We start from the raw sequence: 112,427 nt of genomic DNA on the forward strand, positions 1-112,427 counted from the left end.
CCAAAGGTCCGCCGCTAATTTTTATTATTTTTACAAAATAAAATCGTAATATTAAGTATTATGAGTTGTGATTATTTTTTTAATTAATCAAAAATATCCACATTATGTATTGTGTGAAGTCAGTAATATGATTGCTGACTTCACTATTGTATCTGCTTAGAAGCTACGCTGGAAGCGGATCATGCCCTGCCAGGCGTCTTTGCCCTTGAGGTAGGACTTATTATCCTGCCATTTCGTGTAGGAGACTTCTGGAGTGACGGTGAAGCCCGGTACGAGTTCGTAAGCTACGTTTGCAGTTGCGGCGAAGGTTTTGCTTGCATCATAAGCCGCTTGTGCATTCATAGTTGCCTGTTCGGATAACTTGAATGCAGTGCCGCCCCATACTGCCCAATCACCGCCCCATGTGCCATAGAAGCTGCTAATTGCACGCACGGAACCAAGGGCATTGCCATCGGCGTCCGACTGAGAGATGTATTGATCCTTCATTGATTTATAGCCGCCCATCGCCCAAACGGAGAGGCGGTCTGTCAAATTGAAGTCAGCGCGAACCTTACCAGCCCATTTCTCATTGCGGGCATCATATGCTGCAACCGCAGCAATTTTACCCCAGCCCTGTTCGAACTTCAGGCCACCAACGATGTGTGGTGTGTAATCCTTAATGGTGCCATCATAACCGTAATCGTAGTCGGTATCTTCCTTATTGCCCTGTTCGAGCGACAGGATGGCGGAGAAACCGTTACCACCAGTAAAGGTATAGCTAATCTGCGTGGTGCGATATCCGCCCGCAAGGATCACGTCATCATTGATCACGTTGCCCAAATAGCCAGGGAAAGTCACGAAAGCAGATTCGTCAAGTCCGATACGCAGGCCACCCAATTGGATATAGCCAAAACGCAGGGAGCCAGAACTACCTTCTTCTCCATTGCCCCAATCATAGCGGGTTTCGGCATAGGTGGACAGCTTACCGAGTTCGGTTTCTGACGCTGTTGCAAAACGAAGTGTGAAGCGGGCTTTATTATCCCAGGTATTGCGTCTCGTATCGAGTTTGCCATCCTTAACGAAGCCGTGGCCAGAGACATTATCACCACCGGTTAGGTCATAACGGGCGTAGCCGGATATTTTGAGGCATGTCTCTGTACCAGGGATGTAAAAATATCCCGCGCCATAAGCATCGCACACCCGAACATATTCAACGGATTCTGGCTCAGGCGCCACGATCGCATCGGCTGCGTAAGCAGTGCTCATTACGATGATCGATGCGGCGGAACCGAGCAGCAGGCTCTTAATATTCATTTTTGCTCTCCTTAAAAATTCAGACCGTATGTCTTTGAATAAATTTTCTGAGTCATTGCAATATCATTTATAATATCGTCATCGTGTATTTTAAATATTGTGTCAATTTTAGCACTATTTAACATTAGCTTTAAAGTACACAATATATTGCTTACTTAATTTTTGTTATAAAATACTTATAATAAATTGTGAGTGGATTTTATATATTTATATAGAATAATAATGCTACCAATATTTTTGTAAATTGTATTATTCGCATCATGTGCGGGTGAAGGGCGGCACGATTATCGGTAGCGGGCGGATGGCCGCAGAGTGATGGCCGCATTCAGATTGCCGATGCAAAATGACAGCAGGAACCTTCAAGAAATTTGTTGAATCACGTAGATATGGTTCTCAGATGTCTGGGTGGATTACGCGAATGCACTCAGATCGATTGCGTCAACGAAGCGACAAAAGGTAGATTTTATGATAGCAGACACCATTCTTTTTAACGGCAAATTCACGACGCTTGATCGGAAAAATCCTATAGCTTCGGCTGTTGCCATTAAGGATGGCGTCTTTATTGCTGTCGGCACCGATGAAGAAGTGCTTGCCCACACAGGCGCGACGACCCGCAAGGTAGACCTGAAAGGTCGCAGTGCATTGCCGGGTCTTATTGATAACCATACCCACGTTGTGCGTGGTGGTCTCAATTTCAATATGGAATTGCGCTGGGATGGTGTGCGCTCGCTGGCCGATGCCATGGACATGCTAAAGCGGCAGGTGGCGGTAACGCCTGCACCGCAATGGGTGCGTGTGGTTGGTGGCTTTACCGAACATCAGTTTGCCGAAAAGCGTCTGCCGACCATTGAAGAAATTAATGCGATAGCCCCCGATACGCCGGTCTTTTTGCTCCATCTTTATGATCGCGCGCTGCTCAATGGCGCAGCGCTCCGTGCCGTCGGCTATGACAAGAACACGCCAAACCCTCCGGGTGGCGAAATCCTGCGTGATGTGAATGGCAATCCGACCGGCCTTTTGCTTGCCAAACCCAATGCCGGCATTCTCTATTCGACGCTCGGAAAAGGTCCGAAACTACCGCTGGATTATCAGGTCAATTCGACCCGTCATTTCATGCGCGAGTTGAACCGTCTTGGGGTGACCGGCGTGATCGATGCTGGCGGCGGCAATCAGAATTATCCTGATGATTATGCCGTTATTCAGCAACTAGCCGATGAAGGCCAGATGACGGTGCGTCTGGCGTATAATCTTTTCACGCAGAAGCCGAAGGAAGAGAAAGAAGACTTCCTCAACTGGACTTCTTCGGTGAAATATAAGCAGGGCAACGATTATTTCCGTCATAATGGTGCTGGCGAAATGCTGGTGTTTTCTGCCGCCGATTTTGAGGATTTCCGTCAGCCGCGCCCGGATATGGGACCGGAAATGGAAGACGATCTGGAAGAGGTCGTCAGGATTCTGGCTGAAAATCGCTGGCCATGGCGGATGCACGCGACCTATGACGAAACCATCAGCCGTTCGCTTGATGTATTTGAAAAGGTTAATAAGGACATCCCACTTGAAGGCCTGAATTGGTTCTTCGACCATGCCGAGACGATCTCGGACCGATCGATTGATCGTATTGCAGCGCTTGGCGGTGGTATCGCCGTGCAGCACCGCATGGCCTATCAGGGCGAATATTTCGTCGAGCAATATGGTCATGCTGCCGCGGAAGCGACACCTCCGATTGGCAAGATGTTGTCTAAAGGCGTCAATGTTTCAGCAGGTACGGATGCGACGCGCGTTGCGTCCTATAATCCTTGGGTTTCGTTGTCATGGATGATTACCGGTAAGACGGTTGGCGGTATGCAGCTTTATCCGCGCCGCAATTGTCTCGATCGTGAAACGGCGCTGCGGATGTGGACGGAAAAGGTCACATGGTTCTCTAATGAAGAGGGTAAAAAAGGCCGCATTGAGAAAGGCCAGTTTGCTGATCTGGTGGTGCCGGACAAAGACTTCTTTAATTGCAGCGAAGACGAAATTTCATTCTTGACGTCAGATCTGACCATGGTTGGTGGCAAGGTTGTCTATGGGGCGAATGCCTTCAAGGATCTGGATGAAAATCCAATTCCGCCCGCAATGCCGGATTGGTCGCCGGCGCGTAAATTCGGCGGCTATGCAGCATGGGGCGAGCCGGAAGGTGCAGGCAAAAATAGCTTGCGCCGCACCGCAATCTCTACATGCGGCTGCGCAAGCAATTGCGGTGTTCACGGACACGATCATGCGGCGGCATGGGGCTCTCAGCTACCAATCGGTGATCTCAAAGGCTTCTTTGGAGCACTCGGCTGCGCCTGCTGGGCCGTCTGATTAAAATTATTAGAAATAAAAACTGTTCAGGCGCCGTCATTGGCGCCTGAATAGCTTTTAGCCTGCATAATGGTGAAGCTTACCAAATTCCAATGTAAAATTTATCGTTAGAACGCCTTCATCTCTGCAGCCTATGCACACGGATTACGGATAACCGCGTTGTCATAATTGCATTTTTAGAAATAGTATCGAAATTATTATTGCAATTGTTTGTGAGGGCGCATTGGCGCAATATTCCCCCATCGAACAACGCAATCATCACACTTTCTAAAATTCGCTCACTAACTCGGCTCTTGCTGCAACAATTCTACGAATAGCCAGTTTGTATTTCGCAGGCAGTGTCAGACCAGAGTCCAACATCTCACCTAGAGGAATTAACACCATGGCCTTTATCACCATACAAGACGGCACCGAAATCTTTTACAAGGATTGGGGCTCGAAGGATGCGCAGCCAATCATGTTCCATCATGGCTGGCCATTGAGCTCAGACGACTGGGACGCGCAGATGCTGTTTTTCCTCTCGAAAGGCTATCGCGTTATCGCTCATGACCGCCGTGGTCACGGTCGTTCGGCGCAGGTTTCCGAAGGTCATGATATGGACCATTACGCTTCCGACGCTTTTGCGGTTGTTGAAGCGCTTGATCTTAGAAATGTAGTGCATATCGGTCACTCGACTGGCGGTGGTGAAGTTGCCCGCTATGTCGCCAAGCATGGTGAACCAGCCGGTCGCGTTTCGAAGGCGGTTCTGGTTTCCGCAGTTCCTCCGCTGATGCTCAAAACTGCATCCAACCCAGAAGGTCTGCCCATCGACGTGTTTGACGGTTTCCGTTCGGCACTGGCTGCTAATCGCGCGCAGTTCTTCCGCGATGTTCCTGCTGGCCCATTCTATGGCTTCAACCGTGATGGTGCGAATGTGCAGGAAGGCGTGATCCAGAATTGGTGGCGTCAGGGCATGATGGGCAGTGCCGTGGCGCATTATGAAGGCATCAAGGCGTTTTCTGAAACCGACCAGACGGAAGACCTCAAGGCTATCGGCGTGCCAACACTCGTTCTGCATGGCGAAGACGACCAGATCGTACCGATTGCCGATGCAGCACTGAAGGCGATCAAGCTTCTCAAGAACGGCACACTCAAGACCTATCCGGGCTTTTCGCATGGTATGCTGACGGTCAATGCCGATGTTCTGAACGCTGATCTTTTAGCATTTGTTCAGGCATAAGTTTGTACGAATGAGGAGGCGGTAGGGAGACCTGTCGCCTCTTTATTAAGTTTTTAGCGTTAGTTTTTGCTGGCTGTTAGCGGGCAGGGGATAGATATGATGAATGCGGGTGCGGAACGCGGCGAATTTGTAAGTTTGATTGCGCCGATATTGGAGCCAATGGCATCTGCGCTCGAGTTTTTTGGTGTATCAGTCATCATCATTGGGGTGGCTGTGGCAACCATCGTCTATCTCAAAGATGTGTTCGTTGTGTCTGGCGAAAATGCCTATACGCGTTACCGCGCAAATCTCGGACGCGGCATTCTGCTTGGCCTTGAAATTCTGATTGGCGCCGATATCATCGCCACGATTATTTCGCCGCTGACATGGGAAAGCGTTGGCTTGCTGGGCCTTATCGTTCTGATCAGAACCTTCCTTAGTTTCTCGCTTGAAGCGGAAATTGATGGCGAATGGCCATGGAAGCGCCGCAGCCGTGAGCATCGCTCTTAGATATTTTTGTTTTTTCACCCACCTGGTTCCCAAAAACCGGCTCTCCCCACCCTAAACCAACGTATAGCAGTAAAAGACTTTCTGCTTGTTTCGCAGACCTTCCAACGCGCCTAATCTCATCAGCATAAACACGATGCACCGGCAACAAACGCCTCGTTTGAAGCTTCCTTCAGAAGCTTAAGTCATGGCCGGTAACACGCTGGGAGGCCTATAATGCTTGAAGATTACCCTGTGCAGGTGCTGCCTGCAGGAACGCGTGCGCCCGATTTTCGGTTGCCTGCAACCGCCGACCAGACGGTTTCGCTGGCGGATTTACGAGGTGCGCCCGTTATACTGGCTTTTTACCCCGCTGACTGGAGCCCTGTTTGTGGCGACCAGATGGGTCTTTACAATGAGATTTTGCCGGAGTTTCACCGTCACGGTGCGCAGCTTTTGGGTATTTCGGTCGATGGTGTGTGGTGCCACGCAGCTTTTGCAGCGGACCGTCATCTTCATTTCACTCTGCTTTCTGATTTTGAGCCCAAGGGTGGCGTTGCTAAACGCTACGGCGTTTATCGGCAAAAGGAAGGTATCGCAGAGCGCGCGCTTTTCGTCATTGATGCGGAAGGTGTGATCCGTTGGAGCTATGTGTCATTGCTTGGCATCAATCCCGGCGCTGACGGTATTCTTGCTGCGCTCGACGATCTGAAATCCAAGAATTGATTGAAAGGAATGATTATGTCACGTCTTACGATCCCGGTAAGTGATGCAGATCATAGATCTGGCCCCGCTTCAGCCCGTTTAACACTTGTTGAATACGGTGATTATGAATGCCCTTATTGTGGCGCAGCCTATCCAGTTCTGAAGGCTGTTCAGCAAGCAATGGGTGACAAATTGAGTTTCGTTTTCCGGAATTTTCCACTGACGGAAATGCATCCTCACGCGCTCCACGCGGCAGAGTTCGCCGAATTGGCAGCAAGTGTTGGGAAGTTTTGGGAAGCTCATGACATGCTTTATGAACATCAGGAAGCTTTGCGCAATGATGATCTTTTCCAATATGGCGAAATCCTAGGGCTCAAAAAAACGCAGATTGCCGCAGCCTTTGAAGGCCAGTTTGACGACAAGATTCAGACAGACTTTTCCGGCGGTATTCGTAGTGGTGTGAATGGTACGCCGAGCTTGTTCATCAATTCTATGCGCTATGATGGCCCATGCGAGTTTAATGCACTGGTCGATGTACTGCGTGAGATAGATGAAGGTTTAACGTCTGGCATTTAAGCGGCGTTTAGTTTTGCGGATATCGTTGAGAAGGCTGTACCCAAACCTAGGTATAGGTTTGCAATTGTCGAAATTGCTCTATGGTCCTAACCACGCGAATGTGGGGAAAATAACGAATGGCCAGCTATGCAGAGGGTTTGCATAAACGAGGCAATCATCTGGCGTTAGGGCTTGCAGCACTAACGCTGGCGCTTGGTGTTTTTTACGTTGATACCTTCACCGATATCGAAGGCGCAATTGCCGTTCTTTATACCATTGTCTTGCTGCTGGCAGCCGAAGTTACTGGACGAACCGGCCTTATAATCAGTGGTATAGCTTGTTTCGTTTTCACCATCGTCTCTTATTATGCTACCCATGGCCCCGAGCCCGATTTTCAAACCACCATCCGTCTTGCTGTCGCTGTTGCCGCCATCCTGGTGACGACGCTTCTTATTCTGAGAAATAAGTCCTCGCGCGAGCAATTGCTCGCTTCCCACACAGCCCTGCAAGACAGTGAAGAACGCTACCGTTCTATTTTTGATCGCACGCGAGTAGCGCTTTTTGAGCGGGACTATTCCCGGCTTCGCCACCAGATGATGAAGCTCAAGGCAGACGGCGTTACAGATGTTGCGGCCTATGCGCAGTTGCATCCCGATTTTGTAACTCAATGCATTCATATGGCGACGACTGTTGCTGCCAATGAGGCCGCTTTTGAACTTCTGGGCACCAATAAAAATGAGACTTCGGTCCATGATGCTCTCGTTTTACCGCAGGACTATCAATTCGTTCCCGTATTGCAGGCGCTGCTTGATGAGCGGCGGTTTTTTGAAGACAAGTCCGAGTTGCGAACGCAAACGGGTGACGAAAAGCTTGTTCTGCTGAGTATTAGTTTTCCCGCTGATCCGGCAGCTTTTAACCGTGTTGTCATTAGCATGGTTGATGTTACGCAGCGTGAACTAGCACAGAAGGCACTGGTCGAAGCTCAGGCCGAACTGACAAAGGCGTCACGCGCAGCGACTGTTGGTGCCTTATCCGCTTCTCTTGCGCACGAGTTAAATCAGCCATTGGGCGCCATCATGCTTAATGCGCAAACCGTGTTGCGGTGGCTGGATCGTAATCCACCTGATTTAAGTGCAGTGCGGCGATCTGCGGAACGGATCATCCGCGACAGCGACCGCGCAAGCGAAATTATGCAGAATACGCGTAACATGTTGAACCGTGCCAAGCGGAAAGTTCACCAGATTAATCTTACTGATCTGGTGCGCGAAACCATTGCTCTCATGGAACATGATTTGCAGCGCAGCACCACGCAGGTAACGATCATCAACAACTGGCGCTGGCCTTCCATCGAAGGCGTGAGAATCGAATTGCAACAAGTGATGATTAACCTGATTTCGAACGCAATTCAGGCTATGGAAGCCTCCAGTATTCCATCGAAAGTCATTACAATTACGATTGACCGTACTGATAATGGGCTCGCTCTCATTGGAGTGCGCGACAATGGCCCCGGCATAGATCAGGACGTGTTGAAGCGGCTTTTTATGCCGTTTCACACAACCAAAGCTGCGGGTATGGGTATGGGTCTTTCGATCTCACGCAGCACGATTGAGGCGAGTGGTGGTACTCTGACTGGTACAAATTATATAACTGGGGGCGCAGAGTTTGAACTGCGCCTGCCAATCAGCTGGGAAGCGCACGATGCCTGACTTACGCAAGCCACAATCGCAAAATGACAAGCCAGTTGTATTCATTATTGACGATGATTCATCAATGCGGGAGTCGCTCAGCGATCTGTTTCTATCAATGCAGTTTGAAGCAGAGGCTTACGAAAGCGCAGCCGGCTTCATGGCGCGATATTCCCAGAATGGTAGAGCTGATAGGCCCGGTTGTATTTTGCTTGATGTGCGTTTGCCGGGCATGAGTGGGCTTGATTTTCAGGGGCAGCTTGAGAAATCTGGCATTGCGTTGCCTGTGGTTTTTATGACTGGCTATGGAGATATTCCAATGACCGTGCGCGCTATGAAAGCGGGTGCAGTTGACTTCCTTGCTAAGCCGTTCAAGGAGCAGGACGTGCTCGATGCTGTCAGTTCTGCCGTGCAGCGCGATACGGTGCGCAGGCAGGAAGCCGCACAAAACCAGTTAGTCGCCGATTTGGTGCAAACTCTTACGCCGCGTGAGCGAGAGGTTATGGATGCTGTGGTGACGGGCAAGATGAATAAGCAGATCGCATTTGATCTGGGCATCAGCGAAGTGACGGTTAAACTGCATCGCGGCAATGTTATGCGGAAAATGGACGTTCGTTCACTTGCAGATCTAGTTCGCATGGCTGAATTGATTGGTGAAATGGCAAGGTGACCTGTATCAAAGTATGGTATATTTCTGCTTTTCGAGGGTGCATAAGTGATCATAAAGCGCATCTGAATGGGTAAGCTGTTCGGGATTGTGCGCCAAATTAAGTCGTTCTCAAATTCAGTATATCAAGGTCCAATATCTTGTCCGCAGCGCATAATCACACCATAGCAATTGTTGATGACGATCAGGGTATTCGCGAAGCTCTTGACGATCTCGTCAAGAGTTGCGGTTACGAAAGCCGTCTCTTTGCATCTGCGGAAGATTACCTTGCATATGACGCTAAGTCAGGCATCGACTGTATGCTGGTTGATGTGAAGATGCCCGGATTGACGGGGATCGAGCTTCAGGCTGTACTCAACAAACAGGCTGCGCGCCCTCCGATGATTTTCATGACATCCTATGAAGACGAGCGCACACGCAATGCGGCTATGGATGGTGGTGCTTTCGCATTCCTTGGGAAGCCTGTTGACGTCGACAGGCTGCTGGCTCATCTCGATAGTGCTTTGAACCATTAATGATGCCGAGGTTGATATAAAACCGCCGATCAGTTGTGAGCTGATCGGCGTTTTTTGTTATTTGTTTTTGAGTGGTTGGGGTTTGGCTTAGCGTCTGCGAAATGCGAAGATTTGAATAGCAAGTGCTGTCAGTGCAAGTGCGCCGCCAAGCAAGCATACGTCGAACCAGCCGCCGTGTTTCCACGCCCATGTGGAAAGTGCAGCGCCTATCGCTCCACCAAAAAACATTGCGGTCATGAAGATCGTATTGAGACGGCTTCTTGCTTCCTGATCAAGCGCATAAATAATGTGCTGGTTGGAAACGAGCGCGCTTTGAATGCCGAAGTCGAGCACAATAACCCCAATTACCAATGCGATGATCGATGACCAGAGACCAAAGATTGCCCAGGAAATCAGTGTGAGAATGGTACCCATTAACACGACAAAAGCGGGGCCTTTGTTATCAGCAATGCGCCCCGCATAAGGGGCTGCAAATACGCCCACGGCGCCAACGACACCGAAAAGCCCGGCAACTCCCGCGCCCATGTTAAATTCTGGCGTTTGTAGATAAAGTGCGAGAATGGTCCAGAATGCAGAAAAAGCCGCAAAAAGTGCAGCTTGAGTGAGTGCCGCAATACGCAAGGCACTGTGTTCATTCCAGATTGTTGCAAGGGAGAGGATTGCTGTTTTGTAGCGAAGCCCGGAGCTTTTGTGGTGTTTTGGTAATGTGAAGAACATTAAAGCGCCAGCGAAAAGCGCCAATGGTACGCCAATCCAGAACATCTCGCGCCAGCCAGCATGTTGTCCAACAAAGCCTGATAGCGCCCGGCTGAATAATATGCCCGAAAGAACACCAGCCATAACAGTGCCGATGGTTGCACCACGTTTTTCAGGCAATGCAAGCGATGCTGCGAAAGGAACAATCTGTTGGGCGACAGTTGAGCATGCCCCAACGATAAGTGAAGTAATGACCAATGCAGATGCTGATGGTGCCATCGCCGCTAAAAGCAGTGCGACTGCCAAAAGGATGAACTGACCAATGATCAGCTTGCGCCTTTCAAGGATGTCGCCAAGTGGCAATAGAAAAAACAAGCCGATTGCATAACCCAACTGGGTGGCGGTGGGAACGAGACCTGTCATGGGGTCGTTGGGGAAGTCGGCTTCTATGATCCCCAACATAGGCTGGTTGTAATAGATATTTGCGACTGCTATTCCACCGGCAACTGCCATCGCAAATAAAGAAAGCTTCTTAAGGCCTGTACTTGTCGTTTGTGCGGTATTGTTTTGAGTGTCCATTTGACGGCTCTTATTCACATCTGAGGATGGGAGGTATCTGATCCAGTTCGATCGAAACGCGCTCTAGTAAATCTCAGCGACTGCGAGATTGGAGGTAATTTCTGGGCGGGTCTGAAAACGGCGCCATGCACTTGGCGTTGTGCCGGTGATGCGACGGAAAACGCGTGATAGGTGTGCCTGATCAGAAAGGCCGCAATCGAGAGCGATCTCACACAGTGGCGCTTTGCTGTTGAGCATTTTATCCTTGGCAAACTCGACGCGGCGCTGGATAACGTAATTATGTGGCGAAACGCCAAAGCTGTTTTTGAAGGCCGCCGAAAAATAGCTCGTGCTCAGCTTAACCTGACGCGCCATTTCATCGAGCGAAACGGTGTAGGCGATCTTTTCATCAATAAAGCGACGCACACGCTTGATTTGCCACGGTGCCAATCCGCCAACAACGATCCTGTCTTCTGCATCTTTGCCATCCGCTGACGGATTACCAAGCAGGCTTGATGCCTGATTAAGCAGATCAATCGCGATGGACTCATCTTTTTCGAGAAGTTTTACGGCATTCAACAGCAGAGCAGATACTTTTATTGATGTTTCGTTTGCGAAGGCATCAAGAGGAAGTTTTGGCTGATAGTGGTGAGCGTTAGCTGCGAATGTTGACATCATCGATCTCCCGTAAAATCGTTGAACAGTGTTGGTGATGGGGGGATATTGCGATGATGTGGCGCTGTTCGTAACCGTACTATAAGTGCAAAACCATACACCTGAGTTTTGATGTTCTATACCTGAGTATAGGGTCTGCTTTAGAGCGCGTTTCGATTTGATTGAATCAGATCGACGCTTCAACGAAAAAAGGGGCCAATGGCCCCTTTCTTAAAAAATGTCGATAATTCTGATTACCCGTTGGTTCCACGCAGGGTCTCGAACAGGAACCAGACGCGGCGTTCGCCTTCATCAATCCAGTTTTCGAGCAGACTTGCGGTTCCCACATCACCATATTCGTCACACAATTCGTGCAAAATACGCATGCTTTCGACCAGAGCTTTGTTATCGTCGCGCAGTTCAGCAAGCATTTCGTGTGGATGTACGAATTCCGCATCATTATCGAGGATGCGCTGGTGACGCGCAATGTCGCCGATGGAGCGAAGTGTGTTGCCACCAAGTTTGCGCGCGCGTTCGGCCAGATCGTCGGTGATTGCAAAGATCTGATCACCCTGTTCATCCAGAAGCAGGTGGTAGTCCCGGAAATGTGCGCCAGACATATGCCAATGGAAATTCTTCGTCTTGAGATAAATGGCAAACACATCTGCAAGAAGTGCGCTGATTCCGCCGGAAATTTCCTTCACGGCTTCTTCCGGGAAACCACTTGGTGTTTTGAGTGAGGCAGAGCGGCGGGATTTGACATTATCGGTCATAATGATGGTCCTTTCATGCGTGACTGTGTTTGATGGGTCGAGAGGCAGAAAGTCGTAGTGGTAGTTTCTGAACAGAGCGGACAGGCTTTCTATACTCTATCCGCTCAGTCTATGATCAAGATGACAGCTAGTCTTGCATATTCCAATTTCATTTGGATGTTTTTTTAAGAAAACATGCAGTTCACAACAGTATATCTTTAAATTGGCTTCAGCATGTGTCTTACGACCGGTGGTGTATCACCGAGATGGAATTTGTTCAGTGTCTTCTGATCAAGTTGGTCTGAATGAGTGACGCGGGCATGCTGGCGCTGGTGTTCGATCCAGCTCTCGACGATGAAGGCTTCGACCACACGACCGGGTTCTGCCACATCTTCCCACACATCCCAGCGGATAGCACCATCGCGGTAACGGACTGCACTGAACTTGCGTAATGCTGCAGTGAATTCTGCAAGACGTTGTGGTTCGATCTTGTATTCGATTTCGATCAGGACAGGACCGCGATCACCTTCAGGACGAACAGCAACAACTGGTTCTGCCCAATGGTTTGAAGGCGCGAGATCTGTGGTTGAGTCTTTTGGCAACTGCCAGATACGAGCCAGCACCAGAGAGATAACCAGAGCAACGGCTGCAACAACAAGGGCTGTTGTGACATTGAAACGCGATGCTATCGTACCCCAGATGATGCTGCCGCTTGTCATGGCACCCTGGAACACCAGAAGATAGACAGCGAGAGCACGTGCCTTGACCCAGCCGGGTGCAGCCATCTGTGCTGCAACATTGAGCGAGGTCAGCATGCCGATCCATGCAAGGCCAGCAAGGAACATGACAGCGCCACCGATCCATGCGTTGGGTACGAGCGCGAGTGTGAGGGTTGCAAAGGCAAACAGCAGCGTTGCCCAGATGGAAATAGTGTTTGCCGCAACGTTTTTGCGCAGTTTTTTCAGAATGAGCGCACCAAGTACGGCACCCGCACCCATACAGCCAAGAAGAGCACCATAGCCAGCAGCATCAAGACCAAGCTCGCGACGGCCAACCAGAGGTAGCATGGCCCACAATGCACTGCCAAACAGGAAGAAACCAGCCGAACGGATAAGAACGAGACGCATTGCAGCCGAGTGACGTGCATAGCGGTATCCTGCGCGAAGAGCGCCGAAGAAATGTTCCGGCGGAAGAGCGGATTCGGTCGGTTTGCGTTTCCAGAAGAAGACGACACCAAGCACCGCGATGACGGAAACCGCATTGAGGGCAAAGACGGCTGGAATACCAGCCAGTGCAACAATTACACCGCCAAGTGCCGGACCGATAGCACGAGAAATATTGACGCCGAGACTGTTGAGAGCAACCGCATCGGGTAGGGCTTGCTTGTCAACGAGTTCTGGAACAATCGCCTGAAACACAGGCGCGCTGAGTGCAGCTGAGATGCCAAGCACGAAGGTCACACCGAGCAATACCCATGGAGTTGTAAGGCCCGCGAGGGTGAGCATTGCAAGTGTTGCCGCGCCGAGAAGACCCAAAATCTGTGCGCCGAGAAGCAGTTTGCGACGATCAACAATATCAGCCATGGCACCGGCAGGTAATGCCAGCAGGAACATTGGCAGTGTTGTTGCGGCCTGAACAAGCGCCACAAACATCGGGCTTGGTGAGAGGGAAGTCATCAGCCATGCAGAGCCAACATCGTTCATCCAGGTGCCGATATTGGAGATGATGGTTGCGATCCAAAGCGCTCTGAAAACGCGGAAGCTCAATGGGCCGGATGTATTATCCTGTTTGGGGGGAGTGGCGGCGGTCATCTTGTTTCCTTTTTCAGAATTCAGATGCTTTGAAAGGGGGAATGGATTTGGGTGTGCAGCTTGGCTGCAAATATCATGCGCCGTGTATGGGTGATTGTACATTCATACCGGCTTCAAGATGGCCCGGCTTTTGTGCCGGGCCGTTCTTGAATTAAAGCGCTGGCTTTGGCTCAAGGCGTGGGCCTGTGTGCTGGCTACGGGATTTTGCACCGTGCACCATCGTGTAGGCATAATCGACGCCCATGCCATAAGCACCGGAGTGCTCGCGTACAATGTTCATGACAGCATCATAGGTTTCGCGGTGTGCCCAGTCGCGCTGCCATTCAAGCAAAACCTGTTGCCAGGTAACAGGTATAACACCGGCCTGAACCATACGGTCCATCGCGTAATTGTGGGCTTCCAGCGAGGTGCCGCCCGAAGCATCAGCGACCATGTAGATTTCATAATCGGTGTCGTTGAGGGCAGAAAGTGCGAAAGTGGTGTTGCAAACTTCGGTCCACAGGCCGGAAACCACGATCTTCTTACGGCCTTCAGCGGCACCTTTTGCGAGTGCTTCGCGGACTTTCAGATCATCCCATGAATTCATTGAGGTGCGTTCTAGAAGCGGTGCATCCGGGAAAACATCGAGCAGTTCCGGGTAGGTCTGACCAGAAAAGCTGTCGGTTTCAACGGTGGTGATAACTGTTGGAATGTTGAAAACCTTGGCGGCCTTTGCCAGTCCAACAGTATTATTCTTCAAAACCTGACGGTCGATGGACTGTACGCCGAAAGCCATCTGTGGCTGATGATCGATGAAGATGATCTGGCTGTTGGATGGGGTGAGAACTTCGAGCTTGTTGGACATGGTTATCTCCGTTTGATTTGGGTTGGTCTGTTGTTGGCTGAGATCGTTTGGTTCAGCCCTGTGATCTCGTTGAACCCAAATTAGCCGGAGTGATAATTGATAACAATTGCTATAATAATTGTGATTATATTGCAAAATATGTAATAATTGTTGTGCGAGCTAAACGTGTAAAGATGCCACGATCCGATACGAAATAGTCCGTGCGTCTTGTCCGAATTGGTGAAAGCGGTGGATGAAGAAAGCTATGATGAACGGTTCATGTTCTCTTTTGTTTCTTTGCCAACCCGGGGGTGAGGCTGGCAAGGCACTAAAGCCCAAACCTGATGACTTTGGTTGGCAGGTTTGGTTAACCGAACGGCTTGTTGATCACCAATTCCACATTCAGGTCTTCCGGTGCGCCGAGTCGGAATGCCCGATCGAGAGCGGGATCATTGAGTGCTAATTCCAAACTCAAAGCGGCAAGTGATGCCTGTGTTTGAGGTCCGCTCCGAACAATGGAATCTGGCGAGGAGTGGTTGATCACGATCCCGAAGATCGAGAGGGTTCCATCTGCATTATCGACGATTTCGATTGTGCGTGATTGTTGCGGGTAATCGATGTGGGAAGCCGTATTGATTTCCCACAGACCGTTGACCGGGTTATGTGGATTGTAGTGGTTCCATATGCGGTTGCAATGTGTATGGCCGTTAACCCAGAGAATAACGTTGGGGTAGCGTGAGACAAGCGCTATGAATGCGTCAGATCCTAATCGCTCCACATCTGGCTGTCCTGCTGGAGCACGTTTGAGATTGTCGAAAGTGATCGAGTTGTGATGTGAGAAGAGCGTCACGATTTGATCGCGGTTTTGTGTTGTCACGCGCGTTCCGTCGGCAGCATAATAACTTGATGAAACAGATTGTAATTGGTCTTCCAGCCACTTGGCCTGATCAATGTCCAGCGAACCGTCAGGGCCACCATTCGGGTTGGTCGTATCGAGCATAATTCCGGTTACGCCATCTGCCATTTGGAAGCGGTAATAAGCGTTTTTTTTGTCCAGATTGTCTTGCGAAAAGCCATGTCCAGCCGGGCCGTGAGGACCATCATTATCGAGATGCATCTGAATGAATTCAGACTTCGTAAAAGGGTTACGCAGTGGGGATGATTTCACGGGTCTTGATGGTAATTCCGAAAGCATCTGGGTAAGTTGAGTTCTATTGCCCTGAATCAGCTCACCCATGAAATCAATAACTTGCATTCCTTTGGGCAATGCAACAGGGATGCGGTCACTGACAGCCATTGCTGCAACGAAGGCACTGAAGTTTCCGCCAGAAAACACCCCAAAGTCCAGCTCATCATGATTGCCGAACCCCGTGTACCAAGGCATGTTCAGCCCTTGCGTGACGACAGGCTGACTAATATGCCCCAGAAAACCTTCAATGACGGGATAGCCGTAAGCGCGTTTCCAAAGATCATCTGCCTGGTTGCCGGTAACGGGTTCGGGATGCCAATAAGCATCATATACGTCGGGTGAGGTCGACACACTGTCCTGAATGCCGATATAGGGCGCATCCGTAGCCGACATCGAGGTGACGCCGCCATTTAATGTGGTTACCACTGCATGTAACTCATGCTTTGCCCGGGTATCGGCATTGTCTCCGGTGGAAATTGCAAAGTCAAAATCACGTCCACAGATCGGCCCCTTGCGGACACTATTGATGCGCCGGACCATAGCATCGAGTACTTGCAATGTTAGTGTATCCTGAGGGCGCCAGGCATTTGATAGCGGTGCTCCGTCGATGACGCCATTGAGGCCGCCATATTGACGGATGAATGCCGCGTGACTTGGTGATGCCGCATCAATAACATGCAGGTCTGTTAAATGAGCAAAAGCCGCGATTGGCTTTCGGCGTGTATCGCGGCCATCTTTCGCGGCGGCAAGGTCTTCTCGCACGATAATTGGCCAAGGATTGTCAGAGGCCAGCATACGGTATCGTTTGCCCTTGCTTAGATATTCGCCCGGCACAATTGAACAATCAAGAGTTGTCACGGCGTCTGTAACCTCTTCACTCGCATAAGCCGTATTCTTTTCGCAGCCACAAGCCATTGATAATGTCGGATAACTTGCTGTTAAGGCAACTCCAGTTTTTAGAAATGACCTTCTTGAAAACAATGTTTCAAATTTCATTTTACAATCCTTAAAATATGAAACGTCATTTGCAGTATAAACCTATTTCTATTAAAAAATAACAAATTAATTGAATTTTATATTTAGCATCAGTAAATTATATTAAAAAAATATTGGCAGCTATTATAAATGAATTGGAGCGGTTGACGCACAGCAACACGACAATACATTGTCGCGCATGACCCAAATAGCGATTGATCAGAATTATCTTCTCGAAAAATTATCAGCCCTGCTGGCAATTCCAAGCCCCACAGGTTTTACAGATGAAGCGGTGCATTTCGTTGCACGCGAACTCGAGCGTCTGGGCCTTGAGGTGGTGCTTACCCGGCGCGGTGCAATTCGCGCGCGCCGCAGCGGAAAATCAAAAAAGCCAGCGCGTGCTATCGTTTCTCATCTTGATACACTCGGCGCTCAAGTGAAATATCTCAAACCCAACGGTCGGCTTGAGCTTGTTTCCATTGGCAATTGGTCGGCGCGATTTGCCGAAGGCGCACGTGTTTCCATCTTCTCTTCCAAAGGCACCTATCGCGGTTCTATTCTGCCATTGAAAGCCTCCGGCCATACGTTCAATGAAGAAGTGGATACGCTGCCGGTTGGCTGGAATTATATCGAATTACGCGTAGATGCGCTGGCGCGTAACAAGGAAGACCTGATCGAACTTGGCATTGATGTAGGCGATATTGTTGCTGTCGACCCCATGCCTGAATTCATCGATAACGGCTTCATCGTTTCGCGTCATTTGGATGACAAGGCAGGGGTGGCCATTATGCTGGCTTCCCTTGAAGCTATGCAACGCCAAAAGATTGAAACGCCCGTTGATAGCTACTGGATTTTCACAATCGCTGAGGAAGTGGGCGTTGGTGCATCGGCAGCAATCGTGCCGGATATTGCCTCGCTGGTGGCGATTGATAACGGCACCACAGCACCCGGTCAAAACTCGTCAGAGTTCGGCGTAACGCTTGCAATGGCCGACCAGACCGGCCCTTTCGATTATCATCTGACCAAGAAGCTTTACGCGCTTTGCGGAGAGCACGACATTCCGGTTCAGAAAGACGTCTTTCGCTATTATCGCTCCGATGCAGCATCGGCGGTTGAGGCCGGTCACGATGTCCGAACTGCACTGCTGACCTTTGGTGTTGATGCCTCGCATGGCTATGAACGCATACACGCAAGCGCTCTGACTTCAATTGCCAAACTGACCGTTCATTATGCGATGAGTGACGTTGAGATTAAGCGCGACGCTGAAGAAACGACCAAAGGCGTGAAGGGCTTTACCCATCAGACATCGGAAACAGCCGAGCAGGATCTCAAGCCGGACGACAATCCACAAAACGCATAAATTTCGGAACCATACCGGCGCGCATGCATTAGCCAATATGCAGGCCGCCGCCAAAACTCACGCGACGGCCTCATTTTTTGTAGATTACAATGGAGGTTTCGACCCTTTTTATGTGTGGAATTTGCGGAGAAGTCAGGTTCGACGGTGCAACGCCGTCGGTTTCGGCAATCTCGAAAATGGCAGACGTTCTCGCCCCCAGAGGGCCAGATTCAGCTGGCATTATTGTACGTGGCAATGTTGGCTTGGGTCACCGGCGGTTGAGAATTCTCGATCTGTCGGAAAAATCCCAGCAGCCAATGATTGATGCAGATCTTGGCATCAGCGTTGTTTTCAATGGCTGCATTTACAATTTCCGCGAATTGCGCGCTGAGCTCGAAACCAAGGGCTACCGCTTTTTCTCTGATGGCGACACGGAAGTCATTATAAAGGCATGGCACGCGTGGGGCGAAGAATGCGTAACGCGCTTTTATGGCATGTTTGCCTTTGCCATTCATGAGCGCGATACCGGCCGGGTGATTTTTGCCCGCGACCGTTTTGGCATCAAGCCGCTTTATCTGGCAGAGGTTAACGGCGCTCTGCGTTTCGCCTCGACCTTGCCTGCATTGGTAAAAGCTGGCGGTGTTGATACTTCTATCGACCGCGCGGCCCTACATAATTATATGAGCTTTCATGCTGTGGTGCCGGCTCCGCGCACCATTTATAACGGCGTGCGCAAACTGCCAGCGGCCACCATCCGCGTCTATCAGGCCAATGGCGAATTTCGCGACCGCATCTATTGGCAGCCGCCGCATAGCCGTCTGGCTGGCGACCGCGCTATGAGCCGTGAAGATTGGCAGGAGCAGCTTCTTGATATGCTGCGCGTTGCCGTCAAGCGCCGCATGATCTCTGACGTCCCGGTAGGTGTTCTGCTTTCTGGTGGTGTTGATTCAAGCCTTATTGTTGGTCTACTCGCCGAAGCCGGACAAACTGGCCTCATGAGTTTCTCTGTCGGCTTTGAAGAGGCCAACGGCGAAAAGGGCGATGAGTTTGTTTATTCCGACCTGATTGCCAAGCATTTCGGCACTGACCATCATAAGATTTTTGTGCCGTCGTCTGATCTGATGGATGCGCTTCCCGGTACGATTGCCGCCATGTCTGAGCCGATGGTTTCCTATGACAATGTCGGTTTCTATCTGCTGTCGAAGGAAGTTTCAAAGCATATAAAGGTCGTGCAATCCGGTCAGGGTGCCGACGAGGTCTTTGCGGGCTATCACTGGTATCCGCCGCTGGTCGGCTCTAAAGATGTAGTAAGCGATTATGCGAAAGCCTTCTGCGACCGCTCGCACGATGTGCTTGCAAATCAGCTTTCGCCGGAGTGGATGTCAGATCGCGATTATAGCCGTGAGTTTATTGCAGAGCATTTGCTGCGCAATGGCGCAGATACGTCGGTTGATGCAGCACTTCGCCTCGATAGCAATATCATGCTGGTGGATGATCCGGTCAAACGCGTGGACAACATGACCATGGCTTGGGGACTGGAAGCACGCGTGCCTTTCCTCGATCATGAGCTCGCAGAATTTGCCGCGCGTATGCCACCTGAAGAAAAGCTGCGTGATGGCGGCAAGGGTATTCTCAAGGACGTCGCCCGCAAGATCATACCAAGTGAAGTGATTGACCGTAAGAAGGGCTATTTCCCGGTGCCGCAGCTCAAATATATCGCTGGGCCGTATCTGGATATGCTGCGCGACGCGCTGTCATCGCAACAGGCGCGCGAACGCGGATTGTTCCAACGCGACTATTTGGATCGTTTGTTTGCCAACCCTTCCGATCATATTACGCCGCTGCGCGGTTCCGAGCTCTGGCAGGCCGGACTGCTTGAAATGTGGCTTCAGACGCAAGTGGCGGCCTGAAATGAAAAAGACAGCTGAGGTTGAAATGACGCGGCAGAAAGCAAGGGGCAGAAATGCTTTCTCGCACCGGCTTACACGGATGCGCACACCCGAAGGTGCGGGCTTCTATCAGGAGCACCTGCACGGTCACGCGCAGCCGGACGAACGCAACGTTACCCGCAATACAGTGCTTGATTGCGGCTGGGGACGTTTGCTATTCGCCCAGACATTTGAAAGCAATGAAGCGATCATTGAAGCGTTGCGCGCCGAAGCGCCATTAAGCCGCGATATTCTGTTCTATGTCAGTGATCCGCACGTGCTGCTGTCGCAGGCGCCACAGGAAATCTTCCTTGATCCGTCGCACACCTATCGGCTGGAGCTTTCCAACTATCGTGCGAGTAATCGCAGCACGCGCGGCATCACCATTCGCCGTGCTATATCTGAAATCGACGCAGACGGCATCAATGCCGTCTATGCCGCATGTGGTATGGTGCAGTTGCGCGCGGATTTCTTTTCCTGCGAGCGGGATAATCGTGCTGTCACCTATTTTGTAGCCCAAGACGATGCAACGGGCGAGATTGTCGGCACCGTCACCGGCATCAATCATCAGCGCCTGTTCAATGATCCCGCTCAGGGGGGCTCGCTCTGGTGCCTGGCTGTGCATCCACAGGCACGACAGCCCGGCATCGGCGAGAAGCTTGTGCGCAAGCTTGCCGAGCATTTTCAGGCGCGCGGGCTCAATCATGTCGATCTGTCGGTACTTTACGACAATGACAACGCAATCCGGCTTTATGAGAAGTTGAAATTCCGTCGCGTGCCGCTCTTCGCGATCAAACGTAAAAACGCGATCAACGAAAAGTTTTTCGCCCAGCCGATCCAGTCCCTTGATGCGCTTAACCCTTATGCGCGCATCATTGTTGATGAAGCGCTGCGCCGTGGCGTTCATGTGGAAATCACCGATGCGGAAGGCGGCTTCTTCCGCTTATCGCATGGTGGACGCTCTATCCATTGCCGCGAAAGCCTGTCTGAAATGACCTCCGGCGTTGCTATGTCTATTTGTGACGATAAGGCTGTAACGCGCCGTACTGTGGCAAAAGCGGGGCTCAGCGTACCGGAACAGATTGGCGCTGATGCGGATGAGGAAACGCTGGAAGCTTTCCTTACAAAGCACAAGAAACTGGTTGTAAAACCTGCGCGTGGCGAACAGGGGCGTGGCATTTCAGTGGGCATCACCACAATGAAAGATCTGCGCTCAGCCATTAAGCAGGCACGCGAAGTCTGCAATCAAGTGCTGCTTGAAGTCTGCTTTGAGGGTGAAGATCTGCGGCTGGTAATTATCGATTATAAGCTGGTTGCCGCCGCTGTGCGTCGCCCGCCACGCGTAATCGGTGACGGAAAATCAACCATCCGCCGCCTGATCGAAGTTCAGTCGCGCCGTCGAATGGCTGCAACGGGTGGTGAAAGTAGGATTCCGATTGATGCTGAGACAAAACGCTGTCTCGAGCAGCAAAGCCTGACACTTGATGATGTGCTTGACGACCGCCGCGAGATCACGGTGCGTAAGGCCGCTAATCTTCATACCGGCGGGACAATTCATGATGTAACAGCCACAGTGCATCCAACGCTGGTCGATTCCGCCTGCAAGGCTGCAAGCGCAATTGGCATTCCGGTTGTCGGTATTGATTTCATGGTGAAATCGCCTGAGACACCCGACTATGTCTTCATTGAAGCCAATGAACGTCCGGGCCTTGCCAATCATGAACCGCAGCCAACGGCAGCGCGATTTGTCGAGTGCATGTTCCCGCAATTGGGAAACACGATAGTGCTATAAAATAAAGCCCAAATGCAGGATCTGCATTCGGGCTTTGTCATTGAAGAAGTGTGTAAAAGCGTTGTTTAAACCGCCTCGTCGTGAGATGGCTTTTCCCAAAGGTTGACGCCACCTTCCACCGCATAGCGATCAATTTCGGTGAGTTCTTCCGCGGTGAATGCAAGGTTGTTGAGTGCTGCAACGTTCTCTTCAACCTGCTTTGCGGAGCTTGCGCCGATCAGTGCAGAAGTAACGCGTGGATCGCGTAACACCCACGCAAGAGCGAGCTGTGCCAGCGATTGTCCGCGACGCTTTGCAATCTCGTTTAAAGCCTTGGCGCGTTCGATGTTTTCTGGTGCAAGGTGTTCCTGATGCAGGAAGTGACCACCCGGACGATTGACGCGCGAATCTTCTGGCACGCCATTGAGATATTTGTTGGTTAGCAAACCCTGCGCCAGCGGTGTGAAAGCAATGATGCCGGATCCGACTTCATCGCTTGCGGCCAGCAGATCTTTTTCAATCCAGCGATTAAACAGATTGTAAGACGGCTGATTGATCAGCAAGGGCACCTGACGCTCTTCAAGTAGTTTCGCGATTTCGCGGGTCTTATTGCCGGAATAGGATGATATGCCGACATAAAGCGCTTTGCCTTGGCGAACCGCAGACGCCAATGCATCGGCTGTTTCCTCAAGCGGTGTATTCGCGTCAAAGCGGTGTGAATAGAAGATGTCTACATAGTCAACGCCAAGGCGCTTGAGGCTCTGATCAAGGCTTGCAAGCAGCGCTTTGCGTGAGCCGCCACCCGCGCCATATGGTCCCGGCCACATATCCCAGCCCGCTTTGGTCGAAATGATTAGCTCGTCGCGATAGGCCGCAAGCTCATGTTTCAGAATTTGCCCGAAATTGATTTCAGCAGAACCCGCAGGTGGTCCGTAATTATTGGCGAGATCGAAATGAGTGATGCCGAGATCGAACGCCTTAAAGAGAATTTCACGCTGTCGATCGAGCGTCGTTGTGTCACCGAAATTGTGCCACAGACCAAGCGAAATAGGGGGTAATTTCAAACCCCTCTTGCCGACACGGCGAAAGGTTGCGGAATCGTATCGGCGAGCATCAGGAATATAGGTCATTGAATTGTCCGTCAGAGAAATCGGCAGGATTCGGAAAATAGTGTTTTGAGTATGTTACAGTTTATAGAACGTGCTGAAAGTAGCTATCATTCTAATAGGCAGCTATTTTTGGGTATATTTATGGCGTGATGAGCAGGTCTATTCCGCTGCTATCAGCGCAACATGCGGTTCATATGCCGTATCAGCAGGCTTCAGCGACACATAACCATTTTGTATCTCGAGAACATGGGAATAGACGCTTTCGCCGGTTTCGAGCGTTGGCAGCTTTTCCTCATGCATGATCGAGATGACGATTGCTTTCGAGCAATGTGTTTTGAGCGCGGTGTGGAAGCGCAGTTTTGATGCAGGATCGAGTGCGCCCGTTGCTTCATCGAGAAAGATAACGGACGGCTTGTGCAGCAAGAGGCGCGCGAGCATGATTTTCTGCTTCTGCCCACCTGAAAGCACCATGTCCCATGCCGAGCCGTCAGCATTCTCGTCATTCATCCGTAGAATAAACTCTCCGAGTCCTGCTTCATGCAAGACGGAAGCGACCGCAAGATCATTGAACTCGCTCTCAGCTTCAGGAAGGCAGATGAGCTGCTTTAATGACACGTTCGGAAATTTGGCTTCCTGCGGCGTGTAAATGGTTTTCCGGCTTTCAGGATAGATGATTTCACCAGCCCCATAAGCCCAGAGACCATTCAGCGCTTTAATAAAAGACGTTTTTCCGGAACCGGATTCACCACGCATATAGACCCAATCGCCCGACCGGATATTGATAACGCCAGAGCGCAGAAAGGGTGTTTCCGTGTCCGGTCCTTGCATGAGCGCAAGATTGCGCACTGAAAGGCCAAAACGCTGATGTTGCGTTGCAAAGCTAAAGCGATTGACGCCGGACTTGGCATAGAATGCGCCCGGTTCCTGAACAGCTTCGATTGACTGTGCCAGCCCCATGACACGACCCGCATTTGCACGCAAATTTGCGATGGCAGGCATAACCTGAATAAACCATGAGCAATCATTGATCATGGCAGCGACCAGTTCAGCGCCCGTTACGTAATTGCGGAAGCTAACCGCACCGCTCATATAGGGCACGATGCCCGGGATATAGGCGATGATGCGATTGGACAGGAAGCCATAGGCTTGCGAGAAAGCGAGATAGGCGGCATCGAAGCGGTTAAGGCGGTTCCATGTTCCGTCTACATCTTTGTAAAGGCGCTTATTGACTGAGCGCTGAACTCTTTCGCCATCGGACGCAGAAATCTGGAAACTGCGGCGCAGCAATGTGGTCCATTCGCCGCGGTAAGAGCCTTCCGCTTTTTGCATGCCGAGATTGAGCTGTTCCAGCTTGCGACCAATCTTAATGGCAATGAACGTGCCGATAGGCACATAGAGAACAATCGCAGCGAACGCCAAAACAGCTCCGCCATAAGAACCGAGAAACTCAAGGCCGCTGACTTCGGTTGAGATTTCGAGCAGTTTCTGGCCGATAAAGAATGCCGAGAGCACAACTCCGACAATACCCATAACAAGGCCGATGGCACCACCTGTCATGCCCTTGATGGATTCCTGCAAGCGCTGGTCTACGTTGTCGGGAAGGTTTGCACCTTTGCCTTGCTGGAGATGGAAGTGCGTGTGGTTGCGGTCGAGCATCGCATCGGAGAAGCTGTCATTGAGCCACTTGCGCCATTTGCGATGCAAGGTGGTGGATAGAAGATGCCGGAAGCCCACAAGGATCACATCCTTGCCCAGCATGAGCAGGATCAGCACGCCAGCATTGAGCGCAATGGCCAGTAACGGGTTTTGAACCGGCGCGCTTTTAACATTGACGATGGAATTCATCAGATGGCCGGAGGCCTCCGCCACCCAAACCGTCGTCTTGCTGATAAAGGCGGTGAAGATGAAAATCGCAGCCGTTAACGCCCAGGCTTCTTTCCAGCGATCCGACACCCAATAGGCGCGCATCAGACCCCAAAATGACGTCATTTGAGACATGGCAGTGCGATGCCCTGCGTTCAGGGATTGCTGTTTTATCTGCCGGAATGCCTTCAATTCGTAACCACCTTGTCGATAACGCAATGTAACATATTGCAACAAACTGTGGTTAACGAAGTGTTAATAGTCAACGCATTCCGCGATCACGTTTCGGTGGTGAAACTGAAACATTTTTTAAACTGTTGAATTGTTTTAGCGAATTGGAATGGCATAGTTGTGGTTATTGAACGATCTGATGCTGTTGTGACCCCAAAAGCACGGTAATCGGCTCAACAATTCTCGCAAAAACGATGGGCGCTAATGGATTCGTTTTTAAACAGCCCATTCTACATCGGTGGTAAAGGCAATGGTCAGCCAGCGATCGGGGCCTTCACCGCCAAGCGCGTTGCCAATTTCATCACGCAGGGCATCCCATTCCTCAAGCTTCTTTGCTGGCAGGTCACGGGGTACTATGAAATAGAGTTCCATTTGCTTGCCTCGGCCCACTTTTGCGACATAGGCGCGATAGGATTTAAAGCCGTGTCGTTCGACTACTTGCCGCGCCACGGTATCAACGTGTTCCTTCAGATCGAGGGGTGTGACGAGCAGCATATCGGCCAATGCCTGTTTGATCGTTCCGATTGGCATCGGAATAATCACGATACAAACCAGCGCGAGAACCGCTGGATCAATATAAGGCGTTAGCCAGTCAAGATGAGTGCCCTGGATTGCATAGCCCACCGTGAAGGCGATGAGGAGTGCAGCAGTAATGCCGCCGGACATGATCCATGCCTTGGCATCAAGTGCTATAAAATCTGACTTGAGTTTGCGGTTGGCTCGCGTCTCCAGCCACGCCATGCCAAGGCAGGCGATCAGTGCAACCACTGCATAAAAAATCGCATAGCTGAATTCGAGATCGCGCCCGCCATCCATCAAGCTGCCAATCGCATTGATAAGGGCGTAAATCGCCACGCCGGTTAGCATAATACCATTGAGGCCGAGGACCATTGGCTCCAGATGCCAGAAACCCATGGTGAATCGATCACGCAATTTACCGCTTGGCGGTTCAGCAAGCGCAGACAAGGTAATTAGTCGAGCAACCATAAGCGCAAGTCCGCTCATCGCAGCATCTGCCAGCATATAAACACCGTCAAAAACAATTGAAAATGATCCTGACAAAAGGCCAAAGGCGACGCCAAAACCGGCAATAAAAATTGTAACTGCTATTGATGTTTTTAAAATAGATTGTTCACTATGCAATTTTTACTCCAAATTGATTTGTAATAAAGGCAGTCAAAAGGCGGAATGGATCGCGCTTGCCCATATTGAGCTCTAATTTATCGGAATATTATTGAAGAGGCAATTTCTGGCTTTTTATATTTAGGCACTCGATAGTGTTCTTAGATGTGGATGAACCATGCGGCGTCCAGACATGGTGTGCGTTAGCCGCTATGAATCGGTTCGACTCGCTTGCTCGCGCATTGGTGAATGCCCTCCCGCGTTATCCCTGCTATTCACAGGCAAGCCTCAATTTAGCCAAGATTAAATAAATTTGATCCGTCTATCCGTTGACGAGTTTTTAACTTCAGATACTATATCTTGTGTTCAAGGTTCTTGCGATTCGTGAGAATTGAAAGCGAAGATGGGAATACGGTGCGTTATATCCATGATGGATGTGGCTAAGCCGTAGCTGCCCCCGCAACTGTAAGCGGTTAGCCGATGTCCGAATGCCACTGGGTTAAACCGGGAAGGTGGGCAAAGGCGCTAAGCCGTGAGCCAGGAGACCTGCCTTGAACAAGAACGTCAACGGGCGGGGTGTCAGTTGGTGCGTAATAGGATTTTGGCATAGTTTTGCCGTGTCTTTTGCCGCTCCGAATATCCCCTCCAAGCTTCGGGGTGAAAAGCATGTCGATTGATTTAAAGCCGAGTAGTTCCGGTCCGCCCGGTACGGGTTAGTTTACAGGACACGCGCTCTTAAGAGTGTTTTGCCCCGCAGTTTTTGTATTTGTCGCACGCATTTCGCAATGCGTGAATGTTTTTTGCGTGTTCGTTCGCGTAAAGCGCAGCCAGTAAAATCTCATTTTCAAGCGTGATCCGGTGCAATGCGGCCTCGGATTGCTGTTGAAAATCCCTTATCCCCAGTGAGGAAAAAATGAACGTCACCGTCTATAGCAAGCCAGCCTGCGTCCAGTGCACTGCCACCACCCGCGCACTTGATCGTCAGGGCATTGAATATGCTGTCATCGATATTTCCGCAGACAGCGACGCATATGATCTGGTTCAGGGTCTTGGCTATCGTCAGGTGCCGGTTGTTGTTGCTGGTGAAGCCCACTGGGCTGGTTTCCGCCCGGATATGATCAGCTCGCTCGCCTAATCCCAATCGCTGTTAGGGTTTGTGATGGGCCAGATTGTCTATTTTTCCAGCCGTTCGGAGAACACGCATCGCTTCGTGATGCGTCTTGGGATGCGCTCAAAGCGTATTCCGCTGGAAAGCCATGAAGACGATGCTGATCTGTTGCGGGTGAACGAGCCTTATGTGCTCGTGACCCCAACCTATGGCGGCGGTGGCGCGAAAGGCGCTGTTCCCAAGCCGGTCATCCGCTTTCTTAACGATGCGGATAACCGATCCCTCATTCGCGGTGTTATTGCCGCTGGGAACAGCAATTTCGGCGAAGGCTTTGGCCTTGCAGGCAAAATAATTTCGGAAAAATGTCAGGTTCCATACCTCTATCGCTTTGAGCTTTTGGGAACGGACGAAGACCTTGGCAATGTTAAAGACGGGATGGAACGATTTTGGACACGGCAGACACAACCTTGACCCGTGAGCGCGAGACGGTCGCTGCTTCGGAAAAGCATGCGTCATCCTCAGCGACCAGCACCGCAACGAGCGCTGCATCAGGAAGCAAGCCATCAAAGCTCGCTGAAACTTCGCTGGATTATCATGCGCTAAACGCCATGCTGAACCTCTATGATGATGACGGCAAGATTCAGCTGCATCGTGACCGGCAGGCGGCCCAGCAATATTTCCTTCAGCACGTCAATCAGAACACCGTGTTCTTCCATAACCTGCGTGAAAAGCTCGATTATCTGGTAACAGAAGGCTATTACGAGCGGGAAGTGCTGGACCAGTATTCCTTCAATTTCGTGCGCGATCTTTTTGATCATGCCTATGACAAGAAATTCCGCTTTCCGACCTTCCTTGGCGCTTTCAAATATTACACCAGCTATACGCTGAAAACCTTCGACGGTAAGCGCTATCTCGAGCGCTACGAAGATCGCGTTTGCATGGTGGCTTTGGCTCTTGCCCGCGGTAACGAGCAGCACGCACGCGAAATGGTCGATGAGATCATTTCGGGCCGTTATCAGCCAGCAACACCGACCTTCCTCAATGCTGGCAAAAAGCAGCGCGGCGAACTGGTCTCGTGCTTTCTGTTGCGCGTTGAAGACAACATGGAATCGATTGGTCGCTCAATCAATTCCGCGCTCCAGCTTTCAAAGCGCGGCGGCGGCGTGGCACTGAGCCTGACCAATATTCGTGAATCCGGTGCGCCTATCAAGCAAATCCAGAACCAGTCTTCCGGCATTATTCCGGTGATGAAGCTTCTGGAAGATTCATTCTCCTATGCCAATCAGCTTGGTGCGCGTCAGGGCGCGGGCGCGGTTTATCTGCACGCCCATCACCCGGATATTATGCGCTTCCTCGATACCAAGCGTGAAAATGCCGACGAAAAAATCCGCATCAAGACACTGTCGCTTGGTGTTGTGATCCCGGACATTACGTTCGAGCTCGCGAAGAACGACGAGGATATGTACCTGTTCTCGCCTTATGACGTTGAACGCGTCTATGGCGTGCCGATGACCGAGATTTCGATCACCGAAAAATACCGTGAAATGGTCGATAACGGTCGTATCCGCAAGAAGAAGATCAACGCGCGTGATTTCTTCCAGGTGCTGGCGGAAATCCAGTTTGAGTCCGGCTATCCTTACATCATGTTTGAAGATACGGTGAACCGCGCCAATCCGATTGATGGCCGCATCACCATGAGCAATCTCTGCTCAGAAATTCTTCAGGTCAGTGAAGCCAGCATCTTCAACGAAGATCTGTCTTATGAGTATCTCGGCAAGGACATTTCCTGCAATCTCGGCTCGCTCAATATTGCAGCTGCGATGGATAGCCCGGATTTCGGCAAGACGATTGAAACCTCGATCCGTGCACTGACGGCTGTTGCCAACATGAGCCATATCGGTTCGGTTCCTTCGGTTGCGCGCGGCAATGATGAAAGCCATGCCATCGGCCTCGGCCAGATGAACCTGCACGGATACCTCGCTCGTGAGCGCATCTATTATGGTTCAGAAGAAGGTGTCGATTTCACCAATATCTATTTCTACACGGTGGCTTATCACGCTGTCCGCGCTTCCAATCTTTTGGCAGTAGAGCAGGGCAGTTCGTTCAAGGGGTTTGAGAAGTCGAAATATGCGACCGGCGAATATTTTGACAAATATACCGATCAGACTTGGGAGCCTGCAACAGACCGCGTTCGTGAGATGTTCGAGACCGCTGGTATTTCGATCCCGACGCAAGAAGATTGGCAGGCGTTGAAAAAGGCTGTGATGGAAGGTGGGCTCTATAATCAGAACCTGCAAGCCGTGCCGCCAACAGGTTCGATCTCCTACATCAACCACTCGACCTCTTCGATCCACCCGATTGTTTCCAAGATCGAAATCCGTAAAGAAGGCAAGATTGGCCGCGTTTATTACCCGGCTGCCTTCATGACGAATGATAATCTGGAATATTATCAGGATGCCTATGAGATTGGTCCGGAAAAGATCATCGACACTTATGCAGCGGCAACGCAGCACGTCGATCAGGGTCTGTCGCTGACACTGTTCTTCCGTGATACCGCGACGACACGCGATATCAATAAGGCGCAGATTTACGCGTGGAAAAAGGGCATCAAGACGATTTATTACATCCGCCTGCGCCAGATGGCGCTCGAAGGTACGCAGGTTGAAGGCTGCGTATCCTGCGCTCTCTAGGATCGCGAATATTCAGGCTCTGGCAGCCTGCAAATGACGTCGTTCTGCAAGCCGGTGCTCACGTACTTTATGTACGCTGCGCTCCGGTTCTCGAACCCCACCATTTTCGGCATGCCACAGCCAGAATCTCACGCTGATCCCAACCAAGGTAGAGACAAATGAATATGCAGTTTAAAAAAGACAATACCAAAAAGCCGGCTGTGGTTCGTGCCATCAACTGGAACCGGATCGAAGACGATAAAGACCTCGAAGTCTGGAACCGTTTGACCGGCAACTTCTGGCTACCGGAAAAAGTGCCGCTGTCCAACGATATTCAGTCTTGGGAAACGTTGAAAGCCGAAGAAAAGCAGCTCACTATCCGTGTTTTCACAGGCTTGACGCTTCTGGATACGATCCAGAATGCCGTTGGTGCTGTGACACTGATGGACGATGCATCCACCCCACATGAAGAAGCTGTTCTATCGAACATTTCCTTTATGGAAGCGGTTCATGCGCGTTCCTATTCGTCGATCTTTTCGACGCTGTGTTTGACGCCTGATGTGGACGATGCCTATCGCTGGTCGGAAGAAAATGAGTTCTTGCAGAAGAAGTCGCAGCTTATCCTCGACAACTATAATTCCGAAGACCCGCTGAAAAAGAAGATTGCCAGCGTTTTTCTGGAAAGCTTCCTGTTCTATTCGGGCTTCTATCTGCCGATGTATTGGTCGAGCCGCGCAAAGCTTACCAACACGGCTGACCTCATCCGCCTGATCATCCGCGATGAAGCCGTTCATGGCTATTATATCGGCTATAAGTATCAGCGCGCGCTTGAGAAGCTTGATGAAGCGAAAAAGCAGGAAATCAAGGATTTTGCCTTTGATCTGTTGCTTGAGCTTTACGACAATGAAGTGCGTTATACCGAAGCGCTTTATGACGGCGTCGGCTTGACTGAAGACGTCAAAAAGTTCCTGCATTATAATGCAAACAAGGCGCTCATGAACCTCGGTTATGAATCGTTGTTCCCGGCGGAGGCCTGCAAGGTTAATCCGGCGATCCTCTCGGCGCTTTCTCCGAATGCCGATGAGAACCACGACTTCTTCTCAGGATCCGGCTCGTCTTATGTCATTGGTAAAGCTGTTGCGACCGAAGACGACGACTGGGACTTCTAAGCCCGATCTGAATAGATCCAGAAAGCCGTGTGACATTGTCATGCGGCTTTTTTGATGCAATCGATTCCGGTTATGTCAGCGACTTCTTATCAATATGGGTGTTTTGGTTAGCCAAAATGTTGGTTGAGCTGTGTGTTTTGTGCAATTTCACTTATATCGGTTGCCATTGATATGCAGTACCTCTAGGTACAGCTCGGGAGGAGCGCTCTCTTCTTTGACGGAAGTCAGACCAGACATTTCAGCCATAAAAATCCGGCGAAATGGGGATTTAGATCTTGGTCCTCTTACTGTCCTTGACCTGCCATTTCTCCCGCAAGTCCGAAAACATGAGCCGCGAGCGATAGAGCCAAGTTGAAAAATCACCATGACATTTGGGACATTGTTGACGCGAAGAGCGCGGCATATTTCGAACTGAGCGATACAGTTTGGGATAATCCTGAAACCAATTACGAAGAATATAAATCGAGCGACGCGCATGCGGCACAGCTTGAGGCCGAAGGCTTCCGTGTTCAGCTTGGTATTGCTGGCCTGCCGACTGCCGTGATGGGCGAGGCGGGTGAAGACGGTCCGGTCATCGCTATTCTTGGCGAATTTGATGCGCTTCCCGGTTTGAGTCAGTTTGCAGGTGTAGTGGAAGAACAGCCGATTGAAGCGGGCGGCAACGGTCACGGTTGCGGCCATAATTTGCTCGGTTCCGGTTCACTTCTGGCAGCGGCTGCAGTCAAGGATTATCTCGAGGCGAATGGCATCAAGGGCCGAGTTCGCTATTATGGCTGCCCTGCCGAAGAAGGCGGATCTGCCAAGGGCTTTATGGTGCGCGAAGGCTTGTTCGATGATGTCGATATTGCTTTCTGCTGGCACCCAGCACCTTTTGCCGGCGTTAACGATCCTGTTTCACTGGCTTGTAATGAAATCAATTTTAACTTCACGGGTCGCGCGGCGCATGCTGCATCCGCTCCGCATCTTGGGCGCAGCGCGCTCGATGCCGTAGAGCTGATGAATGTCGGTGTGAACTATATGCGCGAGCATATGCCGTCATCCGCACGCATTCACTATGCTGTCACTGATACGGGTGGTTTTGCACCCAATGTCGTGCAAGCGAAAGCCAGCGTGCGTTATTTGATCCGCGCACTCGATTTGCCTCAAATGCAGGTTCTGCTGGAGCGCGTAAAAAAGATCGCAGACGGTGCGGCTCTGATGACTGAAACCACGGTCAAAAGCGAGATTGTCAGTGGTGACGCCAATCTGATTGGCAATCCGGCGCTGGAACAGCTGATGCAGCGGGAGCTTGATCGTCTCGGTCCGCCGGTTTTTGATGATCAGGATCGCGAAACGGCAAAGCGCTTTCAGGCGACACTTACCAAAGATGACATCTCCGATGCATTTCGTCGTTTCGGTGTTCAACCAAAAGCTGAAATAGCGCTTTGCGAAGGTGTTTATGAGCCTTATAAGGGCGATAATTCGCTTGTTGGTTCTACCGACGTGGGAAGCGTAAGCTGGGTCGTTCCAACAGTTCAAATGCGCGGTGCAACCTGCGCAATCGGTACTCCGCTTCATTCATGGCAGATGGTGGCGCAGGGTAAATTGCCTGCGGCGCACAAGGGCATGGCGCATGCGGCGAAAATTATGGGCAGCACAGCGATAGAGTTGTTTCTCAATCCGGAGCAGATCGATAAAGCCAAGCAAGATCATGTCAAGACGTTGAATGGTGCTGTTTTTGTGAACCCGATCCCGGATAATGTTCAACCAGCCTTGCCTGTTTCTGATAAGTAAGCACCAGCCCAAAAGAGATACCCGGAAAACAAGATGACGTTTATTCCCCTATCCCCCACACGGCCTGAGGCATCATGAAGGCTTTTCTCGATATTCTAAGCTTTGGACCTGACGGCTGGGGCCATGTGCTGATGATGGCGGTGCTCGTCACTGTAGCATTGTCTGTCGTCGGCTATCTGCTTGGCGCGATCATTGGTGTGTTTGCGGCTTGGGCCAAAATCTCCGGCGGACGCACGCTTCGTGGCGTTGCAGATGCGTACACCACAATCATTCGCGGCATTCCCGATCTTCTGGTGATCTATCTGTTTTATTTCGGCGGTAGTGCCGCTGTAACAGCAATTGGCCGTTTCTTCGGCGCGCAGGGTTTTGTCGGATTTCCGGCATTCCTCGCTGGTGTGCTTGCAATCGGCATTTCGTGCGGTGCGCATCATACGGAAGTATTCCGTGGTGCATTTCGTGCCGTTTCCAAGGGCGAGCTTGAAGCGGCCTCTGCTTGTGGCATGGGACAGGCGCTCAAATTTCGCCGTATTATTGCACCGTTGGCACTTCGTCATGCGCTGCCGGGCCTCGGCAATGTCTGGCAGGTTGCGCTTAAAGAATCCGCGCTGATTTCCGTTGTCGGCGTTGTTGATATTTTGCGTCAGGCCCAGATTGGGGCAGGTTCTACCGGCTTGCCATTCAACTTCTACCTGATCGCTGGTGCGCTTTACCTGCTGATTTCGTCGGTTTCCGGCACCATTCTGCAAAAAGCTGAGCGCCACTTTTCGCGCGGCGTCCGGAGGGCATCATGAACTTTCAGTTCTATACCGAATCCTTCATGCAGATGATGAGCGGCGTGCCGCTGACCCTTCAGCTTGCGGCGAGCTCGATTGTCTTTGGCGCCATTCTGGCTCTACTTTTTGCGCTGATGCGTCTGTCGGGCATTACTGTTCTCGACTGGATCGCGCGTCTTTATGTGTTCGTATTTCGCGGTACGCCACTTCTGGTTCAGATATTCATTATCTATTATGGTCTCAGCCAGTTTCCGTCAGTCCGTTATTCGTTTCTGTGGCCGATCCTGCGCGAACCCTATTGGTGTGCGATCATCGCGCTGACTTTGAACAACGCAGCTTATGCCAGTGAAATTATCCGTGGTGGTCTGTTGTCAGTTCCAAGTGGTCAGATCGAAGCGGCCAAAGCCTGTGGCATGTCGCGCTTCACAAGCTTTCGTCGCATTGTGATGCCGCTTGCAATCCGTCAGGCGCTGCCGGGCTATGGCAATGAAATGATCTCTATGGTCAAAGCAACGTCGCTGGCCTCCATCATCACCTTGATGGAAGTAACAGGCATCGCCGCCAAGCTGATCGCAGAATCCTATCGTGCGATTGAAGTGTTCGTCATTGCGGGCGCGATCTATCTTGCTATCAACTTCGTTCTGACACGCGTGCTCATGTTCGCTGAATATAAGCTTACGCCTTATCTGCGTCAGCCCGTCGTCAAAACCGCCACCGAAGGAAAATCATCGTGAGTAAACTTGTGTCTCCAACATCCCCGGTGACGTCGAACGTGGCTCTGAAAGTCGAAAATCTGCGCAAGAGCTTCGGTGCTAATGAAGTGCTTAAGGGCATTTCTCTGGAAGCGCGCGAAGGCGAAGTGATTTCGATCCTCGGCTCTTCCGGCTCCGGCAAATCGACATTCCTGCGTTGCATCAATCTGCTGGAAACACCAACGTCTGGCACCGTGACTGTTTCGGGTGAGGCCATTCGCATGGCGAAGAACTCGAAGGGCGAAGCCTACCCAACTGATAAGAAGCAGGTATCGCGTATCCGCTCTGAACTCGGTATGGTCTTCCAAAGCTTCAATCTCTGGTCGCACAAGACCATTCTCGAAAATATCATCGAAGCGCCGATCTATGTGCAGGGCCGTTCGCGTGCCGAATGCGTGGCAGAGGCGGAAGCTTTGCTCGCCAAGGTCGGCATTGCTGACAAGCGCGATTTCTATCCGGCACATTTGTCTGGTGGCCAGCAGCAGCGTGCGGCGATTGCGCGTGCTCTCGCGATGAAGCCGAAGGTTATGCTGTTTGACGAGCCGACTTCGGCACTCGATCCGGAACTGGTTGGCGAAGTACTGCGCGTTATGCGCGGCCTTGCTGAAGAAGGCCGCACGATGCTGGTCGTCACACATGAAATGGGTTTTGCCCGTGATGTTTCCAATCGCGTGGTCTTTGTGCATCAGGGATTGGTCGAAGAAGATGGTGCGCCTGAAGACGTGTTCGGCAATTCAAAATCCGAGCGTTTCCGCAAGTTTATCAGCCACGAAAACGCTGCCTGATTATTTCAAACATTGCTGATCTATGCCACAAGGCGGGGCAGCAGATAACTTTAGTAAGGTAAGTCAAATGAAGACTACAGGTTTGTTCAAAGCCCTGTTCGTTTCGGCACTGGTTCTCACAACTGCTTCTGCACATGCAGAAGGCAAGAAGTGGGACAAGATCACGATTGCGACCGAAGGCGCTTTCCGTCCGTATAACTTCACAAAGCCAGACGGCACGCTGGATGGTTACGAAGTCGATCTCTACAAAGATCTTTGCGCACGTATGAAGGTTGAGTGCACGCTGGTTGCACAGCCTTTTGACGGCATCATTCCAGCGCTCAATGCTGGCAAGTTCGACGCGATCATGGCTGGCCTCACCGCTACGCCAAAGCGCGAAGAAACCATTGACTTCACCGTTTCTTATGGCCTGACACCACAGACCTTTGCAACGCTGAAAGACAGCCCTTTTGCCAAGCTGCCCCACACTGGCGAAACGCTTTATCTTGCTAAAGACGAAGCTGCGTCCCAGAAGGTGATTGATGAGGTTGCAGCTGAAATCAAGGGTCGTACCGTTGGCGTTCAGACCGCTTCGCTCGGTCTTTCGCTTCTCGACAAGTATTTCAAGGATTCAACCGACATCCGCGAATATAAGACCACTGACCAGCACGATCTAGACCTGAAGTCCGGTCGCGTCGATCTGGTTGTTGCTTCGCTTGCTTACCTTTCGGATGCTGCCAAGAAGCCAGGCAATGAAGACCTCGTCATGACTGGTCCTTTCTTCAAGGGCGGCATTCTGGGTCGTGGTGTTGCTGTTGGCATTCGTAAGAACGAGCCAGAACTTCAGGCGATGTTCAACGAAGCCATCGAAGCTGCCAAGGCTGACGGCACGATCAAGAAGCTTTCCGAAAAGTGGTTCGGCTTCGACGTAACGCCATAATCGAGATAATATTTTTGTTTGAAGCGCCGCCCTTTGGGCGGCGTTTTGGTTTTTACTGGGTTTATGGCCTCGGTTTTCAGTGAACAAACACGTGTTGCGACACGACCTTCTATCGAAACACAAGAGTATCGACATCCGTATGTTTTGCGCGGCCTGAAGGATTTGATGATGGGCGGGATTGATGCCGCGAAAACTGATGGCACAATCAAACGACTATCGATGAAATGGTTTGGGTTTGATGTGACACCATGACCATCAGTTTTGGCCACTGGTTCAGCGAAAACCGCGTTTCGATTGGCTATCTGCGGTAGCGTATTGAAAAACTATACCTTATTGTTTGGGAGATTATACATAAGAGTGTTTTGACGAAAGCAGCGCTTGATTGACTGATGATTTTGCTCATACGGAATTGATTGCAGCACTTTGTGCAGTTACTGGCGAACAGCCTCGTATTATGACTGTTCGGCAAGGCATTGCTCTCCCTTCCGGCCCGTTTGAATCGGAGCATAGGTCTCTCCAATCCGGATTGCGCGCCTGGGTGCAGGCCGAAACGGCCCATCCTGTTGGTTATCTTGAACAGCTCTATACATTTGCTGATCGTGATCGGCATAGACAGGGAGAGCGCATAATATCAATCAGCTATCTTGGGCTTGTGCGGGAGGTCGATGTTGCCTCGCATCAGGCGAGCTGGCGCGGCTGGTACGATTATTTGCCATGGGAAGATCACAGGCAGGGCGTGCCAGATGGCGTCCATCAATTGAGTGATCGTCTCACGGCATGGGCGCATACAGCCAAATCTGCGGATGCTGTATCGCAGCGGCTAAGGCGTGTAGCATTTTCGTTTGGGCTTAATGGCGAGCGCTGGAATGAAGATCTTGTGCTTCAGCGCTATGAGCTTCTTTATGAGGCTGGGCTCGTAAGCGAGGCCGGTATCGCGAGTGCTCAAAATGGGCAGCATATGTTTGCCGATCACCGTCGTATTCTGGCGACGGCCATTGCGCGGTTGCGTGCCAAAATCAAATATAGGCCTGTTGTTTTTGAATTAATGCCCGATAATTTTACACTCTTGCAACTTCAAAGAACTGTTGAAGCGCTGGCTGGTTTACGTCTTCACAAGCAGAACTTTCGTCGTTTGATTGAGCAACAGGACTTGGTTGAGGAAACGGGCGAAAGCGATAGTGAAACTGGTGGGCGTCCCGCCAAACTATTCCGGTTTCGTTATTCGATTGTTGAGGAACGGGCACTGACCGAGCGGCATCTTGCTGGGAGCAAGCTGCCTTTATCGCGGGAATAGGGCGTATCCCGAAAAGTATGGAACGGCTTTCGCCCCCAGATGCGCGCTAAACAAAAATTTAGAGCGCTTCATGATGATTTCAAACGGTGTTGCGAGCAGATGTTAGCCGCGAGAAATTCATTATTTCCGCTTCGTAACGCTGGTGAACGGGTTGCTTTATGTGATGAATTATTTCGCTAAAATTACTATGACGTTAGCGCTAATAAATATTTTTATAAATATGTAAAATACTAGGGACGCCGGTTAAATATTTGGATAATTGTATATGTAAGAGATGTAAGCCTAAACTCGAGGGAATTAGCTCTAATGTTAAGCATTCGTAATGGCAATAACAGGCTGTTTATTACGCTGGCTGTCATTATGGGTGCGTTGTTTTCCATTTTCTTGGGGCAGCTTGAATTGGTTCGCCTTTCCTATGCCCAGCTAAGCGAATATCGCGATACTCTTCTCTCGCATGCAATCGACGTTGCTAATGACGGTAAGAATACACTGTCCGCCCTCAATAATCATAATAGCAAAATATGCTCTGATGACGATTTAACAGCAATGCGGCGCATTGCGTTTAACTCCCATTTTATGAGTGATGTCGGGCGTGTACAAGACAATCACTTGTTATGTACCGCTTTGTGGGGGCGGCTTTTGCAACCTGAACCTTTGCCGCCTTCTGATAAAGTTGTGAAGGATGGGCATCAACTATGGGTGAATGCTACAAATATCGGCCAACATTCCAATGGCGTTGACATGCTTGCGAAGGGATCTTCCATCACCTTCACATCGCCATTTGCCTTTGAGAACTCCGAGCGGCTGAAAGATAATTTGAGTGCCTATGTCATCAGCCATGATGGCCAGCATATCTATCGCTCATTTGGCGATGCAAGTATCTTGCAGACCTTTAAACCCAACAAACTGGCTTGGTACGATTTGCGTTCGCGTCGGCTTGTATCCAGTTGTTCTGATGCTGTCGATATATGCGTTATTGTCGGGCGGTCTGGCGTGAGCATGTTGCAGCAACCGATTGGCGTGTTGTTGACGATCGGGGGCCTGGGTGCAGTGGTCGGTGGCGTGCTTGGTATCGCTGCGGTGCGCTGGCGGCGCGGACATTCATCATTGCCACAACAGATCAAACGATCAATCGCCCTTGAGCGGTTTAATGTCGTCTATCAGCCTCTTGTTCGATTGCGCGACGAGAAAATCGTGGGCGCTGAGGTGCTTGCTCGTTTATATGACGATCTCAAAAATCCGATCTCTCCAGAGGTGTTTATTCCAGTTGCAGAGGAGATGGGCATTATTGGCGATGTAACGCGCCTGGTTATACGAAATGCGCTCAATGAGATGGTGTCTGTCCTCAAAGCAAACGAGGATTTTTATCTCAGTATCAATGTATCTGCCGAAGATGTGTTGGATATGTCATTGCGTAATTTTCTTGATGAGGAGGTGAAGCGCCATGATCTGTCGGCGCAGCAAATCATATTGGAAATAACGGAACGCTCAACAGCCCACCACAATCATCTCATCGAGGGAATGACGTCGTTTAACCGGCTTGATTATAAGTTCTTCATTGATGATTTTGGCACGGGTTATTCCAACCTGGCTTATCTGGCAAAGTTGCCTATCGACGGTATCAAAGTGGATAGGATGTTTACACAGGCCATTGGAACCGAGGCGGTCAGCGCCGAGATTGTTGAGAATATCTGCAATATTGCACGGCGTCTGGACTTGAAACTGGTCGTCGAAGGAATAGAAAAGCCTGAACAATCGGCCTATGTGCTCAAGCTGCATTCAGACGCTGTTGGACAAGGGTGGCTGTTCGGCTATCCGGTTTCGGCGGCGGATTTTCAACAGGGAAAATATGCCAGCCAAAATGCGGTTCTATGACGGCGCATTGGATTAGTTCGAGACCAAAAACACCGTCGTTCTGGATTTAAAGCCGCGCACCTCCGACACTTTAGTATCATTGGATTTAACCTGAAGGTGCGACATTTTGTCAAAAAGTGATTTTTTTTGCTTTGATTATGCAAAAAAAGCTGCTCCCAAACGTCTTACTAATTAGAGATGCGTTGTCGGCTCATAATAGCCTGCAAATCTTGCCGAGAACAGGAATGACTAAATATGACTGACGTTACGACATTAGAGAAGCCAATTGTGCTTTCACGTTCCAAGCGCTTGAAGGCGCGCACAACTGGCACTCACGAGCGTCTCGATCAGAGCATCATGGCCTGTGATCCTTTTGCAAGCCGTGAACGCTATTCCCTGTTTGTAAAAGTGCAATACCAGTTTCACCGCGATATTGACGCGCTTTATGATGATTTGCAGCTCGACGCAGTGCTTCCAGATTTGAAGGGGCGCCGCCGTTTTGAACTGGTTGCTCAGGACTTGCGCGATCTTGGGTTTAATTTGCCTGCTGATGATGGTGAGCCTGCTTTCTCCGAGGCCAGTGAAGTCGATCTGCCAACGGCTCTTGGTTGGCTCTATGTTGCCGAAGGTTCAAACCTTGGGGCAGCGTTTTTGCTCAAGGAAGCACTGAAGCTCGACCTTTCTGAAGAATTTGGAGCCCGACATCTCGCTGGAGCGCCAGAAGGTCGTGGCCTTCATTGGCGCAGTTTCACAGCAGCGCTTGATTCAATTGACCTCACTCATGCCGAAGAAGAACGCGTTGTTGCCGGTGCAGAAGCTGCCTTTCGCCGCGTTCATGCCTTGGTGCGCGAAGGCTTCCGCGATCTGATCTGACCCTGCTGCGGCGATGATGGATGGGCGTATCCATTTCAGGAAACCAGAGGCATAATCCAGGATTCACTCTGTCGGCATTGGTTGCGAATGGTTTTCTTTATCGGTGATGCGGCTCCGGGGCGCGCAGAGCTTTGAGATCAACGACGATATAAAGTAAAGATTGTTGCAATGCGATTTACCAGACAAGCTGAGCTTTCGATTGAACTCCTTGTGCTTTGTGCAAGAGCCGCTGGCGATAATGCGGTGACAACCCGCGATGCAGCAGAAGCGACCGGAACGACAAAAGATCACGCAGCGCAGATCGTGTCGGACTTGATTCATCACGGCTTTTTGGTTGGAACACGAGGGCGCGGAGGCGGCATTCGTTTGGCCCGCCCAGCACATACAATCAATGTTGGCACGGTGTTGCGATTGGTACAGCCCGGTTTTGAGGATCATGCGCAGGCATCAGAGCAAGCTGGTTCCAATTCGGCTTTCGGAATGTTGCTGCAAGCTGCAATGCGCTCTTTTGTGGCGGCCTTTGACGACTTCACCATTGCTGACTTGAGCATTGAGACGAGCGATGGGCGGCTTGCTTGTCTTGATTGCGATCTGCGTAGTTTAATCAACCACGGTCAGATGTTATCCGAGCTTCGTCGCAGCGACGAGCATAGCCAGTCGCCCGCTCTGGTCGACTGACTATTATTGTCATACATTCGTGGCGTTCTTTCGACGCTAAAATATCCCACTATTTTTACCAATGTGGCGGGCTGTTCATATGAAAACGCTGGAAAATTTCCATACTCAGATAGTCTTCGTCAAAGCTTGCAACTTGAGTAAGAACTGGCTTGTTTAAAAACTCGACCACATTGTTACGGAAGCTAAGCAGCTGATTGCTGCGTAATTCGCGTAGCATTCTATTGATATGAATAGATGTTAGCCCCAATGCGTCACCCAATTCCGTTTGGGTGAGGGGGCAGTAAAAAGATACGTCATTGCCGGTGCCGTTTAAACGCGCACGATGGCCAAGTTCCAGTAACAGATGTGCGACCCGAACAAGCGCACTGCGTCGCCCAATGCTGATGACATGTTCGACAAGAATAGCGCGTTGTCGCGACATAAGTTCGATAAAGGTCATTGCAAGTCGCGGCGATTTCACCAAACACTCGGTCAGGTGATCAAGAGAAAGCTCGAAGACGGAGAGTTCTGTCACGGATAGAAAAGTATAATAATTAAATCCGATCCCAGTCCGGAAGCCAAGAAAATCGCCTTTCATTGGGAAGTCTAGGATTTGACGATCGCCATCGACCAAATCACGATAGATACAGCCCCACCCCGCTTTAACGATATGGAGTGAGTTTGCCCAGTCGCCCTGACTGCTGACGACACTATGGGGAGCATAGGTTTTTACGGAAACTGGAAGTGCACCGAGAATCGCGTAGTCGCTTTCCTCAAAGGCCGCACGGATAGGTGGGCTTTCCAGAAAGTGGCGCAGCGTTTTTGAATCGTCAGTATTAACCATCATGGGCACTTACCCTGCCGCTGCTTGAACAGCATTTGGAGACTGATTCTGTGGCGCTTCATTTTTTTGAAGTTTTGGAGAAGTCTGCACGCTTAATAAGTGTCAGTGAGCGTGGATATTTTGGCAAGGTAGTAAATTCTACCACTAATTGCGTATGTTTCTCGTATTTTACTAAACCATATTTCACATAACTGCCTAATCTAGGTTAATGACACTGCACTAAAATTCGGGCAATCTTTTAATCAATAAAAGCAAAAACAAGAATTGATTACGGGGTTATCAATATATCTCAGAAAAAATAGAAAACAGGCAGCCGCCGCGCTTCATTTGTCGAAAATTGAAGGCAATGAATCATGCGCATAAATCGGTTTCGAGGGCGAAAAAATGAATGTTTCTCCGCATTTTAACAGCAGAACAAGTGAAATAAAAAATAATAGTCACGTTATGCCGAAAGATGCACCTTTCAAATCAGAGGATTCTTTCGACAGTCTGTTACCATTACTTGTTATCATCGATAATCGTGCGTTGGATCGTGAATGTCTGGCGCATGGGCTGACAAATCACAGTGTTGAGATGTCTATTGCAACCTTCAGTTCTTTTGAACAATGGCAACATCAGCGTCGCGGCCGAACCGTTGGCGCGGTCCTGTTCAATATCGGCGGACAAAAGGTTTCCGACCCGGCTGTGGGAAACTATCTCAACCGCATCGTCAGTGACTGTGCACCGGCTCCAGTTATTATCCTTGCAGATAAAGAAGACATTTCGCAGGTGCTCAAAGCACTCGATTACGGTGTCAAGGGCTATATCCCGACATCGGTTAATGTGAATGTGTGTGTGGAAGCGTTACGCCTTGCCATGGCGGGTGGAACATTTGTTCCTGCAAGCAGTGTGCTGGCTCTGCGTCATGCCACTGATCCCAATTCGCACAGGCTTCAGCCCTTGGGGGGCATGTTCACCCAGCGTCAGGCGGAAGTGGTTAATGCGTTGCGTCGCGGTAAAGCCAACAAGATCATTGCTTATGAACTGAAGCTGCGTGAAAGCACTGTAAAGGTTCATATCCGCAACATTATGAAAAAGCTCAAGGCGTCCAACCGAACAGAAGTCGCTTGTATTATCAATGAGTTGTTCCCTTCGGAAACGTCCTTTTCCGACATTCAGTAAGACGGCCACACAACGATCCTGTCTCTGAAAATGCTTGAGCGCGCGTTTTGGTCTGCATGGTGAGATCGACGTTCCAAATCCTTGTCTAACGCACATCTATATCGAAAGTCGTGTCACACGTTTCGGGATGTGCTCTGAAGGAGACTTTCAGTGATTATCTCCGACGTTTCATCAGCAAACGCGCGGCAGCCGCTGGCTGATCTGCTCGAAACGATCAGGCGAAGACGGATGCTGCTGATTGTGCCAGTGGTTGCAGGAGTTTGCATTGGTTTTGCGGGTTATCTTACCGCGCCCGTCAGTTATGTTTCGGAATCTGTGCTTGTGCTGGATATGCGCCGCGTTCAGGCGCTTCCCAATGAGAGTGCTATTACGCCTTTGCCTCAGGACAGCCCGGTTCTGCGTTCCGAACTTGATATCATCAGTTCGCGTATGATGGCCCGCAAGGTTATCGATATTTTGCAGGCCGAGAATATTTTTGTTCCGACCGAATTCCGGTCGCGTACCGTTCTGTCATCGGCATCCGATACAGCCGAGCAGCAACGTGGCGATCGTGGTGTCGACGCTGAAGCGCGCGAACGGCAGCGCATCGATCTTTTGCTTTCGCGTCTTCGCGTAAATAATGATGGTCGGTCCTATACAATATTCATTTCTTATCGTGCTTCCGATCCGGTTTATGCGGCAAAAGTTGCCAATGCGTTTGTGACGGCCTATCTGGATCATCAGATTGACGTGCAGCAATCGGCGGCCCGCCGTGTCAGCGAGTGGCTTGGCGAAAAGCTTGTTACCCTGCGCAAGAATCTTGAAGATGCTGAACGAGCCGCCGAAGATTTCCGGCAGAAATCACGCCTCGCTGGTGATCCAGGGCAGGTCAGTTTTCAGGCGCAACGTGTTGCAGCACTGAACACGGAAATCGTTGCCGCAACGGGCGCAGTGTCACTTGCAGAAGCGCGGTTGCGCACTGCTGAGCAGCTAAAAGCCAACAATGAAGCACCAGCTTTGACGGAAGTTCTGGCTTCGCCTGCCATACAATCGCTGAAAAACGAGCAGGCACGCGTTGAGCGTCAACTTGATGAGTTACGATCAAATGGTGCTTTGAAAAGCGCCGAAATTCCTGTTCTCATGGCCGAAAGCGAGGCGCTTAAGCAGCAGATCACCGCACAGGTTGATGAAATCATCAAAAGTCTCAGCAATGAAATTCAGATTGCTTTGCAACGGCGCACAGGTCTTGAAGCTGCGCTGAAAAGTGCTGAGGCTGAATTGGGTGAAGCCAATCAGGCACAGGTAAGTGCTGTACAGCTTGACCGTGAAGCCAACGCCAGCCGTACGGTTTATGAAAGCTATCTCACGCGCTACAAGCAGCTGATTGAGCAGGACGGCATCGCTGTGGCCGAAGCACAAATGATTTCGGCCGCAGAACCTGCGACGGCGAAAGCCAGTCCAAATCTCGCAAACTGGCTGTTGCTTGGTTTGGGGTTGGGTGCCATGGTTTCACTTTTAGGCACTGTCCTGAGAGAAACTTTCGACAAAATCCGCCCGGCACAAACCGCTTCCTTTGCACTGCCGGGAATTCCGGCGGCAACATTGCTCCCGCTATCTAGTCACCTGACTGTACCGCTGCTTGTTAATCGTGGGCTTGATCCAACCAGTCCTTTTGGACGCGCAATCAAGTCGGTTTATGATCGTCTGCGGGTACTCACGCGCGGCCGCGATTCACTTGCCCTTTCGGTGGTGTCGCTGACGGAAAATGAGGGAAAAACTCTGCTGATTACAGCGCTTGCGCAACAGTTTGCAGCTTCGGGGGTTGCAGTCGCTGTCATCGACGCGACCAACCGCCATTCGAGATTATCAGAAGCTTTTGGATTGCCGGTGAATGAGGATGGCTTTGCGCTGCCTGACCGTCAGCTTTCTGGCGCGACACTTATCCATGATCATGGTTCGGGTATCGATATTATAACACCGGGTGATCAGCGTCAGGAAGGTGAGTGGCTTTTGGATCTGATTGTTCAGCTTCGCGTCGATCATAAAATCATTCTCGTTGATCTGCCAGCAGCTATGGAAGACAAGCGCACCGTTCTGCTGTCGCGTGCGACTGACACGACCCTTCTGGTCGTGCAGCCCGATCAGAAAGACCATTATGCAAACCATGCGCTTATCCAGACGATGGCTTTAATGGGACGCAAACCGGCGCTCGCTGTCGTCAATCAGTTTTCAACCTCTTATCGTAGCTGGCTTAATATCGCTTTGGCCTATTGCTGGCCCATGGCCAGACGGAGCAGTGCACGCCTGCGTGCTGCGATGAACCGGCGTCATCAGCCCGCCAACAATGCAGAAGATCAGGTTTGAGGGGGCAAAATGTTAGAGAAACACTCTCGTTTGATGTCGCGCTTCAGGACGGCGATGCTGTCGGGCTTCATTATTCTTGGTTTAAGCCATGGAGCCTTTGCACAAGAACAAGTACCGGCTCAAGCTCAGGCCTATCGCATCAGTCCGAACGATGTTTTGCAGGTCACGGTTTACGGTCAGCCTTCTTTGACAGGGCTTTATCCGGTCGATGTGGACGGCAATATTGGCTACCCGGTGGTTGGAAACATCAATGTCAGCGGTCTCACGACGCCGCAGATCAGCGAAAAGATCGCAGCCTCACTTTCCCAGCATATTCCGGGACTGACAGTTACGGCAGCAATCAATCAATATGCGCCGGTTTTCATCGTTGGTGATGTCAAAGCGCCCGGGAAATACGAGTTTCGTCCGGGAATGGTTGCGCTGCAACTGATGGCATTAGGCGGAGGTGCTGGCAAAGGCGAGGCGCCGGCTGTGACTGCAGGAATGCAGCTGATTACGGCTCAACAGGAATATGCTGATCTGCAAATGCAGATCACGACGACCAATATTCGGCGTGTCCGGTTGCAGGCAGAGCTGAACGGCACGGAGTTTAAATATGACCTGCCGGATCAGCCCGCCGCGAACAAACAGGCCAATGCCCTAAGCCAGCATATGCTTGAAGGTGAAAAGACGCTGTTCAATGTTCGTCGTAATAATCTGGCTGCAGAACGGCAGGCATTGGAAGCACAAGCGGCCAGTTACGGGGATGAAATTCAAACACTTCAGCAGAGCATGAAGCTCCATGATGCCGAAATCCAGTTGCTGCAAGAAAATGTTGATTCAAGTAAGTCACTGGTGGATCGAGGTTTGGCTGCAAAATCCAATCTTCGTGATATGGAACGCGATCTTTCTGCAACCCGCCGTGATGCATTGGAACTGGCATCGTTTCTGGCGCGCGCAAGGCAAAACCAATTGGCCGTTCAACAGCGTATCGCCAATCTGGAAGAAGTGCGCAAAAGCGAAGCAGCGACGAGCTTGCAGGAATTGGACCTCAATATCGGGCGTATGGAACTGCGCGCCAATGCGCAGCTTCAGACTATGGCAGAAATTGCCAAGTCTTCAGGCAATATTTCATCGTCCGATATGCGTCAAAAGCTGGTTTTTACCATCAGTCGCAATGTCAAAGGAACGTTTGAGGAGATTGTCGCCAACGAACGCACCGAAATTAAGCCCGGTGATATTCTGCGTGTTGAGCTGGATATGAGTAAGTTGACCGGATCACCGTCATAAATATATGATTTTAATTCGACTTTACCAAAAGGCGCTTCACGTAATGAAGCGCCTTTTGGTAAAGGAAATTTGGCTTTTAAGCGGCCTCAGAGTTAGAATTTTCGTTGGCCCAGGCACTGTAAACCTCTGTAATCCCGTCTTTAAGACGAATGTTGGGCTTCCAGCCGAGTGCTCGCATTTTTGATGTGTCGAGAAGTTTGCGCGGTGTACCATCCGGTTTGCTCAGATCATATTCCAGCCAGCCTTCAAAGCCAACAACATCGGCTATTGTCAAAGCAAGGTCACGGATCGAAATCTCTTCGCCAGAACCGATATTGATTGGTTCGATACTATCGTTGAAACGCAGCAGATGCACGCAAGCATCTGCAAGATCATCGACATGCAGAAATTCGCGCAATGGTTTCCCGCTGCCCCAAAGCGTAATGTGGTCAGCGCCGTTGATTTTGGCTTCGTGAATACGACGCATCAAAGCGGGCAAAACATGCGATGTATCAGGATTGAAATTATCATTAGGGCCGTAAAGGTTTGTTGGCATTGCTGTCATGAAGTGATTGCCATACTGGCGTGAACAGGCTTGCGCGTATTTGAGCGCTGCAATTTTCGCAATGGCATAGGCTTCATTGGTGGGTTCCAGCGGCCCTGAGAGCAGTGCGGGTTCACTAAGCGGTTGAGCGGCATCACGTGGATAAATACAGCTTGAACCGAGCCAGAGCAGGCGCTCCGTGTTCGACAGATGCGCTGCACGAATAATATTCATGCCGATAGCGAGATTGTCGTAAAGAAAGTCTGCCGGATATTGCGCGTTGGCAAGAATGCCACCGACGCGGGCAGCCGCAATAACAATCACGTCGGGTTTGTGCTGCGCGATAAATGCTTCGGTTTCGCTCTGACGTGTCAGGTCGAGATCACGATGCGGACTGGTGATGAGGTCACAATCTTCAGATTGAAGCCGTCTTATAATCGCTGATCCCACCATGCCGGTATGACCTGCAACGAATATTTTCTTACCGGATAGCGAATAGACAAAACGCGGGGTTGCATCAGCCGTAAAAGTCATTGCGTCCTGCCTCTCGCATGATGTTTCGCATATCCCAATCGACCATTTCGGTGACAAGGTTTTCAAAGCCAGTCGTGTGCTGCCAGCCAAGCCGTTTCTTTGCCTTGGAAGCATCGCCCAAAAGGAAATCCACTTCATTGGGCCGGAAATAACGCGGGTCTATTTCAATCAGACACTGGCCGGATTTTCGATCGAGACCGATTTCATCAACCCCATCGCGGTGCCATTCAATCTGTTTGTCGACAGCTTTGAAAGCATGTTCGACAAATTCGCGCACGGTATGGGTTTCGCCGGTGGCGAGTACATAATCATCGGCCACATCGTCTTGCAAAATGCGCCACATGCCTTCGACATAGTCGCGTGCGTGGCCCCAGTCGCGCCGGGCATTGAGATTGCCCAGCCGCAGCTTGTCTTGCAGGCCGCGCTCAATAGCTGCTACCGCACGCGTGATCTTGCGCGTTACAAATGTTTCGCCGCGCAATGGGCTTTCGTGATTGAACAGAATGCCGTTTGAGGCATGGAAATTATAAGCCTGACGGTAATTCACTGTGGTCCAGTAGGCGTATAGTTTTGCGGTCGCATAAGGGCTTTGAGGCGCAAATGGCGTTTGCTCGCTTTGCGCATGCGGCGAACTGTTGCCAAACAGTTCTGAGGTTGAGGCCTGATAGAAACGGCACGTATTACCAAGACCCAGAATGCGCATGGATTCAAGCAGCCGAAGTGTGCCGAGCGCATCCGTATTGGCGGTATATTCCGGCGTTTCAAAACTCACCTGAACATGGCTTTGCGCGCCGAGATTATAAATCTCGTCGGGGCGGACTTCCTGAATAACCCGGCAAAGATTTGTCGCATCGGTCAAATCGCCAAAGTGCAATTTGAACCTTATGTCCTCATCATGGGGGTCTTGATAGAGATGATCAATACGCGAAGTATTGAATGAAGAGGACCGTCGTTTGAGCCCGTGTACGCGGTAGCCTTTGTTGAGCAGTAGCTCGCTGAGATAGGCGCCGTCTTGTCCTGTCACGCCAATGATGAGAGCTGTCTTTTCCTGCAAGGTCTTGCCTCCGACCATAATTTGATAGCCTCATGATAGCGATTTGGCTGCGCAACATAACGGCTTCAAAACGGTAAGCGTCGCGCGTTTTATTCCACTTAGGATGAGCATGAGAGAGCGCCGAACATGCGCTGTTTCACCCAAAGAGGTAGGCATCTCGCCCGCTGTGTGTGTTCCCTATGCCATTGGGCTTCTTGCGAGGTGGGAGCAGGTACCGCCATGCTGTTGGTAACCAAAGCTACGGGGAACCAAAGATCATGCGTGTTGTGCTTGCAAACCGGTATTTCTATCCCGATCAGTCAGCGACGAGCCGGATGGTGACAAGCCTTGCGCATGAACTTGTGCGCGAAGGTATCGAAACAACAGTTCTTGCCAGCCGCAGCTATCACGAGAAAGGCCGTGAAGCACTTCCGGCCCGCGAGATGATTGACGGCATTGATGTGCATCGCATCTGGACATCGGGCTTTGGTCGCGGAAAGCTTGTCGGGCGCGCGGTTGATTACGCAACATTCCACCTTTCTGCTGCCGCATGGTTTGCGGCTCATGCGAAAAAAGACGATATTTGTGTCGTCTGCACAGACCCACCTCTGCTTTCAGTTTCTGCCGCTTTGCCCATCCGGCTGCGTCGCGCTCGACTTGTAAACTGGGTCATGGACCTGTTTCCCGAAACAGCTATTGAGCTTGGCCTGATGAAACATCAGGCCGCATCAGGCAGGCTGGCGGTTGCATTGCGCAATTGGTCGATGCGTCAGGCAGCACTGACCATTTGCCCAATTGAGCGCATGGCAAGTTTTTTGCAGGACAAAGGAATTCCGTCGGAGAATCTGGCGGTGGTTCATCACTGGGCCGATAAGAACGAAATCTTACCTGTTAGCGCCGACGAAAACGCGTTGCGCCAAGCATGGGGTTTGAGCGAAAAATTCGTGATTGGCTATTCGGGTAATTTTGGCCGTGCACATGAATTTGCCACTCTGCTTGATGCGGCAGAGCAACTTCAGAGCGTTCCCGATATTGTCTTCCTGATGATCGGTGAAGGGCAGCAGCGCGGATATGTTGAACGCGAGATAAAACGCCGCCGACTAAACAATGTCGTCATGAAGCCTTTTCAGCCGGTGGAGCAACTTTCCGAAAGCCTCGGCGCGGCTGATGTGCATTTGGTGTCGCTTAAGCCTGAGCTTGAACATTGCATCGTACCAAGCAAATTCTATGGCGTTCTCGCCGCCGCTCGCCCTACAATTTTCATTGGTGATCCCGATGGCGAGATAGCGAATGTTGTGCGTGATTTTCATTGCGGTTTGTCGCTATGTCCGGGTGAAGTCGAGATGCTGATAAGCTCGGTGATGTTGCTTAAAAACTCCCAGCTGAACCGCAATACCATGGGCAACAATGCCCGCTATCTCATGGAAACGGCCTATTCAAAAGAAATAGGGGCTGCCGTCTGGCAGTCGGCGGTCGGACGCATCGGTAAGAAAAGCGAGCTTAGCGCTATGCCCGTTCTCGACAGACCGTCTCACGTGGGGAAAATGTGATGGCCACAAACAATATGACGAATGGCTCGTTTGTTGTCAGTCAGCTAGGCGCACGGATGCATTATGCCGTACCGCGCATCTTCGCCAGTCATCAAAGGCTCGCGCATTTTTATACCGATATTTGTGCCCAGCAGGGCTGGCCGAGACTGCTGAATGGTTTGCCTTCATCAATGCTGCCTGCCTCGGTGCGCAGGCTTGTTGGGCGCACGCCACAGGATATTCCGCAAGACAGAATGACGACATTTCCGACCTTCGGCCTTCATTCAGCGGTTCGCAGACTGTCGCATCAGACGGGGCCAAAATCCACTGCCAATGCAATTTGGGCTGGCGAGACGTTTGGTAAACTGGTTGCAGCACGTGGATTTCATGGTGCAAGCGGGGTCTATGCGTTTAGCGGCGAGGCTTATGAATTGTTGAGCGCTGCAAAAAAGCAGGGGCTTTGGACGGCTGTCGAACAAATGATTGCGCCGCGTGGTGTTGTCGATCAGCTGGCTTGCGAGGAAGAGATACTCAATCCAGACTGGCAGCTATCGGCTGCGGATGATGAAAATGCAGATGCTTTCGCGGCCAGAGAAAAAGCAGAGTGGGCGATTGCCGACGCTGTGATCTGCCCGTCAGATTTTGTCGCGCATCATGTCATTGAAGCGGGTTGTGACGCCGAAAAAGTGGTCGTTGTACCCTACGGTGTCGATGACCGGTTTAAGATCGGTGAAAGCCGACGCGTGCCGGGGCCGTTGCGTGTTTTGACCGTAGGTGCTGTGGGCTTGCGAAAAGGTTCGCCCTATGTTGGTGAGGTCGCTCGCAGGCTCGCCGGTCGGGCGCAGTTTCGGATGGTCGGACCAATAGATATTCAGCCTGAAGCGCAGGAAAAGCTTAGCAAGTGTGTCGAACTGACCGGACCTGTCCCGCGCATCGAAATGCGTGCACAATTTGAATGGGCGGACGTGTTTTTACTACCCTCTTTGTGCGAGGGTTCGGCCACCGCTTGTTATGAAGCGCTGGCTGCTGGTCTTCCGGTGATTTGCACGGACAATACCGGCAGTGTCGTGCGTCACGGAATTGATGGCTACATTGTTCCTATTCGCGATGTTGATGAGACCGTTCATATTCTGCGCGAATTTACCGGTAGTCCCGGCACGCTTGCAAGAATGAGCGAAAATGCACGCGAACGTGCACGTGACTTTACGGTTGCGCGCTATGGCGAGCGGCTGGTTGAGGCTTTATCGCAATATTCATCAGGGGCTGCTTCATGAAAATTATTCATGTGATTGGGTCTTTTGATCCGGCCAAAGGTGGGCCGCAGGCGGTCGTTGTGCGTCTTGCTGCGGCGCAGGCATCGTTCGGACATGATGTGACGATTGTCAGTTACAGCGACGATGAGGTTAATCATCGTGCGCGTAAAGCAACAGCAGAAATCCCTGACTTTGATAAGGTCAGAACGTTTTTGCTGCCGATGCCGGATTTTCGTGAAAAGCTGCTGGGTAGCCGCGCAGCACGGGCGATTGGCCCACTTATTCGTAACGCGGATTTTGTGCATATGCATGGGGTGTGGGAGACCAACTTGTTGCGAGCAGCCATGCTCTGCCGCCGCTATCATGTTGCTTATTGCATATGTTGTTGCGGGATGCTCGATCAGTGGAGCATGCAGCAAAAAGCTTGGAAAAAGCAGCTCGCGCTCAAGCTTGGCTTTCGCAAAATGCTTAACGGCGCAGCCTTTATTCAGGCGCTTAATCAGGACGAGATCGAGCTGATGCGACCGCTGGGATTGAAACCGCCGTCCATCATTATTCCCAACGGAATTTTCTTGAATGAAGTCGAGGGTGGCGAAGGCAACCGGGCTGGATTGCCCGAACGACCTTTCATACTTTTTCTGTCGCGGCTGCACTACAAAAAAGGCCTCGATATTCTGGCGGATGCCTTTCGTAAGATTGCCCCGCTGTTTCCTGAAATCGATCTTGTGGTTGCGGGGCCAGATGGCGGTGCGGGAGCTGGTTTTCGCGACAGCATCGAACAAGCCGGTCTTGAAAGCCGTGTGCACATGGTGGGCGGGCTCTATGGTCCGGCAAAGATTGCAGCGCTGAAAAATGCCGCCTGTTTTTGTCTTCCGAGTCGTCAGGAAGGGTTCAGCGTTGCCATCACAGAAGCGCTCGCTTGCGGTGTGCCGGTGGTTATCACCGATGCCTGTCATTTCCCGGAGGTCGCGCAAGCGGGTGCAGGCGTTGTGTCTGCGGTTTCCGCTCAGTCTGTCGCAGCAGGCTTGATCGAAGTGTTGGAAAACCGTGATCGTGCGGCACAAATGGGCGCTGCGGGAAGCCGCCTTGTGTGTGAGAATTATACATGGCCGCGCATTGCACTTCAGACAATCGACGCCTATCAAAAGGCGCAGCTACCAAAAGCTGGAACAGTCTCTGGCCGTGGAGGCCTTAAAGTCGTTGCTCCGGCTTAACTGGCCGTTCTGCGTCTGGCGCGCACTGGCTTTGCCGGGTTGCCCACATAGACCATCCATGGTTCCATGTCGCGAAAGCTGACGGCTCTCGCGCCCAAGACAGCGCCTTCGCCCACACTCACTCCTGGTCCGACAAAAGCTTCTGCTGCGATCCATGCACAGGGGCCAATTACAATGGGTGCTGCGGTCAATGGGAAGTCGTGCTGATCGATATTATGTCCGGCTGTGCAAAGATGTGCGCGTTGCGAAACAATCGCATAAGGCGCAAGCGTCACGGGTGCCACATTGTAACAAAGCGCACCCGGGCCCAGCGATGAATGTGCATCCATCACCAGATTTGCAGGCCACCAGATGCGCGCGCTGCCGCGCACAATAGCGGTTTTATGGATCGATGCTCCGAATGCCCGCAAGACTGTACCGCGCCAGCGCCAGAGAAATGACGGTGTCCATGCGGCCAGCATAAGCCATGTCATTTGCCAGCAAAGACGCTGGATGCGATGGCTGAGTGTGAAGGTTGCTCCACCTTCCATAGGACTGGAGGATTCTTTTCGGCCGTTTATTGCAATGCGGGGATCTGATCGTGATGCAGTGGCCATTGATCTTATCCTTTTACATAAACTGTGGAACTGTCGGGCCGCGCTGCAAAGCGGTTGGAAGGCCAACCGAGCGATTGCGGATGCGGCAAAGCCATAAAACCGGCACAAGGAAAATCGCCATATGAATCCAGACCGGAATAACCCAGTCTGTCTGGTGGGAAATGGCATGCATAGCTGGCACGATGGACAGCATGTAAACAAGTTGTCCCAGCATTTCTCCGGCCATTGCGGTTTCCCAAAGCCGTCGCATGATCCATGCAAGCAACAGGAACTTGAAAGCGCCAAAATACCAGAAAGATCCAAATGCATCGACCAGTCCGGTTTCTGTGGTGCCGGTCAGTGGATTATAATCGCGGCTTGGTTTGGGTGTGTCGAACTGGAGCGCTTCTTTTAATTTTGATCCGACAAGCTGTGCAGGAACAAAGGTAAAAATCACGCGGTTCCAGTGAAATTTGCCATAGTCAAATTCCAGCCGCCGGTCGATTTCGTCTAACCGCAACACGGCATTGCGCATTTCAAGACCGCCACGTTCCAGTGTCTCGTTAAAGTTTTCCGCATAATTGATCTGCATGATGTCATCGAGAACGAAGCCAGAGGCCGCACGTGTAATCTGGCGATAATCGCCCATACTGGTCATGAGAAATGTCCCACCCAAAATGCCGATTGCCATAAGAATACGTGGCACGACCAGACGGCGATAAAACCACAAGGGCAGCAAAATCATGAGCACAAGCTGAATGGCTTCGGCGCGTTTTCCAGTGACAAGAATACGGTCGAGATAGAAGACAAGATCGAAAATGATGATCGCCAGCGCAAGCCACGAAGGGCGGCGTGTGAAGCAAAGGAGCGCAATTGCAAGGCCATAGGGCATGAGCTGCGCAAAGAACAGATAGACCACCGGCATGCCTGTCATCTGCGTGCCGATTGACACGTCACCAGGCAGACGGCTCAACAGAAAATAGAAAACAGCGCCAAAGGCGGACAAGCCTGACGCCGCCCATAACAGCCGCCGCTCGCTGAAACTCATGCTGAGAAAACCGATTGGACGTTTTGTCATGCGCCAGCCCACTGCCAGCATTGAGAGCGAAAGAATGCCCATAAACATGGTTTTGGCATAAGCGCCGGATGGCAAAAATTGGTCGTACATCAGTGCGGGGATTTGCGGCAGCAGAAAGCCGAATGTCATTACGCCTGCAAGAAACGGAAACTGATACATGCGCTCTGCGCGAAACAGCAATCCACCCGCCAGAAACCAAGCAACTAGCCCGACAAAAATCCATGTAAGGGAGACGTTCATCGGCTTACTCCTGAGAGTGTGCAGACACCGGATGCATCAGGCGGCGTCGCATCTTTCAGAAGGTTTGATGGGTAGATGCGACCCGAAGCCAGATACCAACCGAGTTTCACATATTCTTTTGCAACAAGCTCAAAATCCGCTCGTGTTGTTGGAAAACTCGCTTGCCTCTGATCGTCGCCAATCGGCGCGGAGCTAAAATGCATTTGCGGACAGGCGGCACGAAAACTCGCTATTGCGCGGCGTGAATGATACCAGTTTGTGACGATCAGCGCCTTTTTCGCCTGAATTTCCCGCATGACGGGCGCTGAATAAAAGGCGTTCTGCCATGTGCTTCCCGATTGGCATTCGATGAAAATCGCCGACGGGTTTACCCCGTCACGCACCATAATCTGCTTGTTGAAAAGACAGTCGCCATCGCCGGTAATCAGGATATAGGGTGAGCGGCCCTCCTTCCAAAGCCGTGCCGCTTGTGCTGCGCGTGGCGGCCCATCGCCGCCCGGAACCACAATAACATCCGCCTTGCTGCCATCATCGTGCAATGTCAGCACAGGTTCTGAATAGAACATTGCGGCGAGCCCGAATAAGACGGCACAAGGCAGGAAAATCAGCAGCATCATACCATACGCCGTTCCGGTTCTTTATTATCGACGACCAGCCGAATAGGCGCTTCAGCGACTACGCTTGTCTCTTTCCGTCGCTGCTCTTCCATCTTGATAATAATCATGAATTCGTAAGCAGCGAGAAGCCTACAATAGAGATAGCCGGGCTTTCCATCCAGAAAGCCGCGGCGCAGCACATACATGTAAAGGAAGCGCAGCGAAGGACGGAACGGCATGTGATAGGAGAGCGATTTCAGCGCGCGCCGTCGCTTTTCAGGTGCGCTTGATAGTAAACCGCTCCAGTCGATTTTGCGTTCCAGCAGGCGATTAGAAGAAAGGTCAGCCTCTGCCGATGAATAGCGATTATGCTTATCGTACCAGGCTTCAAGGCCTTTGTTGAAACTGTAATGAATGAAATGCGCTTTCAAAGCCCCTTCCGGGCCACCGCTTGCGCGCGAATGCACTGAACGCTCAAACCGCACCCGATCAGGGCGCACCAGCCTGGTTATCCATGTTGGATAAAGGCTTGCATGTTTGATCCAGCGCCCCATGAACATGTTTTTGTAACGCGCTTTGAAGAACACTTCCGGTCGAGTGGGATCGGAAGCGATGGCCAGCATTTCGTCACGCAGATCGGCGGGGGTTATTTCGTCGGCATCAGGTGTGTAGACCCAATCATGTTTGAACTCAATTTCCGTGATGCCATACATCCGCTGCCGGTCTTCGGTGTCATATCGGCGCTGAAATACGCGTGCGCCCGCAGCTATTGCAATCTCCACAGTGCGGTCTTCGCTGAATGAATCGAGCACAACAATGTCATCGCACCAATCGAGCGATGCAAGACAGGCGGGCAAATTGATCTCTTCGTTCAAGGTCATGATGAGAACAGATACACTCATAAACTTGCCTCTGGAAAAGTGACGTTGGTTTTTACGGGTTGGGTGGCGTCCACAACGATGGGCCGCAAAGCGTTATTGGTGCGAAGCACGAACAGAGCGTGCGCAATCGCTGGCACAATGAGCGCAATAAGCATTGTCCATGCCGGAATTTGAAAGCGGATCGCAGCATAGGCCGTAGCTCCGGCGACAAAATTGAGCGTCATGATAGTGATTGCCGTCTGGCTGTCGGAAAAGCCGTTATCGAGCAGCAAGTGATGGAGATGTTGCCGGTCAGGTGAGAACGGGCTTTTGCGTGCTGCAAGGCGGCGCACAATCAGGCTGAGCGTGTCGATTACCGGCACAATCACTACCCATATGAGGATGGGAAAAGCTGCTGTCGCGCTGACATTTGCAAGGATCAGGATAAGACCGGCAAGGGCGGCACCCAAAAACGTGCTGCCACCATCGCCCAGAAACAGGCTGGCCTTTGCCCGCCAGCGATGGCGCATATTGAAGACGAGGAAGCCAATACAGGCCGCTGATAGTGCCAATGTTTGTACCCCGACCCGGTTTTCCCCGATACTGAAACTAATCACGGCAAGCCAGAAAAAAGCGGCCGCACTTGCAGATCCGGCAAGGCCATCAACGCCGTCGCTCATATTGACGGCATTAACGACACCGACCACGAACGTCAGCGCAAGAAGCAGGAAAATTGGCCCGGTCAGAACTCTCGATCCTATCGTGTCAATCACGCCAGTTGCAAAGCCAAGATGGATTTGTGTGATGCCTGCGATGCCGATGATCAGGAATGCCGCCAGCAACTGCATGGCAAGACGCGGTGCAACGGGGAGGTTAAATCGATCATCCGCGACGCCTGTTACGAGGATTAAAAGCAGGCCGGGCAGCACGAAAATGATATTTGCTGATCCCGCCAATGCTGGTGTGAAAAGTCCCGCAACTGATAATGACAGGAAAATCGCTATCCCTCCGCAAAGGGGAACGTGGCCATCATGTGTCTTACGCGCATTGGGAATGTCGATGAGGTGCCATTCACGTGCAAGCCCGCGAAAACCGAGACAGAACGCAACTGATAACCCAAAAGCCAGAAGCGTGATCCAGATAAGACTGACCATGACCCCTCCCAAGCGCGTGTAAAAATTAAGACTAAGTGAATTTTTACTGTCTCCCGCGCGCAGCGACGACTTGGCTATAAAGCGTGGTCCATACTCCTTTCAGGTAAGGGCTAACACCAAGAGTCACATTTCCCGGTCCCGGCAAACGGCTATTCTTAGGCGATGAAGTAAAGGCGGCACTTGTTGTCTTTGTATTGTCCGGGGGGATCAGAGGTTTTGAAAACGCGCAAGCAACACCCAATCAAGCTCCCGATAAGGAGCAGGCCATGAGTGGAAACCGCAGAGGCATTCTCATGGCGGCGCTCGAACAATATGCGGGTCTGCTGTTTAATTTTCTGACGGTAATTGCAGTGTCGCGGTTCTTAGGGCCAGCAGAGACGGGTGCCGGTGTCGTTGGACTAAGCATCGGCGCAATTATCTTTTCTTTGCGCGAGTTTGCCAGCCCAGAGTTTCTTATCCGTATCGACAAGGTTCAGGATCACGACGTCAGAACCTCTATGACATTTCTTATGATTGTAACGCTTATTTTGTCAGCGGGTCTTTATCTGGCGCGGGAATATTTTGCCGTAGCCTATCACGATCCGACACTGCTGCTTTTCCTTGATATTACGATTATTGCAGCTCTCGTCGAAAGTCTCTCGCTGCCTGTGGTGGCATTGCTACGACGCGAAATGGCATTTGGAACTCTTGCCCGTATTCGCACTGCTGGAACTGGCTTTGGAGCGGCCGTCACCATCGCCATGGCAGGGCTTGGCTTTGGGCATATGTGCTTTGCATTCGGTCTGCTTGCCAGTGCGCTGATGACAACGGGCATGGCGATTGCCATTTACCCGCTTGCGCGGCTGCTGCGCCCGTCACTTGCCAGCATCAATACCGCGTGGCGCTTTGGCATTTATCTTGGCGGTAATGCGGGTTTGAACAAAATTTGCGAAACCTTCCCGCAGCTGATGCTCGGACGCTTCATGCCTATTGCCTCGGTCGGTATTTATAACCGGGCGAATACAGTCAGTGGATTGCCGGATCGTATCTTTTTGTCGGCGGTGTTTACCGTGGCGTTCCCGATGCTATCTGCGCATGTGCGCGAAGGTGGTGATATCAGCCGGGCCTATATCCGCGCTTTGTCCTATATTTCGGTGGTCTATTGGCCTGCACAAGCGTTGCTTGCACTGCTTGCCTACCCACTCGTGAATATCATCCTGGGTCCGGGCTGGACCGAGGCCGCGCTGATTGTTTCCATTACCAGTCTTGCAAGCCTGTTCTGGTTTCCGGTTATCCTGACCTATCCCTTGCTTATGGCGCTTGGTGCAAACCGTGAGGCGTTTATTTCAAATCTTATCTCTCGACTGGTAGCAACCGCAATTCTGTGTTTTGCAGCACTTCATGGATTGTTGGCTGTGGCATTAAGCCAGTTCATCAGTCTGCCATTCCAGATGGTTGTCGCCATCGTCTATGTCCGCAAGCATACAAAATTCTCATATCGCATTCTTGGAAGTGAACTCCTTAAAAGTGCATTCGTCACCCTATTGGCGCTGTCGGGGCCGCTCGCTATGGTTGCGATGGATGGATTTAATCTTGACATGCACTGGTCAAAGGCATTGCTCATGGGGCTTGTTGCCATTGCGAGCTGGTTTGCGGCGCTGTTTGTGACGCGCCATCCTTTTACCGAAGAGCTGGTGCCGGTGCTACGCTGGTTGCTTGGAAGGTTCATGAGCCGCTTGCCATGGGTAAGACATGTTCATGAGCCTGCGGAGTGAAGCGCTCATGAGCAATCAGCCAATGATTGATGTGGTTATTCCCAGCTATAATTATGCGCATTACTTAGCCGGATGCGCCAACAGCGTGTTATCGCAAAGCGGCGTTGCGTTGCGACTGCTGATTATTGACAATGCATCTGAAGACAACAGCGCAGATGTGGCGCGTGATCTCGCCGCGCGCGATACTCGTGTCGAATTGTTCTTGCGATCAAGAAACGCCGGACCGCATGCGTCGTTTAATGCGGCGATTGACTGGGCGCAGTCTGATTATTTTCTCATTCTTTGTGCGGATGACCTGCTGGCACCGGGCGCCTTGGCGCGGGCTGTCAACATGCTGGAGCAATATCCGGATGTACATCTTTCGCATGGTGGCATCCATAAAATCTCAAAAGACGAGATGCCGCCGCAGACAATGGCAGATGGCGGAAAATGGACTATTCGCTCCGGTGCTGATTTTATCAACCTCGCTTGCCGACATGCTTTCAATCCTGTTGCGGGGCCAACGGCTGTCGTGCGAACGGCTGCGCAAAAGCAAGCGGGTTATTATCGCAAGACGCTGCCACATACAGATGATCTTGAAATGTGGTTGCGGCTTGCTTTGCTGGGTGGTGTTGCATCAACTGACAGCGTGCAGGCCTATGCGCGGGTTCATTCCGACAATCAGTCGGCCAAGGTTGCAGGCATCATGCACTGGAATCGTGAGTTTGAAGCGGGGTTTCGCTCATTCTTCGAGCACGAGGGCATGAATATGCCGCATGCTGACAGGGATTTTACGGCTGCGCGCAACTGCCTGACAAAGCGCGCTTATTGGTCGGCAATATCCAATCTCATCAGGCGAGAAGAGGGGGCCGCATCGCTTATGAGCTTTGCGCTCAAGCGCAAACCGTCGATGGCTTTGTTACCGCCCATCGACTATCTGTTTCAGCGCAGAAAGCGGACTTTATAATCGACTTTTCATGAGTAAATTGACGCGCAGGCATTCTTCCTGTTCCGCAAGCTTTTGCCGATAATGCTCTACACCAACCTCAACTGTCTTGACGAGTTGTTCCCTGCGGCTGAACATATTGTCGATCTGGCCCAGCACTGTTTGCGGATTAAAATTTTCGATGTGATGGCAGAACTCGCTCAAGCCCGTATCGTTTAAAAGCGCATCGTTTTTGCGTGCATAGCCAATTGAAATTGCAGGCCTTCCCATTGCAAGCGCGCATACGATATTGTGGTATCGGCTGGCAACGACAATATCGGTTTTGGCAATCTGCTGCATCAGAACGTCAAGTGATGTGACTGGTTCGAAAATGACATTATGTGCATGCCTTGCAGGAATACGCTGTCGCAGATCATGAATGGCTTCAAGGTCGCCCTTGTCGCCGGTCAGCAGACGCACTTGTCGCCCGTCGATTAAAAGCTCGCTGATCAGCTTGGTCATTTTGTTGAGATAATTATCGTAAATCGCCTCACCGTCGAGCGCACGCTTTTTCCAGCCCTTATAGGTCATGATGCCAAGGCCAACGCGCTGGTCGGCGCTGTTGCGCAATTCCTCTTCCGGCGTGGGAAGAGAAAAAGCGATGTCAGCACTGACAAGATCTTTTGTGACACTCACATTGAGCGATTTCATGAAATCATATGAAACCTGATCGCGATAGGAACGATAGGCCGCTATCTTCGAGGCCTTGCCAATGAAAAACCGGCTTAAAGGATGGGTGACCGGCCCGGCACCGATGGAAACAAAGGCAAAACGTGCACCGCCAAGCCGTGCTGCAACCGACCATCGTAAAATAGCAAATGGCCAGCCAAACGGGTCTTCGTTAAAGTCGTCGAGAATGCCTGTTCCGGGAACCACAATCACATCAATGCCGTGCGCCAATGAAATCGCAGCTAAAAAGCCGCTCATGCGACGCGGGAGTTGTAACAGAGCCTTATCAAGCATTCGCAAGAAGGCGTTATCCGACGCTGGCTTACCCACTGGAACCGCTTTAATCTGAAATTTCTCTTCGATGATGTCAGGTCTTGAACAGATACAGATAAATTGTGCGCCGGGGCAGTTGCGTTTCAATAGTTGCAGCATCGCTTCCAGCGACCCGTCATTGCCGGTATTGCCGGAGCCAAACTGACCGAAAAGACCTATCCTCATACAAGTGTCTCCAGCTATTTCTAGAAACTATTCCGTTAAGAGGTTTTGTGAAAATTGGCAGAAGGGTGAACAGCATCCTCTTATGTATGAGGGTATGTACCCCTCATAGCCAAAATGCACGATGAGTGATTTTCGCTACACTGATAAGCGGTATATCAAACGCCCCCCGATATGCCGAAACGAGGCTTCGAGGGACGGTTTCCCTCGAAGTCCTGATTTCTGGGCAGAGGGTGATGATCGTGAAATGTGCTTACTTCGTCCGTCCCCATATTGGCGGGACTTACTCGGTATTTACGCGGCTAAGCGCGTCGCTCAGGCAATCTGGTATTGAATTGCGCTGGCTGGCTGCGGGAGCGGCAGGTGAAACAATCAGCTTTCCTTCTGCCGATCAGGGGTTAAGCGATGCTTTGCGCAAGGGTGATGCGATAGACCGGATGGGAGTTCTTGATGAGGAAACCCGTGCACGGCGCATGATTGCCTTTTTGCGTGACAACAATTTCAAAGCGGTCTTTGTCAATGTCTTGTCCAGCCGCTTTGAAACCAATCTGGTTCGGTATCTGCCCGATGATATTCTGCGTATTATGATCGTTCATAATATCACGCCCGGCACTTATGCGGCAGCGCACGAGATCCGCGATCATGTTCATGCAACCGTGGGTGTTTCAAAGCGTTGCCGGGATGATCTGGTCAAACATTACGGATTTGATGCGGCGCGAACGCTTGTGATCCCACACGGTCTCAATCGAAATGTTCTTAAGCATGGGAGTGCCATGCACAGCGATCCTTCTGCACCTTTACGCCTGCTATATCTCGGTCGCATTGAGGATAATTCAAAGGGCGTGTTCTGGCTGCCAAATATTCTGCGTGAATTGAAATGCGACTATCATTTGAGCGTTGCCGGGGATGGCCCTGATCTGAATGAATTACGTCGTAGGCTCGAAGGTTTTGGCGACAAGGTGAGCTTCACAAGCTGGGTTGCTCCATCCGATGTGCCTTGGCTTGTCAGCCAGCATGATGTCATGGTCATGCCGTCCCGGTTTGAAGGGTTTGGCTTAACGCTGATTGAAGCCATGAGCGAGGGTTGCCCGGCGGTTGTTTCGAAAATCGCAGGTGTTACCGATTATATCGTGACCAATGGTGAGGATGGTCTGCTTTTCCCTGTTGGAGATTTCAAACAGGCCGCACGCCATATCAATCGTCTTGCAGACAATAGGCAATCGCTGGCTGAAATGGCCAAGGCGGCGCGGCTGAAAGTTGCGGTCGCGTTTGATAATGATACCGCAGGGCTTGCCTATGCCGGGCTTTTGGAAAATCTGGTTAAAAACCCACCCGACATCGCAGTTCCTCTGCCGCTTTCACAATGGCAGATGCCGACGGCACTGCATTCGAGCCTGCGGTCGCGTTTGCCCAAACCTGTCAAAAACTGGCTCAGGCAGATGCGAGAGCGGTTGCGTTCGGTATGGACAGAAAGGAAATGGGCATGAACCTTTTCACATCCCGGTTTCGCAATTCACAATTGCTCAGAAGCAAGGCCCATGCCCTGATACCGGGCGGGTGCCATACCTATGCCAAGGGTGATGACCAGTATCCGATCTTAGCACCGGGCTTTATTCAGCGCGGTTCCGGCTCACACGTGTTTGATGTCGATGGCAATCAGTATATTGAATATGGAATGGGCAACCGTGCCGTTGGTCTGGGGCACGCCTATCCGCCGGTGCTTCATGCGGTGCGCGATGCGTTGCAGGATGGCTGCAATTTCACGCGCCCCAGTGCAATTGAAATTGAATGTGCGGAAAGCTTCCTCGAACTGATTGAGGGCGCTGAAATGGTGAAATTCTGCAAAGACGGATCGGATGCAACATCTGCCGCCCTGCGTCTGGCACGCGCCTATACCGGACGCGATATGATTGCCATCTGTGCAGACCACCCATTTTTTTCGACAGATGACTGGTTTATCGGGACCACGAAAATGAATGCGGGGATTCCTGCATCTGTTTCCGCATTGACCACGACGTTTCGCTATAATGACATAGCCAGCGTGCAGGCTTTGTTTGAGAATTATCCGGGCATGATTGCAGCGCTCATTCTAGAGCCTGCAAAAGCCGATGAACCGCAGGACAATTTTCTGCATGAAGCTAAACGCATTGCGCATGAAAACGGCGCTTTGTTTATTCTGGACGAGATGATTACCGGCTTTCGCTGGCATATGCGCGGCGCGCAGCGGCTCTACGATATTGAGCCGGACCTTTCCTGTTTTGGCAAAGCTCTGGGCAACGGTTTTGCGATCTCTGCGCTGGCAGGCAAGGCTGAATATATGCAGCTCGGCGGCCTCACTCAAACCGAACATCCGCGCGTATTTTTACTTTCCACCACCCATGGCGCTGAAACGCATGCGATGGCCGCAGCCATTGCAACGATGAAGGTCTATCGCGATGAGCCGGTGATCGAACGGCTTTATCAACAGGGTACGCGGCTTGCGGAGGGCGTAAATGCTGCGATTGCAAACCACGGATTGCAAAATCACGTGCGATTACATGGTCGGCCTTGCTGTCTGGCTTATTCTACCCTTGATGAAAGCAACCAACCTTCACAGGCATTTCGCACATTATTCCTGCAAGAAACCATCCGACGCGGCATTCTGATGCCCTCACTTGTGGTTAGCTATACGCATAGCGACACGGATATTGCACGCACGGTTGATGCGATTGACGGTGCACTTGGTATCTATGCGCGAGCGCTCAGTGATGGTGTTGATACCTATCTAACCGGGCGTCCGTCGCAGGTGGTCTATCGCCGGTTTAACGAGGCATCGAGCTATCCCCCGGCTACGCGATGAGGTTTTGGCGAGCAGGTCTTATCTTTGCGGCGCTGTTCTTGATGGTTGGTGCCGCACAGGTCGAGACGGTTTTCCCGATCAAAGTCAGTCAGGATCAACGTTATTTTGAAGATGCACAGGGTCGCCCGTTTTTAGTTAACGGTGACACGGCGTGGTCATTGATTGGGGAATTAAACCGAGATGATGCCAAGACGTATTTGGAAGATCGCAGCAAACGCGGCTTTAATGCCATTCTTGTCAACCTGATCGAGCATCAGTTTTCAAGCAATCCGCCTGCCAATGCTTACGGTGATAAACCTTTTAAAAGCGAGTCATTTGGCACGCTTAATCCAAACTATTTCGATCATGCCGCATGGGTGATCGAACAGGCGCAGAAACAGGGTTTGGTTGTGTTTCTGGCCCCGGCCTATTTGGGTGTGAATGGCGGTGATCAGGGCTGGTTCGCGCAAGCACAAGCTGCTGGCCCAGATAAAATGAAAGCCTATGGTGAAGCGATTGCGCGCCGCTTTGCAAATTTCCCAAATATTGTCTGGATTTTGGGTGGTGACTTCGATGCGCCTGACCGCGCACTTGTGTCAGAACTGGCGCAAGGCATTGCATCTGTTTCGCCCGCTGCGCTTCAAACAGTTCATTCCGGGCGCGATACGAACACGGTTGAAATATGGGGCGATCACAGCTGGCTCTCTCTCGATACGGTTTATACTTATGACGATGTGCATAAGGCAATTCTGGCTCGCAGTAAGGCGGCCAAAATGCCGGTCATTCTACTCGAAGGTGCTTATGAATATGAGCGCGAGACAACCGCACGCATCACGCGTCGCAATGCCTATGGAGCTATCTTAGGCGGTGCTGCGGGTCAGTTTTTCGGCAACAATCCAATTTGGTACTTTTCAGGACCGGGAGTATTCACCTCGGATCAGAACTGGCGCGAGGCTTTAAATAGTCCCGGAGCAAAGTCTATGACGATCATGAAGGCATTTTTCGACAAACTCCCATGGCCGCAATTGCAGCCGGATCGCGATCACAGCATTGCCGCGGCTGAGGGCGTTTATGCAGCGGCTTTGCCTGATCAAAGTCTCCTTGTGATCTATGGTAATGCAGGAGAGTTTCGCATCAAGACAAGTTCGTTAAACGACAATCAAAAAGCTTTTTGGGTTGATCCGGCTTCCGGTCAGTTTTTACCTGCCAACGATCCAAAAATCGATGGCGATGCGAGCATCTATCAGGCACCGCCAGACCGGAAGAACGTCTATCAAAGCGACTGGATTTTGTTAATCGGCAGTTCTGAACAATTGAAGCTCATCCAGAAGGCGTAGTGGCCCAGACTTTTTATATCTCATATCAACGCTTGTCCTAAGCGAACATGCCTTCGGTCAACTCGCCGCTTCCCCTTGCACTCGCTAACCTAAATCAACAAACAAGGTGAGGGATTGGCTATGAAGGTACTTGTTACAGGGCATCAGGGCTATATCGGATCGGTGATGGTGCCGACGCTGATCAATGCCGGGCATCAGGTTTCAGGGTATGATGTTGGTCTCTATCAACATTGCCTGTTTGAAGAAGGCGGTTCAGTTTTTAACGTGCCGACAATCCGAAAAGATGTGCGTGATGTGTCGCCGCGTGATCTGGAAGGGTTTGATGCTGTCATTCATCTTGCGGCTTTATCCAACGATCCGCTTGGCAACCTCAACGAAGAACTCACCTATGACATCAATCATCGCGCCAGTGTTGCAATGGCGAAAGCCGCGAAAACGGCGGGTGTTAGCAGATTTCTGTTTGCCTCCTCATGCAGCAATTATGGCATCAGCGATTCCGATTTGATCGATGAGGCGGGGGAACTTAAACCCGTCACCGCATATGGTCGCTCCAAGGTGCGCGCCGAGCAGGACATACGCGAACTGGCAGATGATAGTTTCTGTCCAATCTATCTCAGACCAGCGACCGCATATGGTGTTTCGCCGTTCCTGCGCTTTGATATTGTGCTGAATAATCTGGTGGCATGGGCAGTCACCAAAGGGTTGATTTATCTCAAATCAGATGGCACGCCATGGCGTCCTATCGTGCATATCCGCGATATTTCGCGCGCTTTTAATGCGGCAATGGAAGCGCCGCGTGAGAAAGTGTTCAATGAAGCTTTCAATGTAGGTTCAACTGAACATAATTACCGCATCCGCGATATTGCAGGCATCGTTGCTGATATCGTGCCTGAATGCCGGATTGAATATGCCGACGACGCCGGACCTGACACGCGTTCTTATCGGGTGAGTTTTGAAAAACTCGCGCGCGTATTGCCGGAAGCAAAACCGCAATGGGATGCTGCCGCTGGTGCACGTGAACTGCTTGCAGCTTACAGCCGCTCATCGCTGACGCTTGAAGAGTTTGAAGGCCCGCATTTTCAGCGCATAGCCCATATTCGCAAGCTGATTGCTGAAGGCGAGCTTGATAACAGTCTGCGTCGTGTGGATGAACAAGAACAACCACTTCGGGCATCCGCATAATGGATAGTCAATCGCGGGGTCAGAGTCAGGGCGAAAAGATTTTTGATCTGGCCTCGCGGCTTTATCCGATTTGCCGCAGTCTTACTGGTGATGGCGTGCGCGAAACGCTTGCCATTATCAGTGATCATTTGCCGTTACAAATCTATCGGATACCAACCGGCACGCAGCTTTATGACTGGCAGGCGCCGAAAGAATGGATAATCCGTGAGGCCTATATTGCAGATTCAGCCGGAAATCGCATTGTCGATTTTGCCAATCATAATCTGCATGTTGTGAATTTCAGCGTTCCGATACGTGCAAAATTATCGCTCGATGCGTTGAAAGAGCATATCCATAGCTTACCCGATCAGCCCGATGTGATCCCCTATCGCACATGCTACCATACCGAGGCGTGGGGTTTCTGCATGGCGCATAATTCTCTGATGCAAATGAAAGAGGATGTCTACGATGTTGTTATTGATGCAGAGCGCCGCGACGGCTTTCTGACCTTTGGCGAATTTATTCTTAAGGGTGAAACTGACGAGATTTTTCTGCTCTCAGCCCATCTTTGCCATCCTTCGCTTGCCAATGATAATTGTTCTGGTCTGGCGCTGCTGATTGCTCTCGGTGAGGAGTTGATGCAGCGTAAAACGCGTTACACCTATAAGTTCATATTTGGTCCGGCGACGTTTGGCGCGCTGGCTTGGTTGAACCAAAACGAGGCAGATCTCCACCGTGTAAAACACGGCCTCGTTTTATCCTGCGTTGGTGATGGTGGTGGACCCAATTATAAGCGCAGTCGGCGCGGTGCAGCCGAGATTGACCGTATCATGGGGCAGGTGCTCGAAGCCTCTGGCCTTGCGGGCGCAAAGCTGCATGACTTCTGGCCCTATGGCTATGATGAACGTCAGTTCTGCTCGCCGGGTTTCAACCTGCCGGTCGGCCTGTTTCAGCGCAGTCTGTATGGTGCTTTTCCAGAATATCACACGTCTGCCGACAATCTTGATTTCATCCGGCCAAACCATCTGGAGCAGTCATATAATCTCATCCTCAGTGCTATCGAGATTGCAGAACGCAACTGGACGCCGGTGAGCACATCACCCAAAGGGGAGCCGCAGCTTGGCCGTCGCGGATTATATGCAAACACCGGCGGTGATCCTAACGCTGCACAAAAAGCTATGGCCATGTTGTGGGTGCTTAATCTGGCCGATGGCGATCATTCGCTGCTGGATATGGCAGAGCGCGCTGGCCTGCCCTTTGTGCAGATTGCAGACGCCGCAGATCGGCTTCGCAATGCGGAATTGTTGATTGCAGGTTGAATTTAAAGATGTGGCCAGGTCCGGTCTTTTTCCGACATAACACTTGGCTCGTCCGGCCATGGAATTCCAAGTGCGGGATCATCATAGCGCAAACCCGTCGCAGAATCTGGTGCGTAAGGTTTTGAAATCATATAGCGCAACAGCACATTGTCCGTGAGCGTCTGAAAGCCATGCGCGCAGCCCACTGGAATGTAAAGCTGCACCCCATTATCCGCTGAAAGTTCTAGTCCTGTCCAACGACGATAGGTCGGAGATTCTGGTCGAAGATCAACCAGAACGTCCCAGACCATGCCTTGAAGACAGGTAACGAGCTTCGTCTCTTCATGAGGTTCATTTTGATAATGAAGGCCGCGCAGAGTGCCTTTTTCGCGGGAAAATGACAGGCTGTGTTGCGGAAAACTGGTTTCTAATTGCCGGTCGGCAAATTCAGCCTCGCAAAACACGCGCGCGAACCACCCCCGATCGTCTTCAAGCCTTTCAGGCTCAATCGACCATGCACCATCAATGTTGAGCGGGGTAAATCGCATATTATGCCTCGGTTGCCAGATACCCATATTCTGACAGCTTCATGCCTGTGAGATAGCCTTGTTTTCGGCTCTGCTGAATGGCCTTAAGTTGGGAGGCAGCTTCACCCAAAGGCGTAAGCGCCTACTCCCCATCAGACATAGGGAGAAGTCAGGGGGAATGTTCATACCGCTCCGACGGGTGATGGGTGCGCCCGATCGTATATACGCCTCGCTCCACATTACAGTCTCGGAAATCCCAGGCTTACTGAGTAGTTTTAACTATCCGGCATTGATCGGAGTTCAGACCCAAATACCCATCAAGGGGCCGGGCATGGCGAGGTATCTCATATGACCATCCAGACGCCGGGCATCACGCGGAGTACAAGCATGGCCAAGGAACAGACAGGCTGTCGTTTGTGCGGAACGCTCCTGAGACATACATTTGTCGATCTCGGCATGTCGCCGCCATGTGAGAGTTTTATCACTGCGGAACAGCTTGATCATATGGAGCCGTATTATCCGCTATATGCCTATGTATGCGATCATTGCTATCTGGTGCAGCTGAAAGAATATTTCAGCCCCGCCGATATTTTTACGGAATATGCCTATTTCTCGTCCTTTGCTACCAGTTGGGTCAATCACGCTAAACTCTATTGCGATGAAATCACCGAGAAGCTTAGCCTGAACAGCGATAGCTTTGTCGTCGAGATTGCCAGCAATGACGGCTATCTGTTGCAGCATTTTTTGCCCAAAGGCATACCAATCCTCGGCATTGAGCCTGCTGCTAACGTTGCGCAAGCGGCGGTCGCTAAAGGTGTGCCAACGCGGGTGGATTTCTTTGGCTCTGATCTTGCATCACGTATGGTCAGTGATGGTAAAAAAGCTGATCTGATTATCGGTAACAATGTTCTGGCACAGGTGCCGGATCTCAATGATTTTGTCCGTGGCATGCAGATTTTGCTCAAGCCCGAAGGTGTCATCACGCTTGAGTTTCCGCACCTGACCAATCTCATCGAACAGAACCAGTTCGACACGATCTATCACGAGCACTTCTCGTATTTCTCGCTGCTGACCATTCGCTATATGGCGCATCGTCACCATCTGAAGGTCATTGATGTCGACGAATTGCCAACCCATGGCGGATCGTTGAGGGTTTATCTGGCACATAATACCAGCAAGCGAAAAGCCGGGCCGCGTGTTGCTGCCCTTTTGAAGCGCGAGCAGGCATTCGGTATCAACGATATTACGACCTATGAACAGTTTGCAGAAAAAACACGGCGCACCAAGCGCGACCTGCTGTCATTCCTTATTGCTGCAAAAAATTCAGGCAAGCGCATCTGCGGTTATGGCGCACCCGGCAAGGGCAATACGCTGCTCAACTATTGTGGAATTGGCACCGATTTTCTCGATTTTACGGTCGATCGCAACCCTTACAAGCACGGCCGTTTCACGCCCGGTATGCATATACCGATTTACGACACGACGATGATCGACAGCTACAAGCCCGATTACATTCTGATTCTGCCATGGAACTTCAAAGACGAAATTATCCGTCAGATGCAGCATGTTGTAGAGTGGGGTGGCAAGTTCATCATACCAATCCCGCATGTCACGCTGATTGATCCGGCATTGCTTACAGAGGAGCACTAGTTATGAAAGTCGTTCTGTTTTGCGGCGGTCTTGGCACCAGAATACGGGAATATTCGGAGAATGTTCCCAAGCCGATGATCCCGCTAGGGCATCAGCCGATCCTGCATCATGTCATGGAATATTACTCCGATTATGGACACAATGATTTCGTGCTTTGCCTTGGCTATAAAGCCAATGTGGTGAAGGACTTTTTCCTGAGCATAAAGCCGCAAACATTCGCCGATTGCGTGGTGTCAGATGGTGGGCGCAATGTGCGTCTGCTTGAAGAAGTGGATCGCGATTGGAGCGTCACCCTGCTTGATACGGGTATCTGGCGCAATATTGGCGAGCGCTTGTGGAGTGCGCGGTCTCATGTCGAGGGCGAGGATATGTTCCTCGCAAATTACAGCGACGGACTAAGTGATGTTGATCTGGATGAGATGACGGAACGTTTTCGCGAAAGCGGTAAAATTGCTTGCTTTCTGGCGGTCCGTCCACCGCTGACCTATCATCTGGCCGATATTGCCGAAGGTGGTGATGTACGGGCGTTCAGAACGTCGAACACGTCCGATATCTGGATCAATGGCGGCTATTTTCTGTTTCGAAAAGAGATATTTGACTACATGCGCGAGGGTGAAGAACTGGTGTTAGAACCGTTCAGCCGTCTGATCTCTGAAAACCAGTTGATGGCCTATAAATATGAGGGCTTCTGGCGCTCAATGGATACGCTGCGCGATTGGCAGACGCTGGAAGATATGGTCGAAAAAGGCGATATGCCGTGGAAGAAACATAAGACAGAGCTTCGTGCGGCCAATATCGCGATAGCACTATGATTGATCTCTATTCTCTTAATAGTCTCGACAGGCCGCTCAATGTCTTATGTCTGGGCGCGCATTCGGACGATATTGAGATTGGTTGCGGCGGCACGCTTTTAAACCTGATTGATAGGGGCATTGCGCTGCATATCGACTGGTGTGTGTTGTCGGGCGGAGATGACCGACGTGCGGAGGCACAAGCTTCAGCACAGGATTTTTTGTGTGGTGCTGCTAGTAGCAACATTCATTTTGCGCAATTTGAAGATAGTTATTTCCCGGCACAAGGGCGGGAAATCAAGGAATGGCTGATCGGGCAGCGCAGCAGGCGGCAGCCGGATATTGTGTTTACGCATAGTTGCCACGATGCGCATCAGGACCACCGCACTGTTAATGAATTGACATGGAATATTTTTCGCGATCAGTTGATCCTTGAATATGAAATTCCAAAATGGGATGGCGATTTGGGCCGCCCCAATGCTTATGTGGCTCTTCCCGCAAAAGTTCTGGAGCGAAAGATCGAATTGCTGATGCAGCATTTTGGCACTCAGCGGTCTAAAGACTGGTTTGACGAGCAAACGTTTCGTGGGATTTCACGGCTGCGCGGCATGGAGTGCCGCGCGCCGGAAGCCTATGCGGAAGGCTTTTACGCTTCCAAAATGAGGATATTTTAGAAAAGCTCCGCTAAGCCGCTGCAAGCACATGTCCAAGGCTGCGGTTCCATCGCTCATAAGCTGCTGCCATGCGGCTGTCATACTGATTACGGGCGAAGGCCGGACCGTTATAACGCCGTGCAAAATCCCGCCAGTCTTTTGCCTGTAAGCTTACCTTCAATCCGGCCTTGTCGATAAAATTCAGCATCAGTGATACTTGCCCTGCGATACCGCTGCGCGCTTCGCTGACCAATTCATCGATGCTTTGATAGCTCAGCCATTTCCAGTGGGCACCCATCACCTGACCCAAACCCCACGAGGTGGATTCCAGCGCCGCTTGCCGGTGAATGCTCATGGCGCGCTCCAGCAGCAGCCAGCGCTCACGTTGCGTTTTGGGATTGCGTACACGTCCGGCATCTGGCGAAGCCAGTCCCATCTGTCGCGCTTGTTCGCGGATGCGTCCAGAAAGCCTGCGGTCAAAATAATGGCCCTCGAAGCGAATTGCCGGTTCTTTTCTATCAGCGACAGGAAAAAGCGCCCGCCCGCCGCTTTCCACTTCGGATACTGCCAGCAAAGCGGCAGGTTCAATGTCTGCATGGCTGGCCATTGAAATAATCGCTGCGAAAGTTTCGGTATCAAACATCTGATTTCTCCTTCGAAAACTACGTTCATCGAAGCCAGATTGTCGCTGCACCTCAGAGGCCGGGGATAAATAACTTGAATTTGCCGCGTTCGAGGACTAGGTCGAAGTAAATTTAAAAGAGATAGAACCTATGAGCAATTTGCCATTTACCGTTGCCGCCCTTTATTGCTTTGCGCCGCTGCCGCAATACGAAAGCCTGCGTGAGCCGCTGGCTCAGCTTTGCTGCTCGAATGGCATCAAGGGGACGTTGTTGCTTGCATCAGAGGGTATCAATGGCACAGTTGCAGGCACCGCGGAGGCAATTGAAAAGCTCGTAGAATACATCACAGCAGTTCCCGGCCTTGCTGATCCGGAACTGAAATATTCCCATGCAACAGAAATGCCGTTCTATCGCATGAAGGTGCGTTTGAAGCGCGAAATCGTGACCATGGGTGTGGATGGCATCGATCCGCTGAAAAGTGTTGGCACTTATATTGCGCCCAAGGATTGGAACGCCCTGATTGCCGATGACAACACAGTCGTTGTCGATACGCGCAATGATTACGAATATGCCATTGGTACGTTTGAAGGCGCGCTTGATCCGAACACCAAGACCTTCCGCGAGTTTCCGGAATGGGTTGAGCAGAACCGCGATAAGCTCGAAGGCAAAAAGATCGCGATGTTCTGTACGGGTGGTATTCGTTGTGAAAAGGCCACAGCGTTTGTCAAAGGCCTTGGCTTTGATGACGTTTTCCATCTCAAGGGCGGTATCCTCAAATATCTTGAAGATGTGCCAAAAGAAGAAAGCATGTGGAACGGCGAATGCTTCGTGTTCGATGAACGCGTAGCCATCGGTCATGGCCTAACGGAAAGTGATATTGAGCTTTGCCGCGCCTGCCGCCGTCCGATTACTGCAGAAGACAAGCTTTCGCAGTTCTTCGAGGAAGGCATTTCCTGCGCTGGTTGTTATGACGAACGCACGCCGGAAGATCGCGAACGGTTTGCAGAGCGTGAAAAGCAGGTTAAGCTCGCTAAATTGCGCGGCACAAGCCACAAACATATTGGACGCTAACTTTTTTTGAACGCGCATCTTAGTCCGAAAACCGCTTCACACTTTTCGGGATGCGCTTTGATGATGCGGCCCTTTTTGCCGCATCGTTCTTATCAGGACTAGCCAAAGCGAATACACGCCTCTAAGGTGACCACGTTTTCGGAACGATATGAATTCGTTACGGAAATTCTGGGCGGCTTTTGCATGGACGCCCGTGTGAAAAGGGTCTGACGGCATCCGGGTCGCGTTTGTCTCCATCATACCCATCATCGCAAGTCGGAGGATCGAATAAAAATTCGAGACCCGAACAAACAGCGCCGGTTTTCGCCGGTGGATGATGGTGTTTGCCCGAAAACCGGGCGCTATGGAGGGCAAGAATGAAAAAACTTATCGCTGCGTTTCTTATTACGGTTGCAGCTGGTGCTGCGTCGGTTGCTCATGCTGCCGAAAAGGTCACGGTCTTTGCTGCTGCAAGCATGAAGGATGTGATTGAGGAAGCCGCCAAGCAAATCAAGGCCAAGGATGGCACGGAAGTGGTCGCTTCTTTTGCTTCGTCTTCGGTTCTGGCAAAGCAGATCGAGCAGGGCGCTCCTGCACAGATTTTCATTTCTGCCGATCTCGACTGGATGGATTATGTCGAAAAAGCCGGAGCGATCGACAAGGCATCGCGCAAGGTGATTGCTGGCAACGCGCTGGTTATTGCCACGCAGAAAGACGACGCTAAAGGTGATGCCAAGGAACTTTTAAGCGCTGGTCGCTTTGCAATGGGCGATCCAACCAACGTTCCGGCGGGCAAATATGGCAAGGCCGCACTTGAAAAGCTCGACATCTGGAAAGACGTCGAAAAGAACGCCGTCTTCACCGAAAACGTGCGTGTTGCACTGCAATATGTGAGCCGCGCTGAAGTGAAGGCCGCAATTGTCTATGCTTCGGATCGTGCGGCTGCGCCTGATCTGGTTGAAGCCTATCGTTTCCCTGCTTCAAGCCACGCGCCTATCCTTTATCCTGCAGCGCTGATTGCAAAGAACGAAAATGATGCGGCAAAAGCATTCCTTGCGTTTCTTGAAAGCGATGCCGGTCAGGCAATCATCAAGGACAAGGGCTTTGTAGGCGCTGCCGAGGCCGCTCAGTAAGGATGGAAGGCCCAAGCAATGGAAAGTAATGTCTGGCAGATTGTTGCTCTGTCGCTCCGGGTTGCCGGGATAGCTATTGTTGTGGCGCTGCCAATTGCCTTTTTTGTTGCATGGATTCTTGCCCGGTTTAATTTTCCGGGCAAGTCGCTCGCACAGGCCATTGTCACCATGCCGCTGGTTTTGCCACCAGTGGTGACGGGTTATCTGCTGCTGATCCTGTTTGGATCGCGCGGCGCGCTTGGTGCGCCGTTGCAGGAATGGCTTGGCCTCTCGTTTTCCTTCCGCTGGACAGGGGCAGCACTTGCTGCAGGCGTCATGGCTTTCCCGCTGCTTGTTCGCCCTATTCGCCTTTCTATTGAAGGGCTTGATCGCGGGCTTGAGGAAGCCGCACGCACGCTCGGCGCAAGCAAGCTGACTGCGTTTTTTACAGTTATCTTACCACCATTGTTGCCGGGCATTCTGGCCGGTGGCGTATTGGGTTTTGCCAAGGCATTGGGCGAGTTTGGTGCGACGATTACCTTTGTTTCCAACATCCCAGGCGAGACGCAAACACTCTCGCTCGCTATCTATTCCCTGATGCAGACGCCGACAGGCGATGCAGAAGCATTGCGCCTTATTTTGATTTCTGCGGCTATTTCCATCGGTGCAGTGGTGCTGTCTGAATGGTTGCAACGGAAGCTCGCAGGAGATGCAAAATGAGCGGGCTTAAAGTTTCCGTCAAAGGCCGTAATGGTAAATTCGCGGTCGAGGCAGATTTTGCTGCGGGCTTAGGCGTAACGGCACTTTTTGGTCATTCGGGCGCGGGCAAAACGACGCTTCTCAAGATGATTGCCGGAACGCTGCGTCCTGAAAGTGGGCGCATCGCAGTCGGTGATTTCACGCTTTTCGATGCCGAAAAGGGCATCAACTTGCCATCTGAAAAGCGGCGTATCGGCTATGTATTCCAGGACGCGCGGCTTTTTCCGCATATGAGTGTGAAGCGCAATCTCACATATGCGCGTTGGGCTGGAAGCCGCGCAACCACGCGCAGTATTGATGAAGTCGTTGATCTGCTCGGTATAGCGCATCTGTTGGATCGACGTCCGGCAACGCTTTCGGGTGGCGAAAGGCAACGTGTGGCTATTGGCCGTGCGCTGTTGTCTGATCCGGCACTTTTGCTGCTGGATGAACCGCTCTCCTCGTTGGATCATGCACGCAGGCAGGAGATTTTGCCCTTTATCGAACGGCTTCGAGATGAAAGCCATGTGCCGATCGTTTATGTAAGCCACGAAATCGACGAGGTTGCCCGCCTCGCCGATGAAATCGTTCTGCTGCAGGGTGGCAAGGTGAAAGCCAGTGGCGAAGCTGCCGAGATTTTCCCGCTGATTGATGGGGACGGCGAGGGCGCTGGTGTGCTGCTTGAAGGCTTGGTTTCAGCTTATGATGAGCGCTACAAGCTTGCGGAAATTGATCTTGGCGGGACGACATTCCAGCTCAGCGATGCCGGGCTTAAACAGAACATGCATGTGCGTCTTCGGGTTCGCGCACGCGATGTTTCTATCGCACGCAAGGCACCGGATGCGATCAGTATCCGCAACGTGCTACCGGTTTCCATTGTGGCGATTGAAGCAGGCGAAGGGCCGAATGCTCATGTCGCGCTTGACTTTGAAGGGCGTCGTCTTGGTGCGCGGCTGACGCGCCGCTCGGTCGATGATCTGGGCCTTGCCGTTGGCGATCAGGTCGTGGCGCTGGTAAAGGCTGTCTCCGTGGATCGTGCCGCAATCAGAGAAAAATGAAACTGAGACAATAATCCGGTTTTCGTCATGCATCTTTTATGCTCCTTTCTCTTTTAGATGGGAGTATTGAAATGACTGATTTGCGAGATTGGACGCCACGCCCGAAGCCTGAACGCAAAGTTCTTGAAGGACAATATGTCAGGCTTGAACCGATTGATGCGCAAAAGCATGGCGACGAGCTTTTTGCAGCGTCTTCCGTCAATGATGCGGATCAGCGTTTCACATGGTTGTTTGAGGTTCCGCCTGCAACGCGCGAAGCTTTTCAGCCTTGGCTTGATCGGGTATCGGCCAGCGAAGATCCGTTATTTTTTGCAGTCATTGATAAGGCCAGCGGCAAGGTCGCTGGTCGTCAGGCGCTGATGCGGATTGATCCGGCAAATGGGGCCATCGAGATCGGTAATATCTACTGGGGACCGCTGATTTCGCGCAAACCGGCTGCTACCGAAGCGCAGTTCCTGTTCATGCAGTATATTTTCGATGAGCTTGGCTATCGCCGTTATGAGTGGAAGTGCAATGACGACAATGCGCCTTCCAAACGCGCGGCGGAACGGTTTGGCTTTAAGTTCGAGGGCACTTTCCGCCAGCATATGGTGGCGAAGAGCAAAAACCGTGACACGTCATGGTTTTCGATCATCGACGGCGAATGGCCTGCACTGAAACAAGCGTATCAGGCATGGCTTGCACCGGAAAACTTTGATACTGACGGTCAGCAGATCAAAAAGTTAGAGGATTTCCGTAGTGGTGGCTGAACCGAAAAAGAGTAATCCGGCATTCGCCGCAGCTGTCATTTTGATTGGTTTTGGTGTGTTGGCCTATTATTTGCCGACCATCATGATTGCACTCGGTGAGCGTTCGCACGTTGCGGCGGCCATTTTCGGGATTTTGTTCGTACTCAGTTTCTTTGGCATATTCTGGCTGCGTTCACGCCGCCAGAATAAGGACTAACCCCAGAATAAGGACTAACCTAAGAGTGCAGCACTAAGCAGCAGAGCGCCGGTCAGCGCGATAAACAGTGCCGCGCCCACTTCAATCACTGCTTTCAGGCGACCGGACATGGCGCTGCTGCCAGCAAAGCGCAATGCCGTGTTTTTGGCCGTCACGGCCAGGGTTGCGAGAAATGCGACGGTCAGAAATGTGCCAAAGGCCATCGCGAAGACCGAAAGCAAGCCACCAACCATCAGACCATTGAGAAGCGCGAAGGTGAGCACGATCAGCGCACCGGAGCATGGGCGCAGGCCGACAGAGAAAATCGCCGACCATGCTGTCTTCCAGTTGAAGTCATCGCCAAGCGTTGATGGATCAGCGATATGGGCGCTGCCGCAATCAGCGCAGACGTCGCCTTGTCCGATAAAGACATGATCCGCCGCCGCATTGGCGGGCTTGTAGTTGAGCTTTACGGTGCTGCTCATGCCAAGCGCTCGCGTGCTTTGCGATACGCTTCCTTGCCATGCAGGACCGCTGGCCATTGCTGTTTGTGGTGCTGCTGCAAAAAGCGCGCTTGTTGGGGAGGGTTCAGTGCTGTCGCGCTTCTTAAACAGAAGCGGCAATTTGCGTGCAAGCAGCCACAGGCCGAAGAATAGCACCAGCGCGAAACTGGCAATCTCCATATAGCGGGCGGTCTGGTTCATTGATATGCCGGTGCCGCGCAGCAAAAACCATGCGAGTGCAACCACGAAGACTGCCATGATCGCTTGCAGAAGCGATGAGATGAACGACAGGAAAATGCCGCGTTTCAGCGCCGTTTCATTAGCGATCATGTAAGACGAAATCACCGCCTTGCCGTGGCCGGGGCCGGCGGCATGGAAAACACCATAAACAAAAGACAGGCCGATCAGCACCCATGCTTGCCACGGATCTTCGCGCATAGCTTTAAGTGCATTGGTCATGGCGAGATAGAAAGTGCGCTGCTGTTCATTCATCCAGAGGATCAAATGTGCGAAAGGTCCGGTCGGTTTCATCGCGACTTCATTGGCACCGATGCCCAGTGATGATTGCGCCCATGCGTTTGCGGCGATCATCACAAGGGTAGCTGTGAGAATGAAACTGACCGTTCTTTTCATAAGGTAGCTTATCCTTTTTTCTCGCAGTCTATCTCAAGGCGGGTGGCGAAAATCTTCGACATGTCTGTGCCAGCAGGATCATTGAAAAATGCATCTGTCAGCGTTCCCTGATTTTGCGCAAGTGCTTCATCGGGATTAGGTCGAATGACCTCAGACTTGCAGCCTGCAGGCAGACCTTTGACGATCAGTTCATTATCGCTCACATAGTCGATGGCCGTATAGAAGGTCGGATCGTAAACGCCGAAGCTAACCTTGTGTCCCGGTGCTAGCTTGAGCGGCTTTTCAGGCTTGCTGGTGAAAACGATCATCAGATGATTGTCGGAAAAGTCTGCCGCCAGATCTTTGGGCCGCGCCATTTTCACATCTTTGCCATCCGCAAGCACGGTCTGAAAATATTTGAATTCCGCAATAGAGCCGTTGATCACATGGCCAAGGTCGATCAGCTCGTTTTTGTCGAGTTGCAAATCGCCATTCTTGTCGAATTCCATGAGTACGGTTGACGAAAATACATCGTCAAAACGCCAGATATGGGCGAGCTTTTCAACCGTGCCGTCGGGCGCAATCGTAAGCTCCAGCCTTGCATCGGCAAAGACGTGCGGATGCGCGCTCGCGGCCAAAGGCGCAAACACTGTTGTCAGTGTTACGGCAATGCCAAGAGGGCTTTTCAGCCATGAGCGCGAATTTAGCATGTATCGATTCCGTGAAAGCTTATGCAAGGCATAGTCGTGAAGGCGGCAAAAGTGGGACGAGTGCCGCCTTTTATAGCCACTTGATTACAGTTTTGTGTTTTCGCGCGCTTCGCGGTCCTTAAACCATTGGGTCAGAAAGTCGACCAGAGCGCGAATTTTGGCAGGCAAATAACGACGATGCGGATAGACCGCATAGATGCCGCCGTCTCTGATGATGAACTCATCGAGACAAGGAATGAGCCTGCCGCGTTCGATTTCTTCTTCCGCGATAAAGGCTGGAAGCGAACAGAAACCAAGTCCGGCGATTGCGGCTGTCTTGGTCGCAACCGGACTATTCACCTCGATTGGTCCATTGACCGTTACGGTCATCATCGAGCCGTCAGTATTGCGGAAATGCCAGTTGTTGCGCGAGCGCGCATTGGTATCGATGATGCAGGGCTTATCATGCAAATCTTCGGGACGTTTTGGCTTGCCCACGCGCTCGATCAGTGACGGTGCGCCGCAAAGAACAGAGTGGAAAGGCGAGAGCCTTTTTGCAATGAGTGAGGAATCTTGCAAGCGCGTGATACGGATTGCAAGGTCAAAGCCTTCTTCCACCATATCCACAAAACGATCATCCAGCCGCACATCAAGCACGATTTCAGGATGCGCGAGGCAGAAATCAATCAGCGATTGACCGATCACCGCGTCGGCAAAGGTGCGCGGGGCTGAGAGCTTTATACGGCCACGCGCATCGGAGCTTGTTTCGCTGACCGCGTCCTGCAACGCATCGATATCGCGAATGATTTCTATAGCCCTATGATAATAGGTGTGGCCTGCTTCAGTGAGCGAAAACTGGCGTGTCGTGCGGTTCAGAAGGCGCGCGCCGAGTTCATCTTCCAGTTCGCGCACATATTTGGAAAGCAGCGCTTTGGAACGTCCGATCTTTCGCGCGGCAGCCGAAAAGCCTTCCGCTTCGACCACGTCGATGAATGCGCGCATACGTGTAAGGGTGTCCATGGTCTAGTCCTGCTTTTCAAGAATGTTCCGGCCAAGCACAATCAGCGCTCGGTCGCTGCCGCGTGGGCCAATGAATGAGATGCCAAACGGCGCGCCATCAACCTGCCCCAGTGGAACAGTGATCTGTGGCAGGCCGGATAGTACGGAAAGACAAAGCAACCGCAGAGCCTGTTCACGATAGGCTTGCAGGCTTTCGAATGGTTCGTTTGCGAGAGGCGCCGCACCCGGTACGGTTGGCAATGCCAGAACCGCATTGTCGCCGATGATCGTTTCCAATTCCTGTGTAAAACGCGCACGCCGGTTGCGATGCAGGATTACAGCTTCATTGGTAATTTCCGAGCCGTAAGCAAAACGGTCCGCGACGCCCGGACCGAGATCGCGATCACCGGAAGAAATCCACGCGCCATGCGTATTCCACGCTTCCCAGCCCTGTATTTGACGAAAGGTGAGATAAAGCTCGTCGATTGTCAGTGTGGTCTGGCTCGCAGCTTTGAGACTTGAAAAATGCGGACGCACTTTTGCAAACATCGCGCGGTACGTGTCGGTCTCTTCCTGCCCAAGCATCAGATGCTCTAACAAAGGCATATAAAGAAGCTGCGAGAAGTTGAAGCTGCGCTCATCATCGCCAAGCAGAACTTGGCCGACCTTTTCATAAAGATCAATGTCGCGGGCAAACCAGCCAATTGTATCCAGCGAAGGTGCCAGCGGCATGATGCCTTCAAGCGGAATGCGTCCATGCGTGGTGCGCAAGCCAATCAGCCCGCAGAAACTGGCAGGAGCACGGATAGAGCCGCCTGTGTCGGAGCCAAGCGCAATGTCTGCAACTTTTCCCGCAACTGCTGCCGCCGACCCGGAAGATGATCCACCCGTAACGCGGTCAGGCGCGGAAGGGTTGATCGGATGAGGATAATGCGAGTTTTGCCCCATCAATGAAAAAGCCAGTTCGTCGGTCTGGGTCTTTCCGATGAAAGTTGCGCCTGCTGAGAGCAGCTTTTCAACCACCGGAGACGACTTCTGAGCGGCAAGTGATTCGGCCAGAATTTGCGGATTTCCGCATCCCGTTTGCATCCCAGCGACATCATAAATGTCTTTAACCGCCAAACGCTCGCCTTTAAGCGGACCGCTTTGCGCTGGGGGGAGGGGCTTTTCCGGTTTTGCGATGATCGCGTTGAACGGATCGAAGGGCGTCATTGTTCACAACCAGCAATGAAATTCGGGGGGTATGGTAAATTAAAGCCTAAGTTTTCCAGCAGAATGTTTCACTAATATTGAACAATGGCAAGCGCGGTAAGTGCATTACAACGCTTTAGAATTATTTTTGTCGCGACGAAGATTTGTCATTGTATGGACACATCTTTGGGATTATATCGCCCTTGCCCAAAGTCGCACGTGCCCGTGGGTGTCCGCCGATCCTCGAATGGTGAGGAATTCGGTACGGTACCTGGACCTAACCGCTCCAGTTGATCTGTAGGCCAACCGCCAGATCAAGGACATCTAAAGCAACGACGGTGCGGGCCTTTCTAGTGTCTTTCGGTTGTCCAAAAACCGAAATTACTGAAGAGGCACACCTTCATTGCCAGAAGTGCGGATGCGGTTCTCCAATTCCAATCCAAGGCAGACAAAGCGGAGTAACGCGGGTTTAGCGTTGTTCCACCGCCGCATGAGTTTTCGCGTGACCTCAGCATCTCCAAAGGCTGGCCTCACCGCGGATGCGCTTATGCTTACTTTGTCTCTTAGAGAATTTTCGGGGTCCATGGTGGGCTCGGTCAGATTCCTAAGTGTTTTTTCGCTCAATCTTTTTTTGAGATTGGGCTCTAGATGCGGCAGATCAAGCCGCGCGGGAGAACGACCATGGCAACGCAGCGTATTATCGACTTTCTTAACACCCGCCGCCCAGATGGCCCTTGCCTCGTCGTCGACACCGATGTCGTGCGCGAAAACTATCAGAATTTTGAAAAGGCATTGCCTTACTCGCGCATTTTCTATGCCGTGAAGGCAAACCCTGCACCGGAAGTCCTGCGCCTCCTCGCATCGCTCGGCTCGTGCTTCGATACGGCATCGGTTGCCGAAATCGAAATGGCACTGGAAGCCGGCGCAACGCCAAACCGCATCTCTTATGGCAACACCATCAAGAAAGAGCGCGATGTTGCACGTGCTTTCGAGCTGGGCATCCGTCTCTACGCTGTTGATTGCGTTGAAGAAGTTGAAAAGGTCGCTCGCGCTGCTCCCGGCAGCCGCGTGTTCTGCCGCGTATTGACCGATGGTGAAGGCGCTGAATGGCCGCTGTCGCGCAAGTTCGGTTGCGTGCCTGCAATGGCTATCGACGTCCTGCGTCATGCAAAGTCGCTGGGTCTTGACTCTTATGGTGTGTCGTTCCACGTCGGCTCGCAGCAGACAGATCTCACCGCATGGGATCGCGCTTTGAGCGATGCTGCATCGGTATTTCGTACGCTGGCTGACGAAGGCATTGTTCTGCGCATGGTCAACATGGGCGGCGGCTTCCCAACCCGCTACCTCAAAGACGTGCCGACCGCTCAGGCCTATGGTATGGCGATATTCGATGCGCTTTCCAAGCATTTCGGCAACCGCATTCCGGAAACCATCATTGAACCGGGCCGCGGCATGGTTGGCAATGCAGGCGTGATCAAGACCGAAGTCGTTCTGGTTTCGCGCAAGTCGGACAACGACAATGTGCGTTGGGTCTATCTCGACATCGGCAAATTCGGCGGTCTGGCCGAAACCATGGATGAGGCGATCCGCTACCAGATCGTGACGCCGCATGATGGTGACGCGACCGAACTTTGCGTGCTGGCTGGCCCAACTTGCGACAGTGCGGATGTTCTTTACGAAAAGACTCCGTATCCGCTGCCGGTTTCACTGACCATCGGTGATGAAGTCCTCATCGAAGGCACAGGCGCCTACACCACCACTTATTCAGCGGTGGCGTTCAATGGTTTCGAACCGCTCCGATCATACGTCATCTGATTTTTCAGGATTAGCCTGAAAGATCCTCTCAATCTGCCCGGCGCTGAAAAGTGTTGGGCAGGATGTGCGGCTGCCCATGCTTAGGGTGAGATGTTATGAACGCAAATCTGGAAATCCAGGAAAATATTGTCACCGGCTTCTTGCCGCTCTCTGTTCCTGCCTTCACCGTTGCGGCTGAGGCGGCAGAGCACGTCATTGCGCGCGAGGCGCTGCTTGATCGCGCAATGGGCGAGGGCCGTCGTCGCAAGTCATCGGAAAAACTGCGTCGCGGTCGGTTGCCCGCCGAATGTCTGGCTTTTTCTGCTATCGGCTATGATGGTCTGCTCGCAGGCACCGTGCGGTTGTGGAATGTCCATGCCGGTTTGGATGCGTTCGGCTTTCCGGTTTCAGCTCTGTTGCTCGGTCCGCTTGCAGTCGATCCATCGACTGCCGGTCGTGGGATCGGCTCGGCTTTGATGCAGCACGCAATTGCTGAGGCAAAGCGGCTTGGTCACGGCGCGATCCTGCTCGTTGGCGACCCTGAATATTATGCGCGGTTTGGTTTTACGGCTGAAAAGACTGGCGAACTGGCCATGCCGGGACCGTTTGAAAAGCGTCGCTTTCTGGCGTTTGAGCTTAAAGCTGGTCACCTCGATGGTGCACACGGCATTTTGCGTGCCAGCGGGCGTAAAATCTCGCGCTCTTAACCGATACGCACCAGCCGTCCGAAGTTGCGGACGGCTGTTATGGCAAGCCCTGCCAAGAAACCAGCAATCAGCCCGGCAATGACAATGAGCTTGCGCGATGATCCAGCCGGGTCGAGTGGCGGACGGGCTTCGGAAATCACACGAACATTGGTGGTGGTGATGCCTTCCTGTTCGCTTGTTTCGCGCGAGCGCAACAGAAATGCTTCATAAACTGAACGGAGCGTGGTGGCTTCGCGTTCCAGTTCGCGCAGCTTCACGCGATCATTGTTGCTGTTGGCCTGTTGCGACTTGAGCTGCGCAAGACGAGAATTCAGGTCACGTTCCTGCTGCACAGAGCGCGCCACTTCAACCTGCAATGACGCACGGATACGACGCAGTTCTGCATCAATATCATTGAGCGCCGTCTGCCTTTGTGACTGAAGCTGAATGTATTGTGGATGGCGCGGCCCAAGCTGGGTCGATGCTCCATTGGCATTCTGGCTTGCCAGTGCATATTGCGCACGCAAGGCTGTCAGTGTGTTAGAGCGCAGGTCTTCCGGCAAGGTGCCGGAAATGACGCTGCCGGTATTGGCATCGTTGAGCACCTGAACTCGCGCCTGAAGCCGCATGGTTTCGGCACGTTGATTGGTCAGCTGGTCATTGAGGCGTGTCAAGTCGTTGTCGCTGATCAGCTTGCCATCGACATCAACCAGATCGCGCGTTGCACGAAAATCTGCTGCGGCTTTTTCTGCAGTTTCTACATTGGCGCGCATATCCGCAAGCCGCTTTGAAAGTTCAGCCGCGTTGCGGCGTGCCGCATCCGATTGCAGCGAATCGAGTTCTTTCTGGAACACCGAGCCGATCAAATTGGCGATTTCGGCCGACTTTTCCGAACTGCGGGTTTTGACGGCAACAGAATAGATAAAGGTTTTTGGATCGCGCCCGATAGTCAGGCTGTCATAGAGATTATAAAGAACGCGTGTCTCAAGCGCTTGGCCATCGGCGACTGTCTTGGGCTTCACCATGCTTTTAAGCTGTGCGAAAAACCCTGCTACACCGGTCGGAACGAAGGTGCCGTTAAACTCCGGGTCTTTGGTGAGATCGGCCTCATTGATGACCTTGAGCAGAACACTACTCGAATCAAGCAATCGTGCCTGACTTTCGGCAATTGCCAGTGAAGCATCGGTCGGAAGCTGGCCGGGTGTTAGCTCTGTTCCCACAGTTTTGATATTGCGCGGATCGACCAAAATATCAGTCGAAGCAACGTACATTTGCGGAATGGTCAGCGCATAAAGTGTTCCAACAATGCCGCCAAGCAGCGTTGTCGCTATCAACAATTTGCGAGAGCCGCGAACCACTTCAATCGCAACACGAGGATCGATTAGCGGCTTCCATTCATTATCGGGTGCTGCCTGTCTTACTGGCAGCTTTTCCTCGAAGACACTCACTGGTGGTTCCACACTATCGGCTGCTTCTGCTTTGACTTTTGAAGCATTCTCGCGCTCGGCGATTTTGCGCTCGAGTTCCGCTTTAATCGAAGCCATGCGCGCACGCAGTTCAGAAGCGTCGCGCTCTTCAGCAGTTTTCTTATCCTGCTTGTTGCGAAAAAACTCGGTGCGTTCTTCTGGCGTTGCGGGAGGGGTCCATGGCGGAATTATTGACGGCTGCTCGTCTTGACGCGCGTTAGCTTCTTCACGACTTGCCTCAGGCGCGTCGGAGAATGCAAGAAGAGGCTTGTCCTCTCTTCCTTTATTGCGCTTGTCGTCACCGCTCATCGTCAAAGATGTCCGTACCCCGAAATGGCTTATCTAAACCCGACTATATGTTTTCTGTGCAGAACAAATGGTTAATTTGCGGATCGATATTTAACTTGGTGCCTTTTAATTAAGCCTTTTTCGCTAAGTGTTAGCCTATAGTCCGCATGTGCGACTAATTAAGTAAAAAACAATATAAAGACGAGGCCCGTGTTTGTTCGCGAAAGCAGTCCAGAAGTTGTTGGGAAGCCGTGGGGCAATGGTGCGGGATTATTTCTCGCTGTTTTCCGGTTCTGCTGGGCGGCTGGTAGTTTCGCTTCTTTATTTTATAGCGCTTGCAAACACGCTGTCGACTGGAGACTTCGGTATTTTTGCCACTGCATCCGGTACTGGCGTGGTGCTGTCGCGTCTGGTCTCATTAGGGTTTAGCTCGCCACTTTATCGTATCGCGACGGTCAAGCCGCTGCTGCTCGGCACTTATACGGCGGGCTATCTCGCGGCAGTTGTGCTGTCATTACCGCTTTTGGCTATTTGTTCGTGGCTGGTTTATTTCATCGTCTTTAGCCGCGATATTTCGTTCCTACCCTTCGCTCTGGTGGTAGTTGCCGAAGCGCTTTTGTGGCGTTCCACCGAAATGATCATGATCGTCAATAATGGGCTGCGCCGTTTTGGAATCACCGCGCTGCTGGTGATCTTTGGCACGGCCACACGCGCGATTGCTGCCGTTTTGTTTATGTTTCTCGCGGCCACTCATGATGTTACACATTGGGCGTGGTGGTATCTGGTCGCCAATGCTGTCGCGCTTGCTGTCGCTCTGCGCTTTTACCCGAAGGTGAAGCTTCGTTTTGAACCGCGTCTTTATATGCGGCGTGTGTCTGATTCTATCGCCGTGATGGGTGCGGAACTGCTCTTTTATATTCAGAGCGAGCTCGACAAGCTTCTGGTTTTGAGCATTGGCGGGCCAACGACTGCCGGTATTTACGCAATTATCATGCGGCTTGTTGATCTGACCGCACTGCCGATCCGCTCTTTCAATATGATGCTGGTTCAGAAGCTGATGCGTAGTCCGGATATGCTGGCGTCGCTGCGCATTCGGGCCGGGCTGGAATGTGCGGTTTTTGCGGTGTCTGTTGCAGGCCTTGGCGCGATGGTGATCTTCCTACAGTTCTTCCCGACAGCGCTTGGTGCAAGCGTTGCGCCGATTGTCGGCCTCTTGCCGCTGGTGTTGCTGGTGCCGGGGTTCCGCAACTTGATCGAGTATCAGACAGAAATCCTATATGCGCGCGGTCAGTCTGGTCTGCGTACAATAAGCATGGTGCTGATGACGGCAGGCAAGGCGCTGTTCGTCTGGCTGTTGCTTGTCAATTATGGCGATAATAACGACTGGATTGCCGGCCTGAACTTTGTTTTTGCAGGTATATATATTCTGTCGCTGGTTTTTACCTATACGAGCCTTCGGCTGCCTGCCAAACGGGTATAAAAAAAGCCCGGAGTTTGGTGCTCCAGGCTTTATTGTTTTGAATACGCTTTAGATCACGCGCCGATGATGCGGCGGATGTCGGCGACCGAAAGGCTTAGGAATGACTGCATTCCGATGGCCACCTGATGCGGCTCCATTTCGGCGATAAATGTACGGAACTCTTCTTCCGTTGGCGGGGGCGCAAACCACTGCATGCGGCACAGGTCATGGGTGTCATGGAAATGGCCAGCGCCTTCCAGAACATCATCCACATAATGGCCATAGATGAAGCATTCGGAGAAGCGGCGGACATTGCCAATTGCCGCAACCCAATGCTGACCAGTGTGCTTTTCAATGCGTTCACACATGCCTACGACTGAATCTCTGCGCCAGGAAACAAGCTGGCCGATATAGTCGTTCAGCGCGCTTTTGCCATTTGGAACGCCAAGGAGTTTTCCCGCGTTTTCCGCCCAGACCGGATGCTCCGGCCATTCTGGATTTGCCAGCGCATTGGGACGATAGAACAGACGTAATTTATCATGGTGCCAGAGCGTGCTGCAATCAAACGGCTTCACAAATGCAGTATCTGAATCGGTATAGAGAAGACCGTCCTCATCCACCTTGCTGGCCAGCGCAATGCGGCGCAACTGCTGCACATGCCAGCCGCGCAAGGGCTTGGTTTTGAACGAAAGCCAGACACGGCGGCGGCCGAGATAGGTCGGATCAGGAAATGCACGAATCCAGGAAGGCAGCAAATCGCGCTCATCAATGACGATGCGGTTTGCGCTCTCAATCTGCCTGAAAAGGGCGACATCTTTGCTGTCGACGAGAATGTAGTGCTTGGTGAAACCAGTGACAAATTTGTCCATGGTTTCGCACAGGAGCTTACAACGCTCAAAATCCTGATCCCAACTGGCCGTAACAATCGCTGTCTTCAAGGCTTACCCCCTGAGAGCTTTTCCTTGGCAACGCGCCAGAGGAAGACTGGATTGCCGACGAGGTAACGCTTTGCCAGACGGCGTGGTTCCTGCAACAGGCGATGTACCCATTCCATTTTGATTGTGCGAACCCAATGCGGAGCGCGTTGAACGCGGCCTGTATGCAGATCGAACAGCGCGCCTACAGCACTTGCAATCGTGCAATGCTCTGCTGTGATGTGCTTGTCGATGAATAGTTCCTGACGTGGGACGCCCATTGCGATGAGAAGAATGTCGGGATGGTAATCTTTAAGTTGGGCAAGAATGCCATCAACATCAGCTAGCTTGAAATAGCCATCTGAAATCACACGGAAATCATGCTGCGGTATTTGTTTCTTGAAAAGCTGTGCGGCCTCCGCAGCGACACCCGGACCGCCGCCCAGAAGCGCTATTTTCATCGGGCGTTTGATATGCTGCATCAGGCCGGGTATGAAGTCTGTTCCGTTGAGATTGGCAGGGAATTTTTCTCCGTAGGCAACCTTACTGGCAATATCGACGCCGATACCGTCAGGCAGGATCAGGAAATCCTTCAATGCCGCCATATAGTTCGGATCTTCATGCGCGATATTGGCATTGTTGGCATTCAGCCAGCCCTGCTTGAGAAATTCGCGGTTTTCTATGCGCTTTTCAAAATAAGCGAATGAACTGTCCCAGTCGAAACAGACAACTTTGATGCCGAGAATATTTTTATATTCAAGCTTTTCGGGGGAAGTAGTTGTCATGTCAGTTTGCTTTTCCTGTCACGTCCTGAAGTGTCTTAAGGCCCCGGGCGATGGCGCTGTCCATGCCTGCGATTTGTGCCTGTTTAAAGGCTTTGCCGTCCAGTTTTTGACTATCACCGTCAGTGATTGTTTTGAGCCTCTCAACGATGGCCGCAGCAAAATCGGCTGGCTTATCTGCAATAGTGCAGTTTGCCGGAATATTGCTGATGCCGCGAACCGAATGGGCTGTCGCGACGCTTGGCATTCCGAGTTCAAACGTCTCAATTGACTTTAACTGAACACCAGTGCCCGCGCGACTGATCAGCGGTACAAGTTTGCCACTTTCCACAAACTCGGTCGCATCGGGCACCTTGCCGACAAAGTTTACGCCGGGCCATGCAGCGATCAGATCGGCTGGTGTGTTTCCAGCAATGGCAATCGAAATGTCTTTTGGCAGCAGCGGTTTCACTTCGCGCAGGAACCATTCGAGGCCAATGCGGTTCGGGTGCCATGTCCATGTGCCGATCAAAGCCAGGTCATATTTCGTAGCCGCTGCCGTCGATGTTGCCGCTTTGCCCGGCATAACCAGCGGTAAAGTTGCAAATTTCTCTGATGTCAGGCCAAGCGCTGGGCCGTCATCTTCCGCGAATGTGAAGACGAAACTTGCTTGTTTGCACAGCCGGTTTTCGAGTTTTTTGAGAATGCGGGCTTCGCGGCCAAATAGGATTTTCTGAATCTTACTTTTGGTATCAGCGGCATTCTCTTCTGCCGAACGATATTCGACATTATGCGCGATAAATATCGACGGCTTATCTTTGAAAACATCTTCAAACGCGCCGGGAAGCGTGACGCCATTGAGAACATAGGCATCAAACTCACCCAGATCGGCAATCGCTTCGCGGATTTCAACCGCCGGAACCACGCGCAGCTTTGCGGAGGACACGGTAAGCCCGGTCAGAAATGATTTTAGCACCCAGCCGATCTTGCGTTTGATGCCCGCACCTTCGGTTCGTACTTCCACTTCACCAAGCACAACGGTTTCTTTGCTTTTGGCCGCTTTATGCCCGGGCCAAGTGAAGCCCAGAACTGTGACCTGTGCGCCCGCACGGCGTAGACCATCAATCACGGCTGCGTTTGCAACCTCGTAACCTGTTGAAGCGACCGCATGCGGAACAAGTGATGTTACGAAGACAAGACGAAACGGTTGCAAATCAGCTCCTGACCAATCTTAATGAGTGCCTGTTTATGACAGTCTCTACAGACATGCAGTGAACTTTTCTTTAAGCGTTTATCTATAGTGGAAAGATAATTGTAAAATAAAAATCTCTGAAATAAATCGGAAACCGAGATGTCAGATTTACCGGATCATATTGAAGTAATCGCTAAAACTCCCGGTCTTGCTTATGACGAGATCGATATTGTTGTGTCGCTTCCGACATTCAAGCGTCCTGAGCACCTGATCAGAACTCTCGATACACTCAATGCGCAGACCACCAAACGCAAATGGGCAGTTGTGGTCATTGAGAACGAGACTGAAAAGAAGGAGGGCGCAACAGTTGCCGCTCCACTTTTCGAGGCTGGCAAATACAATGGCATGCTGATTGGTGAATCGCATCGCGGCAATTGTAATGCCTATAATGCGGGCTGGTTGACGGCGACGAAATATTTCCCGAACTTCAAATACATCATCGTTATTGATGACGATGAACTGGCCGATCCAGACTGGATCGAAAACATGGTTTCGACGGCTGAGCGTTATGACGTTAGCCTCGTTGGCGGTCCGCAGTTCCCGATTTTCGAGAAGCCAAATTCGGAACAGTGGGCAAAACATCCGGTCTTCCTGCCGCATTATACAAAGACTGGTCCTGTTCCGATTATCTATTCATCTGGTAACCTTCTTATCGCGCGTGCGGTTATTGAAGCACACAGCTATCCGTTTATGGATCTTAAGTTCAACTTCACTGGCGGTGGCGATTCCGACTTCCTGTCGCGCTCAATCGCCAAGGGCTTTAGAGTTGGCTGGTGTGCAGAGGGTATCGTTCGCGAAACCATTCCAGAGCGTCGTTTGGAAAATGATTGGATCAGATCACGCGGCCTCCGCAATGGCGTTCTTTCGACGCTGATTGAACAGCGTAAGCGCAAGGATGAACCACTCGGTCAGGTACGTGTATTTCTAAAAAGCCTTGCTCTGTTAGCCTATTCACCGATTAAAGCTGTGAGAAAAGGCATTGCTGCAGGCTTTGCGCCTGCAGGCACTTACTTCGTCCATATTGGTCTAGGTCGGGTTATGGCGCATTTTGGATATTTGAATGAGCAGTATCGCAACCCGGACAAAAACTGATCCAGCTTTGTCCGATCCGACGCGAATGACGATGCGCCAAATAGCGCTCGTCATTGCAACGGCGATTTTGTGCATTCTTCTGGTTTCGTTTCGACCGTTTTCGCCGGTCGTTGCAACGGATGGCCAGCCAGCTGGTGATACGATTAATCAGCTGGGCTTTGGCATTGTTGGCGCTGTAGCGCTTATGTCTTTGGCCATGTTTGCGCAGCCCGCTAAGATTATGCGTTTGGTAAGCCTCGGCTGGATGCTGATGTTTGCCATTCTTCTGGCCTCAGCCTTCGTCAGCCCTGATCCATCAACCGCTATTCGTGGGATCATGCTGACTCTGATCGGTGTTCTCGCAATCATTGCGGTACTTGCTCTGCCGCAGGATGCAGATAGCTATTCATGGATGCTGCTTATCGTGGCCTCGATTGTTATCTTTATTTCCTATGCGGGTGTTGTGCTGTTACCCAATCTTGGCACGCACGGTGCTGATGCAGTGGAGCCACAGAATTCTTTCCTCTGGCGAGGTGTATTCACACATAAGAACATTGCCGGGCCTGTCATGGCAGTCTTCGCTTTCGCTGGCATTTATCTTTGGCGACGCGGCTGGCGCATCAGTGGAGCAGTGATTGCGCTACTTGCGTTGTTCTTTGTCGCGCATACAGGTTCAAAAACCACAGTGGCACTGGTGCCTTTCGCCATGCTGTTAGTCGTTGGGCCGGGCCTGTTTGGCCTTCGTGGACTTGCACCGCTGATGATTTTCGTCATTCAGTTGATGTTCGCCTTATTCACAATCGGTACGGTGCTGTTTGAACCGCTGCATCAAATGGTTTTGAAGTTCGCGGTTGATCCGACCTTTACGGGCAGAACCTCCATCTGGGCCTTTGCGATTGAAGCTTTGCATAATCGCCCTTGGACTGGGTTCGGCTTTGAAAGTTTTTGGAGCACTGGCGCCGCAAAAGAAGCTGCAAATCCCTATTATCTCGATTGGGATGTGCGCGGCATTGTCCATGCGCATAATGGCTATCTCGATATCACGCTTTCAATGGGCCTTATCGGCCTCATCTGCGCGATCATTGTCATCATCATTATGCCGCTGATTAATTATATGCGGTGCAGGCCAACACGCGAAAATCTGCTTCTTGCTGATTTCTTTCTGATGTTTGTGTTTTTCGGTACGCTGAACGCAATGCTGGAAAGCTTCTTTTTCCGTCGCATGGACCCGGTCTGGCTCATGCTCATTTTCGCAATCTTTGGCTTGCGCATGACGGCCAAAGTCACCATTCCCAAGCGGTCTTTATAATCTCGGAGTTACCATGAATATTGCGATCATAGGCACGGGCTTCGTTGCTGATTATTACATGACCACATTGCGCAATTACCCGCAGTTAAAGCTGCTTGGCGCTTTTGATCGCTCGGCAGAACGGCTGAAGGTATTTGCTGCGCATTACAAGGTGCGCGCCTATGAGAGCTTTGAGGCAGTGTTGGCCGATAACGACGTGCAGATAGTCCTCAATCTGACGACGCCGGAAAATCATTATGCGATTTCGCGTGCGGCACTTGAGGCTGGAAAACATGTCTATTCAGAAAAGCCGCTGGCAATGGATTACAATGATGCCAAGGCACTCGTTGAATTCGCAGCTTCCAAAGGTCTGACGCTTGCCGCAGCTCCCGCTAATGGCTTAAGCGACGCACAGAAGCTGGTTTCAAGCTCAATCAGCGAGATCGGCACCCCGCGTCTGGTCTATGCTGAAATGGAAGATGGTCCGGTTTTTCGCGATAAATGGGCGACATGGCGCTCACAATCAGGTGCACCATGGCCGGGTCTGCATGAGTTTGAGATTGGCTGCACGCTGGAACATGCGGGTTATGCGCTCTCATGGCTGGTGTCGCTGTTTGGCCCGGTTGAAAGCGTAACAGCGTTCTCCTCAATTACCTTCCAGAACAAGGGTCCAGGCACTGAGCATCTGCATATGGCCCCGGATTTTTCGGTGGGTTGCCTGCGTTTCAAATCTGGCCTTGTGGCGCGTCTAACGTCCGGCCTTGCAATGCCAAAGGATCGTAGTCTGACCATCGTTGCCGACAAGGGTTCTATCACGGTCGATGATCTTTGGGATAATCGTTCCGCAGTCCGGCTTGAATCAACAGAGCGAAAGCGTTCTATCCTGTCGCGCATCTTCGGACGGTTGGAAGCGAAGCTTGGCAAGACATTGCCGTGGAAACCGGCCGTTGGCAGCAAGCTGGCTTATCCAAAAGCTGATGCATTAACCCTGCCATCATTCCCGTCGCAGATCGATTTCATGCGCGGCGTGGCGGATCAGGCGCACGCGATTGAAACGGAAGCTACGGCGTTCTTCTCCGGTGCTGTGGCTTTGCACATCACAGAAGTCGCCCTTGCGCTCAACAATGCCGGAGAAAATGCAGCACCCTATAAGGTTCAGAGCACCTTCTAATTTGGCTTTTGCGCAAGCACAGTGCTGACGATGTTGGCCACTTCAGCGCTGTGTTCTAGTGGCATGATTGGGCTTGAAATCTCGTCGCGTTTGAGCGCATCACGCACGGCTTGCGCCTGAAACTGCAAGCCATTGCCAGAAAATGGATGATGCTCAACAGTTCTGCCGGGAAGGGGCAGGCGGTTAAGCACCTTTCCAATCAGTCCGCCCGGGCCTTTCGGGCCAAGAGCAGAATGCAGCACTTTTGCGGAAAAGAACGTAAGACGCTGTGCTTTGAGAAACGGTGCGTGGATGAGGATCGCGCCGTCTGTTCCTTCAATTAGCATCTGATTTTTGCCGTCGTGATCAAAACCGCATGAAAGCTGAGCTTCGGCGTTTGCATAGCTCAGCGTGATTTCGGTCCGCATATCGACGCCGCTTTTTGCTTTCGTCCAGCGTCCGCTCACAGCATCAGGCAGGCCCAGAAAACTGAGCGCGAGTGATACCGGATAGACACCGAGATCAAAAGCTGCTCCGCCACCTAGTGCCTGGTTAAAAAAACGGCTTTGCGGGTCTTCTTCACGGAAATAGGAGAGGTCGGCTTCAATGCGTTTAACTGTGCCGATCCGCCCGGCCTTGATATGCTCGCGGGTGGCGGTAATTGCCGGAAGAAACCGGCTCCACATGGCCTCCATTGCAAAGACGTTGTGCGCTTTACTGGCGGCAGCAATTGCATTGGCCCCATCTGCATCAAGCGTCAGCGGCTTTTCTGTGAGACATGCTTTGCCAGCAGCAATGGCCTGTAGCGTTTGCGGCACATGCATTGCGTTTGGCGTGGCAATATAGACGGCATCGAAATCGGGGCTTCTGAGAAATGCCGCGGCATCATCAAACGCGTGATCTGCGCCGATTTTGTTTTTGAACTCTACGGCACTCTCGAGCGAACGCGAGCAAACGGCGGTTACGCGCATTTCATAGCTTGCTCGAATATCGGCAGCGAAGGCGTGTGCAATTGTGCCTGTTCCCCAGATGCCCCAGCGAAAACTCTTGCCGTCGTATTTGCTCGTCATGGCTTGCCGCCGCCCCTTCGCGATACCCTTGTCATTTCTGTGTTGTATATCGCATGATATGCGCGATTACGACGGGCTTTGCCAGCCGCCTGCATCTTCATGGGATCAAGGTAAAAATATGAGTGGAATTGTTGTAGCTGTTGCGCGTGACGCTAAGCATCGCTTCTCAAAACAGCTCGTTTCGGAGATCAGCATTGTGGCGGGAGAGGGTGTTGAAGGTGATGCGCATAAGGGCGTTACGGTCAAGCATCGCTCGCGCGTGAGGGCTGATCCAACGCAACCCAATCTGCGTCAGGTTCATCTTATTCAGGCCGAGCTATTCGATGAATTGGTTGGCAAAGGTTTCGACATTTCACCGGCGCAATTGGGTGAAAACATCACGACTCGCGGCATTGATCTGCTGGCATTGCCAAAATCTGCGATTCTCAAAATCGGTAATGATGTGGTGCTCGAAATCACTGGGCTGCGCAATCCTTGTTCGCAGATTGAGAAATATGAGAAGGGCCTCTTAAACGCTGTGCTCGATAAAACCGAAAACGGTGAGTTGATACGAAAATCAGGCGTGATGTCGATCGTCCTTGCGGGTGGAAACGTGCAAGCCGGCAATACTATCGAGATTGAACTGCCACCGCTTCCACATGAGAAACTGGAACGTGTCTGATCATTTAAATCGGTTAGTTTTTTAGAAAAAGCCCTATCAAATTTGCGTCATATGCCCTAGATCATCCCAGAATAGGATAAAGACTGGCGCTATATAGTGCGATAGCAACAGCTACGACAGTCCAATCTGTCGGCTCTCTATTTATGTATGACGAGCCAGATGGCTGTGTTTCAAAAGGGCAGAAAATGGAAAAAGCAGATATCGGAATGGTCGGCCTTGGCGTTATGGGTTCGAACCTTGCGCTGAACATCGCCGAGAAGGGCTACACGGTAGCCGTCTATGACCGCGACGAGCCCGTCCTGAAAGCATTCATCGAAAAAGCGGGCGCGCTGCGTGACAAGATCATCCCTTGCGCCACTTTTGAAGAACTGGCCGACAATATCCGCAAGCCACGCCCGATCATTTTCCTGATCAAGGCTGGCGCGCCGGTCGATGCCGAAACCACCCGCCTTAAGGCATATCTCGAAGCTGGCGACATCATGATCGATGCCGGTAACTCCGACTATCGTGACACGATGCGTCGTCTGAAGGCGCTCGGCCCGAACGATCCAACCTTTGTTGGTATGGGTGTATCGGGTGGCGCAGAAGGCGCTCGCCATGGCCCGTCAATGATGGTTGGCGGCACAGAAGAAGCCTATGAGCGTATTGCGCCGATCCTTTTGGCTGCTGCTGCAAAGTATAAGGGTGAGTCCTGCTGTGCGCTGGTTGGCCCTGATGGTGCAGGCCATTTCGTGAAAACCGTTCACAACGGCATCGAATATGCTGATATGCAGATGATCGCCGAAATCTACGGCATCCTGCGTGACGGTCTTGGCCTTTCGGCGCCTGCAATTGGTGATGTGTTTGAAAAGTGGAATGCCGGTCCACTCAATTCATACCTCATTGAAATCACTGCGAAGGTTTTGAAAGCCACTGATCCAGAAACCGGCAAGGCGATGGTCGATATGATCCTCGATCAGGCAGGTCAGAAGGGTACAGGCCGCTGGTCGGCGATTGAAGCACAGATGCTCGGCGTTCCGGCTACTGGCATTGAAGCTGCGGTTGACGCGCGTTCAATCTCGTCGTTGAAAGCGGAACGTGAAGCTGCTGAAAAGGCTTATAAGCCTGCACCACGCACGCTGGATATTGCGGATCAGGCTCAGTTCCTTGCTGATCTTGAGCAGGGTTTGCTGGCTGGTAAGATCGTTGCTTATGCACAGGGCTTTGCCGTTCTGGCAGCAGCATCCAAGGAACACGACTGGAACATTCCGCTTGCAACCACTGCCCGTATCTGGCGCGAAGGCTGCATCATTCGTTCGCTGTTCCTTGATGATATTGCACAGGCCTTTGAAGGTCAGGAAATTGAAAACCTTCTGCTGGTTCCTGCCTTTGTTGAACGCATGGGCAAGGCATCGAAGGGGCTTCGCAAGATCGTTGCACAGTCAGCACTTGCTGGTCTGCCGCTTCCGGCATTGGGTTCGGCACTGAGCTACTTCGACAGCTTCACGCAGTCGCAGGGTACGGCCAATGTTATTCAAGGTCAGCGCGATTTCTTCGGGTCGCATGGCTTTAAGCGCATCGATAAGGAAGGCGACTTCCACGGCCCTTGGAACTGAGATATTTCGGCCCTGATTTGCTGCGAATAGCGTCTTTCTGCGAGCCGGTGCTCACGTACTTTATGTACGCTGTGCTCCGGTTCTCGAAAGCCACAATTTTCGGCTCATCAGAACCAAAATCTCGACCGTGTCTCGCTTGTATTTAATATAAAAAAAGCCGCCCAAATGGGCGGCTTTTTTGTTTTTCTTTGAGCTTAGTCGGCCAAAACGAGCAAATCATGCGCCGCGAAATGCACCGTCACTTTGTCGCCGCGTTGTGGCGGGGTGAGTGCGGGATCATTGAAGGTGTCGAATGACAATTTGTTCTTGCCAAGCGCGACGCGTGTACGAATGACCGAGCCTAAGAAATGCACGTCTTCGATGGTGGCATCGAGTGCAGTGTCGTGGCTCTTGCGTGCTTCCATGCTGACTGCTTCCGGACGCAAAGCGAGTGTGATTGCCTTGCCCTTCGGATGGTGGCCGAGTTCGTCGTTCACCTTGATCGTGCGGCCATCAAGTTCGATGCTGTTCTGGCTCGGTTCACTCACCGATGCTTCGAGCATGTTGAGTGTGCCGACGAAGGAAGCAACGAAGCGCGATGCAGGTCGGTTGTAAATATCGAATGGTGTGCCGATCTGATCAGCACGCCCTTCATGCATGACGACGATACGATCGGAGATCGACAGTGCTTCTTCCTGATCATGCGTCACGAATACGGTGGTGATTCCTAGCTTCTGCTGGATCGCACGGATTTCCTGGCGTAGCGAGATACGGATTTTTGCATCGAGCGCTGAAAGTGGTTCATCGAGCAAAAGCACTTGCGGCTTGGTTGCCAGCGCACGTGCTAGTGCCACACGCTGCTGCTGACCACCGGACATCTGATAAGGATAGCGGTCTGCAAGATGTTCGAGCCGGATCAGGCCGAGCATTTCTTTGACCGTCGCGTCGATTTCAGCTTTCGGTTTGCCCGAAACGCGAAGACCAAAAGCCACGTTTTGCGTAACGGTCATGTTTGGAAAAAGCGCATAGGCCTGAAACACCATGCCGATATTGCGCTGGTTTGGCTTGAGATCAACAACGTCTTTACCGTCGATTTCGATTGCGCCCTGATCGGCACTTTCAAAGCCAGCGATCATGCGCAGAACGGTTGTCTTGCCGCAGCCCGATGGGCCGAGGAAGGAAACGAACTCACCTTTTTCGACGGCGAGATTGAAATCGTGGACGACGGTAGTAGCGCCGAAGCTCTTTTTCAGGTGCTTGAGATTGAGAAAAGCCATGAATGTTACCCGGCGGTTGTCTTGAATTTATTGAGGCGCGAAACGAGCTGCAACATGATGATGCTAAGCCACGTAATGCCGAATGAGATAATCGCCAACGCTGATGGTTCATAAGCGCGGTTTGCGCCAACCAACTGGAGATAAGGACCAAAGGCCGGGCGATTGAGAAGTGAAGCCAGCGTAAATTCGCCAATCACGATAGCAAAGGTGATGAATGCACCGCTCATGACACCCGAAATCACATTCGGGAAAATCACTTTAAACATGATGCGTCCCCAGCCAGCGCCAAGGCTCTGCGCTGCTTCGGTGAGCGTGCGAACATCAATCGTGCGCATGGCGGTATCAACAGCACGATACATGTATGGTAGCGACAATGTCATATAGCCGAACATCAAAAGCAGATCGGTAGCGCGTGTCGATGCGGTAAACGGAAGCCATGACGACGAGTTATAAATGCGCAGATAACCGAACACGATAACAATGGCCGGAATAACCAGCGGCATCAGCGTGATGAACTCGATCAGCGGACGCAGATGCGGCAGACGCAGACGCACCCAATAAGCCGTTGGCACCACCAGCAGCACACCAAAGATGATGGTCAGAATGCCGAGTATGATCGAATAGCTGAAAGTTGCCTGAAAGTTCGGGTCACTGAACACCACCCGATAGGCATCGAAGGAATATTCGCCACGACGCATGCGCAGCGAAAATTCAAACGTCCCAATCAGCGGAACGAGGAAGTAGATCGCGCCAATCAGAAAGGCGATCCATGCCCCAATTTTTTGGGGATTAAAGGCCTTTTTCATCGTTGCCACCTTTCGGCACGCATACGCAGCCAGATGTAAAGAAGATTGGAAAGGCCTGTGATCACGATCATGCCAAGCGCCAGCGCGTAGCCAAGATTCTGGTTATGCAGAACATCGCCGCGGATCTGGGCAAAGAGCAGGATTGGAACGATGTTGAGCGAAGAGCCGGTCAGTGCATAAGCAGTCGCGATAGCGCCAAAGGAGTTTGCAAACAAAAGCAGTGTCGTTCCGAGCAGGCTGGGCCAGAGAATCGGAAACGCGATCATCCGCCAATATTGCAGATTGGTAGCGCCTAAGATCGATGAAGCTTCACGCCATTCTTTCTTTAGACCATCGAGCGCTGGCGTGAGAATCAACACCATGAGCGGAATCTGGAAGAACAAGTAGGTGATGGTCAAACCAAAGAAGCTCAACAGGTTAAAACCTGTCGAATAAAGATTGAAACCGAACCAGTCGCGCAACAGGATAGTGACGAAGCCGGTACGGCCAAGGGTCGCGAGAAACGCGAAGGCCAGCGGAACGCCAGCGAAATTTGATGCAACGCCAGAGAAAGTCAGAACTGTTGGGCGCAGCCAGCGCGGCAGATTGCCAAGCACCACGGCCCAAGCCAGAAAGAAGCCAATAAATGCGCCACCAAGCGCAGATGCGAGGCTGACTTTGATCGAAATCCAATAGGCACTCATGATCTGAGGCTGGAAAAGATCCTGAACGTTTTTGAGTGTGAAATTGCCGTCCGGGTCCTGAAATGCACCAACGATGAGATACATCGTCGGCCATAGCAGGAAGAGAATTGCGAACAGGAAAAAGGGCGCAACGCCGATATATGAAAGCGGCAGTTGGCGCTTACGCACCGGCTTGAAGGGTGCGTCTGTATCGGCTGTTGAACTCATATGCTCTTTCTTTAACCGTTCTGCAAACACTGTGACGACCATTGCTGGTCGTCACAGGTCTTAAACAGGGCGAGCCAGAGCGTAATTTCTTAAACTTGAAGCAGTTTAATATAAATTACGCCCTGTTTTTAGCGTGTTAGAGCGATCTTTGTGCGCCCAAGAGGGCGCACGGCGCTCTAAAATCGCTTACTGAACGTTTGCGCCAACAACGCTATCCCAGTTCTTGGTGATTTCTTCCTGAGCGGTTTCAATCTGTTCAAGAGTTGGGAAGATAGCCTTTTCATAGGCATCTGCTGGTGGCAGCTTGTCGAGCATTTCCTGTGGGATCTTGCCAGCCTTAGCCATCGCGTTGAAGCGGATTGGGTGGCAATAGCCCTTCAGGTAGCCAAGCTGGCCTTCGTCCGAGTAAAGATGTTCCATCCAGAGCTTAGCAGCGTTTGGATGTGGTGCGTAAGCGCTGATTGCCTGAACGTAAACGCCAGCAACAACACCAGTCTTTGGAATAACGGTTTCGATTTCCGGATTGCCCTTGAGCGTATCACGGTCGGCGAGCGCGTTATAATCCCAACGAATGACGATAGGGGTCGAGCCCTGTGCCAGCGAAGCGGCCTTGCCGATAACTGGAACGAAGTTGCCCTTGGCGCTGAGTTCCTTGAAGAATTCAAGGCCCTTCTTGCCAGCTTCGGCACCTGGTTCTGCACCACGTGCGATACCAGCAGCGTGAACGCCGAGGATTGCCTGTGCGGAAACGCGCGGATCACCAGCGAGAGCAACCGAGTTTGCATAATCGCTCTTGAGCAGGTCTTCCCAATCCTGTGGGACGTCCTTCACAATGTCCTTGTTCACTTCGAAACCAAGAACGCCGTAATAATCGCCGTACCAGTAACCTTCTGGGTCTTTCGCGCTATCTGGAATTTCGTCCCAGGTTGCGACTTTGTAAGGCTGGATCAGGCCGTCTTTCTTTGCAGTCGTGCCGAAAGCAAAGCCGACGTCGATAACGTCAGGAGCCTGTGGGCCCTTATTGTCTTTGTTTGCCTTGATGGCTTCGATTTCGTCGCCCGAACCCGCATCTGGGTTCAGTTCGTTGACCTTCAGGCCATACTTGTCTTTGAAGCTCTTGATGATGTCGCCATAGCCGCACCAGTCGTGTGGCAGCGCGATTGTGGTCAGTTCGCCTTCGGCTTTAGCAGCGGCGATAAGTTCAGCTGATGGTTCAGCGGCAGCGATCGAAACCCCACCGACAGCGATTGCGGTCGAAAGCGACAGCAGACGCGCAGTAAATGCAAGCATTGTTAAACTCCCCTGTTAAGTCGGGCGAACGCTCCCGGTCGATTCCAGTGTTCGCGCACTCCCGATAGCCGCCCTAGATGACGGTTGGATGACAGTTTGTCGATTGTCACAAATTATCAACGACCGAAAGTGAAACACGTTTTCAGGGACTTAGCAATTGACCCTAACGGATGAACTGCATTTTTATGACAATAAATGTGACAGAGGTTTCGTCATTGTCACATTTTGAAAAGAAGCTTTTCTCAAAACGACAGGCTTTAGCCTGCACGCGGCATGGCGCGGGCAGAGTGCTTTCAAACGAAAATTTATGAACGGTGAGCGAAGCGAAGCCGGTTTCGTATGAAACCGGCTTCAGTTATTTAAAAGGGGGCTAGTGACCGCCACCACCGCCACCAGCTGCCTGCTTTGGCTTGCGCAGCATGATTGCGCAAACGGCCAGCGAGCAGAACATCATCGTGAGGATGAAGAACACATCGATGAATGACATCAGCGTTGCTTGCTGGCGCACCATGCCCGACATTTTGGAAATGGCAATTGTCGCACCATCAAGACCGGCGGCGTTATATTTGGCCGTCAGATTGGCAAGCATCTGCTCTGCTTCCGCATTGCCCCAACGCACGTGTTCGGCCAGACGCTCGTAATGCATATCACTGCGGCGCGTGAGAATCGTATTGATGACCGCCAGACCAACCGCACCACCAAGGTTACGCGTCAGATTGAACAGACCGGATGCGTTTTTCATCAGGGCAGGGGGCAGGGTTCCAAGTGCGAGATTGTTGATCGGCACCATACAAAGCATCAGCGAACAGCCGCGCAGAATCTGCGGGATCAGAAGTTCATAGAAGTCCCAGTCGGCGGTCAGGCCCGTAACCATCCATGTACCAGCCGCAAATCCCAAAAAGCCGATCATCATCATCAAGCGTGGGTCCATGCGGTTTGACAAGAAACCGGCAAGGGGGGCTGTGAAGAACATGGCGAGGCCGCTGACAAACAGCGCTTCACCAATCATCAGCGCGTCGTAGCCACGTATCTGACTGAGATAGAGCGGATAGAGATAGGTGAGGCCATAAAGACCGACGCCCATCACAAAGGAAAACAGTGAGCCAAAGGCAAAATTGACGTTTTTAAACGCTCGCAAATCCACGATGGGTTCTTCGGCAGTGAATGCGCGGTAGAAGAACATGATGCCGCCGACAGTCATAACGCCGGTCAGAATGAAGATCGCTTCATCCTGAAGCCAGTCATTGCGAGGGCCTTCTTCAAGCACGTATTCCATGGAGCCAAGGAATGCGGCCATGCCAGCAAGTCCCCACCAGTCGAACTTGCTCAAAAGCGAGCGGTCGCCTTCGTCAAAGTCGATAAGGTTCCACGCGGCGATAGTCACCAGAATGCCGGGGCCAACATTGACGAGGAATAGCCAGTGCCACGAAAAAGCGTGGCTGAGATAGCCGCCAATCGTCGGTCCGATTGTCGGTGCAAGCGTTGCAACAAGGCCGATCATCGGAGAGACGATAGAGCGCTTGGATGGCGGAAAGATCGTAAAGGCTGCCGCAAACACGCTTGGAATCATACCGCCGCCGATGAAGCCCTGAATGGCGCGGTAGACGATCATCTGATCGATATTGGTCGCCGTTGCGCAGAGCATCGATGCAAGTGTAAAGCCTGCGGCTGATACGGTGAACAACACGCGCGTCGAGACAAGTCGGCCCAGGAAACCTGAGAGCGGAATCATGATGACTTCGGCAATCAGATAGGACGTTTGCACCCACGAAATTTCATCGGAACTGGCACTAAGGCCCGCCTGAATTTCAGACAGCGATGCAGAAACAATCTGGATGTCCAGAATTGCCATGAACATGCCAAACACCATCGCAAGAAAAGCAATCGCTTTCTTGGGATCAATGCGATCATCTGCCGGAGCCATTGGCCCCATCGTGGTGTTTGCAGCCATGAAGGCGCACTCCGAAAAGGAAAAAGGATGGTGGCGCGAAGCTTAAAACCGCGCCACTGCATTGTTTTTATAAAGGCTGCTCAGTGCCTTACTCGGCCTTGTCCGCTGGCGCTGTGCGTGTGTCGACTTCGACAGTAACGCTCAGACCTGCGCGAATTTTGCCTGAATCAAGCGCTTCCTGGGGAATGGTAATGCGAACTGGAACGCGCTGAACAATCTTGGTGAAGTTGCCGGTCGCGTTTTCTGGTGGAAGCAGTGAGAAGACCGCACCCGAAGCCGGTGCAACTGATGCAACCTTGCCTTCAATGTAAGGACCATCGATAGCATCGACATAGATACGCGCTGTCTCGCCGGTCTTAATGTGGCCGAGCTGCGTTTCCTTGAAGTTTGCATCAATATAGAGCGCATTCACTGGAACAAGTGCTGCAATCTTCTGGCCTGCTGAAACGAGATCGCCCTTCTTGCCCGAAAGATTACCGACGACACCGTCAAACGGTGCGCGCAATGTTGTGAAATCAAGATCACGTGCAGCCTTATCGCGTGCAAGCTCGAGCGAACGAACGCCGCTTTCTGATTCCTTATACTGTGCATTTAAAACGTCGATATTGGCATTGGCCGATGCGATCTGTGCCTTTGATCCGGCGAGCTTCGCTTTGGCTTGATCAAGCGCGGACTGCGCATTGTCGAGTTCAGACTGTGCCGAAAAGCGCGTGTCATGCAGCTTCTGGATGCGGACCATTGTGCTTTCAGCGTTCTTCAGAACCGCCTGCGATGCCTGCTCATCTGCCTGTGTCTGTTCAAGCGCTGCCTTGGATGCATCAATCTGCGCGGTGATCCGGTTCAGCGTCTGCTGCTGGGTTGCAAGCTTTGCTTCGGCTTCATCAAGCGCGATCTTGTAGTCGCCTGAATCAAGCTGGAAGATAACATCGCCCGCTTTAATCTGCTGATTGGCAACAACCGGAATGTTTTCGATATAGCCAGTGACCTTTGGTGCGATAGAAGCGATATCGCCCTGCACATATGCATCATCGGTCGAAACCATGAAGCGACCGACCGTCCACCAGTCGTAGCCATACCAAAGTCCGCCCGCGACAGCGACGATCAAAAGCCCTGGAAGCATTACACGCTTGCCAAAGCCTTTTTTGTTGCCGCCTTTTGCGGGTGCGGAAGGAGCGCTGGGCGCAGATGTGTCCGGTGTTGCCTGCGGAGCGGGACGTTCGCTCAACGGCTCGGCATTCACGCGGGCTTGCTCACCCTGCGGCACTGACGTCGGGAATGGTCGAATATCAGCTGTATCAACAGACTTGGGGGCGGACATGAGACAAACTTTCTGTATAACCGCTTCAACGAACCGCTTGGTTCGATGTTGACTTAGAGCAATAACTTGCCCATATCAAGTCTCATCGAACCGTTTGGTTCGAGAAAATTTAAGAGTCTTGTACAATGAATCGTGAATGCCGCATAGAACAGACCGCATCAATGGTTAGCGAAAGCACTACGGTGGAAACTGTCGGTAGTTCGGATGCTGAATGCGGTCGTGCGCGTCTTGGAGCGGGTCAAGACCCTGCAAAGCGTCAGCAAATTCTCGAAGGTGCGCAAGATGTGTTCCTGCGAATGGGTTTCGATGCTGCAAGCATGAACGACATTACGCGTGAAGCTGGCGTCTCAAAGGGTACAATTTACGTTTACTTTAATAGTAAAGAGGATCTGTTTGTCGCGCTTTGTGAGCATTATCGACACACAATGTTTAGTGGCTTGATCGACAAGCTGGAACGTGGGTTCTCCACACGCAGTGAACTGGTGGAATTTGGTATTGCCCTTGTTACGCTTATCACGTCATCAACGGCAGTACGGGCGCAACGCATTATCATCGGGGTGAGCGAACGCAAACCGGAACTCGCCGCACGTTTTTATGAGCGAGGCCCAAAACGCACGCTGCTCGTTATGGCCGAATATATGGAAAAAATGGTCAAGGACGGAGAACTCGAGCCTGTAGATGCTATGGAGAAAGCTTATCAGCTGACTGATTTGTTTTTGGCTGGCCTGTACAGGCCGCGCCTTTTTGGTGCGCTATCCGAACCGCCATCGCATGAGGCGATTGTTCGAAACGTTGAATCAGCCGTTGATTTTTTCTTCAAGGCTTTCGGACGTAAATCGTAAGTCCTAAATCCTCCGCTGTTTAAAAATGGAACACTGCGGTTCACGTCCAATCACAATTGGGTATTTTTTTGTAATAATTGCCAGTTTTTGGCGCAATATCCATATTTTTCCACAAAGTTAGTGCACATAGTTTCTTGCAGTAAAGATATTGCGAGTTGATTTAAGACGTATTTTTTATGTGACTGATGAGGAATTGACGTACTTGAAGCATCGATTCTCAAAATAAATGTTCAATTTTGTGCGTCCATTTTGGACATTTTATTACCAGGGATATTAGCCAATGACTTTAGACTTGATACATTTTCCTAACTTTAAAAAGACCTTCTTTGGACTATCTTTCCAGTCCGAAACGCTTACCCTTCTTCAGCGGATTCGTGATGAGATAGGTTGCCGCCACATCATTCACACCTTCCGGGGGCGTATTGGCGATAATTCAAAAGCATCGCCGGATGATTTGACTGTTGTCATGACGGTTCCGACCAATTGGTCAACACGATATTCAGCGAAGAATTATTTTCTTATCGATCCTGTTTTTCAGGAGGATGCACCGTATTTTCGCAGCGATTCAAGTGGCGTTGTTCGGAACCTTGATGATGACGCAAAACAGTGCCCGGCTGTTATGGAGTTTTTGCAGGACGCTGAAAAGCACGGCCTTGGTAATCTTTATATTGGTGTCTCAGCGCGCAGCCAAAAAGGCATAGCAGGCTGTACGGTCTTCAGCTTTGATGTGACAGACGAAAGCCACGAAAATTTCGTGGAGCGTATGCGACCACGCCTTCTGAGTGTTTCAGGCATTATTCACAATGGTTTATGCGGCGGAAAAGATGCGAACTCTGCTTCTGGCCTGCTGACACCACGTGAAGTTGATTGCTTGCGCTGGGCAGCAAGTGGAAAAACCGACGGAGAAATTGCAGAGATTCTCAGCATCGCCCGCTGGACAGTCGTAACATATCTGCAAAATGCCAAGATAAAGCTGAATTGCTCTAACAGAACGTCAGCTGTTGCAACGGCACTCTCACTTGGCATTATTGATATGCCTGAGGTTCAACACCTGTTTATGTAATGTCTAATGAGCACTTATAAAAAGGCGGATGAATATTCGCTTTTTTATAAGTTGATTAAGAGCGTGCCACGCTCATTAGCATTCACAGCGCTCGATCTAACTCTGTGCTTTTAGGTATTTCGTTATCGGAAAACCGGTTCCCACTTTTCCGCGACATGCTTCAGTGCGTGCCGCATTTCTCACACAAACCACGCAATTCCAGCGTCGTTTTCCGCGATTTGAAACCGCTCTGCACGCTCCATGCACTGACAAGGTTTTCGATCGCTGAATCGGAGAACTCTGTCACCTGTCCGCACTGCTCGCAAATTGCAAAAGCAATGAGGCCATGCTCATGGCATTGTGGATGCGCGCAGGCAACGAAAGCATTGAGGCTTTCGAGACGATGAATCATCCCGTAATCGAGTAGTTTTTCCAGTGCACGATAGACCTGCAACGGTGCGCGAAAGCCATCGTCGCGCAACTGATCAAGGATTGTATAGGCGCTGAGCGGGCCATCCGCTTTGGACAGCACATCAAAAACCAGCGACTGGTTGCGCGTCAGATCGTGCGATATGTGCGTATGGGCATGGTTATGATCGGTGTGATTGCTCATTGTCCAGCGGTCCGTTTCGGTGAAGCCTGTCTCTTATGTAGTGGTAAGAGGCTTAAAATGAAAATAGCAAGTGCAGCAACGACGATTGATGGGCCGGAAGGCGTATCAAACTCAACCGAACCATAAAGCCCACCGATCACGCCAAGCGCGCCGATGACGGATGCCATAATGGCCATTTGTTCTGGTGTCGATGCGAAGCGCCGTGCGGTGGCGGCAGGAATAATCAGAAGTGACGTTATCAGCAAGATGCCGACGATCTTCATCGAAATTGCAATAACAATTGCCAGCAAAAGCATAAAGATAATGCGTGATAAGGCCGGGTTAAGGCCCTCAGCACGCGCAATATCCTCGCTCAGTGTTGCGGCAAGCAATGGCCGCCAAAGCCATGCCAGCACTGCGAGCACCAGAATGCCGCCGCCATAGATAAAAGCAATATCCAGTCGCGATACGGCCAGCAAATCGCCAAACAAGAACGACAGTAGGTCGACACGCACCCATGTCATAAAGGCGACAATGACCAGCCCAAGCGATAGAGTTGCGTGGGATAGAATGCCCAGAAGGGAATCTGCCGAAAGCGAATGTCGCTTTTGAAGCAGAAGCAGGATTGCCGAGATTGCGACTGATACTGCAAAAACCCCTATCATCAGGTTGATGTCGAGGATCAGCGCTAAAGCCACGCCCAGCAGGGCCGAATGCGCCATCGTATCGCCGAAATAGGCCATACGCCGCCACACAATGAAACAGCCGAGCGGACCTGTGGTCAGTGCGAGGCCAATACCGGCAATGAGCGCGCGTGTGAAAAAATCGTCAAGCATGGGGCTTATCTCCCTCATGGTGGTGATGGTGCTCATCCTCATGATGATGACCGTCATCAGAGTGGCAATGATCTGTCACGCTGCCATCAGCATGCATGACGCGACCATCCGGCAGATGCGTGTGATCATGGTGATGTTCATAAACGGCCAGTGGACCAACCGCACGGCTTCCGAACAGGCGCACATATTCAGGACTTGTCGTCACATCGCGCGGTGTACCGCTGCAACAGACATGGCCATTTAAGCAGATAACGCGGTCGGTTGCAGCCATCACCAGATGCAGATCATGTGAAATCAGCAATACGCCGCAGCCGGTATCGTCGCGCAACTTTGCGATCAGCTCATAAAGTGCAGCTTCACCGGAAAAATCGACGCCCTGCACGGGCTCATCAAGCACCATAATATCTGGTTTGCGGGCGAGGGCACGCGCCATCAGCGCACGCTGAAACTCGCCGCCAGACAGGTTGGCAATTTCAGCCTTGAGAAGATGCGTGATTCCAACCGCATCAAGTGCGTGGAGAATATCGGCTTTCGAAAGCGGTCCGGTTAGCGTCATCAGCCGTTCAACCGACAACGGCATGGTCCGGTCGATATTGATCTTCTGCGGTACATAACCGATGCGCAGGCCTTTGAGATGGCGGATTTCGCCCTCATCGGGCTTTAGAATATGAAGTGCCATTTTGGCCGTCGTGCTTTTACCCGCACCATTGGGACCAATGAGCGTGACAATTTCACCACGATGAATCGTCAAGTCGACATTGCGCACCAGCCAGCGACCATCACGGAAAACGCCGGCACCTTTTAATTCTATCAGTGGCTCCCGCGTGGCATCTGCGGGGAGGGCGGTCTTATGGGCCATATAAAATGAGCTTTCGCTGCCTTTTTGAGAGCATGTGCCGGTTTATCTGCCGATAAAAAGCTGCTCCCGAAATTCTTGTCTCAAGATGTGTGAACGATATGCCGATTCGCGATCATTTGCGTCTGACGCTTTCGTGCTGTGAACAATTCTCCAAAAAGAGGTTGTGTCTCCTTATTGCAGACGTTATAGCATAACGCAAATGATGTAATAAAATAACATATCACTCACATATGTTGTTTCGCTTCAACGGACGTTCAAGAGAGATTTTGAGAAAGCTATCATGAAACACCTAAAATCCCTGCTTTTAGCATCTGCCTTTATGACTGTTTTGAGCGGTGCGGCTTTTGCCGCCGAGCGTGAAGGCGTTGTTGTGTCGATAAAGCCGCTCCATTCGCTGGTCTCTGCGGTGATGCAGGGCGTGGGCGAGCCGAAGTTGATTGTGCAGGGTGCGGGATCGGAACACTCTTATAATCTTAAGCCTTCTGATGCGAAGGCGATTGAGGGTGCAAAAGTTATCTTCTGGGCGGGGCCTTCGATGGAAACATTCCTCGATAAGCCAATCGATACATTGGGCGAAGGTGCAAAAGTGGTTGCGCTTGGTGAGGCAGATGGTCTGACGAAGCTGAAATTCCGCGAAGGTGGACCATTTGAGGCACACGATCACGGACATGAAGGCCATGATCATGGTGCTGAAGCGCATTCACATGACAGCCATGATCACAAACACGATGACGGACATGACCACAAGCATGCTCACGCTGATGAATCCGATGAAGCGGGACACGATCACCACCATGGCGAGTTTGATCTGCATTTCTGGCTAGATCCGCAGAATGGCAAAGTGCTGGTTGGCAATATTGCCAAGGTTCTAAGTGAGAACGATCCGGAACATGCCGCGCAATACGAAAAGAATGCTGCTGATTATGCCGACAAGTTGGATGCGCTGAATAAAGATATTGAAACAGAACTTCAGCCTGTCAAAGACAAGCCGTTCATTGTCTTCCACGATGCCTACCAGTATTTCGAAAACCGCTTCGGCGTTAAGGCTGCGGGATCGATTACGGTCAGCCCCGAAAAGGCACCAGGTGCAGGTCGCATTAAGGACATTCACGAGAAAATCAAATCGCTGGGCGCAGTTTGCGTTTTCTCAGAGCCACAGTTTGAGCCAAAGCTGGTTAATACAGTCATCGATGGAACAGATGCAAAGACTGGCGTTCTCGATCCGCTTGGTGCGGAATTGAAGGACGGCCCGGATCTTTACCCGCAGCTTATTCGCAATCTGGCCGACTCCCTTAAGAATTGTTTGTCGAAGTAGCACTGGTCACACCTTCATTCCGGGACCCCACCCGGAAGTGACCAGTTGTTGTGCCGGGCCGTCTTAAATGATGGTCCGGCATAATTGATCAGTGAAAGCTGATTAAACCATTAAGGAACTTATCTTGAGTTCATTCCATGGGGCGCATCGAGTTTGGTTCGATTGCTGAATATCATGCTTAAAGGTGGCTTTGCCGCCTCTTTTTAGCCCAATAAATGTAATGATATAACATTAAAATAGCCAGCAATGCTGCAAGTGCAGCTGATCTTACAAACGCCAGCGAAGGATTTGTCATGAAAAGGCTTCCCGTCACTGTTCTGTCCGGCTTTCTCGGTGCCGGTAAAACAACACTTCTCAATCATGTTCTCAATAATCGTGAGAACCGCCGCGTTGCGGTAATCGTCAACGATATGAGCGAAATCAATATTGATGCAGCATTGGTCCGTGAGGGTGGGGCCGACCTGTCGCGCACTGAAGAACAGCTTGTTGAAATGACCAATGGCTGCATTTGCTGCACTTTGCGCGATGATCTCCTCAAAGAAGTGGCGCAACTCGCTGCACAAGACCGTTTTGATTATCTTTTGATCGAATCGACCGGCATATCTGAGCCTCTGCCGGTCGCTGCGACATTTGAATTTCGCGATGAGAAGGGCGAAAGCCTGTCTGATCTCGCGCGTCTTGATACGATGGTGACCGTCGTTGATGCTGCCAATCTGTTGAAAGATTATTCTTCCAATGATTTTTTGCGTGATCGTGGGGAGTCGCTTGGCGATGAGGATGAGCGCACGCTGGTCGATCTGCTGGTCGAACAGATCGAATTTGCTGACGTTGTGATACTCAACAAGGTTTCGACGGCTTCCACAGAAGAACTCGACCTTGCGCGTAAGGTGATCCGTTCGCTTAATCCTGATGCCCGGATTGAAGAAGTCGATTTCGGTCAGGCTACGCTTGATGCGATTTTGAACACAAAACGCTTCGACTTCAATCGTGCCCATGAGCATCCCCTTTGGTATAAGGAACTCTACGGTTTCCACGATCACGTGTCGGAAACTGAAGAATATGGCGTTCGCTCATTCGTCTATCGGGCGCGACGCCCGTTTGATCCAGCACGGTTCCAGACCTTTATTGATAAGAGCTGGCCGGGTGTTGTCCGCGCTAAAGGCTTTTTCTGGCTGGCAACACGTCCTGATTATGTCGGCGAACTGAGCCAAGCGGGCGCATTGGTGCGCACAAACAAGCGCGGGCGCTGGTGGTCGGCAGTACCACGCAGTTACTGGCCTCAAGAACCCGAATGGCATCGTGCAATGCAAGACTATCTCGATTCAGAATGGGGTGATCGTCGGCAGGAAATTGTCTTCATCGGCGTTGATCCGATGGATAAGGCGTCGATTATTGCTGAGCTTGATAGCTGTTTGGTGACAGAAGAAGTGTTCAAGCCGGAAAGCTGGCTTGGGCTAAACGATCCTTTTCCGAGCTGGTCTGTCGCGGCTTAAAGCTTACTCAGCCGACAGTATGGCAAGTTCAGAAGCCCTACTGTCGGCAAGTGTGCGGTGATCGAGGACATTGGCGATTGCCTCACGCACGTCGAGCATCATGTGACGAACTTCGCATTCCGTTTCGTCGCAGTCGTCACATGGCTGATAATCAGTCTTGCTGGCACAGGCGATTGGAGCCAGTGCGCCATCCAGTGCGCGGATAATATTGCCAATGTGAATTTCATTGGCTGGACGCGCCAGACAAAACCCGCCACCTTTGCCTTTGCGACTGAGCACAAAGCCTGCATTGCGCAGTTCGGTGAATATATTATCGAGAAATTTGCGCGGAATATGATGACGCTCAGCGATCTCACTTGCTGAAACCAGATGACCATCAGACACACCGGCAAGATGCACCATGGCTTTCAGGCCGTATTTGCCTTTTTTTGTTAGCATGGCATCCCTGCTGTCATATCCGTCTGATAATTCAAACCCTGTTTCTCTCTTTTAAAAGAATTAGGCAGGAAAGCAGGGCGGGACAAGTTACCTTCGCGTCGCATGTGATGACGCAGAGAGAATTTTTGTTTCAAACCGAGCTGTCTTGCAGGGCCAATGCGAGTGCGCCTTGCAAGCTGTCGCCCTGCGCGGGAACGTAAAATTCCTTATAGGGCAGAGAATCCAGCGAGGCATATGAATGCGCCAGCCCGCCTGTGATGCTGAACCGTCTCAACTTCTCTACGCCCAAAGCACGCAGATTCCGCTCGATCATCAGGCATGCATCCGAAAGAAGCTGCGAACCCAGCAAATCGCCTTTCTTCGCAAACTGAAAGATCATTGGTGCAAAGGCAGCGTAATCTGCGGCAGTTGCCGATCTCGAAAACTGGGTGATTTTGCGCGCATCATTGCTGAACTTGTCCATTACAGCATTGGTCAAAGCTGTCCCGCTAACGATTCCGTCGTGAGCAAGCAATGTTTGTTCAAGCAGATCACGGCCAAGACGCGCGCCGCCTGCATGATCGCTGAGCATGAAGCCACGCCCACCTATAACCTCGACGCTATCTCCTGTTCTCTTCGCAAATGCTGAGCCGGTGCCAAGAATAACAATAGCGCCGTCGCCATTGCCGAGTGCGCCTTGAAGGGCCGTTACAGTATCCGAAACGATTCTGCTCCTTGCGAACGGCAGCTCTTTATAAGCGTTATCACGGCAAGCAATGGAGTTTGCTCCGGCCAGTCCGAGTACGGCGCTACTCGTTGCATATATAGAAGAGTGCAATCCCGCGTCGAGCCGGGCCTGTTCGGAGGCTTCCGTAATATTAATAATGGCATTGGGCGTATCGGCACCGATATTCGCGGGACCGGATGTGCCTTTTCCGAGGATGGCGCCATTTTTGTCAGCGAGTATTGCGCGAGATCCTGTTCCGCCGCCGTCTATTGCGAAGAAATAATTCATTGATTGTCATTTCACTGTCGTAAAAATTGGAATCAGGCGGTGATAGTGGTTGAGTTTTGGTTAAAAAGGACCATATTGCCTGTGGAAAGAAAGTTTGCGATTTTTTGTGAAAGTTCGTTGACAGTTTCGGGAAGTAGGGTCTATATGGCTTCCAACGAGGGCGGCGACGCTGCTAGCGGCAGGTTGCCTCGTCCTTGTAGTTCAGCGGAAGCGATTGACAGAGATGTTGAAAGTGGTTAGTTGGGCGGCATTGGTAAGATGGAAGTCTTGTTGATGTGTTGAGGAAGGAACGGTTTGTAAGGCTGTGAATTTCTTGAAAAAAATGGGTTGACAC

The 112,427-nt window shown here is 51.5% G+C and carries 100 protein-coding genes and 1 riboswitch; of the genes, 59 read left to right on the forward strand and 41 right to left on the reverse strand.

The window, feature by feature from the left end; genetic code table 11:
- Positions 1 to 156: 156 nt before the first annotated feature.
- Positions 157 to 1,293: a porin gene (locus WH356_RS18145; protein WP_339513326.1), complete on the reverse strand. Its 1,137-nt coding sequence runs from the start codon at positions 1,291 to 1,293 to the stop codon at positions 157 to 159.
- A 465-nt stretch (positions 1,294 to 1,758) separates the two neighbouring features.
- On the opposite strand from WH356_RS18145, the gene WH356_RS18150 reads away from it, so the two are divergent.
- From WH356_RS18150 to WH356_RS18185, 8 genes are all read left to right on the forward strand, one after another.
- The gene (locus tag WH356_RS18150) at positions 1,759 to 3,636 is read left to right on the forward strand and encodes an amidohydrolase (RefSeq protein ID WP_339513328.1); all 1,878 of its coding nucleotides are present in this window, start codon (positions 1,759 to 1,761) and stop codon (positions 3,634 to 3,636) included.
- A gap of 382 nt (positions 3,637 to 4,018) precedes the next feature.
- On the forward strand, positions 4,019 to 4,855 hold the full coding sequence (locus tag WH356_RS18155) for an alpha/beta fold hydrolase (protein WP_339513330.1): 837 nt from the start codon (positions 4,019 to 4,021) through the stop codon (positions 4,853 to 4,855).
- A 99-nt stretch (positions 4,856 to 4,954) separates the two neighbouring features.
- Positions 4,955 to 5,344: a DUF1622 domain-containing protein gene (locus WH356_RS18160; protein ID WP_339513459.1), complete on the forward strand. Its 390-nt coding sequence runs from the start codon at positions 4,955 to 4,957 to the stop codon at positions 5,342 to 5,344.
- A 213-nt stretch (positions 5,345 to 5,557) separates the two neighbouring features.
- Positions 5,558 to 6,046, forward strand: a complete 489-nt coding sequence (locus tag WH356_RS18165; RefSeq protein ID WP_339513332.1) for a peroxiredoxin — start codon at positions 5,558 to 5,560, stop codon at positions 6,044 to 6,046.
- A 15-nt stretch (positions 6,047 to 6,061) separates the two neighbouring features.
- Complete coding sequence (locus WH356_RS18170; RefSeq protein WP_339513334.1) at positions 6,062 to 6,601, forward strand: DsbA family protein; 540 nt, start codon at positions 6,062 to 6,064, stop codon at positions 6,599 to 6,601.
- A gap of 116 nt (positions 6,602 to 6,717) precedes the next feature.
- Positions 6,718 to 8,286, forward strand: coding sequence for a PAS domain-containing sensor histidine kinase (locus tag WH356_RS18175; RefSeq protein WP_339513336.1), 1,569 nt, complete (start codon positions 6,718 to 6,720; stop codon positions 8,284 to 8,286).
- Positions 8,279 to 8,935 carry a response regulator transcription factor gene (locus WH356_RS18180; protein ID WP_339513338.1) on the forward strand — a complete coding sequence of 219 codons (657 nt, stop codon included), beginning with the start codon at positions 8,279 to 8,281 and terminating at the stop codon, positions 8,933 to 8,935. The genes WH356_RS18175 and WH356_RS18180 overlap by 8 nt, the downstream gene beginning before the upstream one ends.
- A gap of 137 nt (positions 8,936 to 9,072) precedes the next feature.
- Positions 9,073 to 9,447: a response regulator transcription factor gene (locus WH356_RS18185; protein ID WP_339513340.1), complete on the forward strand. Its 375-nt coding sequence runs from the start codon at positions 9,073 to 9,075 to the stop codon at positions 9,445 to 9,447.
- Positions 9,448 to 9,534: 87 nt separating this feature from the next.
- On the opposite strand, the gene WH356_RS18190 is transcribed toward WH356_RS18185, so the two are convergent.
- The 6 genes from WH356_RS18190 to WH356_RS18215 form a co-directional block, all read right to left on the reverse strand.
- Positions 9,535 to 10,722, reverse strand: coding sequence for an MFS transporter (locus WH356_RS18190; RefSeq protein ID WP_339513342.1), 1,188 nt, complete (start codon positions 10,720 to 10,722; stop codon positions 9,535 to 9,537).
- Between the two features lie 63 nt (positions 10,723 to 10,785).
- Positions 10,786 to 11,376, reverse strand: a complete 591-nt coding sequence (locus WH356_RS18195; protein WP_339513344.1) for a helix-turn-helix domain-containing protein — start codon at positions 11,374 to 11,376, stop codon at positions 10,786 to 10,788.
- 233 nt (positions 11,377 to 11,609) lie between these two features.
- A complete protein-coding gene (locus WH356_RS18200) occupies positions 11,610 to 12,128 on the reverse strand; it encodes a Dps family protein (protein ID WP_310013503.1) in 519 nt (172 codons plus the stop codon).
- Positions 12,129 to 12,325: 197 nt separating this feature from the next.
- Entirely contained in the window at positions 12,326 to 13,918 is a 1,593-nt protein-coding gene (locus tag WH356_RS18205) for an MFS transporter (RefSeq protein ID WP_339513346.1), read from the reverse strand.
- A gap of 151 nt (positions 13,919 to 14,069) precedes the next feature.
- The gene (locus tag WH356_RS18210) at positions 14,070 to 14,762 is read right to left on the reverse strand and encodes a hydrolase (protein WP_339513348.1); all 693 of its coding nucleotides are present in this window, start codon (positions 14,760 to 14,762) and stop codon (positions 14,070 to 14,072) included.
- Positions 14,763 to 15,108: 346 nt separating this feature from the next.
- Complete coding sequence (locus tag WH356_RS18215) at positions 15,109 to 16,926, reverse strand: TIGR03767 family metallophosphoesterase (RefSeq protein WP_339513350.1); 1,818 nt, start codon at positions 16,924 to 16,926, stop codon at positions 15,109 to 15,111.
- A gap of 178 nt (positions 16,927 to 17,104) precedes the next feature.
- Here WH356_RS18215 and WH356_RS18220 point away from each other — a divergent pair, with 178 nt between their 5' ends.
- The 3 genes from WH356_RS18220 to ngg all read left to right on the forward strand — a co-directional run bounded on the left by WH356_RS18220 (position 17,105) and on the right by ngg (position 21,964).
- Complete coding sequence (locus WH356_RS18220; RefSeq protein WP_339513460.1) at positions 17,105 to 18,265, forward strand: osmoprotectant NAGGN system M42 family peptidase; 1,161 nt, start codon at positions 17,105 to 17,107, stop codon at positions 18,263 to 18,265.
- Between the two features lie 110 nt (positions 18,266 to 18,375).
- A complete protein-coding gene (locus WH356_RS18225) occupies positions 18,376 to 20,154 on the forward strand; it encodes an N-acetylglutaminylglutamine amidotransferase (RefSeq protein WP_339513352.1) in 1,779 nt (592 codons plus the stop codon).
- 1 nt (position 20,155) lies between these two features.
- Positions 20,156 to 21,964, forward strand: coding sequence for an N-acetylglutaminylglutamine synthetase (gene ngg, locus WH356_RS18230; protein WP_339513354.1), 1,809 nt, complete (start codon positions 20,156 to 20,158; stop codon positions 21,962 to 21,964).
- Positions 21,965 to 22,029: 65 nt separating this feature from the next.
- Here ngg and mgrA read toward each other — a convergent pair whose 3' ends face one another.
- The 3 genes from mgrA to WH356_RS18245 form a co-directional block, all read right to left on the reverse strand.
- Positions 22,030 to 23,073: an L-glyceraldehyde 3-phosphate reductase gene (gene mgrA / locus WH356_RS18235; RefSeq protein ID WP_339513356.1), complete on the reverse strand. Its 1,044-nt coding sequence runs from the start codon at positions 23,071 to 23,073 to the stop codon at positions 22,030 to 22,032.
- A gap of 138 nt (positions 23,074 to 23,211) precedes the next feature.
- Positions 23,212 to 25,050 (reverse strand): ABC transporter ATP-binding protein/permease, encoded by a 1,839-nt coding sequence (locus tag WH356_RS18240; RefSeq protein ID WP_339513358.1) that lies wholly within the window; start codon positions 25,048 to 25,050, stop codon positions 23,212 to 23,214.
- Positions 25,051 to 25,362: 312 nt separating this feature from the next.
- Positions 25,363 to 26,289 (reverse strand): cation diffusion facilitator family transporter, encoded by a 927-nt coding sequence (locus tag WH356_RS18245; protein WP_339513360.1) that lies wholly within the window; start codon positions 26,287 to 26,289, stop codon positions 25,363 to 25,365.
- 331 nt (positions 26,290 to 26,620) lie between these two features.
- Positions 26,621 to 26,836, forward strand: a riboswitch (cobalamin riboswitch).
- 345 nt (positions 26,837 to 27,181) lie between these two features.
- On the opposite strand from WH356_RS18245, the gene nrdH reads away from it, so the two are divergent.
- From nrdH to WH356_RS18315, 14 genes are all read left to right on the forward strand, one after another.
- Positions 27,182 to 27,403, forward strand: coding sequence for a glutaredoxin-like protein NrdH (nrdH, locus tag WH356_RS18250; RefSeq protein ID WP_339513362.1), 222 nt, complete (start codon positions 27,182 to 27,184; stop codon positions 27,401 to 27,403).
- Between the two features lie 24 nt (positions 27,404 to 27,427).
- Positions 27,428 to 27,847 carry a class Ib ribonucleoside-diphosphate reductase assembly flavoprotein NrdI gene (gene nrdI, locus WH356_RS18255; RefSeq protein ID WP_339513363.1) on the forward strand — a complete coding sequence of 140 codons (420 nt, stop codon included), beginning with the start codon at positions 27,428 to 27,430 and terminating at the stop codon, positions 27,845 to 27,847.
- Positions 27,848 to 27,960: 113 nt separating this feature from the next.
- The gene (gene nrdE, locus WH356_RS18260; protein WP_339513462.1) at positions 27,961 to 30,066 is read left to right on the forward strand and encodes a class 1b ribonucleoside-diphosphate reductase subunit alpha; all 2,106 of its coding nucleotides are present in this window, start codon (positions 27,961 to 27,963) and stop codon (positions 30,064 to 30,066) included.
- Between the two features lie 158 nt (positions 30,067 to 30,224).
- Positions 30,225 to 31,214, forward strand: coding sequence for a class 1b ribonucleoside-diphosphate reductase subunit beta (gene nrdF / locus WH356_RS18265; protein ID WP_339513364.1), 990 nt, complete (start codon positions 30,225 to 30,227; stop codon positions 31,212 to 31,214).
- 351 nt (positions 31,215 to 31,565) lie between these two features.
- Complete coding sequence (locus tag WH356_RS18270; RefSeq protein WP_339513365.1) at positions 31,566 to 32,987, forward strand: M20 family metallopeptidase; 1,422 nt, start codon at positions 31,566 to 31,568, stop codon at positions 32,985 to 32,987.
- 74 nt (positions 32,988 to 33,061) lie between these two features.
- Positions 33,062 to 33,778: an ABC transporter permease gene (locus tag WH356_RS18275; protein WP_339513366.1), complete on the forward strand. Its 717-nt coding sequence runs from the start codon at positions 33,062 to 33,064 to the stop codon at positions 33,776 to 33,778.
- Entirely contained in the window at positions 33,775 to 34,494 is a 720-nt protein-coding gene (locus tag WH356_RS18280; protein WP_339513367.1) for an ABC transporter permease, read from the forward strand. The genes WH356_RS18275 and WH356_RS18280 overlap by 4 nt, the downstream gene beginning before the upstream one ends.
- A complete protein-coding gene (locus WH356_RS18285) occupies positions 34,491 to 35,297 on the forward strand; it encodes an ABC transporter ATP-binding protein (RefSeq protein ID WP_339513368.1) in 807 nt (268 codons plus the stop codon). The genes WH356_RS18280 and WH356_RS18285 overlap by 4 nt, the downstream gene beginning before the upstream one ends.
- Before the next feature lie 67 nt (positions 35,298 to 35,364).
- Positions 35,365 to 36,216 (forward strand): transporter substrate-binding domain-containing protein, encoded by an 852-nt coding sequence (locus WH356_RS18290; protein WP_339513369.1) that lies wholly within the window; start codon positions 35,365 to 35,367, stop codon positions 36,214 to 36,216.
- A 33-nt stretch (positions 36,217 to 36,249) separates the two neighbouring features.
- Positions 36,250 to 36,468, forward strand: coding sequence for a hypothetical protein (locus WH356_RS18295; protein ID WP_339513476.1), 219 nt, complete (start codon positions 36,250 to 36,252; stop codon positions 36,466 to 36,468).
- A 130-nt stretch (positions 36,469 to 36,598) separates the two neighbouring features.
- Positions 36,599 to 37,510, forward strand: a complete 912-nt coding sequence (locus WH356_RS18300) for an NUDIX hydrolase (protein WP_339513370.1) — start codon at positions 36,599 to 36,601, stop codon at positions 37,508 to 37,510.
- A 360-nt stretch (positions 37,511 to 37,870) separates the two neighbouring features.
- Positions 37,871 to 39,385 carry an EAL domain-containing protein gene (locus WH356_RS18305; RefSeq protein ID WP_339513371.1) on the forward strand — a complete coding sequence of 505 codons (1,515 nt, stop codon included), beginning with the start codon at positions 37,871 to 37,873 and terminating at the stop codon, positions 39,383 to 39,385.
- A gap of 234 nt (positions 39,386 to 39,619) precedes the next feature.
- Positions 39,620 to 40,237: a biliverdin-producing heme oxygenase gene (locus WH356_RS18310; RefSeq protein WP_339513372.1), complete on the forward strand. Its 618-nt coding sequence runs from the start codon at positions 39,620 to 39,622 to the stop codon at positions 40,235 to 40,237.
- A gap of 168 nt (positions 40,238 to 40,405) precedes the next feature.
- The gene (locus tag WH356_RS18315) at positions 40,406 to 40,915 is read left to right on the forward strand and encodes an Rrf2 family transcriptional regulator (RefSeq protein ID WP_339513373.1); all 510 of its coding nucleotides are present in this window, start codon (positions 40,406 to 40,408) and stop codon (positions 40,913 to 40,915) included.
- Between the two features lie 55 nt (positions 40,916 to 40,970).
- On the opposite strand, the gene WH356_RS18320 is transcribed toward WH356_RS18315, so the two are convergent.
- A complete protein-coding gene (locus WH356_RS18320; protein WP_339513374.1) occupies positions 40,971 to 41,741 on the reverse strand; it encodes a Crp/Fnr family transcriptional regulator in 771 nt (256 codons plus the stop codon).
- A gap of 441 nt (positions 41,742 to 42,182) precedes the next feature.
- Here WH356_RS18320 and WH356_RS18325 point away from each other — a divergent pair, with 441 nt between their 5' ends.
- The 3 genes from WH356_RS18325 (at position 42,183) to WH356_RS18335 (ending at position 46,511) form a co-directional block, all read left to right on the forward strand.
- Complete coding sequence (locus WH356_RS18325) at positions 42,183 to 42,899, forward strand: response regulator transcription factor (protein WP_339513375.1); 717 nt, start codon at positions 42,183 to 42,185, stop codon at positions 42,897 to 42,899.
- Positions 42,900 to 43,049: 150 nt separating this feature from the next.
- Positions 43,050 to 45,242, forward strand: coding sequence for a GumC family protein (locus tag WH356_RS18330; protein WP_339513376.1), 2,193 nt, complete (start codon positions 43,050 to 43,052; stop codon positions 45,240 to 45,242).
- Between the two features lie 9 nt (positions 45,243 to 45,251).
- Complete coding sequence (locus WH356_RS18335) at positions 45,252 to 46,511, forward strand: polysaccharide biosynthesis/export family protein (protein ID WP_339513377.1); 1,260 nt, start codon at positions 45,252 to 45,254, stop codon at positions 46,509 to 46,511.
- Positions 46,512 to 46,587: 76 nt separating this feature from the next.
- Here the strand turns inward: WH356_RS18335 and WH356_RS18340 are convergent, their stop codons facing one another.
- Both WH356_RS18340 and gmd read right to left on the reverse strand, forming a co-directional pair.
- Positions 46,588 to 47,568 carry a GDP-L-fucose synthase family protein gene (locus WH356_RS18340; protein WP_339513378.1) on the reverse strand — a complete coding sequence of 327 codons (981 nt, stop codon included), beginning with the start codon at positions 47,566 to 47,568 and terminating at the stop codon, positions 46,588 to 46,590.
- Positions 47,552 to 48,622, reverse strand: coding sequence for a GDP-mannose 4,6-dehydratase (gene gmd / locus WH356_RS18345; RefSeq protein WP_339513464.1), 1,071 nt, complete (start codon positions 48,620 to 48,622; stop codon positions 47,552 to 47,554). Before gmd ends, WH356_RS18340 begins: the two co-directional genes overlap by 17 nt.
- A gap of 257 nt (positions 48,623 to 48,879) precedes the next feature.
- Between gmd and WH356_RS18350 the strand changes: the two genes are divergently transcribed.
- From WH356_RS18350 to WH356_RS18360, 3 genes are read left to right on the forward strand one after another with little or no spacing between them, the layout of a single operon-like run.
- Positions 48,880 to 50,151 (forward strand): glycosyltransferase family 4 protein, encoded by a 1,272-nt coding sequence (locus tag WH356_RS18350; RefSeq protein WP_339513379.1) that lies wholly within the window; start codon positions 48,880 to 48,882, stop codon positions 50,149 to 50,151.
- 14 nt (positions 50,152 to 50,165) lie between these two features.
- Positions 50,166 to 51,404 (forward strand): glycosyltransferase family 4 protein, encoded by a 1,239-nt coding sequence (locus tag WH356_RS18355; RefSeq protein ID WP_339513466.1) that lies wholly within the window; start codon positions 50,166 to 50,168, stop codon positions 51,402 to 51,404.
- Entirely contained in the window at positions 51,401 to 52,597 is a 1,197-nt protein-coding gene (locus WH356_RS18360; RefSeq protein WP_339513380.1) for a glycosyltransferase, read from the forward strand. The genes WH356_RS18355 and WH356_RS18360 overlap by 4 nt, the downstream gene beginning before the upstream one ends.
- Here the strand turns inward: WH356_RS18360 and WH356_RS18365 are convergent.
- The 5 genes from WH356_RS18365 to WH356_RS18385 are packed head-to-tail and all read right to left on the reverse strand — an operon-like array spanning position 52,594 to position 57,100.
- On the reverse strand, positions 52,594 to 53,193 hold the full coding sequence (locus WH356_RS18365) for a putative colanic acid biosynthesis acetyltransferase (RefSeq protein WP_339513381.1): 600 nt from the start codon (positions 53,191 to 53,193) through the stop codon (positions 52,594 to 52,596). The genes WH356_RS18360 and WH356_RS18365 overlap by 4 nt on opposite strands.
- A gap of 13 nt (positions 53,194 to 53,206) precedes the next feature.
- On the reverse strand, positions 53,207 to 54,490 hold the full coding sequence (locus WH356_RS18370; protein WP_339513382.1) for a hypothetical protein: 1,284 nt from the start codon (positions 54,488 to 54,490) through the stop codon (positions 53,207 to 53,209).
- A complete protein-coding gene (locus tag WH356_RS18375) occupies positions 54,487 to 55,104 on the reverse strand; it encodes a YdcF family protein (RefSeq protein WP_421565703.1) in 618 nt (205 codons plus the stop codon). Before WH356_RS18375 ends, WH356_RS18370 begins: the two co-directional genes overlap by 4 nt.
- The gene (locus WH356_RS18380) at positions 55,104 to 55,988 is read right to left on the reverse strand and encodes a glycosyltransferase family 2 protein (RefSeq protein WP_339513384.1); all 885 of its coding nucleotides are present in this window, start codon (positions 55,986 to 55,988) and stop codon (positions 55,104 to 55,106) included. Before WH356_RS18380 ends, WH356_RS18375 begins: the two co-directional genes overlap by 1 nt.
- Complete coding sequence (locus WH356_RS18385) at positions 55,985 to 57,100, reverse strand: glycosyltransferase family 4 protein (protein ID WP_339513385.1); 1,116 nt, start codon at positions 57,098 to 57,100, stop codon at positions 55,985 to 55,987. The genes WH356_RS18380 and WH356_RS18385 overlap by 4 nt, the downstream gene beginning before the upstream one ends.
- A gap of 266 nt (positions 57,101 to 57,366) precedes the next feature.
- On the opposite strand from WH356_RS18385, the gene WH356_RS18390 reads away from it, so the two are divergent.
- Both WH356_RS18390 and WH356_RS18395 read left to right on the forward strand, forming a co-directional pair.
- A complete protein-coding gene (locus WH356_RS18390; RefSeq protein WP_339513386.1) occupies positions 57,367 to 58,854 on the forward strand; it encodes an oligosaccharide flippase family protein in 1,488 nt (495 codons plus the stop codon).
- A 7-nt stretch (positions 58,855 to 58,861) separates the two neighbouring features.
- Positions 58,862 to 59,800 carry a glycosyltransferase family 2 protein gene (locus WH356_RS18395; protein ID WP_339513387.1) on the forward strand — a complete coding sequence of 313 codons (939 nt, stop codon included), beginning with the start codon at positions 58,862 to 58,864 and terminating at the stop codon, positions 59,798 to 59,800.
- Here the strand turns inward: WH356_RS18395 and WH356_RS18400 are convergent.
- Positions 59,795 to 60,985, reverse strand: coding sequence for a polysaccharide pyruvyl transferase family protein (locus WH356_RS18400; protein WP_339513388.1), 1,191 nt, complete (start codon positions 60,983 to 60,985; stop codon positions 59,795 to 59,797). The genes WH356_RS18395 and WH356_RS18400 overlap by 6 nt on opposite strands.
- A 239-nt stretch (positions 60,986 to 61,224) precedes the next feature.
- Between WH356_RS18400 and WH356_RS18405 the strand changes: the two genes are divergently transcribed.
- From WH356_RS18405 to WH356_RS18425, 5 genes are all read left to right on the forward strand, one after another.
- On the forward strand, positions 61,225 to 62,469 hold the full coding sequence (locus tag WH356_RS18405; protein WP_339513468.1) for a glycosyltransferase family 4 protein: 1,245 nt from the start codon (positions 61,225 to 61,227) through the stop codon (positions 62,467 to 62,469).
- A complete protein-coding gene (locus WH356_RS18410) occupies positions 62,466 to 63,821 on the forward strand; it encodes a glutamate-1-semialdehyde 2,1-aminomutase (RefSeq protein ID WP_339513389.1) in 1,356 nt (451 codons plus the stop codon). The genes WH356_RS18405 and WH356_RS18410 overlap by 4 nt, the downstream gene beginning before the upstream one ends.
- Entirely contained in the window at positions 63,818 to 65,137 is a 1,320-nt protein-coding gene (locus WH356_RS18415) for an apiosidase-like domain-containing protein (protein WP_339513390.1), read from the forward strand. Before WH356_RS18410 ends, WH356_RS18415 begins: the two co-directional genes overlap by 4 nt.
- A 120-nt stretch (positions 65,138 to 65,257) precedes the next feature.
- Positions 65,258 to 66,319 carry an NAD-dependent epimerase/dehydratase family protein gene (locus WH356_RS18420; RefSeq protein ID WP_339513391.1) on the forward strand — a complete coding sequence of 354 codons (1,062 nt, stop codon included), beginning with the start codon at positions 65,258 to 65,260 and terminating at the stop codon, positions 66,317 to 66,319.
- Positions 66,319 to 67,617 (forward strand): DUF4910 domain-containing protein, encoded by a 1,299-nt coding sequence (locus WH356_RS18425; protein ID WP_339513392.1) that lies wholly within the window; start codon positions 66,319 to 66,321, stop codon positions 67,615 to 67,617. The genes WH356_RS18420 and WH356_RS18425 overlap by 1 nt, the downstream gene beginning before the upstream one ends.
- Before the next feature lie 2 nt (positions 67,618 to 67,619).
- Here WH356_RS18425 and rfbC read toward each other — a convergent pair whose 3' ends face one another.
- The gene (gene rfbC, locus WH356_RS18430) at positions 67,620 to 68,144 is read right to left on the reverse strand and encodes a dTDP-4-dehydrorhamnose 3,5-epimerase (RefSeq protein WP_339513393.1); all 525 of its coding nucleotides are present in this window, start codon (positions 68,142 to 68,144) and stop codon (positions 67,620 to 67,622) included.
- Positions 68,145 to 68,471: 327 nt separating this feature from the next.
- On the opposite strand from rfbC, the gene WH356_RS18435 reads away from it, so the two are divergent.
- From WH356_RS18435 to WH356_RS18445, 3 genes are read left to right on the forward strand one after another with little or no spacing between them, the layout of a single operon-like run.
- Positions 68,472 to 69,773, forward strand: a complete 1,302-nt coding sequence (locus WH356_RS18435) for a class I SAM-dependent methyltransferase (protein ID WP_339513394.1) — start codon at positions 68,472 to 68,474, stop codon at positions 69,771 to 69,773.
- A 2-nt stretch (positions 69,774 to 69,775) separates the two neighbouring features.
- A complete protein-coding gene (locus tag WH356_RS18440) occupies positions 69,776 to 70,585 on the forward strand; it encodes a sugar phosphate nucleotidyltransferase (protein ID WP_339513395.1) in 810 nt (269 codons plus the stop codon).
- Positions 70,582 to 71,238, forward strand: coding sequence for a PIG-L deacetylase family protein (locus tag WH356_RS18445; protein WP_339513396.1), 657 nt, complete (start codon positions 70,582 to 70,584; stop codon positions 71,236 to 71,238). The genes WH356_RS18440 and WH356_RS18445 overlap by 4 nt, the downstream gene beginning before the upstream one ends.
- 10 nt (positions 71,239 to 71,248) lie before the next feature.
- On the opposite strand, the gene WH356_RS18450 is transcribed toward WH356_RS18445, so the two are convergent.
- A complete protein-coding gene (locus tag WH356_RS18450; RefSeq protein ID WP_339513397.1) occupies positions 71,249 to 71,860 on the reverse strand; it encodes an N-acetylmuramidase family protein in 612 nt (203 codons plus the stop codon).
- Between the two features lie 130 nt (positions 71,861 to 71,990).
- Between WH356_RS18450 and trhO the strand changes: the two genes are divergently transcribed.
- The 6 genes from trhO to WH356_RS18480 all read left to right on the forward strand — a co-directional run bounded on the left by trhO (position 71,991) and on the right by WH356_RS18480 (position 76,743).
- Entirely contained in the window at positions 71,991 to 72,911 is a 921-nt protein-coding gene (trhO, locus tag WH356_RS18455; RefSeq protein ID WP_339513398.1) for an oxygen-dependent tRNA uridine(34) hydroxylase TrhO, read from the forward strand.
- Positions 72,912 to 73,267: 356 nt separating this feature from the next.
- Positions 73,268 to 74,023: a molybdate ABC transporter substrate-binding protein gene (gene modA / locus WH356_RS18460; RefSeq protein WP_339513399.1), complete on the forward strand. Its 756-nt coding sequence runs from the start codon at positions 73,268 to 73,270 to the stop codon at positions 74,021 to 74,023.
- A gap of 18 nt (positions 74,024 to 74,041) precedes the next feature.
- Entirely contained in the window at positions 74,042 to 74,722 is a 681-nt protein-coding gene (gene modB / locus WH356_RS18465; protein ID WP_339513400.1) for a molybdate ABC transporter permease subunit, read from the forward strand.
- Complete coding sequence (modC, locus tag WH356_RS18470) at positions 74,719 to 75,798, forward strand: molybdenum ABC transporter ATP-binding protein (protein ID WP_339513401.1); 1,080 nt, start codon at positions 74,719 to 74,721, stop codon at positions 75,796 to 75,798. Before modB ends, modC begins: the two co-directional genes overlap by 4 nt.
- 71 nt (positions 75,799 to 75,869) lie before the next feature.
- Positions 75,870 to 76,547 (forward strand): GNAT family N-acetyltransferase, encoded by a 678-nt coding sequence (locus WH356_RS18475; RefSeq protein ID WP_339513402.1) that lies wholly within the window; start codon positions 75,870 to 75,872, stop codon positions 76,545 to 76,547.
- Complete coding sequence (locus WH356_RS18480; protein WP_339513403.1) at positions 76,540 to 76,743, forward strand: hypothetical protein; 204 nt, start codon at positions 76,540 to 76,542, stop codon at positions 76,741 to 76,743. Before WH356_RS18475 ends, WH356_RS18480 begins: the two co-directional genes overlap by 8 nt.
- A 14-nt stretch (positions 76,744 to 76,757) precedes the next feature.
- Here the strand turns inward: WH356_RS18480 and WH356_RS18485 are convergent, their stop codons facing one another.
- The 4 genes from WH356_RS18485 to WH356_RS18500 form a co-directional block, all read right to left on the reverse strand.
- Positions 76,758 to 77,858, reverse strand: coding sequence for a nickel/cobalt transporter (locus WH356_RS18485; RefSeq protein ID WP_339513404.1), 1,101 nt, complete (start codon positions 77,856 to 77,858; stop codon positions 76,758 to 76,760).
- An 8-nt stretch (positions 77,859 to 77,866) separates the two neighbouring features.
- Entirely contained in the window at positions 77,867 to 78,547 is a 681-nt protein-coding gene (locus tag WH356_RS18490) for a DUF1007 family protein (protein ID WP_421565680.1), read from the reverse strand.
- Between the two features lie 84 nt (positions 78,548 to 78,631).
- Positions 78,632 to 79,546 (reverse strand): LysR family transcriptional regulator, encoded by a 915-nt coding sequence (locus WH356_RS18495; protein WP_339513406.1) that lies wholly within the window; start codon positions 79,544 to 79,546, stop codon positions 78,632 to 78,634.
- 3 nt (positions 79,547 to 79,549) lie between these two features.
- The gene (locus WH356_RS18500) at positions 79,550 to 80,737 is read right to left on the reverse strand and encodes an amidase (protein WP_339513408.1); all 1,188 of its coding nucleotides are present in this window, start codon (positions 80,735 to 80,737) and stop codon (positions 79,550 to 79,552) included.
- Between the two features lie 660 nt (positions 80,738 to 81,397).
- Between WH356_RS18500 and odc2 the strand changes: the two genes are divergently transcribed.
- Together odc2 and WH356_RS18510 are read left to right on the forward strand one after the other, a co-directional pair.
- On the forward strand, positions 81,398 to 82,531 hold the full coding sequence (odc2, locus tag WH356_RS18505; RefSeq protein WP_339513410.1) for an ornithine/lysine decarboxylase: 1,134 nt from the start codon (positions 81,398 to 81,400) through the stop codon (positions 82,529 to 82,531).
- 95 nt (positions 82,532 to 82,626) lie between these two features.
- On the forward strand, positions 82,627 to 83,217 hold the full coding sequence (locus WH356_RS18510) for a GNAT family N-acetyltransferase (protein WP_339513412.1): 591 nt from the start codon (positions 82,627 to 82,629) through the stop codon (positions 83,215 to 83,217).
- Here WH356_RS18510 and WH356_RS18515 read toward each other — a convergent pair.
- Positions 83,214 to 84,971 carry a GumC family protein gene (locus WH356_RS18515; protein WP_339513414.1) on the reverse strand — a complete coding sequence of 586 codons (1,758 nt, stop codon included), beginning with the start codon at positions 84,969 to 84,971 and terminating at the stop codon, positions 83,214 to 83,216. The two genes, WH356_RS18510 and WH356_RS18515, sit on opposite strands and share 4 nt — an antisense overlap.
- Positions 84,972 to 85,164: 193 nt before the next feature.
- Between WH356_RS18515 and WH356_RS18520 the strand changes: the two genes are divergently transcribed.
- On the forward strand, positions 85,165 to 86,430 hold the full coding sequence (locus WH356_RS18520) for a lipopolysaccharide biosynthesis protein (RefSeq protein WP_339513416.1): 1,266 nt from the start codon (positions 85,165 to 85,167) through the stop codon (positions 86,428 to 86,430).
- 53 nt (positions 86,431 to 86,483) lie between these two features.
- Here the strand turns inward: WH356_RS18520 and WH356_RS18525 are convergent, their stop codons facing one another.
- The 3 genes from WH356_RS18525 to WH356_RS18535 are packed head-to-tail and all read right to left on the reverse strand — an operon-like array spanning position 86,484 to position 89,297.
- Positions 86,484 to 87,347 (reverse strand): DUF6492 family protein, encoded by an 864-nt coding sequence (locus WH356_RS18525; protein ID WP_339513418.1) that lies wholly within the window; start codon positions 87,345 to 87,347, stop codon positions 86,484 to 86,486.
- Positions 87,344 to 88,108 (reverse strand): WecB/TagA/CpsF family glycosyltransferase, encoded by a 765-nt coding sequence (locus WH356_RS18530; protein ID WP_339513420.1) that lies wholly within the window; start codon positions 88,106 to 88,108, stop codon positions 87,344 to 87,346. Before WH356_RS18530 ends, WH356_RS18525 begins: the two co-directional genes overlap by 4 nt.
- 1 nt (position 88,109) lies before the next feature.
- Positions 88,110 to 89,297 carry a glycosyltransferase family 4 protein gene (locus tag WH356_RS18535; RefSeq protein WP_339513422.1) on the reverse strand — a complete coding sequence of 396 codons (1,188 nt, stop codon included), beginning with the start codon at positions 89,295 to 89,297 and terminating at the stop codon, positions 88,110 to 88,112.
- A gap of 138 nt (positions 89,298 to 89,435) precedes the next feature.
- On the opposite strand from WH356_RS18535, the gene WH356_RS18540 reads away from it, so the two are divergent.
- From WH356_RS18540 to WH356_RS18550, 3 genes are read left to right on the forward strand one after another with little or no spacing between them, the layout of a single operon-like run.
- The gene (locus tag WH356_RS18540) at positions 89,436 to 90,428 is read left to right on the forward strand and encodes a glycosyltransferase family 2 protein (RefSeq protein WP_339513424.1); all 993 of its coding nucleotides are present in this window, start codon (positions 89,436 to 89,438) and stop codon (positions 90,426 to 90,428) included.
- Positions 90,397 to 91,716 carry an O-antigen ligase family protein gene (locus WH356_RS18545; protein WP_339513425.1) on the forward strand — a complete coding sequence of 440 codons (1,320 nt, stop codon included), beginning with the start codon at positions 90,397 to 90,399 and terminating at the stop codon, positions 91,714 to 91,716. Before WH356_RS18540 ends, WH356_RS18545 begins: the two co-directional genes overlap by 32 nt.
- A 13-nt stretch (positions 91,717 to 91,729) precedes the next feature.
- Positions 91,730 to 92,866 (forward strand): Gfo/Idh/MocA family protein, encoded by a 1,137-nt coding sequence (locus WH356_RS18550; RefSeq protein ID WP_339513427.1) that lies wholly within the window; start codon positions 91,730 to 91,732, stop codon positions 92,864 to 92,866.
- Here WH356_RS18550 and WH356_RS18555 read toward each other — a convergent pair.
- The gene (locus tag WH356_RS18555; protein ID WP_339513429.1) at positions 92,863 to 93,915 is read right to left on the reverse strand and encodes a Gfo/Idh/MocA family protein; all 1,053 of its coding nucleotides are present in this window, start codon (positions 93,913 to 93,915) and stop codon (positions 92,863 to 92,865) included. The two genes, WH356_RS18550 and WH356_RS18555, sit on opposite strands and share 4 nt — an antisense overlap.
- Positions 93,916 to 94,033: 118 nt before the next feature.
- Between WH356_RS18555 and WH356_RS18560 the strand changes: the two genes are divergently transcribed.
- Together WH356_RS18560 and gndA are read left to right on the forward strand one after the other, a co-directional pair.
- Complete coding sequence (locus WH356_RS18560) at positions 94,034 to 94,576, forward strand: MOSC domain-containing protein (RefSeq protein WP_339513431.1); 543 nt, start codon at positions 94,034 to 94,036, stop codon at positions 94,574 to 94,576.
- Positions 94,577 to 94,761: 185 nt separating this feature from the next.
- The gene (gene gndA / locus WH356_RS18565) at positions 94,762 to 96,171 is read left to right on the forward strand and encodes an NADP-dependent phosphogluconate dehydrogenase (RefSeq protein ID WP_339513433.1); all 1,410 of its coding nucleotides are present in this window, start codon (positions 94,762 to 94,764) and stop codon (positions 96,169 to 96,171) included.
- Positions 96,172 to 96,365: 194 nt separating this feature from the next.
- Here the strand turns inward: gndA and WH356_RS18570 are convergent, their stop codons facing one another.
- From WH356_RS18570 to WH356_RS18595, 6 genes are all read right to left on the reverse strand, one after another.
- Positions 96,366 to 97,427: an ABC transporter ATP-binding protein gene (locus WH356_RS18570; RefSeq protein ID WP_339513435.1), complete on the reverse strand. Its 1,062-nt coding sequence runs from the start codon at positions 97,425 to 97,427 to the stop codon at positions 96,366 to 96,368.
- Between the two features lie 5 nt (positions 97,428 to 97,432).
- Positions 97,433 to 98,233 carry an ABC transporter permease gene (locus tag WH356_RS18575; RefSeq protein WP_339513437.1) on the reverse strand — a complete coding sequence of 267 codons (801 nt, stop codon included), beginning with the start codon at positions 98,231 to 98,233 and terminating at the stop codon, positions 97,433 to 97,435.
- Complete coding sequence (locus WH356_RS18580; RefSeq protein ID WP_339513439.1) at positions 98,230 to 99,123, reverse strand: ABC transporter permease; 894 nt, start codon at positions 99,121 to 99,123, stop codon at positions 98,230 to 98,232. The genes WH356_RS18575 and WH356_RS18580 overlap by 4 nt, the downstream gene beginning before the upstream one ends.
- 186 nt (positions 99,124 to 99,309) lie before the next feature.
- A complete protein-coding gene (locus tag WH356_RS18585; RefSeq protein WP_339513441.1) occupies positions 99,310 to 100,413 on the reverse strand; it encodes an ABC transporter substrate-binding protein in 1,104 nt (367 codons plus the stop codon).
- Positions 100,414 to 100,783: 370 nt separating this feature from the next.
- On the reverse strand, positions 100,784 to 102,364 hold the full coding sequence (locus WH356_RS18590) for a DHA2 family efflux MFS transporter permease subunit (RefSeq protein ID WP_339513443.1): 1,581 nt from the start codon (positions 102,362 to 102,364) through the stop codon (positions 100,784 to 100,786).
- 88 nt (positions 102,365 to 102,452) lie between these two features.
- The gene (locus tag WH356_RS18595; RefSeq protein ID WP_339513445.1) at positions 102,453 to 103,682 is read right to left on the reverse strand and encodes an HlyD family secretion protein; all 1,230 of its coding nucleotides are present in this window, start codon (positions 103,680 to 103,682) and stop codon (positions 102,453 to 102,455) included.
- A gap of 161 nt (positions 103,683 to 103,843) precedes the next feature.
- Between WH356_RS18595 and WH356_RS18600 the strand changes: the two genes are divergently transcribed.
- Together WH356_RS18600 and WH356_RS18605 are read left to right on the forward strand one after the other, a co-directional pair.
- Complete coding sequence (locus tag WH356_RS18600; protein ID WP_339513472.1) at positions 103,844 to 104,524, forward strand: TetR/AcrR family transcriptional regulator; 681 nt, start codon at positions 103,844 to 103,846, stop codon at positions 104,522 to 104,524.
- Positions 104,525 to 104,804: 280 nt separating this feature from the next.
- A complete protein-coding gene (locus WH356_RS18605) occupies positions 104,805 to 105,587 on the forward strand; it encodes a helix-turn-helix transcriptional regulator (RefSeq protein ID WP_339513447.1) in 783 nt (260 codons plus the stop codon).
- Positions 105,588 to 105,747: 160 nt separating this feature from the next.
- On the opposite strand, the gene WH356_RS18610 is transcribed toward WH356_RS18605, so the two are convergent.
- From WH356_RS18610 to WH356_RS18620, 3 genes are read right to left on the reverse strand one after another with little or no spacing between them, the layout of a single operon-like run.
- Positions 105,748 to 106,179 (reverse strand): Fur family transcriptional regulator, encoded by a 432-nt coding sequence (locus WH356_RS18610; protein ID WP_339513449.1) that lies wholly within the window; start codon positions 106,177 to 106,179, stop codon positions 105,748 to 105,750.
- Entirely contained in the window at positions 106,176 to 107,036 is an 861-nt protein-coding gene (znuB, locus tag WH356_RS18615; protein ID WP_445253695.1) for a zinc ABC transporter permease subunit ZnuB, read from the reverse strand. The genes WH356_RS18610 and znuB overlap by 4 nt, the downstream gene beginning before the upstream one ends.
- A complete protein-coding gene (locus WH356_RS18620; RefSeq protein ID WP_339513451.1) occupies positions 106,987 to 107,853 on the reverse strand; it encodes a metal ABC transporter ATP-binding protein in 867 nt (288 codons plus the stop codon). The genes znuB and WH356_RS18620 overlap by 50 nt, the downstream gene beginning before the upstream one ends.
- A 280-nt stretch (positions 107,854 to 108,133) precedes the next feature.
- Between WH356_RS18620 and znuA the strand changes: the two genes are divergently transcribed.
- Positions 108,134 to 109,168 (forward strand): zinc ABC transporter substrate-binding protein ZnuA, encoded by a 1,035-nt coding sequence (znuA, locus tag WH356_RS18625; RefSeq protein ID WP_339513453.1) that lies wholly within the window; start codon positions 108,134 to 108,136, stop codon positions 109,166 to 109,168.
- A 293-nt stretch (positions 109,169 to 109,461) separates the two neighbouring features.
- On the forward strand, positions 109,462 to 110,661 hold the full coding sequence (zigA, locus tag WH356_RS18630) for a zinc metallochaperone GTPase ZigA (RefSeq protein WP_339513455.1): 1,200 nt from the start codon (positions 109,462 to 109,464) through the stop codon (positions 110,659 to 110,661).
- Between the two features lie 3 nt (positions 110,662 to 110,664).
- Here zigA and WH356_RS18635 read toward each other — a convergent pair whose 3' ends face one another.
- Complete coding sequence (locus tag WH356_RS18635; RefSeq protein WP_250041678.1) at positions 110,665 to 111,099, reverse strand: RrF2 family transcriptional regulator; 435 nt, start codon at positions 111,097 to 111,099, stop codon at positions 110,665 to 110,667.
- Between the two features lie 130 nt (positions 111,100 to 111,229).
- Positions 111,230 to 112,093, reverse strand: a complete 864-nt coding sequence (locus tag WH356_RS18640; RefSeq protein ID WP_339513458.1) for a BadF/BadG/BcrA/BcrD ATPase family protein — start codon at positions 112,091 to 112,093, stop codon at positions 111,230 to 111,232.
- Between the last annotated feature and the right edge of the window lie 334 nt (positions 112,094 to 112,427).

Source organism: Ochrobactrum sp. MYb379 (genome assembly GCF_037479515.1).
In the GTDB taxonomy this organism is placed as follows: domain Bacteria; phylum Pseudomonadota; class Alphaproteobacteria; order Rhizobiales; family Rhizobiaceae; genus Brucella.

Coding starts and splice junctions, on each gene's coding strand:
- WH356_RS18600 (WP_339513472.1), top strand. CDS start 103,844: ATGGTTAGCGAAAGCACTACGGTGGAAACTGTCGGTAGTTCGGATGCT.
- WH356_RS18240 (WP_339513358.1), bottom strand. CDS start 25,050: ATGTCTCAAATGACGTCATTTTGGGGTCTGATGCGCGCCTATTGGGTG.
- WH356_RS18325 (WP_339513375.1), top strand. CDS start 42,183: ATGCCGAAAGATGCACCTTTCAAATCAGAGGATTCTTTCGACAGTCTG.
- WH356_RS18530 (WP_339513420.1), bottom strand. CDS start 88,108: ATGACAACTACTTCCCCCGAAAAGCTTGAATATAAAAATATTCTCGGC.
- WH356_RS18385 (WP_339513385.1), bottom strand. CDS start 57,100: ATGGTCAGTCTTATCTGGATCACGCTTCTGGCTTTTGGGTTATCAGTT.
- WH356_RS18595 (WP_339513445.1), bottom strand. CDS start 103,682: ATGTCCGCCCCCAAGTCTGTTGATACAGCTGATATTCGACCATTCCCG.
- WH356_RS18290 (WP_339513369.1), top strand. CDS start 35,365: ATGAAGACTACAGGTTTGTTCAAAGCCCTGTTCGTTTCGGCACTGGTT.
- nrdI (WP_339513363.1), top strand. CDS start 27,428: ATGGGCCAGATTGTCTATTTTTCCAGCCGTTCGGAGAACACGCATCGC.
- WH356_RS18155 (WP_339513330.1), top strand. CDS start 4,019: ATGGCCTTTATCACCATACAAGACGGCACCGAAATCTTTTACAAGGAT.
- WH356_RS18425 (WP_339513392.1), top strand. CDS start 66,319: ATGGATAGTCAATCGCGGGGTCAGAGTCAGGGCGAAAAGATTTTTGAT.
- WH356_RS18540 (WP_339513424.1), top strand. CDS start 89,436: ATGTCAGATTTACCGGATCATATTGAAGTAATCGCTAAAACTCCCGGT.
- odc2 (WP_339513410.1), top strand. CDS start 81,398: ATGGCAACGCAGCGTATTATCGACTTTCTTAACACCCGCCGCCCAGAT.
- WH356_RS18170 (WP_339513334.1), top strand. CDS start 6,062: ATGTCACGTCTTACGATCCCGGTAAGTGATGCAGATCATAGATCTGGC.
- WH356_RS18200 (WP_310013503.1), bottom strand. CDS start 12,128: ATGACCGATAATGTCAAATCCCGCCGCTCTGCCTCACTCAAAACACCA.
- WH356_RS18635 (WP_250041678.1), bottom strand. CDS start 111,099: ATGCTAACAAAAAAAGGCAAATACGGCCTGAAAGCCATGGTGCATCTT.
- WH356_RS18620 (WP_339513451.1), bottom strand. CDS start 107,853: ATGGCCCATAAGACCGCCCTCCCCGCAGATGCCACGCGGGAGCCACTG.
- ngg (WP_339513354.1), top strand. CDS start 20,156: ATGAAAAAGACAGCTGAGGTTGAAATGACGCGGCAGAAAGCAAGGGGC.
- WH356_RS18360 (WP_339513380.1), top strand. CDS start 51,401: ATGAAAATTATTCATGTGATTGGGTCTTTTGATCCGGCCAAAGGTGGG.
- WH356_RS18195 (WP_339513344.1), bottom strand. CDS start 11,376: ATGTCAACATTCGCAGCTAACGCTCACCACTATCAGCCAAAACTTCCT.
- znuB (WP_445253695.1), bottom strand. CDS start 107,036: ATGAGGATGAGCACCATCACCACCATGAGGGAGATAAGCCCCATGCTT.
- WH356_RS18210 (WP_339513348.1), bottom strand. CDS start 14,762: ATGTCCAACAAGCTCGAAGTTCTCACCCCATCCAACAGCCAGATCATC.
- WH356_RS18220 (WP_339513460.1), top strand. CDS start 17,105: ATGACCCAAATAGCGATTGATCAGAATTATCTTCTCGAAAAATTATCA.
- WH356_RS18400 (WP_339513388.1), bottom strand. CDS start 60,985: ATGAGGATAGGTCTTTTCGGTCAGTTTGGCTCCGGCAATACCGGCAAT.
- WH356_RS18510 (WP_339513412.1), top strand. CDS start 82,627: ATGAACGCAAATCTGGAAATCCAGGAAAATATTGTCACCGGCTTCTTG.
- WH356_RS18365 (WP_339513381.1), bottom strand. CDS start 53,193: ATGGCCACTGCATCACGATCAGATCCCCGCATTGCAATAAACGGCCGA.
- WH356_RS18145 (WP_339513326.1), bottom strand. CDS start 1,293: ATGAATATTAAGAGCCTGCTGCTCGGTTCCGCCGCATCGATCATCGTA.
- WH356_RS18350 (WP_339513379.1), top strand. CDS start 48,880: ATGCGTGTTGTGCTTGCAAACCGGTATTTCTATCCCGATCAGTCAGCG.
- WH356_RS18215 (WP_339513350.1), bottom strand. CDS start 16,926: ATGAAATTTGAAACATTGTTTTCAAGAAGGTCATTTCTAAAAACTGGA.
- nrdH (WP_339513362.1), top strand. CDS start 27,182: ATGAACGTCACCGTCTATAGCAAGCCAGCCTGCGTCCAGTGCACTGCC.
- mgrA (WP_339513356.1), bottom strand. CDS start 23,073: ATGACCTATATTCCTGATGCTCGCCGATACGATTCCGCAACCTTTCGC.
- WH356_RS18205 (WP_339513346.1), bottom strand. CDS start 13,918: ATGACCGCCGCCACTCCCCCCAAACAGGATAATACATCCGGCCCATTG.
- trhO (WP_339513398.1), top strand. CDS start 71,991: ATGAGCAATTTGCCATTTACCGTTGCCGCCCTTTATTGCTTTGCGCCG.
- WH356_RS18150 (WP_339513328.1), top strand. CDS start 1,759: ATGATAGCAGACACCATTCTTTTTAACGGCAAATTCACGACGCTTGAT.
- WH356_RS18490 (WP_421565680.1), bottom strand. CDS start 78,547: ATGCTAAATTCGCGCTCATGGCTGAAAAGCCCTCTTGGCATTGCCGTA.
- WH356_RS18570 (WP_339513435.1), bottom strand. CDS start 97,427: ATGGCTTTTCTCAATCTCAAGCACCTGAAAAAGAGCTTCGGCGCTACT.
- modA (WP_339513399.1), top strand. CDS start 73,268: ATGAAAAAACTTATCGCTGCGTTTCTTATTACGGTTGCAGCTGGTGCT.
- nrdF (WP_339513364.1), top strand. CDS start 30,225: ATGAATATGCAGTTTAAAAAAGACAATACCAAAAAGCCGGCTGTGGTT.
- WH356_RS18640 (WP_339513458.1), bottom strand. CDS start 112,093: ATGAATTATTTCTTCGCAATAGACGGCGGCGGAACAGGATCTCGCGCA.
- WH356_RS18580 (WP_339513439.1), bottom strand. CDS start 99,123: ATGAGTTCAACAGCCGATACAGACGCACCCTTCAAGCCGGTGCGTAAG.
- WH356_RS18160 (WP_339513459.1), top strand. CDS start 4,955: ATGAATGCGGGTGCGGAACGCGGCGAATTTGTAAGTTTGATTGCGCCG.
- WH356_RS18610 (WP_339513449.1), bottom strand. CDS start 106,179: ATGAGCAATCACACCGATCATAACCATGCCCATACGCACATATCGCAC.
- WH356_RS18315 (WP_339513373.1), top strand. CDS start 40,406: ATGCGATTTACCAGACAAGCTGAGCTTTCGATTGAACTCCTTGTGCTT.
- zigA (WP_339513455.1), top strand. CDS start 109,462: ATGAAAAGGCTTCCCGTCACTGTTCTGTCCGGCTTTCTCGGTGCCGGT.
- WH356_RS18550 (WP_339513427.1), top strand. CDS start 91,730: ATGAATATTGCGATCATAGGCACGGGCTTCGTTGCTGATTATTACATG.
- WH356_RS18555 (WP_339513429.1), bottom strand. CDS start 93,915: ATGACGAGCAAATACGACGGCAAGAGTTTTCGCTGGGGCATCTGGGGA.
- WH356_RS18165 (WP_339513332.1), top strand. CDS start 5,558: ATGCTTGAAGATTACCCTGTGCAGGTGCTGCCTGCAGGAACGCGTGCG.
- WH356_RS18450 (WP_339513397.1), bottom strand. CDS start 71,860: ATGTTTGATACCGAAACTTTCGCAGCGATTATTTCAATGGCCAGCCAT.
- WH356_RS18280 (WP_339513367.1), top strand. CDS start 33,775: ATGAACTTTCAGTTCTATACCGAATCCTTCATGCAGATGATGAGCGGC.
- WH356_RS18495 (WP_339513406.1), bottom strand. CDS start 79,546: ATGGACACCCTTACACGTATGCGCGCATTCATCGACGTGGTCGAAGCG.
- WH356_RS18380 (WP_339513384.1), bottom strand. CDS start 55,988: ATGAGTGTATCTGTTCTCATCATGACCTTGAACGAAGAGATCAATTTG.
- WH356_RS18355 (WP_339513466.1), top strand. CDS start 50,166: ATGACGAATGGCTCGTTTGTTGTCAGTCAGCTAGGCGCACGGATGCAT.
- WH356_RS18445 (WP_339513396.1), top strand. CDS start 70,582: ATGATTGATCTCTATTCTCTTAATAGTCTCGACAGGCCGCTCAATGTC.
- WH356_RS18310 (WP_339513372.1), top strand. CDS start 39,620: ATGACTGACGTTACGACATTAGAGAAGCCAATTGTGCTTTCACGTTCC.
- modB (WP_339513400.1), top strand. CDS start 74,042: ATGGAAAGTAATGTCTGGCAGATTGTTGCTCTGTCGCTCCGGGTTGCC.
- znuA (WP_339513453.1), top strand. CDS start 108,134: ATGAAACACCTAAAATCCCTGCTTTTAGCATCTGCCTTTATGACTGTT.
- WH356_RS18545 (WP_339513425.1), top strand. CDS start 90,397: ATGAGCAGTATCGCAACCCGGACAAAAACTGATCCAGCTTTGTCCGAT.
- WH356_RS18485 (WP_339513404.1), bottom strand. CDS start 77,858: ATGAAAAGAACGGTCAGTTTCATTCTCACAGCTACCCTTGTGATGATC.
- WH356_RS18180 (WP_339513338.1), top strand. CDS start 8,279: ATGCCTGACTTACGCAAGCCACAATCGCAAAATGACAAGCCAGTTGTA.
- WH356_RS18305 (WP_339513371.1), top strand. CDS start 37,871: ATGGGTGCGTTGTTTTCCATTTTCTTGGGGCAGCTTGAATTGGTTCGC.
- WH356_RS18375 (WP_421565703.1), bottom strand. CDS start 55,104: ATGCTGCTGATTTTCCTGCCTTGTGCCGTCTTATTCGGGCTCGCCGCA.
- WH356_RS18225 (WP_339513352.1), top strand. CDS start 18,376: ATGTGTGGAATTTGCGGAGAAGTCAGGTTCGACGGTGCAACGCCGTCG.
- rfbC (WP_339513393.1), bottom strand. CDS start 68,144: ATGCGATTTACCCCGCTCAACATTGATGGTGCATGGTCGATTGAGCCT.
- WH356_RS18335 (WP_339513377.1), top strand. CDS start 45,252: ATGTTAGAGAAACACTCTCGTTTGATGTCGCGCTTCAGGACGGCGATG.
- WH356_RS18590 (WP_339513443.1), bottom strand. CDS start 102,364: ATGGCTGCAAACACCACGATGGGGCCAATGGCTCCGGCAGATGATCGC.
- WH356_RS18515 (WP_339513414.1), bottom strand. CDS start 84,971: ATGAGCGGTGACGACAAGCGCAATAAAGGAAGAGAGGACAAGCCTCTT.
- WH356_RS18410 (WP_339513389.1), top strand. CDS start 62,466: ATGAACCTTTTCACATCCCGGTTTCGCAATTCACAATTGCTCAGAAGC.
- WH356_RS18190 (WP_339513342.1), bottom strand. CDS start 10,722: ATGGACACTCAAAACAATACCGCACAAACGACAAGTACAGGCCTTAAG.
- WH356_RS18175 (WP_339513336.1), top strand. CDS start 6,718: ATGGCCAGCTATGCAGAGGGTTTGCATAAACGAGGCAATCATCTGGCG.
- WH356_RS18390 (WP_339513386.1), top strand. CDS start 57,367: ATGAGTGGAAACCGCAGAGGCATTCTCATGGCGGCGCTCGAACAATAT.
- WH356_RS18605 (WP_339513447.1), top strand. CDS start 104,805: ATGACTTTAGACTTGATACATTTTCCTAACTTTAAAAAGACCTTCTTT.
- WH356_RS18475 (WP_339513402.1), top strand. CDS start 75,870: ATGACTGATTTGCGAGATTGGACGCCACGCCCGAAGCCTGAACGCAAA.
- WH356_RS18440 (WP_339513395.1), top strand. CDS start 69,776: ATGAAAGTCGTTCTGTTTTGCGGCGGTCTTGGCACCAGAATACGGGAA.
- WH356_RS18575 (WP_339513437.1), bottom strand. CDS start 98,233: ATGAAAAAGGCCTTTAATCCCCAAAAAATTGGGGCATGGATCGCCTTT.
- WH356_RS18420 (WP_339513391.1), top strand. CDS start 65,258: ATGAAGGTACTTGTTACAGGGCATCAGGGCTATATCGGATCGGTGATG.
- WH356_RS18395 (WP_339513387.1), top strand. CDS start 58,862: ATGAGCAATCAGCCAATGATTGATGTGGTTATTCCCAGCTATAATTAT.
- WH356_RS18435 (WP_339513394.1), top strand. CDS start 68,472: ATGACCATCCAGACGCCGGGCATCACGCGGAGTACAAGCATGGCCAAG.
- WH356_RS18340 (WP_339513378.1), bottom strand. CDS start 47,568: ATGACTTTTACGGCTGATGCAACCCCGCGTTTTGTCTATTCGCTATCC.
- WH356_RS18370 (WP_339513382.1), bottom strand. CDS start 54,490: ATGAACGTCTCCCTTACATGGATTTTTGTCGGGCTAGTTGCTTGGTTT.
- modC (WP_339513401.1), top strand. CDS start 74,719: ATGAGCGGGCTTAAAGTTTCCGTCAAAGGCCGTAATGGTAAATTCGCG.
- WH356_RS18560 (WP_339513431.1), top strand. CDS start 94,034: ATGAGTGGAATTGTTGTAGCTGTTGCGCGTGACGCTAAGCATCGCTTC.
- WH356_RS18320 (WP_339513374.1), bottom strand. CDS start 41,741: ATGATGGTTAATACTGACGATTCAAAAACGCTGCGCCACTTTCTGGAA.
- WH356_RS18275 (WP_339513366.1), top strand. CDS start 33,062: ATGAAGGCTTTTCTCGATATTCTAAGCTTTGGACCTGACGGCTGGGGC.
- WH356_RS18415 (WP_339513390.1), top strand. CDS start 63,818: ATGAGGTTTTGGCGAGCAGGTCTTATCTTTGCGGCGCTGTTCTTGATG.
- gndA (WP_339513433.1), top strand. CDS start 94,762: ATGGAAAAAGCAGATATCGGAATGGTCGGCCTTGGCGTTATGGGTTCG.
- WH356_RS18500 (WP_339513408.1), bottom strand. CDS start 80,737: ATGACGCCCTTCGATCCGTTCAACGCGATCATCGCAAAACCGGAAAAG.
- WH356_RS18585 (WP_339513441.1), bottom strand. CDS start 100,413: ATGCTTGCATTTACTGCGCGTCTGCTGTCGCTTTCGACCGCAATCGCT.